This window comes from Herbidospora mongoliensis, assembly GCF_001570545.1.
Lineage (GTDB): Bacteria > Actinomycetota > Actinomycetes > Streptosporangiales > Streptosporangiaceae > Herbidospora > Herbidospora mongoliensis.
Genome location: NZ_BBXD01000016.1, coordinates 1 through 111,731 on the forward strand (window position 1 = coordinate 1; position 111,731 = coordinate 111,731).

Here is a 111,731-nt window from a genome sequence, read left to right on the forward strand (position 1 = left end):
CCACCGGAAGACAGCTTCACGTTGTTGCTCGATTGAAGCTATCTCGTGGGGCTGAGCCGGTGCGAACAAGTCGACTTCCTCGGGTGGGTTCCCTGGAGGTTTGGAAGCCAAGACGTATCCGAAGCGGCCGTTGGTGAACTGTCGAAGCAGGCCTGATGGCCAGACATCTGCTCGTGCTCCTTGGCAGCAAAGGTTGAGGCCTTCGGCTTCCAATCGGCGACGGAGATCAATGAGGCAATCCAGCAAGTCCTCGCCTTCTACATCCATTAGGAGGCTGCGGCACTTGAATGTGAGCCGGGCCGGCACAGAGTCATAGAGCGTAAGGGTCGCCCCTGTGGTCTTTCCTTCGTGGTCGACAACGTCTAGTTGGATGGCTTCCTCGGGGGATGTCTGCATAGACGATCAGCTTAAGGTTCTTGAGGTACGAGCAGGCTCGGCAAGCGTCTCCGCAGACTGACCTGGTCGGCCACAGTGGTCGGGTGGCCGACCAGGCGAAGCCGTAACAGAAAAGCTTTGACGAGCGAAGCGAGAGCAGTCCGAGCGGAGCGAGGCCCTGCCGGGGAGCGCGAAGGGCGGAGCACCTTCACAAGGAGCGAAGCGACCCGGAGCGATAGCGACATCAGGACGCGACAGCGGCCAAGGGGAGCGCGAGGGGATGAAGTCCCTTCGCAGCGGGGGTCTGGGGGTCGCCCCCCGAGACTAAAAGAGCCCCGCGAAGGTGGTCCGAAGGCCATCGAGCAGGGCTCGCCGAGAGCGGGTGACGGGAATCGAACCCGCGCTGTCAGCTTGGGAATCATCTGCTGATCTTGCTGCTCTGAGCTGGGGAAACAGCGTGCAGGTCACGGTGGGCCGGTTGACCGTACGTCGCCGCGAGTGACCGGGGTTGCCCGGCTGTTCTGGCACGCATCTGGCACGAGGTAGTCGCTGGTCGTCCCCGCGTCCGGCAGGAGAGTGAACGACCTATGAGCAGGCTGTCAGTGGTGCCGAACCGTTTGGGTAGTGGACGGGGTTCTCGCTTAGCGAAGAGGTAGTGCTCGGACGCGAATTCCGGAGGTGGTGAACGCAGCGACGGCACCTGCCTGAAGATGCGGTTCGAGAACGTCGAGATTGCCAATGATGATGTTGACCAGGTCTGGTGCTCGAAGCTCCAGTAGTTCCCGCACCAGGATGACTGATGGCTTTGCCGTGCGAGCCTGGGCCAACAGTGCTCCGAAGTCGGTGTCGGCTGAGATGATGACGCGGTCCTGGGCCACCGCGAGGGCCATGACCGTCACATCTGGCGCACTCGTTGCTCCGAGATCACGGACGTGAACCGAATCGTGCTCGGCCTTGGTCAGCAGTTCGGCCACGCGAGGTGAGAGGTTCTCGTCGATCAGGAACTTCACGCTGGCTCGCGGAGGCGGTAGAAGTGAACGTTGGTGGACGCTGCCGCATACTCAAGGGCCTGTTTGATGTCTTCGCGTTCCAGGTCAGGGTACTCGGCAAGGATCTCATCGAACGCCCATCCCGCGGCGACCAGTCGCACCACGGTCTCAACACTGATGCGCAGACCCCGGACTGTGGGCTTGCCCTCGAGCTTGTCGGGCTCGACGCTGATCCGATCGAAGTTCATGATGTCTCCCTTCTGCTTTGATACTGCCAGGCTGATCGTGGGGGAGCGACTGAGATGCGTCGGGAGGGCCAGCAAAGTCCGGGTCCCGATCTTCCGATCGACCTGGTCGCGCTGTGATGACGGCTGGACGAACGGGAGCTGAGCCAGGACGCACGTCAATGCTGGCCGACCGGCTTACGCCTTCAGCCCTGCCAGCGATTGGGTAACCGCTGCTCGCCGGGTTGTCGTGAGGTATGACCAGATCCGGCAGGAGTCTGGGCAGACATCACCTTGTCGGCGTAGTGGTCTGGTGGCTGGAGCTGGTCGCGTGGCCGGCCACGCGAAGCCGTAACAGAAAATGATTTTGACGAGCGAAGCGAGCAGCAGCCCGAGCGAAGCGAGGCCTTGCCAGGGAGCGCGAGGGGCGGAGCGCCCTCGCAAGGAGCGAAGCGGCCCGGAGCGAAGCGGCCCGGAGCGAAGCGGCCCGGAGCGAAGCGGCCCGGAGCGAAGCGGCCCGGAGCGAAGCGGCCCGGAGCGAAGCGACGACGGGGACGCGACAGCGGACCAGGGGGAGCGCGAGGGGACGAAGTCCCTTCGCAGCGGGGGTCTGGGGGTCGTCCCCCAGAAATACGAAAGCCCCGCGAAGGCGCCAAAAGCGCCAAGCAAGGCTCGCCAAGAGCGGGTGACGGGAATCGAACCCGCGCTGTCAGCTTGGGAATAGGCTACTGATCTTGCCGTGCTGAGCTGGGGAAACGGGGGTGCAGGTCAAGGCTGGTTAAGGGACCGTGAGTCCCCGCGAATTACCGCTGATCACCGTCCGTTCTGGCACGCATCTGGCACGGCGATCAACGGGGGAGGCATGACCCGTCCATCTGTCACCTCATCACTACGGCGGCGAAAGCCCTACTCGGGCCGGTAGATCCGGAACTCGGTCTCGCCCTGCTTTCGCCACATGAGCCGCCCGCAGTGCGGACATTCGTAGAGGAGACCGGTTTTCGTTACGATCGCCTTCGCTCGCTCGTCGGTGTCGACCTGCTCTTTGGTTGGCCACAGGATTATCTCCGGCGCGGCGTCCGGGAAGATCACATAGCCCTCATCAGGGATGGGCGAGAGGTCGTGAATGTAGCCGCAGAGGCATCCAAGCTTGGGCACGGGGCTCATGGTACGTGCGGAGCTCCTGCTCCAGTGAGCTGACCAAGGGCTGATGGCACGCGAAGACCAAAAGGCATTGGAACAATCAAGCCCCGGGTTGGGATGTGTTCCCCGACCTGGGCCTTCGTGAGTGGAGCGGGTGACGGGAATCGAACCCGCGCTGTCAGCTTGGGAAGCTGATGTTCTGCCATTGAACTACACCCGCGAGGTGCATCGCCCACTCTACATGATCCCGACCAAGCCCACGTCTCGATTCCCACTACCCTGTGGTCCGTGCTGCTTTCAGATCGCGACATCAAAGCCGAGGTAGACAAGGGAAGAGTCCGTCTCACCCCTTACGACCCCGACATGATCCAACCGTCCAGCATCGACGTGAGGCTGGACCGGATGTTCCGGGTCTTCGAGAACCACCGTTACCCCCACATCGATCCCGCGGTCGAGCAGCCCGACCTGACCAGACTCGTAGAACCAGCCGACAACGAACCTTTCATCCTCCACCCCGGAGAGTTCGTCCTGGCCAGCACCTACGAAGTCATCTCGCTCCCGGACGACATAGCCTCGCGTCTGGAGGGCAAGTCGAGCCTGGGAAGGCTGGGCCTCCTCACCCATTCGACAGCAGGCTTCATCGACCCAGGTTTCGACGGTCACGTCACACTCGAGCTCAGCAACGTCGCCACGCTCCCCATCAAGCTCTGGCCCGGTATGAAGATCGGTCAGCTCTGCCTCTTCCGGCTGAGCAGCCCGGCCGAGCATCCCTACGGCTCCGCCAAGTACGGCTCCAGGTACCAAGGCCAGCGGGGGCCCACCCCGTCTAGATCGTTTTTGAACTTCCACCGCATCAAGATCTAAAACGGGCAAAGAACCTTATGTGTCAGGGGAAGCCCATTGGGCAACCATTAGGTGACATCTGCCTTAAGTTCACGTTCTGCCTGGTTGCCTCTACTCTTCTCTGCGGACAGTCCCCGCACATCTGGAGATCCACGTGCGTCTGCGTCTCACGCCCCGTGAGGACAGTTACTACGACTTGTTCGCCGACTCGGCGAACAACCTCGTCACAGCGTCACGGCTGCTGGTCGAGATCATCAGTGACGGTTCCGACCGTGAGGCTCTCGCTGAGAAGATGCGCGCGTGTGAGCACGCGGGCGACGAGCGTACTCACGCCATCCTCAACCGGTTGAACGAGAGCTTCATCACACCGTTCGACCGGGAAGACATCTACAAGCTGGCATCCAACCTCGACGACGTCATGGACTTCATGGAGGCGGCGGCCGATCTGATCGTGCTCTATCAGATCGATCATCTGCCCAAGGAAGTCGTGCGGCAGGTCGAGGTGCTGGAACGTGCTGCTGAGCTGACGGCTGAGGCGATGCCTCGCCTCCGCTCGCTGAGCAACCTCAACGAATACTGGATCGAGATCAACCGGCTTGAGAACCAGGCCGATCAGGTCTACCGGCGGCTGCTGGCCAAGCTCTTCTCGGGCGAGTACGACGCGCTGACCGTACTCAAGATGAAAGAGGTCATCGATCAGCTCGAGTCGGCTGCCGACGCGTTCGAGCATGTCGCGAACACGGTCGAGTCGATTGCGGTCAAGGAAAGTTAAGTGGAGCTTGCGCTCGTCATCAGTGTGGTCGTCATCGCACTGGTGTTTGACTACACGAATGGGTTCCACGACGCGGCCAACGCGATCGCGACTTCGGTCTCGACGCGGGCGCTGACTCCTCGGGCCGCCTTGTTGATGGCGGCTGTCATGAACTTCATCGGCGCGCACCTGGGGGAGCAGGTCGCCAAGACCGTCGGCAGCGGCATCATCGAGCCGCCTGAAGGCACTCACGGGCTGGTCATCGTGGGGGCGGGGCTCGTCGGAGCGATCGTCTGGAACCTGATCACCTGGTACTACGGGCTGCCCTCCTCCTCGTCCCACGCCCTCATCGGCGGGCTCGTGGGGGCGGCGCTCGCGGCCGGCGTGACCATCCACTGGGACGGGGTGCTCGACAAGGTCGTCATCCCGATGATCCTGTCGCCGCTCGTCGGGTTCACCCTCGCGGGTGGCATCATGATCGCCATTTTGTGGATCTTCCGCAAATCGAACCCGCACACGACGGGCCGGGGTTTCCGGTACGCCCAGACCGTGTCCGCCGCCGCCATGGCGCTCGGTCACGGGCTCCAAGACGCGCAGAAGACCATGGGTGTGATCTTCCTCGCCCTGGTCGTGGGGGGATATGCCGCTCCCGGCGACAGCATTCCGCAATGGGTGATCCTGGCCGCGGCCGCCGCGATCTCGCTCGGCACCTACGCGGGTGGCTGGCGCATCATGCGGACCCTCGGCCGGCGCATCATCGCCCTCAACCCGCCCCAGGGCTTCGCGGCCGAAAGCGCGGCCGCGACCGTCCTCTATGTCGCGGCCATCGGCTTCCAGGCCCCGATCTCCACCACCCACACGATCACCAGCGCGATCATGGGCGTCGGCGCCACCAAGCGCCTGTCGGCCGTGCGCTGGGGCGTCGCCGGGAACATCGTCACCGCCTGGGTGCTGACCATCCCGGCCGCCGGCATCGTGGCGGCTGTCACCTACTGGGTCGCCCACGCGATCATCGAATGAGACAACAGGCGCGCGATCAGCCAGATCGCGCGCCTGTTTTCAAAGCGTTCTTTCCGTTACGGCTCCGCCCACATCGGCACCGCCCGCCGCTTCCGGCGCGCTCCTCATCCGGCGCCAGACCCGCGCTCCCGGCAGCCCGCCGTCACGGGCAACCGGCACCGTTTTCCACAGGACGTGCCCGGGTGGGTTCACCGCGCAGGCGCGTACATCACGTCGACGTCCCACTTGGTGAAGCCCAGGCCCTCATACAGCCGGATCGCCGCGCCGTTCTCCTCGTCGACATACAGCATCACCTGGGACAACCCCAGAGACCGCAGGTGTGAGAGCCCGGTCAACGTCAGCGCTTTCCCCAGGCCCGACCCCTGCTCAGACGGGTCGACGCCCACCACGTAGACCTCGCCGACGCGCTCGTGGCCGTGGCCGCCGTCGCCGTGGACCTTCGTCCAGTGGAAACCCGCCATCGTCTGACCTCGGAAGGCCAGGAAGAACCCCGCCGGGTCGAACCACGGCTCGCCTTCCCGCTGCTTCACGTCGTCGAGGGTCCAGGAGCCCTGTTCCGGGTGGTGGGCGAACGCGCGCGCGTTGAGCGCGAGCCACTCCCGTTCGTCCCGGCCGGTTTCGAAGGTCGTGATCTCCACGCCTTCCGGCACGCGCGCCGCCGGGAAGGGCGCGTTCAGGCTGCGGCGCATCTGCCAGAGCGAGCGCACCCGCTGGAACCCGGCCGAGGCGGCCATCCGGCCCGCGCCGGGGTGATCGCCGTGGGCCCACAGCCGTAGCCGCCCGCCGGTCTCCATCAGGACCGCGTCGAGCAGCATCCGCCCCAGGCCGCGCCGCCGGGCGGAGGGGTCGATGACCAGTTCCCCCGAAGGCCCCTCGACCTGGTCCGTCTGATCCAAATGGGCAAAACCTGACAAAACGCCCGACTGGTACAAAAGTGCGCTCTTGGCGCCGGGGTCGCCCCCGTACCGCAGATGGAGCATGACGTGCTCGTTCAGCGGGCGGACGCCATCCACGTCGGTTGCGGCCTGGACGAGGCGCTGGACCTCGGAAACCGTGTCTTCATCCAGTCGTTCCCTGATCTCCACGTGCGCGTTCATGGAACGCACTCTACGGACCCCCGACTGGCAAATCCCGCCAGGTGTCACGCCGGGGAATCGTTACCTTTGAGCCATGGGCTGGCCAGGTGGTCACTCTAGGCTCAAGTACCATGACCCCTGCTTCCCTCAGAAGACTCGCCGTGGCCGCGATCGCCTCGGCGGGTGCTATAGCCCTCGCGATCGGCCCCGCGGGTGCGAGCGCGTCCGGCAAGGACAAGAAGGACGAGCTGATTCCGATCCGGATTCTCTCGATCAACGACCTTCACGGCAACCTCGAGCCCCCCACGGGGTCCAGCGGCCGCATCGCCGACGAGACCGGCACCATCGTCGACGGCGCGGGCGGCGCGGCCTACCTGGCCACCTACGTCAAGCAGCAGCGCAACCGCGACACTGTCCTGGTCGCGGCCGGTGACCTGATCGGCGCCTCGCCGCTGCTGTCGGCCGCCTTCCACGACGAGCCCACGGTCGCGTTCCTCGACTCGCTCGAGCTGGCCACCTCCAGCGCCGGCAACCACGAGTTCGACGAAGGCATCACCGAGCTCAAGCGCGTGATGGAGGGCAAGTGCCACCCGGTCGACGGGTGCTCGGTCCCCGGTAAGAAGTGGAAGGGCACCGACTTCGAGTTCATCGCGGCCAACGTGACGGACACCAAGAAGAACAAGCCGGCCCTCTCGCCCTACTACGTGGAACGCATCAACGGCGAGAAGGTCGCGTTCATCGGCCTGGTCACCAAGACCACGCCCACGATCGTGACCGCGTCCGGCATCGCCGGCCTCGACTTCACCGACGAGGTCGCCGCCGCCAACGAGACCTCCGAGTACCTCCGCGAGGTCAAGGGCATCAAGGCACAGGTCGTGCTGGTCCACGAGGGTGACCAGGTCACCCCGAACCAGAGCCCCGACGCCTGTCCGATCACCAAGGGCCCCGGCTCGCGCATCGCCGAGGGCGTCGACCCCGAGATCGACCTGATCATCAGCGGTCACTCCCACCAGGCCTACATCTGCAAGGCCACCGACCCGGCCGGCCAGCAGCGTGTCTACACGCAGGGCTCGTCGTTCGGCCGCGTGCTGACCCAGATCGACTTCAACATCGACAAGGAGACGGGCGACATCGTCCGCTCGTCCGTCGTCGCCGACAACACCGTCGTGCGCCGCACCGTCACCCCCGACCCGGCCACCGTGTCGTTCATCAACGACTGGAAGGCCCGCGTCGCGACCGTCGCCAACAAGAAGGTCGGCGACATCACCGCCGACATCACCAACGTCGCGGTCCCCTCGGGTGAGTCCCCGCTGGGCAACCTGATCGCCGACTCGCAGCTCGAATCCGCCAAGACCGGCGGCAACGCCGAGATCGCCCTGATGAACCCGGGCGGCATCCGGACGACCCTCACCTACGCCAGCTCGCCCGCCGGCGAGGGCCCCGGTGTGACCACGTACGGCGAGATCTTCGCGGTGCAGCCGTTCAACAACCTCGTGCAGGTCGTCACGCTGACCGGCGCCCAGCTCAAGCTGGTCCTGGAGCAGCAGTGGGTGGGCGGCCCGAACAACCAGGCCTTCACCAAGATCCTGCAGCCGTCGTCGAACTTCACCTACTCCTACAGCAACAGCGCCGCCTGGGGCTCGAAGGTGTCCAACATCAAGATCGACGGCGTCCCGGTCACCCCGACCCAGTCGATCCGCGTCGCGGCCAACAACTTCCTCGTCGGTGGCGGTGACGCGTTCCTCGCGTTCACCCAGGGCACCGGCCTGTGGAGCGGCCCGCTCGACATCGACGCGTTCGAGGCCTACCTGACCGCGAACTCCCCGGTGGCCCCCCCGGTCGCCAACCACATCACGGTCCTGCCGTAACCCCTGCTCCAGAGAACAGGAAAGCCCCCGGTCAACGGCGACCGGGGGCTTTTCCCATGCTTAGCGGCGAGCGGCTTCCAGTTCCTGGGCCATCTCGTTGCCGCGGTCGGGCACGAAGCGGTAGCCGACGTTCCGGACGGTGCCGATCAGCGCCTCGTATTCGGCGCCCAGCTTGGCGCGCAGGCGCCGCACGTGGACGTCGACGGTACGGGTGCCGCCGAAGTAGTCGTAACCCCAGACCTCCTGGAGGAGCTGGGCCCGGGTGAAGACCCGCCCCGGGTGCTGGGCCAGGTATTTGAGCAGCTCGAACTCCTTGAAGGTGAGGTCGAGCGCCCGGCCCCGCAGGCGGGCCGTGTAGGTCGCCTCGTCGATCGCCAGATCGCCGCTGCGGATCTCGTCGGGCACCTCCTCGGCGGCGGCCAGCGACAGCTTCCCTATCGCCATCCGCAGCCGCGCCTCGACCTCGGCCGGGCCGGCGGAGTCGAGGATGACATCGTCTGCTCCCCACTCGGCGGTCATCGCCGCGAGGCCGCCCTCGGTCACGATGACCAGGAGCGGGCAGTCGATTCCGGTGGTGCGCAGCAGCCGGCACAGGCTTTTGGCCTGGACGAGCTCGCGCCGCGCGTCGACCATGATGGCGTCGGCTGGCGGCGCGTCGAGCAGCGCGGTCCCCTCGGCGGGGGCGACCCGAACCGAGTGGAGCAGCAGCCCGAGCGCCGGCAGGACTTCGGCGGACGGTTCAAGTGCGTTGGTGAGCAGTAGCAGATTGCTCATGAGGCCTCCTCGCCAAACGGGCGGGCGTGCCGGGAGAGCACCGCGCTGTGCACGATCACAGGCTCGCCTCCTTCGATCCGCGTCAACGGCAGGGCCGTAGAAACACGTAAGGACCCGGGGGCTACGTCGCCCAGGTCCCGTTGCTCGTAGATTAGCCCACAGCGAGTTTGCGTCCAATGTGCGTCCACCGTGTGAACAGCACTTCACGTGGAGAATCACCGTATCCAAATGCTCACTGTGAGTGTGCGGAAATGGGGCTGGAGAGGCGTATGGCTAGGGGAACTGTGCGTTTTTGGGCCGCGGCGAAGGAGGCGGCGGGGATCGCGGAGGAAACATTCGACGCGGAAACGCTTGCCGAGCTTGTTACCAAAATCACAAGGAACGAGGCGCTGGCCAGGGTCCTGCCGCGCTGTTCGTTCCTCGTTGACGGGAATCCGGCCGGCACCCGCGACCACCGCACCGTCGAACTGTCCGAAGGTGTCACGGTTGAGGTATTGCCGCCGTTTGCAGGCGGATAGGCTGAGCCGAAACCCCCCGGCCCACGGAGGATGCGGTGCGCAAGCTCGTGGTGGCGCTGCTCGTGCTCATCGTGCTGGCCGTGGTGCTTGACCGCGTGGCCGTCGCCGGTGTGCAGCGCGAGATCGCCAAGCAGATCCAGGCCAGTGCAGATCTCAACGTCCCGCCGACCGTGCAGGTCAGAGGGGTGCCGTTCCTGACCCAGGCGATCGGCGGGCGCTACGAGGAGATCGCCATCGACATCGGCGACATCGAGCGCGAGGGGATCCAGCTCAGCGACGTACAGGCGACCCTCTATGGAGTCGACGCGCCGCTGATGGACCTGATCCAGAACGCCTCGGGAACGAAGATCACCGCCGAGAAGGTCACCGGCACGGTCACGATCTCCGAAGACGCCCTCAACGCGCGGGCGCCGCGCGGCATCAAGATCGAGGGTGGCGGCGGCAACGGCACGGTCCGGGTCTCCGGCGAGGTGACCGCTCTGGGCAACAAGGTGCCGGTGACCGCCGACATGAAGGTCGAGGTCAAAGACGGTGTGCTGCGCCTCACCCCGGCCAAGGTGACGATCGCGGGCGGGTTCACCGTGCCCAACGCCGAACGCCTGATCACCTTCACCGTGCCCGTGAAGGGCCTCCCGCTCGACCTGAAGATCACCGAGGTCCGGTCCGCCCCGGGCGGCGGTCTGGCCATCGACGCGACGGCGACCGATGTCCCTCTTTCGCGGTGAACCGAAGCGCCGCCGGGTGCGTTCTGAGGATGTGAGCACAGCCGGTACGGCCGACGAGGAGCTCGTGAGGGCCCTCTTCGACGATCACGCCGGGCCGCTCTACGGTTACGTACTGCGATTGACCGGTGACCCGGGGAGGGCGGAGGACATCGTGCAGGAGACCATCCTCCGGGCCTGGAAGAACCCCATCGCCGACCGCCCGGTCCGGGCGTGGCTGTTCACCGTGGCCCGCAACCTGGTCGTCGACCAGGCCAGGGCGCGCAAGTCCCGCCCGCAGGAGACCGGCGACGAGGCGCTGGCGATCCTCCCGGCCGCCGACGAACTCGACAAGGCCGTCGAGTCGTGGGCCATCGCTGACGCGCTGGCCTCGCTCCGGCCCGACCACCGTGAGGTCCTGCTGGCCGTCTACTACGGCGGCCAGTCGGTCAAGGAGGCCTCCGAGTCGCTCGGCATCCCGCCGGGCACCGTCAAGTCGCGCACCTACTACGCGCTGCGCGCGCTCAAGCTGGCGCTGGAGGAGCGGGGGCTCGCGCCGTGAACCACGACGACGTCAAGATCTCTCTGGGTGTCTACGTATTGGGCGCCCTCGACGCCCGCGAGACCGCCATGGTCGAGGCCCACCTCGACACCTGCGACGAATGCCAGGCCGAACTGGCCGAGCTGTCCGGCCTGCCGCCGATGCTCGACCGCGTGTCGGCCGCCGACGTGGAGTTCGCCGCGACGCCGCCCCGGGCGGTGCTCGACCGGCTGCTGGCCGACTCGGCCAAGCGCCACCGGCGCGGCCGGATCACCCGCACGATGCTGGGCCTGGCCGCGACCGTCGCGATCGTGACCTGGGGCGGCGCGACCCTGCTCAACAGCGCAGGCCCGGAGATGACGGCCTCCACGGCCGCCGGCGCCGCACCGGAGGCTGCCACGGCCGGGAGTTCCGCCGCGCAGGCCCCGACACACGGATTCGGCGAGGCCGACGCCCCGGCGCCGGAGTCCGCCCAGAGCGACGTGGCGGGCACCGGCCCGATGGAGATCAAGGTCGACCCGTCCGAGGAGCCGGCGGCTGCCCGCACGAGGGTGCCGCAGGCCAGCAAGGCTCCGGAGGCCGCGACCAGCCCTCCCGCCGACGCCACCCAGCCCAGCGAGCCCGCGATCGCCAAGATGGTCACCGAGGAGCCCGTCACGGTCAAGGGTTCACGGGGCAAGGTCACACTGCAGCTCGATCTGACCCCGGGCGAGGGCGGCACCGAGGTGCTCGCCACCATGACCGGCGTTCCCGTCGACACCAAGTCCGAGCTGTTCGCGATCTCGCGTCAGGGCCCGCAAACGTCGGTGGCGAGCTGGGACGTCAAGGCCGGCGGCGCCTACGAGGACGGCACCGCCAGCTTCCGCGGCTCGACGATGCTGCCGATCAGCGAGATCGCCAGGTTCGAGTTGCGGGCCGCCAACGGCACTGGGCTCATCACTATTCCCGTCGGCTGACTCGGGAATTACCGGGTGGCCCCGGTGGTTGCCCGTGGAATGACCGGTTTCGTCGTGCTCGCGGTGACGCTCGCGGCCGGGACCTTGGCCGGGTTCCTGCTGAAGGCGCGCGCGGGCACGTTCCGCGGGAAAGACGGGGCGATGGATCTTGGTGAGCCGCTGGGGGAGCGGGCCACGCTCGTCCAGTTCTCGTCCGCTTTCTGCCAGCCGTGCCGGGCGACCCGGCGGGTGCTCGCGGACGTGGCGGCGATGGTGCCGGGCGTCCGTCACGTGGAGATCGACGCCGAGTCGAGACTCGATCTTGTGCGGGCCCACGACGTGATGAAAACGCCGACTGTTTTCGTCCTCGATAGATCCGGAAATATCGTCAAAAGGGCATCTGGCCAGCCCAGGAAGGCCGACGTCATCGCGGCCCTCGCTTTGGCCGTGGACAATCCGTCTCAGTAAGCGGACGGCATGTGACAGATGGCGAGACGAAAGGTACTGTCGCTCTCATGACTCCCACGACAGAGAAGCTCACGAAGCGACGGGCGGTTGATTTCTGCCGCGTCGCGACGGCTCTCTGTCGCATGGCCTGAGGGTGATTCCAGCGGCATTCACCGCCGCAGTCACGAAACCCATCAGGAGCATCCGACGATGCAAGTCGATCCCCGAGGCCCTCGCTTCGGCGCGGCCGTCACCACTCTGGTTCTAGCGACAGTCCTCGTCACGGGCAGCGCTTGGTTATTGGCGCTCCAGGCGATCGTCTTCGCGTTCGGCGCTTTCGGCCACCCGCCCTACGGGCTCTTCTTCAGGAAGTTCGTAAGGCCACGGCTCGGACCGCCGCAGGAACTCGAGGACGCACGACCGCCCCAGTTCGCACAGGGCGTGGGCATCCTCTTCGCCATCGTCGGCCTGATCGGTTTCTCCTTCGGAATCATTCCTCTGGCCCTGGGTGCGACAGCAGCGGCACTGCTGGCCGCCTTCCTCAACGCCGCCTTCGACTTCTGCTTGGGCTGCGAAATGTATCTGCTCATCCGCCGTCTACAACCTGGGAGAAATTACTCATGAGCCGCTCCGCTGCTCTGGTCGACGCTGACTGGGTCGAGGCCAACCTCGACACGCCCGGAGTCGTCCTGGTCGAGGTCGACGAGGACACCAGCGCCTACGACAAGGGTCACATCCGCGGCGCCGTCAAGATCGACTGGCGCGACGACCTGCAGGACCCGGTCCGTCGCGACTTCGTCGACAAGGCCGGCTTCGAGGCGCTGCTCTCGTCGCGCGGCATCGGCAACGACGACACCGTGGTCCTCTACGGTGGCAACAACAACTGGTTCGCCGCCTACGCCTACTGGTACTTCAAGCTCTACGGCCACGAGAACGTCAAGCTGCTCGACGGTGGCCGCAAGAAGTGGGAGCTCGACTCCCGCGAACTGGTGAAAGACGTTGTGAGCCGCGAGGCCACCACCTACACCGCCCAGGACCAGAACTCCTCGATCCGCGCCTTCCGCGACGACGTCGTGGCCGCGATCGGCAAGCTCAACCTGGTCGACGTCCGTTCGCCCGACGAGTTCACCGGCAAGCTGCTGGCCCCCGCGCACCTGCCCCAGGAGGCGGCGCAGCGTGGTGGCCACGTCCCGACCGCGCGCAACATCCCGTGGTCGAAGGCCGCGAACGACGACGGCACCTTCCGTTCCGACGACGAGCTCAAGACCCTCTACGGCGAGGCGGGGGTCGATTTCGGCAAGGACACCATCGCCTACTGCCGCATCGGGGAGCGCTCCGCCCACACCTGGTTCGTGCTGCACGAGCTGCTCGGCCAGGCCAACGTCAAGAACTACGACGGTTCGTGGACCGAATACGGCTCGCTCGTGGGCGTGCCCGTGGAACTGGGAGAGGCCCGATGACCACCACTCAGGGGTGCGCAGCGCCCGAGCAGACCGTGGCGCTGCCGACCGGAATCGATCTGTCCAAGCAGGCCGTGATCCAGGGCGTCGTCACCGGCGCGGGCACCGCCTACGCCCGCCTTCTCGACCACTCCGGTGAGTTCACCGGCGAGGTCGTCGTCTCCGACGAGGGCATCTTCCGCTTCTTCGCCGCCCCCGGCTCGTGGACCGTCCGCATCATCGCGGGCGGCGGCCGGACCAAGGACGTCGCGGTCGAGGCCAAGCTGGGCGAGGTCGCCCAGCTCGCCGTCGCCGTCTGAGCGCACTTTCCGAAGACCCGGCCTGTTCCGCAGGCCGGGTCTTCAGCGTTGTCCGGCCAGCTGTTCCAGCACGTCGATGAGCGCGTTGTGCGGCCCGGCGACCTTGAAGAACTCGTGGTCGACGGTCTCCACGACCCCCGCTGCGCGTTCGGCCAGCCGGCGGCCCTCGTCGGTGATCGCGAGCACCTTCTTGCGCATGTCGGCGGGGTCGTCCTCCCGGCCGAGCAGGCCCTTGACCTCCAGCACCCTGACCACCTGGCTCGTCATCATCACATCGATGGTGGCGTGTTCGGCCAGTTCGCGCTGGCTGGGACGGACGCCCTGATTGTCGAACCACCACAGGTCGACGAGGAGGGCGAACTGCACGTGGGTCAGGCCCATCGTCTTCAGCGCCGTGGTGATCTCCCGCTGCCATCGAAGGGTCGCCCGCCACAGCAGGAAACCCGGGCTCCGGCCGGGGCCGGCGTCCCGTTCCGCACTCACTGTCTGAATCCCCGATCTACGACTTCAGGGAGTGTCCCACCTCGCCCCCCGCATACCCGTCGTTGACCAGCCCGGACGGCCGATCTTTGACCTTTGGGACGGGTGGGCGCGCGGCGGCTCAGCCGAAGAAGCGGCCCCAGCCCTTCTTCTTTTTCTCGAGCTCGGCCGGCTTGGCGCGACGCGGCGAGGGCGGCTCGTCCCGGACCGGGGGCGGCGGCGGGTCGGGGAACGGCGGAAAGGGCTCCTGGAACGCCGGCTGGGACTGGGGTTGCGGCGTGGGCTGGGGGTGCGGCTGGACGCGCGGCAGCGGACGTCCCGCCGCGATGGCCGGGAAGGGCTGCGTCGAGTAGCCCTCGTCGTCCTCCTCCGGCGCGGGGGGAGGCGGCGGTGGCGGCCAGACCAGCACGTCGCTGGGCGGGGCCAGCGGCGGGATGTAGGACGGAATCATCTGCGGGAGCGGTCCCGAATAGGTGATGTCGTCGATCTCGGTCGGCTGCGACGGCGGTGGGGAAAACCAGTCGCGGGGTGGCTCTTGCTGGTTCACGTGCCCTCCGGGGCCAGCGCGTGGTGCTCCACCGGCGGGACGCCGCCGGTCAGCCCGAGATCTATCCGTACATCCGGGGCGCGGTTGTGCGGCCGTAACCGGACCGGCCCGACCTGCCAGTATTCACGCCGGCCGCGGCGGCTGATCGATTCTTCGACGAATCCGCCGGCACCGCTGTTTTCGGTCTGGTCGCCATCGCTGGTGACCTTGGGTATTAATTCCACCGGGCGACGGCCGCTCTCCGCAAGGCCGACGACCTTGACGAACCGGGTCGCGCGGGGCGCCTGATCGTGTGTGAACGGGGAATCCGGCTGCTCATCGAGCCTGCCGGTCGTGGCGGCCAACCCGAGTCCGGAGACGGGCGGCAGCGCCACCACGGGCACGCGCACCGGTCCATAACTCATGGCAATGGATGGTAGTACGCCCACACACGACCCATCCGCCGCAATCGTCCCTATCTTTGGTGGGAAACACGTCCGAATGGCGAGAACCCTGCCCTGACAGGGTAGGTAGCTCCTACGCTTTGACCCTACGACGAATACGGAGGGGCCGGGCGCGACCATGGGCAGGCTGACCGACGCGCACCCCGAGCACGCGGAGTTGCGCGCCGACCGTATCTACCTCGGGTGGCAGTACCTTCTGCTGCACCCCGACCCCGGCCCGCCGCCGAAACGCCCCCCGCGCGACGACGCCGAGCTACCCCCCGATCGGGGTCCCGAACTCCTGCGCGCCGAACGACTACAGGAAGACCTGTTGAACCGGCCCGTCAAGTTGCTGCGCAACGTCGTGGCCGGGCTCGCCGTGGCCGTCGCGCTGCTCGGGTTGGCCGGGATCATCGGCTGGCCGTTCGTCGGCATGGGCGTGATCGTCGCCGCCGTGGTCTTCGGGGTGTGCTCCTTCGCCCTCAACCAGGGCAACCGGGCGGTCCGGTTCCGGGTCCAGGAACGCCTCGCCCAGGCCGAGCGCGGCCGGGCCAAGCGCGAGCGCGAGAACATCCGGCTCCAGGAGGAGCACGCCGAGCGCTACCGCGAGTGGGCCGACCGCAAGGCGGTCTACGACAAGCAGATCAGCTGGTACGCCGTCGCCGTCCCCGACGCGATCGACCGCATCGACGTCGCCGGGGGCACGCTCCCCGGCTGGTCGGCCCTGATCACCCTGATAGGCGCCACCCGCCTCTACAGCGGTGGCCATCTGACCGTCCTCGACCTGTCCGAGGGCGTGATCGCCAAAGACCTGATCGAGCTGGCCCGGCGCGGCGGCGACGACCCGCTCGTCTGGGTGCTCCCCTCCGATCTGCCCAAGCTCGACCTCGGGGCGACGCTGAAGCCCGAGGCGTTCGCCGACGTGCTGGCCCACGTGGTCAGCGTCAGCGAGGAGACCAGCCGCGACATCGGTTTCGACAACGCGATCCTCGAACGCGTCCTCGAAGTGCTCGGCGAGAACGCCACGATCAGCCAGGTCACCGCCGCGCTGAGAGCCCTCGCCCAGGTGGGCGACCCGCGCGACGACCTGAAGTCGGGGCAGCTCACCGCGATCCAGCTGGAACGCATCGGGACCCTCTTCGGCCGGGGCGTGGCCGACCGGGTCGTCATCGAACGTGCCTGGGCGCTGGAGTCGCAGCTACGCAAGCTGGAGACCCTGGGGGCCGACGCCGTCCGGCTGCCCCCAGCGCGCCTACGCGTGGTCAGCATGGACCGCCAGGCGGGCGTGTTCGGCAACCGGGTGCTCGGCACCTACGTGGCCACCGCGCTGACCCACATCCTGCGGCAGTCGCCGGCCGGCGAGCGGCCCTGGCACCACACCATCATCGTGGCCGGGGCCGACAAGTTACGCGGCGACGTCCTCGACCGTCTGATGGACGCCTGCGAGACGTCGAAGACCGGCCTGGTCCTCACCTACCGAGCCCTGACCCCGACCGTCAGGGAGCGCCTCGGACGGGGCCACGCCGCCGTCGCCTTCATGCGCCTCGGCAACGCCGAAGACGCCCGGGTCGCCAGCGAGCACGTCGGCACCGAGCACCGGCTCGAACTGGCCCAGCTCACCGAGTCGGTGAGCTCCGCCGTCAACGGGGCCAGGGGGAGTTACACCTCGACGGTGGGCGAGGGGCGTACCGCCAAGGGAGCCCTCTCAGAAGGCGATCTGAAAGAAGGCATCACCGAGTCGACCGAATGGGGCCGCAACGCCGGTACGGTCGGCGAAGGGGTCATGCAGAGATCACGCGAGTTCCTGGTCGAGCCCCACCAGTTGCAGCAGCTGCCGACCACCTCGGTGATCGTCACCCACGCCACCGCCGAGGGCCGCGAGGTGCGGCTCGCCGACGCCAACCCGGCCATCCTGACCTTCCCGAAGACCACGCTGGAAGAGGTCAGGTCGCTCGCGGCCACCCCGCCAGTGCTGCCCCCCGAACCCGACGAAGAAGCACCGCCACCGAACCTCGGTCCGCCCCCGCCCCGCCTTGACTGGCGCAAACCCTGAAGCGAGACGCGGACGGCCGAAGGCCGGCCGTGGCTCGCGTTGTGAACTTGCCTCAAGAGGCAAGGCCTCGGTAAGAGGTTCGTCAACAGGGTTATGTGACCATGATCGGCAAAGGACCGTGAAAGCCTGGCAGAGAGGGGTCTCATGCAACCGTTCCCCCTGAGCGGGCCGTGGTATCGGATCCAGGCGATCACCGCTCCCTCGCGTACGTCGTCGGCCGAGTGGGATTTCGTGAACGTGCTGCCCGCCGTGCTGTCCGCCGCGCAGCGTGATCGGCCCTTCGTCATCGGCTGGCTGTCCCGGGGTTCCGGGGCGCCGCTCGAACTGATCACCAACGCCGGGCCGCTGACGCCGCCGAGGTCCCCGCGCCGGGCGGCCGTCACGGCGATCGAGGTGGTGCCGACGGGGCCGCAGCCGCTGCTGTTCCCTGGCGGCGCCCGGGGCATCGAGATCGGCGACGACTGGCTCGCCGACATCGCCGATCTGGTCTGGACGCCCTGTCCGGGCCGCCAGGCCCCGCCGCTCAACGGGCGGCGCGAGCCGGAGCCCGACGAGCCGAAGCAGCCGACCCTGTTCGAGTCGACCCTGACGACGCTGATGTCGCGCCCGTTCGGCTGGGTCGTCGTCGCCGAGCCGACTGACCTGCTCGACGCCGAGGTCGCCCACCTGCGCACCCAGCTCAACGTGCTGCGCCAGTACGGCGACGCCTCGGAGCGGTCCCGCTACGACGCCGAGCGGGCCGAGCGCCGCATGCAGGAGCTCGACGCCTTCCGCGAAGCCGGCCTGTGGAACGTGCGCGTCCTGGCGGGCGCGGCGGGCCCGGAGGAGCTCCGCCAGATAGCGCCGGTACTGGTCGGCTCGGTGGAGATGAGCCACCACCCCTATCGCCTGCGCAGTGCGATGGCGGGCCCCGCCCGGCCGACCGCCCAGGAGCCCGTCTACAGCTTCACCGAGGCCCTCAACGTCAACTTCCAGGACCCGACCGACAGCGCCGCCGCGCCCTTCGCCGCCACGGCGGGCGCGCTCGCGGCCCTGGCCGGGCTCCCCAGGCGTGAGGTTCCGGGTGTACGCGTCCTGGACGCCGGCTTCTTCGACGTCACCAGCGAGGCCGACTCGACCGGCGGCGACATGCTCGACCTGGGGGCCATCGTCGACGGCCAGGACCGCACCGTCGGCACCTTCCGGGTCCCGCTGGCCACCCTGAACCGGCACGCCTTCGTCACCGGCGCGACCGGCTCCGGCAAGTCGCAGACCGTCCGCCACCTGCTCGAACAGCTCACCAGGGCGGGCATCCCGTGGCTGGCCATCGAACCGGCCAAGTCCGAGTACGCCGCCATGGCCGGTCGCATCGAAGAGCTGGCCCCGGTGACCGTGATCAACCCGTCGGCGCCCGGCGACGTGCCGTTCAGCGTCAACCCGCTGGCCCCCGAACCGGGCTACCCGGTGCAGGCCCACATCGACATGGTCAGGGCCCTGTTCATGGCCGCCTTCGACGCCGAGGAGCCGTTCCCGCAGATCATGTCCCTGGCCCTGCAGCGGGTCTACGAGGCCAACGGCTGGGACGTCGTCACCGGCGGCGGCATCCCCGGAGCCGCGGTGCAGCCCCAGGTGCCGACCCTGGAGCAGCTCCAGCAGCACGCCCTGGAGGTCATCCAGGAGATCGGCTACGGCAACGAGGTCCAGGCCGACGTCGAGGGCTTCATCTCCCTGCGTCTGCGATCACTGCGCGTCGGCTCGGCCGGGCGGTTCTTCGAGGGCGGCCACCCCGCCGACATCGGCGGCCTGCTCCAGCGCAACGTGGTGCTCGCGATCGAGGACGTCGCCAACGACGAGGACAAGGCGTTCCTCATGGGCACGCTGATCATCCGCATCGTCGAGCACCTGCGGATGCGCGCCCGCCAGGAGAAGACCAAGGGCCTGCGGCACGTCATCGTGATCGAGGAGGCCCACCGGCTGCTGCGCGACCGGGGTTCCCAGCGGGCCTCCACCCACGCGGTCGAGCTGCTCGCGGGCATGCTGGCCGAGATCCGCGCCTACGGCGAGGGGATCGTCGTGGCCGAGCAGATCCCCACCAAGCTCGTCTCGGACGTCGTCAAGAACACCGCGCTGAAGGTCGTCCACCGGCTGCCCGCCGAAGACGACCGGCTGCTGGTCGGGGCGGCGATGAACCTGTCGGAGGAGCAGTCGCGCCAGGTCGTGTCGCTCCAGCCGGGCTTCGCGGCGGTCTTCGCCGACGGCATGGACCGGCCGCTGCGGATCCAGGTGCCGCTGGGGGAGGACCGGGAGCAGGTGCGGCAGAGCCCGGCGCCGCCCATCAAGGGCCGCCGGTCGGTCGCCTGCGGGCGAGAGTGCCGTACCGCGAAGGCCTGCACGCTCTTCGAGGTCCGCGAAGCGGACCTGCTCGCCGTCGCGCCCGAGTGGGCGTGGCTGCGGATCTGGACCGACACCGTCACCCTGTCGTTCGTCGCGAACCGGTCGCTGCCCGGGGTGCCGCGCATCCTGGCCGACATCTGGTCGGAACTCCCGACCAGACGCCGCGACTGCCTGCTGGCCACGCTCGTGGAGCGCAGCGTCGCCCGCCGCGCCTGGTCGCTGCGCACCTGGTTCGACCCGACCCTGCTGACCGAGAAGGCCGCCGAGGTGGCCGCCGCGCTCCTGGCCGGTTCGGGCGCCGGCGACAAGCCGGGCCCGGCGTGGGTGATCCCGCAGATCCGCTGGCTGCACGAGGTCGACCGCCTGTTCCCCTACGGCCACCCGGCGCCCAACCTGCGCAGCCCGGCGCCGTCGATGGAATACGCCCTTTTCGGTACGGACCCATCAGGCCGCCCCTACCTCCACGCGGGCGTGAACGGGGGCGGCGTCGCGGTGGAGACCAGGACGGAACTTCTCGGACATCGGGCCAAGGCCCTGCGCCATCACCCGCTGTCGATGGAGGTCGACCGCAACCGCGCCCTGGCCTGGCGGGTGATCCTCGGCGACGACGAGCACGAGGGCATCCAGCGCGACATCTCCACCGTCGCGGTCGGTGTCGAGCCCCGAGAACGAATCCGGCATGTCGCCCACACGATGGGGGCGGCGTGGCTGGAAACGGTACTTTCCTGGCCGCGCCGGTTCGTTCTCCCGTTCGACGGAGACACCCCGGCGGAGCTGTCCTTCACCGACCCCGTCCCCGCCGAGCGCGGATAGGATCACCGCATGAGTCAGTTGCCCTTGCGCGCCCAGCTCGCCAGCGCGCTCGGACGCACCGCCGCGACGCTGTCCCGGGCGACCGGGCGCGGCGACGGATCCGTGATCGGCGGCCGGGTGGGCCTGCTGCTGGAGCCCGACCTCCTGCGCAAGCTCGCCACCGAGAAGAAGCTCGCGCTCGTCAGCGCCACCAACGGGAAGACCACCACGACCCGCCTGATCGCCTCGGCGCTTCAGGAGCTCGGCGAGGTGGCCACCAACGCGTTCGGCGCCAACATGCCGGCCGGCCACGTTTCGGCGCTCTCGTCGCAGAAGAGCGCCCCCTACGGGGTGCTGGAGGTCGACGAGAAATACCTGCCCGAGGTGCTGAGCACCACCGAGGCCGGCGTCGTCACGCTGATGAACCTCAGCCGCGACCAGATGGACCGGGCCGCCGAGATCTGGCTGCTGGCCCAGAAGTGGCGCCGCGCCCTGGCCGGCAAGCCCGCCCACGTGATCGCCAACTGCGACGACCCGCTGGTGACCTGGGGCGCCTCCACGGCCGCTCGGGTGACCTGGGTCGCCGGTGGCCAGCGCTGGCACGAGGACTCGTGGTGCTGCCCCGAGTGCGGCGGCCCGCTCGACCGTGCCGAGGGCATGATCAACGCCGACTGGGCCTGCCGCGAGTGCACGTTCAGCCGCCCCGAGCCCGACTGGATCCTCGACGGCGAAGACGCGGTCGACCCACGTGGCAACCGCTGGCGGCTCGACCTCCAGCTCCCGGGCGTGGCGAACCGTTCCAACGCGGTGATGGCGCTGGCCACCGCCGCCGCGTTCGGCCTCGATCCGCAGCGCGCGCTGCCCCGCCTGCGCGAGGTCACCTCGGTGGCCGGGCGCTACACGACGGTCGAGCGCAACGGCCGCGTGATGAAGCTGCTGCTGGCCAAGAACCCGGCCGGCTGGCTCGAGGCCTTCGACGTCACCCGCGCGGAGCGGCCGATCATCCTGTCGGTCAACGCGCAGGGCCCCGACGGCCGCGACACCTCGTGGCTGTGGGACGTCGACTACCGCATCCTGTCGGGCCGCCACGTCTACGTGACCGGCGAACGCCGCCTCGACCTGGCGCTGCGGCTCGACGTCGCCGGAGTGCGCTTCACCCTGGTCGACAACTTCGGCCAGGCGGTCGCCGCGCTCCCCCCAGGGGAGATCGACGTCATCGCCAACTACACCGCGTTCCAGTCGATCCGGACGGAGTTCGGCCGTGCAGTCTAGTCTCCGCATCGTCTGGATCTACCCCGACCTGCTGTCCACCTACGGCGACCAGGGCAACGTGCTCGTGCTCGAGCAGCGCGCCCGCAGCCGGGGGATCCCCGTCGAGATCGTGCACGTGCGGTCCTCCGACCCGGTCCCCGACCAGGGCGACATCTACCTGATCGGCGGCGGTGAAGACCGGCCCCAGATCCTCGGCGCCGAACGCCTGCGGCGCGACGGCGGCCTCCACCGGGCGATCCAGCGGGGCGCGTCCCTGCTGGCCGTCTGCGCCGGCTACCAGATCATGGGCTCGGTGTTCGGGGGAGAAGAGGGTCAGCCGGTGCCCGGCATCGGCCTGCTCGACATCAGCTCGAGCCGGGGCGAGCGCCGCTCGGTCGGCGAACTGGCCGCCGAGGTCGACCCGTCGCTGGGCCTGCCGACCCTGACCGGCTTCGAGAACCACATGGGCGTGACCGCACTGGGCCCGGGGGTCACCCCGCTGTCCCGGACCCTCATCGGCACCGGCAACGGCGACGGCACCGAGGGCTGCTTCGCCGGCAAGATCATCGGTACGTATCTGCACGGCCCCGCCCTCGCCCGCAACCCGGCGCTGGCCGACCTGCTGCTGCGCTGGGCCGTGGGCCCGCTGCCGCAGATCGACGACACCTGGTACGACCGCCTGCGCAACGAACGCCTCGACGCCGTCCTCAAGCCGTAGGGCCGAGGTCGAACCGCCAGACGTATCCGTCCCACGTCCCCGCGAACAGGTAGGTCCTGCCGTTCAGGGTCGCCGTCTCCATGGCCTCGGGCCCGGTGTTCGGCCCCTCCAGCGGCGCGCCGATCTGCGTGGACGTGGTCAGGTCCCACTCGCGCAGGGTGCCGTCGTCGGCGCCGGAGAACCCGATCGTGGTGCCCCCGACGACGGCCAGGGCCACACACTTCACCGGGTTCGGCAGCCGGTCGCCCAGCGGATGGCCGATGGGCTGCGGTTCGGACAGGTCCCAGAGCCGGTTCGTGCCGTCCTCACTGGCCGACAGGGCGATGGCCCGGTTGTCTCGCCGGCCCATGGTGAGGTTCCAGATGGTGCCGTCGTGGCCGCCGATCGGCACGCCCGCCGGGGTGGGGGCGGTGAGGTCCCATCTCCGGACCAGCCGGTCGTCGCCGCCCGACAGGGCGGTGAGCTTTCCGTCCACGTCGCCCACGGCGATGGCCTTCGGGGACATGGCCAGCGGCTGGCCGACCACCTCGCCCGCAGGGCTCGACGCCGCGAGGTCCCAGCGGCGAATCGTCAGGTCGTCGCCCGCCGTGAACGCGTGGGGGCGGTCGCGGATCGTGGCTGTGGCCAGGGCGTTGATGCCGCCGGTCTCCTTGCCGGCGTTCAGCGCCCGGCCCTGACCCGAGGCCAGATCCCACATCCGGACGGTCCCGTCGGCCGCCCCGGTGACCCCGGTCGCCTGGCCGCCGACGTTGGCGATCCTCGCGGCGAACACGGCCCGGCTGTGGCCGGTGAGCACCGCGCCGATCCGTTCACCGGTGACGAAGTCGCGCAGGTGCACCGTTCCGTTCTGACAGCCGTACAGGATGACCGGTCTTCCCTTGAGCACGCCGTGGGCGACCGACCAGACCGCGCCGTTTCCGCCGGAGAGCGGCCCGCCGAACAGCACGCCCTGCCGGGTCGCGGGACCGCCGCCGAGGAGCCGGGATGCCAGGACGACTCCGGCGGCGGCCACGGCCGCGACGGACGACAGCGAGATGAGCACGGCCCGCCGCGACAACGGAAACCCGGGAAGGCGCGGTTGCGGAGAAGCGGCCTCCTGCTCTCCGTCGAGCGGAGCCTGCTGGGCGGGTGCGGCCGCCGACGGAGATTCCGCGCCGGAGATGTCCTGTCCGGTGGCGGCTGGGGTCCGCGCTGCCGTGGGCGGAGATTCTGCGCGGAAGATCTCCGGTTCGCCGACTGCCGGGGAACCCGCGCCGGAAATTTCATGATGTGGCGTTGGGAATTCGGTAGCACCGGCCGTGACCGATTCTCCGGAAACGCGGACCGCCGGAGCCGCCACGGCGTCGGCCGCCAGCCATAAGCGGTGGAACTCCTCGGTCGCGCCGCCCAGGGACTCGACGATCAGCTCCAGGGCGCCCCAGCGGGGTAATCGCTCGCAGAGGATGACCGTTCTGGCCGATGTGTGGCTCATCCCGGTCTGTTTGGCGAGTTCGCGGTAGCTCGGTTTCCCGGCCACGCGATATTGCTCCTGAAGGCGTGAACGCAATTCGGCCAGTGGTTCACCGGGTGTCATCGATAGAGCCCCGTACCTGATTCGAAGGGGACTTGCCTCGCTCAGGCCGAAGCCTAATGACACCCGCTTCCCGTTAGTAGACCAGCGCCTGGACACCTTCCTGAGTGATCTCCTCGACGAACGTCGGCGCCCCCGCGATGCGGATCCCCTCGATCATGTCGTCGAGCGTGATGCCGCGCCGGGCCGCGCACTGGGTGCACAAAGTCACCCGGCCGGCGGCCAGCACGGCGGCCAGCAGGTCTTCGAGAGGTGCCGCCTCGGCCAGCTTGAACTCCCCGGCCTTGCCGGGTAGGGCGAACCACGACGACTCACCGGTCAGCCAGAGCGACACCCCGACCCCGCTGACGATCGCCGCCGCGGCGACGTTGAAGGCCTGGTTGCACCGCTCCGGGGCGTCGGCGCCCGCGGTCACTTTGATCACCAGTTGGCGTGCCATGCCCGCAGCCTAATCCCGCACTAGCCTTGTCGCATGGACGTACATCCCGATCTTGAGCCGATCGCGTTCCTGCTGGGCCACTGGGAGGGCGCCGGGGTCATCGGCTACCCGACCATGGAGAGCGCCAACTTCGGCCAGGAGATCATCTTCGAGCACAACGGCAAGCCGTTCCTCAGCTACCGCAGCCGCACCTGGCTGCTCGACCAGGAGGGTGAGAAGGTCCGCCCGCTCGCCACCGAGACGGGCTTCTGGCGCGTGCAGCCGGAGCGCCAGATCGAGGTCATGCTGGCCCACCCGACCGGCATCATCGAGATCTACGTGGGCGAGGTCGTCTTCCACAAGATCGAACTCATCACCGACGTCGTGGCGCGCACCGTCACCTCGAAGGACTATTCGGCGGGCAAGCGCCTCTACGGCCTGGTCAACGGCAATCTCATGTACGCCTACGAGATGGCAGCCGTCGGCCTCCCCCTGCAGGACCACGCCTCCGCGGAGCTCAAGAGGGTCGCCGACTAGGATCGGGCGCCATGAGCACCCCGCTGACCTCCGACGCGGTCGAAGCGATCAAGAAGCACATGAACGACGACCACGCGGCCGACGCGCTGCTGATCGTGCGGGCCCTGGGCGGAAAACCCGACGCCACGGCGGCCCGCACGACCGACGTCGACACCGAGGCGATCTACTTCGAGGCCGACGGCGAGGCGATCGCGGTGAAATGGCCGACGCCCATCGTCGAACGCGCCCAGGTGCGCAACGAGGTCGTCGTGCTCTACCAGCAGGCCTGCGAGATCCTCGGGGTCGAGCCGCGGGGGCACTGAGAAACCAGGCTGCCATCCGCTCGGCATGAGCGAGCCGGTCCTTTCCGGGACATGAAGAAACCCCGGGCGCACTCCGCTCGGGTGAGCGGGCCGGCTGGACCAATGAGAGAGGGTCAGTGCCCTCCCCCGCCGACTGCCCGGGGTTCCGGTGTCTGTCTGGATCTGCGCTCAGACGCGCCGACCCGGAGCTGGCCCGGATCGGATGTCCTAGCGGACAGCCACCTCGCTAGCCCAATCATGACTAATCATTATTCGGACCACCTCCTCTCTGCGTGCTTCGTACGCTAAGCGCTGCTCTCCGGGGCGGGCAAGTCAATTACGAGCCGTAGGATTTCGGCATGACCGACACCTGGCACGACGAGCTCCGGGCCCGCGGATATCGGGTCACTCCGCAGCGCCAGCTCGTCCTCGAGGCGGTCAGCGCGCTCACCCACGCCACTCCTGAGGAGATCTGCGCGAAGGTCCAGGAGACCGCGCGGGGCGTGAACATCTCGACCGTCTACCGCACGCTCGAACTGCTCGAAGAGCTCGGCCTGGTCACCCACACCCATCTCGGCCACGGGGCGCCGACCTACCATCTGGCCGCCGACGCCGACCATGTCCACCTGGTCTGCCGGGGCTGCGGGCAGATCATCGAGGCGCCTCCCGAGCTGGTCGGCGACATGGTGACCAAGCTCGACGAGGAGATGGGCTTCCAGACCGACGTCCACCATCTGACGATCTTCGGCCGGTGCCGCGACTGTCGCTGAGCGGGCTTAGCCTGAAGGTATGCGCAGTCCTCTGCTGGACCTCCCCGGAGCCGTCCCCGCCGCGTCCCCCGACGACGCCGTGGCCGCCCACTACGGCGACCTCTACGCCGAACAGCGTGCCCTCGCGGCCGGGCGGGCGGTGGTCGACCGGAGCAACCGTCCCGTCATCACGGTGTCCGGCCCCGACCGGTTGAGCTGGCTCAACAGCCTGAGCTCCCAGAAACTCGACGACCTGGCCCCCGGCGTGTGGACGCAGACGCTGTTCCTCGACCCGCAGGGGCGACTCGAACACCACCTCCACCTGCGCGACGACGGCGACACGACGTGGATCCACGTCGAGCCCGGCCGGTCCGAGGAACTGGTGGCGTGGCTCGAGAAGATGAAGTTCATGCTCCGGGTCGAGATCACCGACGTCTCGGCCGAGTGGGCCGTGGTCTCCGGCGTGCCCGGCGACGACCGGCTGATCCCGCGGGCCGAGCTGGCCGCCCAGGGTCCGGTGGCCGGGCTGTGGGCCTATGAGGCGCTGCGCATCGAGGCGCACCTGCCCCGGCTGGGCTTCGAGACCGACCACAAGACGATCCCCCACGAGCTGGGGCTGATCGAGACGGCGGTCCATCTGAAGAAGGGCTGCTACCGGGGCCAGGAGACCGTCGCCCGCGTCCACAACCTGGGCCACCCGCCCCGCAGGCTCGTCTTCCTCCACCTCGACGGCAGCGTCGACGAACTGCCGCCCCACGGCACCCCGGTGACGCTCGGCGTGAGCACCCCGCTCGAAGCCGACCCCGAGGCGGCCGTCGACGGTTCGGCGACACCGGGCCAGATCGGCTTCATCGGCTCGTCGGCCCGCCACCACGAACTCGGCCCGATCGCCCTCGCGGTCGTGAAGCGCACGGTCCCGATCGACATCGACCTCGTGGCGGGCCACGTCGCGGCCAAGCAGGAGGTCGTCGTGCCGCAGGACGCCGGCCGCAACGTCCAGGTCGACCCCGAGCTGCGGCGCCAGGCCGCCAAGATGGCCCGAGAGCGGTCGGCGAAGCGACCCGACCTGATGTGAGAACAGGCCGCTGCCTCGGATACCGCGCGATCGGTCTGTGAGGTGAGTGCCCGCGAGTGACTCGCGGGCACGCTCTTGCGTAGGGACGGCTACCGCCGCGATCGGCAGTGGGGCGACCTGCCGTAAGCGATACGCGAAGGCCCGCTGTGGCGGCGGGCTTCAGATGTCGATGACCAGGGTGATCGGGCCGTCGTTGAGCAGGCTGACCTTCATGTCCGCTCCGAAACGGCCCGTCTCCACCCTGGCGCCGAGTTTGCGGAGTTCGTCCACGACCGCGATCACCAACGGCTCGGCCACGGGGCCCGGGGCCGCTGCCTGCCACGTCGGGCGGCGGCCCTTCTTGGTGTCCGCGTAGAGCGTGAACTGGCTGATCACCAGCAGAGGTGCGGAGATATCCGAGCAGGACTTCTCGCCCTCCAGGATCCGCAGGCCCCACAGTTTCGCCGCCAGTTTCGCGGCCTCCGCGGGTCCGTCGGTGTGGGTGACACCGACCAGAACCATCAGGCCGGGCTCGTCGATCGCCCCAACGACGGTCCCGTCGACCGTCACCGAGGCATGGCTCACTCGTTGGACCACCGCGCGCATGGCCGGATTCTGCCATGCCCTACAGTCGACGGCATGTCCGAATTGCTGGTCGAGGTGGTCCGGTCCGGGTTCGTGGAGTCGGTCCACCGCGCCCGGGTCGTCGCCGTCGACGCCGAGGGTTCCCCCGTTCTGGTCCATGGCGACGTCCAGGTTCCCGCATCCCCCCGTTCCTCGATGAAGCCGCTGCAGGCCGTCGGGATGCTGCACGCGGGGCTCGACCTCGACGGTGAGCTGCTGGCGCTGGGCTGCGGCAGCCACGCGGGTGAGCCCATCCACGTCGAGGGGGCCCGTCGCATCCTCCGCGACGCCGGACTGGACGAATCGGCGCTCCGGTGCCCGGAGGACTATCCCGACGACCGGACCTCCCTCGACCACGGCCGCGTCTACATGAACTGCTCCGGCAAGCACTCGGCGATGCTCGCGACCTGCGCGGTTAACGACTGGCCTACCGAGGGCTACCTCGAACCGTCCCACCCGCTGCAGAAGTCGATCCGCGGCACCGTCGAGGAGCTCACCTCGGAGCGGATCGCGGCCACCGGCGTCGACGGCTGTGGCGCGCCGCTGTTCTACGTGTCGATGGTCGGGGTCGTCCGCGCCTTCCGGCGGATCGTCACGGCCGCCGAGGGCACCAAGGAGCGCCGGGTCGCCGACGCGATGCGGGCCCACCCCGAATACACGAGCGGCGCCGAGCGGCCCGAGGCGGCGCTGATGCGCGGCGTCCCCGGGCTGATGCTGAAGGCGGGCGCCGAGGCGTTCGACGCGTTCGCGCTGGCCGACGGCCGGGCCGCCGCCGTGAAGATCGTCGACGGGGGCCAGCGGGCCCGGGTCGCGGTCACCGCCTACGCGCTGAAGGCGCTCGGCGAGGACGTCCCGGAAGGCCTGATCCCCCCGATCACAGGTGGTGGAAGGCCGGTGGGGGAGATACGGGTCAGAACGATCTGAACTGGCGGGCGGCGGAGATCGCGCCCGATGTGGTCATCACGAACGTCCGCATCGAGTCGGCGAACTTCGACAGGTCCCATTCGGCGGGGCCGTGGTACCAGTACAGGTTGTCGCCGTCGGTCGTGATCGTCGACACCACCCGGGCCCACCGGTCGACGCTGTCGAAGATCACGGCGTAGGGCAGGTAACGGGAGAACAGCTCGATCCGCTGCTCCTCCGGCACCCCGTTGACGTCGCCGGAGATGAGGTACTGGCGGAAGCCCAGCGTGTGGGCGAGCGCCCCGGCGCCCTTGGCGGTCTTGGCCGGCATGAACTGGCCGCCGACCGTGAGGGCCGCCCCGGCGATGATCACCGCCAGGCCGACCAGGCCGTAGGTGGTCGTCCAGGCGAGCATGAGGGTGCCGGCCACGCCGGCGATGGTCAGCAGGATGCCCAGGACCGTCCAGCGGGACCGGGTCGAGTCGGGGCGGCGGGCGAACCAGCCCTGCTTCACGACGTCGCGGTAGAGGGCGTCGCGGACTCGCGCGAGGCCGGCCGAGAAGCCGCCGTGGAGCTGGGAGAGCAGGATGTCGTCGCGGATGTCGAACATCGCGTCGTGCAGGGCGCGTTCGTAGGGGAGCAGGTCCTGGAGCGGGGTGTCGGGCAGCTTCACGAGCAGCCAGTCGGGGGCGTCGTAGGTGCCGCGCGGTTGTTCGTCGATGCGGAGGTAGCCGCGTACCGCCAGATCCACGATGGTCGCCGTCACGTCGATCACGTCGGCCTGTTCGTCGATCAGGGTGCCGATCTGGCCGGGCCGCACGCCGTCGGGCGGGGCGAAGCGGCCGTTTTCGAGAGGGGCGTACAGGCCCGATTCCGACTCGACCACCCGGGCGTCCCTGCCCCGGCTGCGGTAGAGGCCGTAGAGGCCGCCGAGCAGCAGGATCAGCAGGACGATCAGCGAACCGCCGGTCCACATGTCGACGGTGAAGGCGGTGGCCAGGTCGAAGCGGTTCTCCAGGATCGGCTGCGCGCCGGTCGAACCGGCGGGATAGGCCACGACGATGGTGAGCTGCTCGCCTTCCGCCAGGCCGGTCTGTTCGAAGGTGGCGTTCTCGGCCGACTCGTCCATGCCGGCGGCGGTGCAGCCGATCGCCGAGGTGGCCGGGCCGGCGAAGCAGGTGAGGCCCTGGATCTGGCCGGGGCCGCGTACCGTCACCTTGACTGTGTCGAGCGGCCCGCCGGCCGCCGACCAGCGCAGTTCCTCGGTGCCGTCGGGCAGTTGCGTGACCGCGCCCGTGACGTCGTATTCGACGGTCCCGGCGGCCGGCACGGTCAGTGTCTCGCCGTCGAAGGCGGCGCCCTTTACGCCGGTCAGCAGGAAGACCCGGTCGGACGCGTCGTCGAACCGCGTTCTGGTGATCACGGCCCGGCTCTGGGCCCCCTTCTCGACCACGTGCAGCACCCCGTCGGGCCGCAACTGCAGCGTCACCTCGGTCGCGCCGGCGGCACGGGCCGGGGTGGCGAGCAGGACGATCAATAAGAGGGCCAGCCCCACAGGGCGTGCCAGACATGTCATGACCCGTCACGATAGTGCCACCGGAGTACGCTGAGTCGGTGGCACGCACCCGGCTCTACCGCAACGGGAAACTCGAATCCGAGGGCTTTCCGATCGCCGACGTCTCCGACCATCTGGACGAGCCCGACGCAGTGGTCTGGTTCGACCTGTGCACGCCGACGCGCGCCGACCTCGACGCGATCAGCGAGGAACTGGGCCTCCACCCGCTGGCCATCGAAGACGCCCTGCACCCGAGCCAGCGCCCCAAGCTCGACATCTACGAGACCCACATCTTCCTGAACGTCTACGCCACCCACTTCGACGAGCGCACCGGGCGTCTGGAGACGATCGAGGCGTCGGCGTTCATGACGGAGCGGGCCCTGGTCACCGTCCGCACCAGCGAGTCGTTCGCGATCGACCAGGTCCAGCGCCGCTGGGACTCCGGCGGCAACCTGGCCGAACACGGGGTGGCGTTCCTGCTGCACGGCCTGCTCGACTACGTCGTCGACACCCACTTCGAGGTCGTCGAGGCCATGGACGACCAGATCGAGAAGCTGGAAGAGGGCCTGTTCCACGAGACCCTGCCGGGCCCCGCCGAGCAGCGGCAGACCTTCGAGCTGCGCAAGAGCCTGGTCGGCCTGCGGCGGGTGGTCGCCCCGATGCGGGAACTCGTCAACACCCTGTTCCGCCGCAACGACGTCATCCGCGACAGCAGCCTGGCGCCCTACTTCCAGGACGTCTACGACCACGCCGTGCGGGCCGCGGAATGGACCGATTCACTGCGCGACCTGCTCGGCAACATCCGCGAAGCGCACATGACCATGGCCAACAACAAGATGAACCTGATCATGAAGCGGGTGACGAGCTGGGCCGCGATCATCGCCGTGCCCACCATGATCACCGGCTTCTACGGCCAGAACGTGCCCTATCCGGGTTCGCAGCAGGTCTGGGGATTCTGGACGTCAACGGGCCTGTGGGCGGTCGCCGCCGTCATCCTCTACACCCAGTTCAAGAAGCGCGACTGGCTCTAGTCACCAGGGGCCGTAAGGGCCCTGGGTGCCGCCGCTGCCGCCCTTGTATTCGCTGACGGCCGGCTTCACGTCGGCCAGGTAGATGCCGGACGCGATGATCGAGGCGATGGCGAAGATGTTGAGCCTGTTCAGCCCGCCGCCCATGTAGCCGGCGGCGGAGGCGAGCGTGAAGACGGTGGCCAGGCCGGTGAAGACCATCCAGAGGTTCTTGTTGAGCTTGCCGGCGGACTTGAACGCCTGGGCGGGGGTGCGGATCGCGTGGATCAGCGCCCACACCGCCATCCCGAACGCGGCGAGGGCGAGGCCCAGGAAGACAAGGTCCAGGGCACCATAGAGCATCATCTCGTCACTCCCGCGGGGTCAAGGTCGGAATGTCCACCAGCCTAGTGTCTGGTTTCGCCAGTGCGCAGGGCGAGAAAACCGTGGCCCCGGCGGGAGATCTCCCACCGGGGCCATGAGCTGCGGTTCTACGACGCCTTCGGGGCCGTCGGGGTCTTGCGGGGAGCCGGGCGCTTGGTCGAGGTGGTGGCCTTGACGGCGGTGGCCGGGTCGGCGGCCTCGGAGACCTCGGTCAGCTCCAGGGCGGCCTCGCCGCTGGCCTGGCTGACGACCTGACGGCCGCGCTTGGCCAGGTCTTCGTAGAGGGCGTTGAGCCGCTCGGCGACGGTGTTGGCGACGTCTTCGGCCCTGCCCTGCACACGGCCGGCGTAGGCGTAGGCCTCTTCCCGGCGGATCTGCTGGAGCTGGAGGACGCGGTCGGGGATCTCGCGGATCTTCTCGACCGCGAAGTCGCCGACGCCGGTCAGCGCGTAGAACGGCTTGGACTCGGTGAGCTTCTTGACCTCGGTGGCGATGGTCATGGCAGGTTGTACCCTTCTGACGTGGCGTGACCGTTTAGTGAAGCCGCATCCAGGGGCTCAGCCGGTTGCGTCGGCTGAGCCCCTTCGGTTTCCGCGGCCTGGTTCTCCTTGCGGAACGACTCATAGATGTCGAGCAGAACCTGGCGCTGCCGTCCGGTGATCGTGACGTCGGCGCGGATCGCCGCCAGGACGTCACTGTCGGGCTGGCGCTCGTCGATCAGTCCGGCCTGCACATAGAGCGCCTGGGACGAGATTCGCAACCCTTTGGCGATCTGGTTGAGGATCTCGGCACTCGGCTTGCGCACGCCCCGCTCGACCTGGCTCAGGTATGGAAACGACACTCCCGCCTGGGCCGCGAGCTGACGCAGCGAGATCTTCGCCTGCGTCCGCTGCTCGCGGATGTATTCACCGATCGAGCCGACCTTGGGGAGTTCCATGTCGTCCAGCTTGCCAGAGCTTGTATGCATTTGCAAACGGATTGGTTAACGGGAGCTAACTCACTGGGGCAAGAACCACAAAAGGGGCGCGGATGTGGTGAGCAACACGGCTCCCGCGACGATGCCGTAGCGATAGCGCGCGGGCATCTTCGGACCGGGCTGGACCAGCCGGTTCACCCGGGCCATCACGTTCTCGGCGCCCATGCCCAGCGCGCCGTGGGGGGTGATGTAGACGCCGGCCGTGCCGAACCGCAGCAGCGCGGTGGCCAGCCGTTTCGGCGGCACCCGCAGCCGGGCGTGGTCGTCGGCGGCCATCTCGACCAGCAGCGCGACCGACGCGTTGGCGTCGCGGACCACCTTCGACCAGGGCAGCACCCAGCGCAGCGCGGCGAACGGCAGCAGCACCAGGTCGTGGCGCTCGCGCGCGTGAGCGTCTTCATGGGCCAGCACCGCCGCGAGCTCGTCGCGGGACAGCAGGCTCAGGGTGCCCTCGCTGATCACGACCTGCGACTTCAGCCCCGGTACGCAGTAAGCGGCCGCCCCGGGGTGGTCGACGACCCGTACGCCCGGAACCGCGGGCTCGTCGCGGGCCACCAGCGACAGCAGCAGCCGGTGGCGGCGGCGGGCCTGGAGGGTCTGCGCCATGGCCACCACGACCACGGCCATCAGCACGGTCAGCAGCGCGAGCCCGGCGGCCAGCGCGCCCACCCGCTGCAGCCCCGACGGCTCACGCCAGTGGGTGACCAGGTAGACCAGCCCGTGGATCACCCCGCGCCCCCACGGTTCGAGGGCGTAGGCCAGCAGGGCGCCCACCGAGGCGAGCCCCCACGTCAGGCCGAGCGCCTGCCACAGGGCGATCGCGGCCCTCGGCGCCCGCCAGGTCCAGCGGACCGACGTCATCCGCCACGCGGCCAGCGCGCAGACGGTGGCGAGCGCGGCGAGCGCGGCGGCCGCGATCACTCCTCCTCCAGCTCCGTGAGAGCTTTGCGGAGCACCTCGGCCTCAGTGCCGGAGACGGCCTGGGCGAACCTGGTGAGCGCGGCGGAACGGTCTCCGGTCATGTCGAGGGCCTCCAGCATCAGCTCGGCGATGTAGGCGTCACGGCTCGCGGCCGGTTCGTATCGCCAGGCGCGGCCGTCGCGGACGCGGGTCAGGAAGCCCTTGCGGGTCAGCCGGTCGAGCACCGTCATGACAGTGGTCGGCGCCAGATCGCGGTCGGCGATCAGCCGCCCCACCTCGCGGGCGGTCAACGGACTGCGCTCCGCCCAGAGAACGTCCATGATGCTGCGCTCAAGCTCGCCAAGACCCTTCACGACATTCAGCCTACCCGGCGTAGTACTACGTCCCGTAGAGGGAGGGTGGGTTGCACCTCAGCTTACAAGCGCCGACCAGGGCAGGGACAGCTCACCGAGCCGCCACCGAGCCGTTCCGCCGAAGGGGGCGCCGGTGTGGAGAGGCCATGAATCCTTCAACAGGAGAGCGGCCTGGATCCATCGCTGCCTCGCCCCGTAGGCCCCGAAGGGAGCGGAGACGGCCCAGGCCCGGTCCCAGTCGGTGAGGAACGCGTGCACCCTCTCACCGGGCACGTTGCGGTGAATCAGCGTCTTGGGCAGCCGTTCGGCCAGGTCTGAGGGCCTGTCGATGCCGTTGAACCGGGCCGCGAAGGTCAACGTCTGCGGCCCTCGCCGGTCGAGGCCGACCCAGACGGCCCGATGGCCGATCTCCGAGCAGGTGCCCTCGACGATCACGCCGTCCGGCTGGAGTCTGGACGTCATCAGCTCCCAGTAGCGCCACGCTTCGGCCTCGGGATACTGCCGCAGCACGTTGAAGGCCCGGATCACCAGGGGAGATCGTCCGGGGATCTCGAAGCCGCCCCTGCGGAAGTCCAGGCCAGGCCGCCGGAACGCCGAGGCGGCCGCCACCCGCTCCGGGTCGATCTCCACCCCCACGACCTGGAGGTCCCGCCGGACCGCGCGCAGCCGGGCGAACAGCTCCAGGGTGGTGACGGGGGAGGCGCCGTACCCGAGGTCCATGACCAGCGGATCGGCGGCGGCGCGCAGCAGCCCCCCGTGGACGGCGGCCAGCCAGCGGTCGGCGCGGCGGAGCCGGTTGTGGCCGGTGGTGCCCCGCGTGATCGCCCCGACCGGTCTCACACGCGGTGGACCTTGTGCTGGGCGGCCTGGGCGCGGGGCCTGATCACCAGGCGGTCGATGTTGACGTGGGCCGGGCGGGTGATCGCGAAGGAGATCACGTCGGCGATGTCGTCGGCGGTCAGGGGGTTGGGCACGCCCTCGTAGATCTTCGCGGCCTTGGCCGCGTCGCCGCGGAAGCGGTTGAGGGCGAACTCCTCGGTCTCCACCATGCCCGGGGCGATCTCGATGATCCGCACCGGTTCGCCGACGAGTTCCAGGCGCAGCGTCTCGGTCATCGAGGTCTGGCCATGCTTGGCCGCGCAGTAGCCGCCGCCGCCCTCGTAGGAGACCAGCCCGGCGACCGAGGTCAGCATGACCAGCACGCCGTCGCCGCTGGAGACCAGCTTCGGCAGCAGCGCCTGGGTCATCCGGAGGGTGCCCAGGACGTTGACCTCGTACATGTCGCGCCAGTCGTCGAGCAGGCCGTAGGCGACCGGTTCGAGGCCGACCGCGCCGCCGGCGTTGTTGATCAGCACGTCGACCGTGGGGACGGCCGCGTTGAAGGCGTCGACGGAGTCCTGCGAGGTGACGTCGAGGGTCATCGGGATGATCCCCGGATGGTCGGCGGCGAGCTCGTCGAGCCGATCCCGGCGACGGGCCGCTGCCACGACCTGGAACCCCTCTTTCGCCAGCCGTCGGGCCGTGGCGGCGCCGATTCCGCTGCTGGCTCCCGTGACCACCGCTGTTCTCGTCATGGTCGCAATCCTAGTGAGAGCGGGAATCTTGGGCTGAGTGTCATGGTTAGTCGTTGTTTGGAGGTGGTGTCGGGTGCGTCGGGTGAACCGAGTCGCGACGATCAGCATGCACACGTCACCGCTCGATCAGCCGGGAACCGGCGACGCGGGCGGGATGAACGTGTACATCGTGGAGACGGCCAAGAGACTGGCCGAGCTCGGCATCGAGGTCGAGATCTTCACCCGGCAGACGGCGCGTGACCTGCCCCCGATCGTCGAGCTCACGCCGGGGGTGACCGTTCGCCACGTCACCGCGGGCCCCTACGAGGAGCTCGACCGCTCGGACCTCCCCGGCCAGATGTGCGCGTTCCTGTCGGGCGTGCTGCGTACCGAGGCGATCTACGAGCCCGGCCGCTACGACGTGATCCACTCGCACTACTGGCTGTCGGGCCAGGTCGGCTGGCTGGCCAAGGAGCGCTGGGGCGTACCGCTGGTGCACACCATGCACACCATGGCCAAGGTCAAGAACCTCCTGCTGGCCGAGGGCGACCGCCCCGAACCGCCGGCCCGGGTCTTCGGCGAGGAACAGGTCGTCGACATAGCCGACAAGCTGGTCGCCAACACCGCCGCCGAGGCCGAAGAGCTCATTTCCCTGTACGCCGCCTCGCCCGCCCAGGTGAGTGTGGTGAACCCGGGGGTCAGCCTCCGCGTGTTCCAGCCCGCCTCCAAGGGCGCCGCCCGCCACCGTCTGGGCCTTCCTCAGGACGCCGCCGTGCTTCTCTTCGTCGGCCGCATACAGCCGCTGAAGGCCCCCGACGTGCTGCTCCGGGCGGCGGCTCGCATGATCGCCGACGACCCCGGATTAAGGGATCGCCTCGTGGTGGCCTGTGTCGGCGGCCCGAGCGGCACCGGCCTGGCCCGGCCCTCGCTGCTCACCGACCTGGCCGCCGAGCTGGGCATCACCGATCTCGTCCGGATCGCGCCGCCCGCCCCGCAGCCCGAGCTCGCCGACTGGTATCGGGCCGCCGACGTCACGGTGGTGCCGTCGCACAACGAGTCGTTCGGCCTGGTCGCGTTGGAGTCCCAGGCATGTGGCACCCCGGTCGTGGCCGCGTCGGTCGGCGGCCTGCGCACCGCCGTCAAGGACGGCGTCTCGGGCCTGCTCGTGGACGGTCACGACCCCGCCCAGTGGGCCACCGCGCTGGCCGGGCTGCTCGACCGGCCCGCCTGGCGTGACTTCCTCGCCGAGGGCGCGATCCGCCACGCCGCCGCGTTCGGCTGGTCGGCCACCGCCGCGCGGCTGGTGGAGGTGTATACCGGAGCCATGAGCCAGCTCCTGCCCGTGGCGGCCGTCCGATGAGCGTCGCATCCGTGATCGAGTCGGCGCTGGCGTCGATGGAGCTCACGTACGAGAGCCCTCGGTCGGGCTCCTACCTGGTGAAGCTCCCCGGCACCCACAAGCTCCAGACGATGGTGTGGCTGGTCGTCGACGAGCAGGCCCTCAACATCGAGGCGTTCTTCTGCCGCGGCCCCGACGAGAACCACCAGGAGTTCTACCGCTGGCTGCTGTCCAAGAACGGGTCGATGTACGGCGTCCACTTCGCCCTCGACCACCGGGGAGACGTCCACCTCGTCGGCCGGATCCCCCACGAGGGCGTCACCGAGGCCGAGGTCGACCGGCTGCTCGGCTGCGTGCTGACCTACGCCGACGAACTGTTCGACCCCGCGCTGGAGATCGGCTTCGCCGGGTCGATCCGCCGCGAGTGGGAGTGGCGCCTCGAACGAGGCGAGTCGACTGCCAATTTGCAGGCTTTCGCCCGTTTCGCCGACCCGGAGCGTTAACCGTCCACCACTAAGATGCCGTGTCATGGCGACTTTGGTACTGCTTCGGCACGGTGAGAGCGAATGGAACGTCAAGGGCCTTTTCACGGGCTGGGTCGACGTCACCCTCTCCGCCGCCGGAGAGGAAGAGGCCGCGCGCGGCGGCCGGCTGCTGCTTGAGGCGGGCGTACGCCCCGACGTGGTCCACACGTCCCTGCTCACCCGCGCGATCCGCACGGCCAACCTCGCGCTGGAGGCGGCCGACCTGCTCTGGCTGCCGGTCCAGCGGTCGTGGCGGCTGAACGAGCGCCACTACGGCGCCCTCCAGGGGAAGGACAAGGCGCAGACCCGCGCCGAGTTCGGCGACGAGCAGTTCATGCTCTGGCGCCGCTCCTATGACACCCCGCCGCCGCCGATCGCCGACGACGACGAGTTCTCCCAGTTCTCCGACGCCCGCTACGCGAGCCTGCCGAAGGAACTGCGCCCCAAGACCGAGTGCCTGCTCGACGTCGTCGACCGCATGCTGCCCTACTGGTACGACTCGATCGTCCCGCAGCTCACCGCCGGCCAGACCGTCCTCGTGGTCGCCCACGGCAACTCCCTGCGTGCCCTGGTCAAGCACCTCGACGGCATCAGCGACGCCGACATCGCCGGCCTGAACATCCCCACGGGCATCCCGCTCCGCTACGAACTCGACGCCGACCTCCGCCCGGTCAGCTCCGGCTACCTCGACCCCGAGGCCGCCGCCTCCGCGATCCAGGCCGTGGCCAACCAGGGCAAGTAACTCCCGCCCGGGCCCGCGTGTGCGGAGCACGCGCCATCAAACACAGAAATCCCCGGCCCCCCGAGGGCCGGGGATTTCGTTTTTGGGGTTTACTCGTCGCCGTCGCGGGAGCCGGTGACCAGGTAGACCACGTCGCGGGCCACGCGGACGGCGTGGTCGGCGTAGCGCTCGTAGTAGCGGCCCGCGAGGGTGATGTCGATCGCGGCCTCGATGCCGTGGTTCCAGTTCGGCGACAGCAGGACGCGGAACAGGCGGCGGTGCAGCCGGTCCATCTCGTCGTCGTCGGCCTCGAGCTCCTTGGAGAGCTCGACGTCGCGGGTCGCGATGCAGGTGCCGGTCTTGGTGACCAGGCGCTCGGCGATCTGGTCCATCTCGACGATGGTGTCGCGGAGCTCGGCGGGGATGGCGGACTCGGGGTGACGCATCCGGGCGATCTTGGCGATGTGCTCGGCCAGGTCGCCCATCCGCTCCAGGTCCGCGGCCATCCGCAGCGCGGTGATGACCGTACGGAGGTCGACCGCGACGGGCTGCTGGGTGGCCATCAGCTCATAGATGGAGGTCTCAACTTCGGCGTAGAGCCGGTTGACCTCTTCGTCCTGAGAGATCACACTCTCGGACAGATGAAGATCGGCGTCAAGAAGGGCCGTGGTGGCCCGGGACATGGCCGAGCGAACCAGGCGGGTCATCTCGACCAGCTTGATCGTGAGGGTGTCCAACTCGAGATGATAGGCGTCACGCATGCCCGTCACGGTAATCGTCTCTTCGTGAACGATCTCCGACCGGGAAGTGAACTCTTTCGGAAAGGCCATGGTCAGTAGGCATCTGGCCGTCAGGAACGTGGCTATTCCCACCTAGCATCAAAGCGTGAATGAGTTGCTGGCGAGTCTTGCCGCGATGGGTGGGTTCCTGGTGGGCACCCTCGTCATGCTGGCGATCCGACGGCAGTCCGAACCGTCTCCGCTGCCGGCCTCTCCTCCAGAAGACACCCTTTCCCCAGGTGTGGCCTCACTTCTGGCGGTGCTTCCGTCCTCGGCGGTCGTCCTCGACAGGGAAGACCGCGTCCTGCGGGCCAGTTCGGCGGCCCGCGCCTACGGCCTGGTCCGCGGCGACAACCTGATCTCTACCGAACTGCTCGCGCTGGCCCGCAAGGTCCGCCGCGACGGTGAGATCCGCGAGGGTGAGATCGAGGTCCCGGGCCGCAAGTTCGGCCAGGAGTCGACCAACTTCGCCGTCCGCGTCGCCCCGCTGGGCTCCACCGGCCAGGTGCTGGTGCTGGCCGAAGACCAGACCGACCGGCTCAGGGTCGAGGCGGTCCGCCGCGACTTCGTCGCCAACGTCAGCCACGAGCTCAAGACCCCGGTCGGCGCGCTCAGCCTGCTCGCCGAGACGATCCAGGACGCCGCCGACGACCCGGAGGCGGTCACCCGGTTCGCCGGTCGCATGCAGCACGAGGCGGCCCGGCTCACCTACCTCATCCAGGATCTGATCACGCTGTCCCGCATCCAGGGCGCGGAGAAGATCCCCACCCCGGAGCCCGTCCCGGTCGACGAGGCGGTCCACGAGGCCATCGACCGGTGCAGCACCAAGGCCGCGTCCAAAGACATCCTGCTGGTCGCCGGCGGCGCGGGCGGGCTGAACATCTGGGGCGACGACGAACTGCTCGTCACCGCCCTGCGGAATCTGATCGACAACGCGGTTGCTTACAGTCCCGAACACACCCGCATCGTCGTCAGCGCCCGCCCGGCCGGCGACTCGGTGGAGATCAGCGTCAGCGACCAGGGCATCGGCATCCCCGAGAGCGCCCAGGAACGCATCTTCGAGCGCTTCTTCCGGGTCGACGCGGCCCGGTCGCGATCGACCGGTGGCACCGGCCTCGGCCTGGCCATCGTCAAACACGTCGCCGTCGCCCACGGCGGCGAGGTCTCGGTCTGGAGCAAAGAAGGCTCCGGATCGACCTTCACACTCCGCCTCCCCGCCTTCGGCGGGATGGCGGTGGCCACACCCCGCACAACGTCAACTCCCCTGGAGGCGGCCACATGACCCGGGTACTCGTCGTGGAGGACGAGGAGTCGTTCTCCGACGCCCTTTCCTACATGCTGCGCAAAGAGGGCTTCGAGGTCGCGGTTGCGGCCACCGGGCCCGAGGCGCTGGAGGCCTTCGACCGCAACGGCGCCGACCTCGTTCTGCTCGACCTGATGCTCCCTGGCCTGCCGGGCACGGAGGTCTGCCGTTCCCTCCGGCAGCGGTCCAAGGTTCCAGTGATCATGCTCACCGCCAAGGACAGCGAGATCGACAAGGTCGTCGGCCTCGAACTCGGCGCCGACGACTACGTCACCAAGCCCTTCAGCTCCCGTGAGCTGGTCGCCCGCATCCGCGCCGTGCTGCGCAGGCAGGGCGACGTCGAGGAGGTCGAGTCGGCCGTCCTGGCAGCCGGCCCGGTCCGAATGGACGTCGACCGCCACATCGTGGCCGTCCGCGGCCGTCAGGTGCAGCTGCCGCTCAAGGAGTTCGAACTCCTCGAGGTGCTGCTGCGCAACGCCGGCCGGGTCCTGACCCGAGGCCAGCTCATCGACCGGGTCTGGGGCGCCGACTACGTCGGCGACACCAAGACCCTCGACGTCCACGTGAAGCGGCTGCGGGCCAAGGTCGAGTCCGACCCGGCCAACCCGCGCTGCATCCTCACGGTGCGCGGGCTCGGCTACAAGTTCGACCCCGTGGTCGAGGACTAGCGCACGTAAGGGGTCGCGGCCCAGACCGCGACCGGCCGGCCCGTGGGAGATCACGCGGGTCGGCTACACGCGTCTCTTCGGTGATGCCGCAGCCCGTGCGGTCCTTTCCCGGGCGCTCGTCTCACGAACGCGAAAAGTGACCGGCCGCTGGAAGCAGCCGGTCACCGGAGGAAGTGTCAGTGGCCGGTCGACTCGCCGGCGGGGGACGCGGCGGCCGTCGGGCTCGGGGCGGGGATCGCGCCCGGGACCGGGGGCAGGGTCGCGTATTCGCGGTTGCGGGTGATGACCGGGACGACCATCGTGACCTGGCCGGCGTTCTGGAAGTTCAGCGTCAGCGGGATGCTCTCGCCGCCGCGCAGCGCGCTCTTCACGCCCTGGATCTGGATCTGCGGGTTGGAACCGGTCCCGGTGTGGACGAGCGTGCCCACGGGCAGCGGGACGCTGCCGCCCTGCGCGGTCGTGGCCGCGTTGGGGTCGGGCGTGATGCCCAGCAGGGCGTCGGGGGCGGTGGCGTCGTTGGTGATCGACAGGTAGAGGGGGACGTTGCCGCCGGCCGGGATCTGGCCGCCGGGGTCGGGCCCGAGCATGTAAGCCTGGCTCACCTTGATGCCGTTGACGCCGTAGGCCCCGTCGCGGATCAGCACTCCGGCCTCGGTCGGGGCGTAGGGCTTGTTGGTGTTCGCGTCGGTCCCGGCGCCGCACGCGGACAGCGCGGGGGCGGCGGCCAGAAACGCGGCGATGGCGATCACCCTGCGGCTGCTCGTGGTCACGGTCGAGAGTCTCCTTGTAACGCGCGCGATCGTATGCGGGGATCACCATATCGGCGAGGTATGGCCGTCCGATAACCGCCCTGTTATTGGACGGAGGAACGCTTGAGACGCAGGTCATCCCGCCTGTTGGACAGTCCGATTCACACAGTCGAGCTCTTGTCAAGTCCCAAAATGAGGCTTTGACCTGCAGTTATGGTGATTTCACTGTTCCGGGAGACTGTTGACGCGTGGTACCCTGGAGTACAGCGGAAGGGGTACTTGTCACATGACTTTCCAGGTCGGCGACACGGTCGTCTACCCCCATCACGGGGCTGCTCGGATCGAAGCCATCACCACTCGGACGATAAAGGGTGTGGATAAGACCTACCTGGTGCTGAAGGTCGACAAGGGCGACCTCACCGTCCAGGTGCCTGCGGAGAACGCGGAGCTCGTCGGCGTGCGCGATGTGGTCGGTCAGGAGGGCCTTGAGAAGGTCTTCGACGTCCTGCGCATGCCTCACACGGAAGAGCCCACCAACTGGTCCCGTCGTTACAAGGCGAACCTCGAGAAGCTCGCGTCGGGTGACGTCAACAAGGTGGCCGAAGTGGTTCGGGACCTCTGGCGTCGCGACCGTGAGCGTGGACTCTCCGCTGGTGAGAAGCGAATGCTCGCTAAGGCTCGGCAGATTCTGGTCAGCGAACTCGCCCTGGCTGAGAAGACCAACGAGGACAAAGCGGAAGCCCTGCTCGACGAGGTGCTGAACTCCTGAGCGCGAAACTTCCTAGGGTGGGCGTCGGTGTCGATGTCCACCCTTTCGCTTCTGGGCGTGACCTTCACCTGGCGGGCCTGCACTGGCCGGGTGAGACCGGCTTGGCGGGTCACTCCGACGGCGATGCGGCGGCTCACGCGTGCTGCGACGCCCTGCTGTCTGCGGCGGGGTTAGGGGATCTGGGGAAGGTCTTCGGGACCTCCGATCCGCGGTGGTCGGGGGCGTCCGGGGTGACGTTGCTGACCGAGACGGCGCGGTTGGTGCGCGAGGCCGGGTTCGAGATCGGCAACATAGCCGTCCAGATCATCGGAAACCGGCCCAAGCTGTCGCCACGGCGCGCCGAAGCGGAGAAAACGCTGGGTGCGGCGGTGGGAGCTGATGTGAGCGTCAGCGCGACGACCACCGACGGGCTGGGGCTGACGGGTCGCGGCGAGGGAATCGCGGCGATCGCGAACGCATTGATCGTGGCGCGGTAGCGCTGACGGCTCGGTTCGGCGAAGGCGCTCGGGGGTCTGAGAAGCGCGGCGATCGCAAACGCACTGATCGCTGATCGTGGCGCCCGCTTGAGAAGGCGTGTCACCCCGTCCGGCGCAGGGCGCCGGAAATTTCGTGATTTGGCTCTGCTGGCCTGTGGGGCGTTACGGCTCTTGGGTGAGCGGCCGAGGAGCGCCGGGCGATCGGCCGGCTCCTGGTGCGGTGGGCGGTGTGAGGGTAGGCGGAGCCGTAACGGAGCCTGCATTTCCACAACCGCCACGGATGTCAGATGAGTATCGCCGCGGGGTTGCCTTTCAACTTCGGCATTTGTCGCGGGAGCCCGCTGGTGAGGCGTGTTGCCGGTGTGGTGGTTGAGGGTTGGCGGAGATAACGCTTTGGCCCGTTCCAAATTGGATGGCAACCGGTGCCCGGGATGTGGCGTCTCATATGCGGTTGGGGCGGCGATTCCGTAACCAGGCGCGGTGCGTGGATCGCCGTCCCTTTTTGGGTACTTCATCCCCTAGAGGTGCAGATGTCACCTCGTCGGGGGGAATGTCATGATCGCTTCGATCCTTGGCGCCATCATCATCGGTGTGGTGATTGGGGCGCTGGCGCGTCTCATTCTGCCGGGGCGGCAGAACATCAGCATCGGGATGACGATCCTGGTCGGGATCGTCGCCGCGCTGATCGGTTCACTCATCGCGGCGCTGTTCGGATTCGCCAACACCCGGGGCTTCGACTGGTGGGAGCACATCCTCCAGCTGGTGCTGGCCGTGATCGGCGTCGGCTTCGTGGCCGGCCGGGGGATCGCCGCAGGCCGGGGTCGTGGGCACGGAGGGGCCACGGGGAGGCCTGGGCACAGCGGGATCTGAAAAATTCCGGCCTAAGGCATATTTTGCCGGTGGAGGGTATTCGACCGCTTGAGCGTGAAGATGTCACCCTCAAGGGGAGGTCGAATAATGACCATCGCGAGCATTCTCGGCGCCATCGTCATTGGCGCTGTCATCGGTGTGCTGGGCCGACTGCTTCTGCCCGGCCGTCAGCCGATCGGTTGGATCCTGACCATCGTCGTCGGCATCGTCGCCGCCCTCATCGGTACGGCCATCGCGCAGTCGGTGGGCGTCGCGACAACGGACGGCATCGACTGGATCGAACTGCTGCTGCAGGTCGTCCTGGCGGTCATCGGAGTCGGCGCCGTCGCCGCGCTGCGAGGCCGAACCCGGGTCTGACCGGTTGACAGAGGTTGATGCCCGACGGCCACCAGGCCGCCGGGCACCGGCCTTTTCCGGCACCGCCACGACATCTGCGAACCCGCACTACTGAGACGTAGGCCCGCTCGGCTCCCATTCCGGAGCCGCGGCGGGCCTTTCCGCTTCGTGGACGGAGTCCTGGGCGATCGAGGGCTTCCTGTCGCCAAGGCGGAGATTTGTGCGCCCTGACGGCCTTGCAGGTGTTCCTGGACGGGGCCGAGGATGATCGAGGGCTGAGATCCGGGCGCCAAGGCGGAGGCCTGTGCGGCCCTGACGGCCTTGCAGGCGGCCGGACTCATGGTCGCGGTTGGGTGAGGGTGGTCCTCCGCCATCTATGGCGTATCGGGCATTTCACCGCGTTCCCGGAGGGCTCCCTCTCAGGAGTCGCTGGGCGGGGTCGGGGTGCTGCGCAGGTGGCCTGAGGGGGGTGCGGAGACCTCTTCCTCGTAGGGCTCGCGCCAGGCGGCCTCGAACTCCTCCGGGTCGGCCGCTTCCGGGCCGTGTTCCGGGTCGGGGTCGGCTGGGAGGCTGCGCATCGGCTGGGTGTCCACCTCCGACTCGTCGCGGCGGCTCAGCTTCTCGGCGGCCTGGGCGGCGACTTCCCCGTACTTCTTGTCGGTCTCGTCGTCGGGCTCGGGGAGCGGGTGGACGAGGACGTCGCCGACATTGGGCCTGATCAGGTCGCCCCAGCGGGCGGGGCGCGGCGGCGGGGCGGGGTCGAGCGGGGGCGCCAGCTCGGGCGGGGCGACGGTCTCGGTCACAGGGCTCACGGGCGTCGGCGGAGTGTAGTCGGGCGGCGCGGTCACGTGGGCGCTGCGGGTGAAGGGGACCACGTCGTCGTCGGGGTCGTCGTCGAAGTCGGAGTTCTTGGTCTGGGCGTACCGAATGATCAGTAGTAACAGCCACAGGCCGACGACCAGCATGACCCAGGGCACCAGGGCCACCACGACGGCGGCGGGGCGGACCGGGATGATCGCGCCCGAGGCCCGCGCGACGTCGGCCGTCGCGGCTCCGATCAGCAGCAGGATCAGGATCAGGGCGGCCTGTAAGCGGATCAGCAGAGGTCCCGAGCGCACCAGCGGCACGGCGAGCAGGGCCACCACCAGCAGGGCGTCGAAACCGGCCGGATAGAGGTAGGCGAACTCGGGATCAGCCGCCCCGACGAGCGCGAGCGCCCGCAGGTCGTCGAAGGAGAGTACGCAGGCGGCCCCGGCGAGCACCGCCAGCGCGAGCCCCGCGAGGCCCACGGCCAGGCGGCTCAGCAGGCGGGAACCGGAGGAAGACGGACGGGAGGCGGGGCCTGCCGTCGCGGGGGGAATCGCGTCCATGGCGTGTCGAGCCTAGCGACTCGGGTGGCCCCGGCCGTTTTATGACACGTACGAAATGGCATGATCGCTCCTATGGGAGAGCAGACCTTGCCTGACGGTGCACGTTCCTTGTTCGACGGAGCGAATTTCGCCACTGTCTCCAGCGTCAACCTCGACGGCAGCCCGCAGGCCTCGGTGGTGTGGGTGCGGACGGATGGGGACGACATTCTCTTCTCCACCGTCAAGGGCCGTCGCAAACACCGCAACATGGAGCGCGATCCGCGCGTCTCGATCCTGGTCGTGGACCCCGCCGATCCCTACGTGTATGCCGAGGTCCGGGGCCCGGTGAGCCTTTTCGACGACCCGCACGGCGACCTGATCCAGGAGCTTTCGCACAAATACACCGGCAAACCGTTCGTCGAGGGCAGCCCCGACAACGAGCGTGTCATCGTGCGGATCGCGCCCGAGAAGGTGTATCTCCGAGGCTGATGCTCACGGTTTCTTAACTCGGCCTGTGCTGGCCGGGAAGGCGTTAGCCTTGCCTTTGTGAGCCTGAGACTCTATGACACCAGCACCCGAACGGTCCGTGAATTCGCCCCGGTTGAGCCCGGCCGGGTCACGATGTACCTGTGTGGTGCGACCGTCCAGGCTCCGCCCCACATCGGCCACATCCGGTCGGGTGTCAACTTCGACGTGCTGCGCCGCTGGCTGCTCCATTCCGGCTACGACGTCACGTTCTGCCGCAATGTGACCGACCTCGACGACAAGATCATCCGGGTCGCGGCCAACGAGGGCGTGCCGTGGTTCGTCGTCGCCGAGCGCAACCAGCGGGCCTTCACCTGGGCGTATGACCAGCTCGGCTGCCTTCCGCCCACGGTCGAGCCCCGGGCGATGGGCCACGTGCCCGAGATGATCGAGCTGATGCAGCGCCTGATCGACAAGGGCCACGCCTACGCCTCGGCCGGCGACGTCTACTTCGACGTGGTCTCCTACGCCGACCGCTACGGCAAGCTGTCGAACCAGAAGCTCGAGAACATGCGGGCCGCCGGTGACACCGACACCGACTCCCTCAAGCGTGACCCGCGCGACTTCGCGCTGTGGAAGGGCGCCAAGGAGGGCGAGCCGACCTGGCCGACGCCGTGGGGCCGCGGGCGTCCCGGCTGGCACCTCGAGTGCTCGGCGATGGCGACCAAATATCTCGGCGGCACCTTCGACATCCACGGTGGCGGCGTCGACCTGATCTTCCCCCACCACGAGAACGAGATCGCCCAGTCGCAGGCCGCAGGCGACGGGTTCGCCCGGTTCTGGCTGCACAACGGCATGCTCCAGCTCGGCGGCACCAAGATGAGCAAGTCCCTGGGCAACTCGCTGTTGATCCCCGAGATGCTGACCAAGGTGCGCCCCGTCGAGTTGCGCTACTACCTGGTCGCGGCCCACTACGGCTCGGCGATCGACTACTCCGAAGAGGCGCTGCAGGAGTCGGCCGCCGGCTATCGGCGGCTGGAGGGCTTCGTCTCTCGGGCCGCCGAGGTCATCCACGACGTCGACGCCACGGCCCCGCTGCCGCAGGCCTTCGTCGACGCGCTCAACGACGACCTGAACGTGTCGCAGGCGCTGGCCGTCATCCACGAAGTGGTCCGCGAGGGCAACGTCGCCCTGTCCCAGGGCAACAAGGAAGCGGTGGCGCGCCTGCTCGCCGAGACCCAGACCATGCTCGGGGTCCTCGGGCTCGACCCCCGGTCCCCGCAGTGGCGGTCTTCGGGTGAGTCGGGGCTGCACGAAGTGGTCGACGCCCTGGTCGCCGTTGCTCTAGAGCAGCGTCAGGCCGCCCGTGCTCGGAAGGACTATGCCGCTGCCGACGCGATCCGCGAGCAGCTGGCCGCCGCTGGGGTTGTCGTGGAAGACACACCCCAGGGGCCTCGGTGGGAACTGGCTCGCTGATCCGGCCTGCCGGATTTGACGGATAGGCTTGAGAGTTATGGCAGAGGGACGTAAAAGGCAAGGCGCTACTCGGGGAACCGGTGGCAAGGTTCGGAGTTCTCTCCAGGGCAGGGGGCCGACGCCCAAGGCCGAGGACCGACACTGGTACAAGGACAAGGCCCGAGCCGAGCGGATCTCCCGCGAGGAGCGCGGCGGTTCTTCCTCCGGCCCTCGGCGTGCTCCGGCGCGGGGGGGTCGCAAGAGCGAGGACGCTCCCGAGTACATCGGCGGGCGCAACCCCGTCGTGGAGGCGCTGCGCGCCGGAGTGCCGGCTTCGGCGCTTTACGTGGCCTCGCGGATCGAGAACGACGACCGGGTCCGGGAGTCGATCAAGATCGCCGCGGGCAAGGGGATCGCGCTGCTGGAGGTCGACCGGGGGAAGCTCGACCGGCTGACGGACGGCGGCGTGCACCAGGGTGTGGCGCTGCAGATCCCGGCTTACGAGTATGCGCATCCGCTCGATCTTGTGCATGACGCTCGGGATGCCGCTGAGGTGCCGCTGATCGTGGCGCTCGACAGCGTGACCGACCCTCGGAACCTGGGTGCCATCGCGCGGTCGGCGGCTGCCTTCGGGGCTCATGGGCTGCTGCTGCCTGGGCGACGGTCCGCGGGGGTGACCGCCGGGGCCTGGAAGACGTCCGCTGGGGCGCTCGCTACGCTTCCGGTTGCTCGCGGGACGAACCTCACGCAGGCTCTGCAGCTCTATCGGGACGAGGGGATCTTCATCGTGGGGCTCGATGGGGAGTCTCAGGTGGACATCGGGGATATGACATTGGCTACCGAGCCGATCGTCGTTGTCGTGGGGTCTGAGGGGAAGGGGCTTTCTCGGCTGGTTCGGGAGGCCTGTGACCAGGTGGTTCGGATTCCTATGGGGGCTGCGGCGGAGTCGCTCAACGCTGGGGTGGCGGCTGGGATCGCTCTGTACGAGGTGAGTCGCCTGCGGCGGGGGTAGGTGTGTACTAGACTAGGCACCGCCTAGGCCGCCTTAGCTCAATTGGCAGAGCATCTGTCTTGTAAACAGAAGGTTTGGGGTTCGATTCCCCAAGGCGGCTCTCGAGTAATCGTGATGCCCGGCTGAGAGCCGGGCATCACGATTTTGCGGGCATATTCGGTCCTGCAGTATGCGGTCAGCCTAATGAAGCGGCTGATTTATCGTGGCGAGGCATGGCCATTCGAACCCGGATTGTTTGATGAAACCGTGTTCAATAAGCGGATCACTCGCTAAGGTTTGTACTCTCCCGCTTGTCGGCCTCTATTCGGGTTAGCCGTGTGCTGCGGGTGGCGCGCAGGCCCCATGACTAAGGTCATCATTGTGGTGATGTCGTTCGTAACAGGGTCTCATCTGTGCCACCCGGAGACCAGGGCTGATCGGGAACTTCAACACTCCTCCCGGCCCATTGAAAGACACGCCAATGAACCTCCCTATTGCCGGGCCACCTGGTGGGCGGGTTTCTATGCTCACAGTTCCGGGTGAGCCTACTGGTGGCGCCGACCCGGCGACCCTAGAGGTGGTTCGCGGGATGAACGCAACGGCGACCATCGCCACCGACGTCCAGGCAAAGAGCCTTTGGCGGTTCTGGGTGTCATCGGTGTCGTCGAATATTGCGTTTCGTACTCTTGGTGTGGTTTATCCGCTTCTGGCGGTTCACTCTCTTGATGGTTCCGCAGCCACGGCCTTCTGGGTCGGCCTCGCGTGGACGGCGCCTGGCGTCGTCTTCTATCTCCTCGCCGGCGCCGTGATCGATCGCTTCGGGCCGAAGGAGGTGATGATTCGGACCGAGTTGATCCGGCTGATCACTGTCCTCGGCGTGTTCTTCGCCTGTCTGCTCGGCCAGTTGACTTTGCCTCATCTGCTGATCGCCGCCTGTGTCGAGGGTCTGATGTGGGCCGCCTATTCGTTGTCAGAGACGGCTCTCCTTGCACTTCTGGCGAGGGGCAAAGGAAAGGCTGACGGCAGGTCGGAGACTCCTTACGCCATCAGCGAGTTGAGTGTTCACGGAGCCTCGCTGGTCGGTCGTCCTGTCGGCAGTTCCTTGCTGACATGCGCCGCCTTCCTGCCGTTTCTGCTCAACGCGGGGCTCTTTCTCCTGTCGCTGATGATGATTCGGTCGCTGAAGGCCGACCGGCCGGTCGCGGTCTCCAATCGCCAGCTGTTTCGGGAGGCGATCAGCGGGTTCGCCGTCGTGCGGAGCTCGCCGCTCTATTCGGCCATCACGGTCTCGAACGCCTTCGTCAACCTGAGCGTGCAGGCGATGATCATGATCATCGTGGTGAGTTCGGCCGGTCTGTCGGGATCGATCGTGGGATTGATCCTGGCGGGGAGCGGTATCGGTGGCGTTGCCGGTGCGATGGTCGCCACCTGGATCTCGCCACACCGCCACAGTTGGCTGATACAGCTGTGGATGTGGTCGCTGGCGGTCCTTTTGGCGGCTTGGTTCGACAGTCTGGCGACTCTGTGGTTCGCCCTGTTCATCAGCGGCTTGTCTGGCAGCCTCAGCAATGTCGCGTTGAAGACCTTCGAGGGCACCTTCGTCCCCGACGATGCCCGCGGCCGCGCGGCCAGCGCGTCGCGGCTGGCCGGTCGAGTCACCGCATGTCTGGCCGCTGTGCTCGGCACAGGTTTGGTGGCCGGGTTCAGCCGTTCGGTCGCGGTGTGGACGTTGGCCGTCGGCATGCTCGTGCTGACCGGGGCGATGACCATTCTCATGGTGGCCTTCAAGCTGCGGAAACGGAAGCGGCGGGACATCCGCCTACCGATCTGGGCCGAGGATCTCCCACGCCAGGCGCAGCAGATGGGCCGGCAGCGGGGGTGGTGGCGCCGCCATGGCCTGACGGACCAGGTCGGCCGCGGGTGCCCGCCTTCCGCGCCCCCAGAGGATGAGAGCCTTGTACATAAGGACCGTTGCCTCATCGGGTCCGGCGGTGACCGCTTCCGCGATCGCGAGGTCCGCTTCTTCGGAACGGCCAAGGCGCTCCAGAGCGAGCGCGCGGGCGGCATAGGCGCTGGGGTGCTGCGACACTCCCAGCATGTCGAGATCCCGGAGACCATCCTCGGGCCGGTTCAGATCGACGAATACCTGACCACGGGCCCGCAGCGCCTCGGGGAGGTTGCCCTGCCGGAGCAGGAGGCCGTCGAGGAGATCCTTGGCGGCGGCGGGGTCGCCTGCGTACCAGAACGCCCAGCAGAGTTGCGTCATGACGCTCGGGTCGTCGCCACCCACCCGCGTGAGCGCTGAGGTGAGCTCTGATATCGCGAGATCGGGTCTTCCCTCGTAGAGGCGCATCTTGCCCAGCGCGGCCAGCAGTCGCCCGACCGCCTCGTTCGTCTCGCCGGTCTGGGTGAACAGTTCGGCGGCCCGCTCGTAGTGAGCGTAGGCGTCTCCGAAGTCGTTCTCCGTATAGGCCACGTTCCCAAGGAACGACTCGATCTCGCCGAGGAGTTGAAGATCGCTGGTGAATCCGGCAGCCCTTCGAGCCTCCTCGTGGGCCATGGTGAAATTTCCCTCGATCAGCGCGCGGTGTGCCCGCAACAGGTGAGTCTCAGGTGACTCCTCCGTCGACTCGGTTGGCGCCGTGTCCTCAGTGACCAGCCAGTCGACGAGCCGATCGTGCGAGAGCACGCACCAATGCTCACCCATGGCCCATTCCGTGCGCAGGATGTTGTGGTTGATCAGGCTGCGCACCAGCGTGTTCGGCACCCCGGCGGTTTGCGTCTGGCCCTGGTATACGTGACGCCGATTTCCGGAGCCGTCGATGAAATTGGCCGCCAGCCAACGTTTCAGTGCGGACGCGCCACCCGCGTAGGAGTGATCGACGGCGACCTGGGCGATCGCGCTGTCCCCAAAGTCGGTAAGGGAGCCGTCGATGTGCGCGAACCGGCGTACGTGGTCGGAGGTGATCGCCACGCTGTCTTTCGGCAGAGAACGCCAGAGGGTTTCGCAGGCCACCTGGAGCCGGAATGGTTCGACGAAATCACGGTCGATGGTTCTGCCGTCGACCTCGGCTCGGCACAGGTCGTCCACCAGCGCGTCGGAGACCCCCGCGACGAAGGACCGGGTCGACAGGACGAGCGGCCCTTCGACGGCCTGAATGGCTTCGGGGCGGTAGAGCGGGGTCAGGTCGAAGTGCACCTTGTCGATTCCGGCCAGCTTGAACTCGTGGAACAGCAGGTCGTTCAGCCGGTCTTCTCGAATCGACATCAGCAGGTGGAGATTGGGGTCGACCTTGAGGGCGTCGACAAGTTGGGAGATGAACCACTCCCGGTAGGGGCGGCGATGCCCTGACTCGATGAACAACTCTTCCATCTGGTCGATGGCCACCAGCACGGACACCGGGTCACCGTAGGGATCGAACCGGGGTTGTCTTCGTTCGAAGAAACTTCGTAAGGTCAGCCCGGCCAGCCGGATCGGTGATTCCTGCGGTGCCCACGACGACAAAAGCGCGAAGACGTGGGGATTGTGCTCCGGCAGCGCGGGAGTCGGAAAGGTGGAGCTGAAGGAGACCCGTCCGATGGGCAGTACGTCGGTGTTGTACGTCCGAATGAGGGGGAGCACCCCCGCCTGGATGAGGGATGTCTTCCCGAGGCCCGAGGCGGAATAGAGAATCGTCAGTCGATTGGCCTGCCACAGGTTACCCAGATCATGTGCCTCCCGCTCACGTCCGAAGAACTTGTCGCTCTCGTCGCGGCGAAATGCGCGGAGTCCCACATAGGGTTCCTTGGCCGAGGCGGACACCACGGCGCCGACGCTCATGAGGCCACCCCCATGCGGACGCCGAGCTCGGTGAAGAATTCTTCGGCGGTGCCCCAGAAAATCGTGATGTTCTGCCGCTCGTAGTACATTTTCAGACCATTCTTAACCTCGTTGACATCGGTGTCGGTGTCGGCGACCTTGGGAGCCAGTTGGACGCTGATGTGACGCCTGCGGTTGATCATCGGAATGGCTCTGGAAAGCGCGCTGTAGAAGAACCGGAAATTCCAGTCCTGCATGCTATAGCCGATGAACAGAAGTGACCTTCTGGTCAGCGCGAACTGCACCACCGGGGGCAGCATACGGGTGATCGAATTGATCCGTTCCTCCATCAGGTTGACCATGAAGTCGACATAGTCGTCTTCGGTCACGAGAATGGATGAAGGTTCTCTGAGGGTGCCGTGCAGGTGATAGACCAGTGGTTTGTCCGGCCCTGGGTTGAACCCGCCTCGCCGCTCGAAGAGGCGGCTCTCGTAGGTGATGTCAGGGTTCCACGGGCAGGTTATCTGATTGGGTTCCTTCTTGTTCTCACGTAACGATCGGCAAATGAGGTCGTCATAGTTGGTGGTCAGGTAGACAGAGATGGGGAGTTTCGCGAGAAAGGCGTGAGGTTCCGGACTGGAGGTCGCCGATGGCCCCTTGTTGAGGTGCTCGCATATCTCCTGTTTGATGAAGACCGGGTCGCTGAGCTTTATGGCGCCGTACTGCGCCACTCTGGTCAGGTTCTTCCGGTCTTCGAACGGATATCCCCACTTGCCAGCCATCTCATTGCTCAACTCTCCACCGTTGGGCAGGCTCGACCCGTTGGCGCCGGCGCCGATGAATGGTGTGCAGTCGCCATTCTTCAATTGAGTGATCAGCCTGCCCCAGGCCGTTTCGTCCATACCGTTCAATGGCAACACCGCCCAAGGTTCAGGGGCGTTGCCCCGTGACGTCATCGTCGACGTCCTTCTATGACAACTTTGCGAAGCCCGGGTGTCTGGCGTCTGTGCACCATGGCACGGCGTCACCAGTGTGACAAGTCGCCCGTTTCCGGCTGTGCGGTCTATTGGGTTTCGGTCAGATGGAGGCGTCGAAAGCCGAGGTGGCTTCCGTGGGATTCCGGCTGAGGATCGCCTCCATGGCCCTCTGCAGCTGCGGCTTGCCGATGGCGCCGATCTCGTCCATTCGAAGGCCTGTCGTGTCGATGAGGCCGACCTGGCGATCATCTGTCTGATTGATCATCTTGGCTCCCGATCTCTGGCCCTGTGTTTCGCCTGGTGCCCGGATTGGTGGCGGTCCTTAACCAGATTTACTTCAAAACCGAATTAGAGAGGCTCTTAACCGCCCTTCAGTTCCTCTCTAGAATTCTCCGGTGAAGGGCTCTTTCAATCAACCGGCCCGCTCTTAAGATGACTACTGGAGCAAAAACCTGACCGACCGAAAATGGGAGGCCGCGAATGCCGGAGCAGTCCGATGCGGCGCATGCGATGTCCAGGCGTAAGCCGGATGTCTGGTTCAATGTTCCTCAGCGCAATCCTAATTTCACCGGTCGCGACGATTTGCTGCAGGAATTACGGAAGAGCATGAACGCGGTCACCGCCGTCCTGCCACAGGCGCAGACCGTCCACGGATATGGCGGTGTCGGCAAGACCCATTTGGCGATCGAGTACGCCTGGCGCTTCGCCTCCCATTACGACCTGGTGGCCTGGATATCGGCTGACCAGGGACGGTTGGTCCCGGCGGCCATGGCCGGGCTCGCCAAGGATCTCGGGTTGCTGCCGTCGGTGGCGACTGGCATCCCCGCGACCGCCCGCGCGGTCAAGGAGGCGCTGGAGAGCGGGGAGCCCTACAAGCGCTGGTTGATCATCTATGACAACGCCGAGGAGCCGGAAGAGGTCCGGAACCACCTCCCCCGGGGGCCTGGCCACGTGCTGATCACATCCAGGAATCCTCAATGGGGCGATTTCGAGAAGACGATTCGAGTGGACGTGTTCCAGCGCTCCGAGAGCGTGCGGTTCCTGGAGCGAAGGCTCGTGCGGCCCGCGAAGAAGGAGGTGGCGGATCAGTTGGCCACCAAGCTTGGCGACCTTCCGCTCGCCCTTGAGCAGGCAGGTGCCTACCAGGCACAGACCGGGACGACGGTCGAAGAGTACATAGAGCTTTTCGACGAGCAGACGACGAGCCTGCTCAGTGCAAACAGGGCACCTGGTTATCCGCAGTCGATGACGGCGGTGTGGAAGCTCTCGGTGCGCGGTCTCAGGGCCAAACTGCCCGAGGCGATGGAGGTGCTGCACTGTTGCGCCTTCTTCGGCCCGGAGCCGATCCCTCGATCGGTGTTCCGGCGTGGGGCCGGCGAGTACGCCCCCAAATTGCGCGCCATCCTCTCGAACCCGATCATCCGCGACAAGATCTTCCGCGAACTGGGCCGGTTCGCGCTGACCCGTCTCGACACCACAGCGGGAACCCTGCAGGTGCACCGGCTCGTCCAAGCCCTGCTCAAGGACGAATTGTCGGAGCAGGACAGGGAACGTTATCGCTCGGAAGTGCACCTTCTGCTGGCCGGAGCGGCACCGCCCGATCCGGACGACGCAACGAAATGGGATGACTACGCGGCCTTGTTCGCGCACGTGCACCCTTCGGGTCTCGAGAAGTCCCTGCATCCACGCGTGCGGGAGTTCGCGATCCTCATGGTTCGCTACCTGCATCGCTCCGGTAACTACGACGACGCGCGGGTTCTGCTGGAGGAACTGATCGCCGAGTGGACGAACGGCCTGGGAGAAGACCACCCGGACGTGCTCGCCGCTCACCGGCACCGCGGCAACATCCTGCGGGCTCTCGGGCGCTACCAGGATGCCTTCACGAGCAACGAGCGGGCGATCGAACTCATGCGGGCGAATCTGCCCGAAGACGACCCCGAACTGCTTCTGACCAGTCTTCTCCGCGGCGCAGACCTTCGATCACTTGGCGATTTTCAAGGCGCGCTCTCCCTCGACCTGGGTTTGGAGGAGGCATTCACCCGGACATTCGGGGAAGGGCACATCCACACCCTGCGCCTGGCCAACAGCACGGCCTTGGACCACGCCCTCACGAGTGACTATGACAAGGCTCGTGCGATGCATTTGGACACGCACGTGCGACTGGAGAGCATGACTCCGGTGCACCGGGCGTTCCTCCTGATCACGTGGAACAACCTGGCCAGAGTGGTCCGCCTCCACGGAGACTACGCGGAAGCCTGTGATCTCGGTGAGGAGGCGCTCGCCTACGGGATGAGGGAGTTCACGACCGATCACCCCCTGACGCTGGCGGCAGCCCGGGATCTCTCCGTCGCACGGCGACGCCTGGGCCTGCTCCCGGAGGCGATGGAACTCGCCCAGGCCAATCTCCAGCAGTTCCAGCAACTCCTGGGCGACAACCACCCCGAGACCCTCGCCGCGAGGATCAACGTGGCCAACACCCTCCGCACGGTCGGAGATCTCGACGGCGCGTTCGAGATGATCTCCGACGTCCTGGCCCGATACCCGCTCGCCTACGGAGCAGATCATCCGTTCACACTGGCCTGTGGGATCAACCTGTCGATCGTGCAGCGACTACGTGGTGAGCCTTCCACGGCGCGCGACTACAACAAGAACCTGCTGGCCGCCCTCACCCGCAAACTCGGCACCGACCACGACTACACGCTCACCTGCGCGCACAACCTGGCCGGCGACTACGCCGCGCTCGGAGACGCGGATCAGGCCGTCGCGCTGGGTCAGGAGTCCTACGAGCGCCTCAAGCGGCTTTTCGGTGAACGTCACTACATGACGCTCTGCTGCGGCGCCAATCTGGCTCTCGACCTCAGGGCGGCGGGTCAGGAAAAGGAGGCCAGCCGGCTCTCCGAGCAGGTGCTGAGTCTGTACGGCGATGCGGCAGGCCTGGGACATCCGGACGCCGCGGCCGCAGCCGCGGGGAGACGCATCGACTTCGACTTCGACCCGCCTCAGATCTGATTCCTCCAGTCGGCCAGGGTCGCCCGGATCGTCTCCACGAACCGGCGGCCCTGATCCGTCAAGCCCTCACCGGCGAGCAGATCGGCGGCCGCCCGGTCCACGTCATGGGAGTGCCGTTCGTATTCGGTCCGAGCACGGGCCCGGCCGTCGGCAGGCCCATGCTGCGACTGCTCGCGCCAGAAGGCGCTGACGCCGAAGAACGCGTACACCCCCTGGAGAAGGGCGTGGGCCGGCCGTTCGTCCGTTCGCCAGGGAGCGCGATAGAACACGCCTGGCTCCGGCCGGGCCAGGTCGACGACCTCCTGCAGAGCGTTCAGTTTGGCGTGCTGAAGTTCATGGGTAAGACTGCACGCCGCGTCGAGGGGGTCAGCGTGACTGGACATCGCGATGGCGCCGAACAACTGGACGTTGGTGGCGCTGGCAAGCCCTCCGCTACCGGGCGGAATCGGCACGATCGCCGAGATCGCCTCACCGAACTCCGCCGCGACGGTCGGATGGGTCGTCCGCAGGATTCGCCAGCCTTCGGTCAGTTCGGCCTTCCACCGGCGTCGTTGCGCATCGGTGAGCCGGTCGAGGACTGGCCGTCCGGAGGGCCAGCGACAGGGGTCGAGATCGTCGAGGATCAGGTCGGGGCCGCCCGGAAGCGAGAGCCGGGACAGCGCGCGCCACCGGCCGGAATCGATTGCCGAGACCTGGACCGGCCGCTCTTCTGGAGGAAGCCAGAGCAGGCAGCCCTCCGCGGTGGGCTCCACTCTGATCGTCGTGTTTCCTTCGGGCAGGCCGTCGAGCAGCACGCAGCCGACGGAAGGCAGCATCAGCAAGTCAGGCGGCAGGTGGAGCTCTGCCTGGCAGGGCAGACCGGCATCGACGGCCGCGGCCAGGGCCAGCGCCGCAAGCAGCCCAGGATCGAGATCGGCCCGCTTTCCGCCGCGACGCAGTGTCTCGTACGTGCGCATCAGCCGGTGACCTGTGGCGGGATGACCGATGACGCGTTCGACACTCGCGGGGGCCGACCTGTCCAGGGAGGCGAGCCGGGCGTACGCGGCGGCCGCCAGCCCGGCGTTCGGGTGACCGGAGTCCTCGGATTCTCGTACGACCGCGAGCAGGAGCAGATGGTGCTTGCTGAGTTCGGCCGCCCGTAACGAGCCGACGACGGCGGCGCCCGCCTCACCACGCGCCAGGGCGGTGATCGCGGTGTCGGGAATGTGGTGGAGGGCGAGGTTCACCGGGAACTCCTGATCTTCGCGACGTCCTTGGCGAGCCGCCCGTGGATATGCGAGATCAGGCGGTAGAGGTCGGGACAGTAGACGGAGGGGTTGCCGAACCCCGTCTCCTCCCGGAAGCGGTGCGCGTGGAGCCCACCGCCGCAGATCCGGTGGATGTCACAGCTCTTGCACACGTCGGGGAGACCGAAAAGGGTGCGCTGCCGGGCAAGGACCGCCGGGTGGGTCATCACGGCGTCGAAGGAGTCCCGCATGACATGCATTCCGGTCGCTCCTGCCCCCTCGTACGCGGATTTCAGGATGTCCGAATGCTCGATGACACCATTGGTTTCGACGACGACCATTCGGGTGGGAGACAGACCGATCGCTTCGACGCGGGAGGCGCTGCCCATCAGCAGGCGGATGATCTCGACGAAGAACCGGACGTCGGTTTCCGCCCGGGGCGAGTCGTACCAGTGGTCGAATATGCGGATGAGCCATTCGGCATAGGGGGTTTCCGCCGATTGTGGGTCCCGAAATGGCGGCGGAGCCGTCCAGTTGCCATGCGGCAGCAAGAAGTCGATGACGGGCGGGTCGAATTCGCTCAGGGCCTGGTAAACGCCGATCGGGTCGTTCCGGATGTCGACCGTACACAATATGCCGTTGAACAAATGGTGGTATCGACCCGTTGTCAGCCGGTGGAGCGCTTCGCTCACCTGGGCATAGCTGCCCTTCCCGTTGGCGAACAGGCGGTGCCGGTCGTTCGCCGCCTCGTATCCGTCGAGGCTCACACCGATCCGCACGCCCAGGCTGTCGAAGAGGTGGAGAAACGCCTCATCGAGCATGACGGCGTTGGTCTGCACCACCACATGCACCTGGGTGCCCACGTCGACCGCGCGTCTGATGCTTGTGACGGCATAAGAGATGATCTCCGCGCCGGCCAGGAGAGGTTCTCCTCCGTGGAGGATGACTTCGATCTCGCCGAGATCATGTGTACGGATGTGCTCGCCGATGCGGCGTGCGATGTCGTCGATGACCCGAGGCGACATCGACCTCGGCTGGGACCGCCAGGACTGGTCGGCCATCTCGTACATGTAGCAATATCTGCAGCTGAGCTGGCATCTGCTGTGGATCTTGAGGATGAATTGCTGGAAGGGTGTGGGCTGTGGCGCATCACCTCGCTTCGCTTCGGCAGGTCCGTTCAGCGCGCGATCTTCTGACACGTGCGCCCACCCAATCACGATCGTGATATGTCGTGCGATGCACCTCCTATCAGGCCTGAATTGAGAGCTGGAGTCAAGGAGAATTGCGGGGGTGCGGCCTCTGTCGCGCACAGTGGAAGCGTTAGTGGGACCCGTCTGTCTCGCAAGCGGATTCCATGGATAATCCGAAACTATTGGAATGGCTTCGAGGTATTCCCGGCTATTGAACGGGTCTGGTCACGGTTTGTGCGCGGAAGGCGGCGGAGTGATGCCCACATTATGGGCTGCCTGATGCTGCGTGTGTCATCGCACTACAGGGCCATCTTGCACAAGAAAGTTTCCTAATAAATACTCCCGATGACGACACCACCCCCGGGAGGTCCCATGCTCCGCCGCGCGTTCACCCTCCTCGCCACCGCAGCCCTCGCCGCCACCACCCTCGTGGCCACCTCAACCCCCGCCCACGCCGTCATCGTCAACCTCAACTTCGGCCCGCTGAGCATCGGCGAATACTGCGCCGCGAAGATCCACCCCGCCGCCTGGCTCGGCCTCTACGAGGCCAGTGGCCTGCGCTGCTACACCCCCCAGGGCTCCGGCCTGATCTTCCGGGGGACCGGCGACCCCTACCTGGCCTGCAAACACCTCACGACGGACGTCATCGCCGGCGCCACCCGCATCGCCGGCGACGGCATCAGCTGCCAGGCCGTCCGTTAGGACGCGGGCGTGATCTGGAAGACGGCGGCCCGCCACGTCCCGGAGGCGTCCAGGACCAGCGTCGTCGTCGCGTAGACGACCATCGTCCCGCGCGGGGAGTCGATCTCCACGCGGGACGTGTGCACCACGCTGGTGTCGGACAGTGTCACGACCCGGTGCTCCGACTGGTCGGTTCGCGTGTACGGGTTCTCGTTCTCCGCGAAGGTCCGCAGGATCGCCGCCCGGTCGGTCTCCACGCCCCACGGGGAGATCGCCACCGGATCGTCGGTCAGGTAGGAGTCGTAGTAGGAGGCGTCCCCGTCCCGGTTCGCCTTCCAGGCGCGCTCACTGAGTTCGATGAAGAAGTCCATGTCACATCCTTCTGCCCTGATTCGTTCTTCTAAGCGTGGAACCGTATGTGGCAATCAGGCCAAGACTTGTCCGCTTGGCCTACGGCCTGCTGGGTGATCTGGCCGAGTCCGAGGACGTCGTCCAGGACGCCTGGCTGCGCCTGAACCGCGCCGATGAGATGCCCGAGGACATCGAGGGCTGGCTGGTGGTCACCGTCTCGCGGCTGGCCCTGGACGTGCTGAAGTCGGCCAGGAAACGGCGCGAGGAGTACGTCGGTCCCTGGCTGCCCGAGCCGATCGTCGACGCCGACCCGGCCGATCGCGTCACCCTCGACGAATCTCTCAGCCTCGCCATGTTCGTGGTGCTGGAGACCCTGAGTCCCGCCGAACGCACCGCCTTCGTGCTCCATGACGTCTTCGGCGTCCCCTTCGACGAGGTGGCCCGAGCGGTCGGGCGCACCCCGGCCGCCTGCCGGCAGCTCGCCAATCGGGCTCGCAAACACGTACAGGAGAAGGCTCCGAGGTTCGACGTCGACGTGGCCGATCACAAACGGGTGGTCGACGCGTTCGCGGCGGCCTGCGCGGGGAGGGACCTGGAGGGGTTGCTGGCCGTGCTCGATCCCGATGTGGTCCTGCGCAGTGACGGGGGCGGGCTCGTCAGGTCGGCCCGGCGGCCGGTTATTGGGGCCGACAAGGTCGGGCGGTTCCTGATCGGGATTCAGGGGGGTCCGTTCCGGTCGGTCACGGTCAACGGGCTGCCGGGGCTGGTCCGTGACGATCAGCCGGCTGTGTACGGGCTGGTGGTCAGAGAGGGACGAGTGGTCGAGGTCGACATCGTCCGCAATCCAGAGAAACTGAGGAGTCTGCGATGAGAATCAATGTGGCGGAGCTGGCGCCGGAGGCGTACAAGGCGATGCTGGGGCTGGAGCGCTACCTGGGCGGCAGTGGGTTGCCCTCGCAGGTGATCGAGCTGGTCAAGCTGCGGGCCAGCCAGATCAATGGGTGCGCCTACTGCGTGCACATGCACAGCTCGGACATGAAGAAGTCCGGCGAACCCGACGAACGCATCTGGGGTGTGGGGGCCTGGCGTGAGACGCCCTCGTTCACCCCGGCCGAGCGGGCGGCGCTGGCGCTGACCGAGGAGGCGACGCGGCTCGCCGACTCGACCGGCGTGAGCGACGAGGCCTGGGGCGAGGCGGCCAAGTACTTCGACGACGGCCAGCTGGCGGCGCTCGTGGTGGCCATCTCCACGATCAACGCCTGGAACCGGATCGCGGTGACGACCCACCTGGAACCAGGGGCCTGATCACCCACGTGGTGTGGCCCGGGACTAGACCTCGGGCCATATCGCCACGTCCGGGCCCCCGAGCCTGTCTCGTGCTCACATAATGTCCTGCGATGAACGCGCAACGTCACCATCCCTTTGACGTCAGCGTCGTCGTTGCGGCCGCCGACTCCGTTCAGCTGGACAGGTGGCTGACGCACGCGCTGGCTCTGCGGGCCTCCAAAGAGATCCTCGTGGCCGACTCGCGGCTGGCCAGGCTCTATGCGAGCCTCCACCGCCACGTACACATCACAAAGAATCCCCTCAACGCTCCCACGCGAGGCCGATACACCTACTTCGCCGGCGATCATCTCTCGCCCGTCGATCTCATGATCGAGACGGCCGACCGATCCGAGGCCGACCTCGTCGCCACGGCGCCGCAGGCCTGTGACGACGCGTCGCTGACCGACATCTACGACGACCTGTCCCTCGGCAAGCTGTTCCGGACCGCCTTCCGTGACCGGTTCGCCTTCACCGACGCCGCCGACTTCGTCGTGCACGCCTACTGCCACGCCGAGCGGATCGCCACGGTCCGGGGGCGTCAGGAGATGGGGCGCCATCACCCCGACCGCCTGGTCAGAAGGGTGCAGTCGCACCTGCCCAGCGGTGATCTCCGCGATCAGCTGATCGCCCGGCACATCACCCGCGACGTCCTGCCCGATCTCGCCGAGCCCTTCCTGGAGGCCGACGACACGGCCAGGCACGCGATCGTGCGGAGTGTCGCCCACCGCTGCGCCGCCTGGGTGACGCCGGGGGTCCGCGCGCAACTCGACGCCACCGACCAGGTCAGGCTGGCGTCGCTACAGGACCATCGGCGGCTGGAGCGGCTGGCGCGCATCTCCGAGGCGCCGCTGCACCGGGCTCTCCGCAATCTCGAATGGGAGGGCGACCGGCTCCGCATCGAGTTCACCGCCGCGCTCGAAGGGTTCCCCGAGGCGGAGATCGGGCTGGTCCTGAGAGACGGCGATCCGCAGGACGTCTGGGACGTCTACGTCACCGCCGAATGCGACGGGATCGTCCGGCAGGCGCGGCTCGAAGGGGGCAGGGACATCGCGCTGCCGGTCCGGTTCACCGACGACCTCGTGGCGCTGCCCTACCTCACCCGGACGGGCACGCTCAGCCTGCGGAAAGAACGTCGTCTCATCCACACCTCCCCTTAATGCGAATGACTCGCAACTGCTCTACTGTTGTGGAAAATTCGTACAAAAGTGGAGGAACGGCGTGCACGTCCCGGATGGCTTCTTCACCGCGCCGGTCGCCATCGGCGCCGGCGTCGTCGCGGCGGCGGCTGTCGCCGTCTCCCTCAAGCGGGCCAAGTCCGAACTCGACGACCGCACCGCGCCCATGGCGGGGCTGGTCGCGGCCTTCATCTTCGCCGTGCAGATGCTCAACTTCCCCATCGCGGCGGGCACCTCCGGGCACCTGCTCGGCGGGGCGCTGGCGGCGATACTCGTCGGTCCTTACACGGCGGTGCTGTGCGTCTCCGTCGTGCTCGCCGTGCAGGGGTTCTTCTTCGCCGACGGCGGGCTGACCGCGCTCGGGATCAACATCGTGCTGATGGCGATCATCCCCTCGGCGATCGGCTGGGGGATCTTCCAGCTGGTCACGCGGGTCGCGCGGAACCGGGCCTCGGTGATCGCCGGGTCGTTCGTGGCGGCGCTGATCTCGGTGCCGATCGCCGCGCTCACCTTCGCGGTGCTCTTCGTGCTCGGCGGCACCGCGCCGATCGAGACGGGGGCCGTCTTCGCCGCCATGGGCGGCGTCCACGTGCTGGTGGGCATCGGTGAGGGGCTGATCACCGCGGTGACCGTCAGCAGCGTGCTCGCGGTCCGTCCCGACCTCGTGTACGGCGCCCGCTTCCTCACCAAGCCGCTGGTCCTGAAGACCGCCACGGGGGAGCAGGTCGTCGAGCCCGCCCGTCAGGAGGCTCCCAAGCCGCTGCGGCCGTTCCTCGTCGGCTCGGTGGCCGTGGCCCTGGTCCTCGCGGGCATCGTCAGCTTCTTCGCCTCCTCCTCGCCCGACGGCCTCGAGCGCGTCGCCGAGGACGAAGGGTTCCTCGGCGCGGCCACCGACCACGCCTTCGGCGGGTTCGCCCTGGCCGACTACGGCGACGTCGGCGGCATCCCCGTCGGGATCGCCGGGGTCATCGGCGTGGTGATCACGCTGCTGGTCGGCGGGGCCATCCTCTGGTCGGTGCGGCAGAAGACGGCGGCGTGAAGGGCCTCTACCGGCCGGGTGACTCGCCGATCCACCGGCTCGCGCCGCAGTGCAAACTGGTCGCCGTCGTGCTGTTCGCCGTCGTGGTGGTGGCGACGCCGCGAGAGCGTTTCTGGGCCTTCTTCCTGTACGCCCTGACCCTCGCGGCCGTCACCCTGCTCGCGCGCGTCCCGGTGGGATACGTGCTCAAGCGCCTGGCGGTGGAACTCCCGTTCGTGGTCTTCGCGCTGGCCATCCCGTTCATCGGAGTGGGGGAGCGGATCGACGTGATGGGCGTGTCCCTGAGCGTCGCCGGGCTGTGGGCGGCCTGGAACATCCTCGCCAAGGCCACGCTGGGCGTGGCGGCCTCGATCCTGCTGGCCGCCACCACCGAACCGCGCGCCCTGCTCCTGGGGGCGCAGCGGCTGAGGGTCCCGCAACTGCTCATTCAGATCGCCACGTTCATGTTGCGCTACCTGGAGGTCATCCTCGACGAGATGCGCCGCATGAAGGTCGCCAGGGAGTCGCGCGGTTTCACCCCGCGCGACCTCCGGCAGGCCCCCGTGCTGGCCAAGTCGGCGGGGGCGCTGTTCATCCGGTCGTACGAACGCGGCGAGCGGGTGCACCTGGCCATGCTGAGCAGGGGCTACACCGGCACGATGCCCACGCTGAGGGACGACAGGGCGCCGAAGGCCCAGTGGGCCATGGCCGCCGTGCTGCCCGTCGTGGCCTCGGCCGTACTCTTCGTCTCATGACGCTGGACGTCCGCGACCTGGCCTACGCCTACCCCGACGGCACCCAGGCCCTCTTCGGGGTCACCCTCTCGATCGCCAGGGGCGAGCGGGTGGCCCTGCTCGGGCCCAACGGCGCCGGCAAGACGACGCTGGTCATGCATCTGAACGGCATCCTCACCCCCGGCCACGGCGAGGTCCGCGTGGCCGGGCTGCCGGTGACCAAAGAGAACCTCAAAGAAGTGCGCAGAAGGGTCGGCCTGATCTTCCAGGACCCCGACGACCAGCTCTTCATGCCGACCGTGCGCGAGGACGTCGCCTTCGGCCCGGCCAACATGGGCCTGCGCGGCGACGACCTCGACCGGGCGGTCGTCACGGCCCTGGAGAAGGTCGGCATGGCCGACGCGATCGACCGGCCGCCGCACCACCTGTCCTTCGGCCAGCGCCGCCGGGTCGCCGTGGCGACCGTGCTGGCCATGGACCCGGAGATCCTCGTGCTGGACGAACCCTCGTCCAACCTCGACCCGGCCAGCCGCCGCGAACTCGCCGAGATCCTGAAGAGCCTGGATGTGACCGTGCTGATGGTCACCCACGATCTGCCGTACGCGATGGAGCTCTGCGAGCGCTCGGTGATCCTCTCGGGTGGGGTGATCGCGGCAGACGGGCCGACCCGCGAGATCCTGGCCGACGGCGACCTGCTCGCCGAGCACCGCCTCGAACTGCCCTACGGCTTCGCCGTGCCTAGTCCTCCGGGACGTGGATGACGACCACCCGGTCGGTCGCCCGCAGCTTCGGCACCTTGGCGTAGGGGATGACCTTGCCGTCGCGGACCACCGCGACGACCATGCCCTCGGCCTGCTCACAGGTGCCGCCGACCTCGGCCGGCTTGACCGCGCGTTCGTAGAGGTCCAGGCCGGTGCCGTACATGAGGAAGTCGTCGATGATCGTGCTGACGGCCGGGCTCTGGGTGGCCACGCCGAGCATGCGCCCGGCGGCCTCCGACGAGGTGATCACGACGTTGGCGCCGCTGCTGCGCACCAGCGGGTCGTTCTCGGACTCGCGGACCGCCGCCACGATCGTGGCCTTCGGGTTGAGGCTGCGCGCGGTCAGCACGACCAGGGCGGTCGTGTCGTCGCGCTGGGTGGAGATGATGATCTCCTTGGCCGTCTCGACCCTGGCCCGGCGCAGCACGCTGCTGCGGGTGCCGTCGCCGACGATGCCGACGAAGCCGTCTTCGTTGGCCTCGTTGACCACGCCGCCGTTGGGGTCGATCACCACGATGGAGTCGCGGCTGCGGTCGTTGTCGAGGAGGGTGCGGATGGCGGCCCGGCCCTTGGTGCCGTAGCCGACGACCACGGTGTGACCGCTCATCTTGGATCTCCAGCGATGGGTGAGGAAGTCTTCCCTGGTCCGCCGGGTGAGCACTTCGAGCGTGGTGCCGACCAGGATGACGAGGAAGACGATGCGCAACGGCGTGATCAAGACGATGTTGATCAGCCGCGCCGTGTCGGTGACGGGGGTGATGTCGCCGTAGCCAGTGGTGGAGACGGTGACTGTGGAGTAGTAGAGGGCGTCGAGCAAGGACATCTTGCCGTCGTAGTTGTCCTTGTAGCCGTCGAGGTCGAACGCGACCAGCAGAAACACCGCGCCGAGGGCCGCGAAGGCATACCAGATGCGGCGCAGAACGGCCCGTAGCGGGCTCACGTTCTCTTGGGGAAGCCGAATCCCGGCATCTGTCACAAGGCGATCTTACGGTTCAAGCACCTCACTGACGGTGATGCACCAGTAAAGTGGGCCTCGCGGAGGAGGTTCGACAATGAAACTGCGGCTCGCCCGGAGATCGCTCTCCGGTGCCGTGGTGGTGGCCGTCGAGGGTGAACTCGACCTGTTCACCGCCCCCTTCCTGCGTGATGAGGTGCGCGACGCGATCAAACAGGACGGCGCCGTGCTGGTCCTCGACCTGACGGCCCTGTCGTTCATGGACTCCAGCGGCCTGAGCGTGCTCATCGAGGCGTGGCGGCTGGCCACGAGCGAGGGCGGCGGGGTGACGCTCGCCGCGCCGCAGGCTCCGGTGGCGCGAATTCTCCGGACGACCGGGCTCGACCGGCGGATCAAGGTCTATCCCGACGTCGACACCGCGATTTTGGGTCACCCCGAGTAGAACTTCATTCGGTTCTTTGGTTAGGGTCCGCGTATGGACCTGAGGAACTGTGTAGCGATCATCTCCGGCGGTGCGAGCGGGCTGGGCGAGGGCACCGCCCGTGAACTGGCCAAGATCGGTGCGACCGTCGTCATCGCCGACCTCAACGAGGAGCGCGGCAAGGCCCTGGCCGACGAACTGGGCGGAATCTTCGTCCGCACGGACGTCTCCGACGAGGCCTCGGTGCAGGCCGCCGTCGACGCCGCGGTCGCCCTGGGCAAGCCCCTGCGGGCCGTGGTCAACAGCGCCGGCATCGGCTGGGCCTCCCGGACGGTGGCCCGCGACGGCTCGCCGCACGATCTGGCGTCGTACCGGAAGGTGATCGACGTCAACCTGATCGGGACCTTCAACCTCATGCGCATCGGCGCGGCGGCGATGGCGAAGACCGAGCCCGCCGACGCCGACAACGCGCGCGGCGTGGTGATCAACACCGCCTCGGTGGCGGGCATCGAGGGGCAGACCGGGCAGGTCGCCTACTCGGCCTCCAAGGGCGGCATCATCGGCATGACCCTCCCGGCGGCCCGCGACCTGGCCGCGATCGGGGTGCGGGTGCTGACGATCGCCCCCGGCATCATCGACACCCCGATCTACGGCAGCGGGCCCGAGTCCGAGGCCTTCAAGGCCCACCTGGCCTCGCCGGTGCCGTTCCCGAAGCGCATGGGCACCGCCGCCGAGTTCGCCCACCTGGTCCGCTCGCTGATCGAGAACGACTACATGAACGGCGAAGTCATCCGCTTCGACGGCGGCATCCGCTTCCAGCCCAAGTAGGGGAGACAGCAATGTCCGAAGAGGTTCTGGTCGAGATCGACGGCAACGTCGCCGTCATGACGATCAACCGCCCGAAGGCGAAGAACGCGGTCAACGGCGCGGTCGCCCAGGGCATCGCGGCGGCCGTCGACGAACTCGACGCCCGCTCCGACGTGTCGGTCCTGGTCCTGGCCGGCGCGGGCGGCACCTTCTGCGCCGGCATGGATCTGAAGGGGTTCCTGACCGGCGACATGCCGTTCGTCCCGGGCCGGGGGTTCGCCGGCCTGGCCGAGTCGCCGCCGAAGAAGCCGCTGATCGCCGCCGTCGAGGGCTACGCCCTGGCGGGCGGGTTCGAGCTGGCCCTGTCGTGCGACCTGATCGTGGCCGCCGAGTCGGCCAAGTTCGGGCTGCCCGAGCCCAAGCGCGGCCTGATCGCCGGCGCGGGCGGCGTGATGCGGCTGCCGCGCCGCATTCCCTACCACGTCGCCATGGAGATCGCCCTGACCGGCGACTTCTACTCCGCCCAGCGCCTCTACGAGCTGGGCCTGGTCAACCGGGTCGTCGCCGAGGGCGAGTCGCTGGCGGCCGCCAAGGAGCTGGCCGGGAAGATCGCGCAGAACGCGCCGCTGTCGCTGGCCGGCACCAAGAAGATCGTCGTCGAGTCGGTCGACTGGCCGCTGGAGGAGATGTTCGCCCGCCAGTCGGAGGTGATGGATCCGATCTTCGGCTCCAAGGACGCCATGGAGGGCGCCGCCGCCTTCGCCGAGAAGCGGGCGCCCGTCTGGAGAGGCGAATGATCCGGGAATGATCGACCACGTGGGGGGAACTGCCCGTTCATGGCGAGAACTGCGTACCGTGGGCGTATGAGCGACGGCATTCCCCCCACCACCCGGCAGAAGGTCCACGGCCTGCTCGCCGGGGCCTTCGGAGCCGGACTGCTGGTTCTTCTCCTCGTCTGCCTGATGTGGGCCGTGGAGGTCGTCGACTACGTCGGTGACGGCTACCTCGACGACTACGGCATCCACGCCCACCAACTCGACAGCCTGCCCGGCATTTTCGCCGCACCCTTCCTGCACTCCGGCTTCCCCCACCTGATGGCCAACTCGTTGCCCCTGCTCATCCTCGGCTTCCTGGCCGCGGTCAGAGGCATCGGGAAGTTCCTGGGCGCCAGCCTGATCATCATCGTGGTCAGCGGCCTGGGCGTGTGGGTGGTCAGTGCGCCCGGCACGCTCACAGTGGGGGCCAGCGGCCTGGTCTTCGGCTACTTCGGCTACGTCGTCGCGCGTGGCCTGTTCGACTTCCGGCTGCTCGACATCGTGCTCGGGGTGATCGTCGCCGGGCTCTACTGGTCGATCCTCCTGGGCGCGGTGCCCGGCGAGGAGGGCATCTCGTGGCAGGGTCACCTGTTCGGGTTGATCGGCGGTGTGTTGGCCGCGTGGGTGCTGCGGCGCAGGAAGTCGGCCGTGACACGAGTCTCGCCCGCCACCATCGAATAGACACGATCGGATCACTGTGCGCATGGCGCGAGCTGCGGAAATCCTGACAGAATCGATTTCGTGAACCTGGGGCCCCTAGAGCGCGCGATCATGGACGTTCTCTGGGACGCCAAGGAGTCGCTGCTCATCCGCGAAGTGCAGGCCCTGCTGAACGCGCGGGCCGAGAAGCCGTGGGCGTACACGACCATTCAGACGGTCGCCGAACGGCTGGTCCGCAAACGACTGCTGTTCCGGACGGCGGAACGCAAGGCCTTCCGCTACGGCGCCACCAAATCGCGCGAGGAACACCTGACCGAGCTGATGCTGACCGCACTCGCGGAGAGTCCTGACCGCTCTCCGGTGCTCAGCAGGTTCGCGCAGAGCGTCGACCTCGACGACGCCCTGCGACTGCTCGACGAACTGGCGCGGCGGGCCGGGCGGGCTCCGGTGGAGCAGCCGCCCGGCTGGGTTCCGCCGCCTACGGTCGACTGACTAGAGACGCTCGACCACGTAGTCGATGCAGACCGTCAGCGCCTCGACGTCGGACGGGTCGATCGCCGGGAACATCGCGACGCGCAGCTGGTTGCGGCCGAGCTTGCGGTAGGGCTCGGTGTCGACGATGCCGTTGGCCCGCAGCGTCGCCGCGACCTTGGCGGCGTCGACGCTGTCGTCGAAGTCGATCGTGCCGACGACGTTGGAGCGCTGCGCCGGGTCGGCCACGAACGGGCTCGTGTACGACGTCTTCTCGGCCCACTGGTAGAGCCGGGCGGCCGAGTCGGCCGTGCGCGCGGTCGTCCAGGCGAGGCCGCCGTTGCCGTTCATCCAGTCGAGCTGGTCGGCCAGCAGGAACAGCGTGGCCACCGCCGGGGTGTTGTACGTCTGGTCCTTGGACGAGTTGTCGACCGCCACCGGAAGGCTGAAGAACTCCGGAATGAACCGCCCGGACGCCGCGATCTCGTCGACCCGCGCGAGCGCGGCCGGGGAGAACAGGCCGATCCACAGCCCGCCGTCGGAGGCGAAGCTCTTCTGCGGCGCGAAGTAGTAGACGTCGGTCTGGGACACGTCGACCGGCAGGCCGCCCGCGCCCGAGGTCGCGTCGACCAGCACGAGCTGACCCTCGGAGCCGACCCGGTTGATCGGCATCGCGACGCCGGTCGAGGTCTCGTTGTGGGTGAGCGCGTAGGCGTCGACGCCCTCTTCGGCGACCGGCAGCGGGTGGGTGCCCGGATCGGACTTGATCACCGACGGGTCGCCCAGCCACGGCGCCTTCTTGACGACCGTGCCGAACTTCGAGGAGAACTCACCGAAGTGCAGGTGCTGCGACTTCTCGCGGATCAGGCCGAAGGAAGCGATGTCCCAGAAAGCCGTGGTGCCGCCGTTGCCCAGGACGACCTGGTAGCCCTCCGGCAGCGAGAACAGGTCGGACAGGCCCGAACGGACCCGGCCCACCAGGTTCTTGACCGGCTTCTGCCGGTGGGAGGTGCCCATGAGGGCCGCTCCGGAGTCCGCCAGGGCGGCGAGCTGCTCGCCGCGGACCTTGGAGGGCCCACAGCCGAAGCGGCCGTCGGCGGGCTTGATGTCATTGGGGATCACGATGTCAGCCACGAGACCAACATTAGTGAGGTCACGAATCAGTCTCTGACGCGGTCCAGTGGTTGAGATGCGGAAGCGCCGCTCCCACCGTGGAATGGGCTCGTACAAAGAATGCGAAAGGCCCGCGCCCCCGGGGGGACGCGAGCCTCACATGGGAACCTCAGACGGGGACGATCTCGGAGTTGCCCGGCACTTCGCTGAGCGAACGCGACGCCGGCCCGGTGTAGGTGGCGCTGGGGCGGACGAGCCTGCCCGTGCGCTTCTGCTCCAGGATGTGCGCCGCCCACCCGGCGGTGCGGGCGCAGGTGAACATCGAGGTGAACATCGAAGAGGGCACCTCGGCGAAGTCGAGGATCACCGCCGCCCAGTATTCGACGTTGGTCGCGAGCACCCGGTCGGGCTTGCGGGCGTGCAGCTCTTCGAGCGCGGCCGTCTCAAGTGCGGCCGCGACCTCGTAGCGGGGCGCGCCCAGCTCCTTGGCGGTTCGGCGAAGGACTCGCGCCCGCGGGTCCTCGGCCCGGTAGACGCGGTGTCCGAAGCCCATCAGGCGCTGACCCGAGTCGAGCTCGTTCTGCACCCACTTGCGTGCGTCACCGAGCTTCTCCACGCCTTCGATCATGTGCAGCACGCGGGCCGGAGCCCCGCCGTGCAGCGGACCCGACATGGCGCCGACGGCACCCGAGAGCGACGCGGCCACGTCGGCGCCCGTGGAGGCGATGACGCGGGCGGTGAACGTGGAGGCGTTCATGCCGTGCTCGGCGGCCGAGGTCCAGTAGGCGTCGATGGCCTTGACGTGCTTGGGATCGGGCTCACCGCGCCAGCGGATCATGAACCGCTCGACGATGCTCTCGGCCTGGTCGACCTGAGCCTGCGGAACCATCGGCTGGCCGAGGCCGCGGGCCGACTGGGCCACGAACGAAAGTGCGGTCACCGACGCGCGCGCGAGGTCGTCGCGGGCCTGCGTGTCGGAGATGTCGAGCAGCGGGCGGAAGCCGAGAGCCGGCGCCAGCATGGCGAGAGCGCTCTGGACGTCGACCCGGATGTCACCGCTGTGGACTGGAACGGGGTACGGCTCAGCCGGGGGCAGCCCCGGCAAAAACTCGTTGTCGACCAGCAGGCCCCACACGTTCCCAAAGGGGACGCGGCCCACGAGTTCTTCGATGTCGATGCCCCGATACCGCAGGGCGCCCCCTTCTTTGTCCGGTTCCGCGATCTCCGTCTCGAAAGCTACGACGCCTTCGAGCCCGGGTTTGAAGTCGGACATTCCCGGCCGCCTCCCTCTTCTTGTGAAGTCCAAAGCCTTGATGTCGAGATACCGGCGGGTCAATTTAACCCCCAGGGTTGTGGCGGGTCGCCTCCGGTACCTCCCAAACGCCGTCGTCCCTGGTTAGGGCTGGTGTGTCTGACGTCTGTCAAGCGCGCAAGAATACCGTTTCGTGGACAGCGCATCGCACCTCGCCGGGCTCCGGCGCAACTATCAGGGTGAGCCCCTGCTCGACGTGGCCGACGATCCGATGACGCAGTTCGCCGTCTGGTTCGACGACGCGGCGCGGGCGAACGTTCCCGAACCCAACGCCATGGTGCTCGCGACGGGGTCGGCCGGGGGAAGACCCTCAGCCCGGACAGTTCTGCTGAAAGGCGCCGACGAGCAAGGTTTCACGTTCTTCACCAACTACGAGTCCCGCAAGGGCCGCGACATAGCCGAGAATCCCCGTGCTGCCCTCGTCTTCCCGTGGCATGCCATGAGCCGTCAGGTTCGCGTGGAGGGCCGCGTCTACCGGATCTCCCGCGACGACACGGCGGCCTATTACCGCAGCCGTCCGTACGGCTCCCGCATCGGCGCCTGGGCGTCGCGACAGTCGGCGGTCGTCCGCAGTAGAGAAGAGCTGGAGAACCGCTACCGGGAACTCGCGGAGCGATGGCCGGAAGATCCGCCGGTGCCCGATTTCTGGGGCGGTTACGTGGTGGTTCCCGGCGAGGTCGAGTTCTGGCAGGGGCGGGGAGACCGGATGCACGACCGGCTGCGCTACCGCCGGACGGGGGAGGGCTGGCTCGTCGAGCGCCTGGCGCCCTGACGTTGTCCACAGGCTGTGGACGGCGCCGGCGGAATCGTCGGTCGGGGGCGGGAGGATCCGTCCCACCCACGAGGGCGGGCCTGTCACCAGGGCATACCCCGAAATTGGTGATATTTCCCCCATGAGTAGGGTGTCCCCCCGTGAGCAAGGTGAGGGCGGCACTCGAACGGCACTTCGCCGACATCCGGCCGGTGGCGATCCCGGCCTACCGCAGGCTCCTGACCGGGCAGGCCATCGGGTTCATCGGGTTCCAGCTCACCGGTGTCGCCGTCGCGGCCGAGATCTACTCGATCACCAAGTCGTCGTTCTGGGTCGGGATGATGGGCCCGGTCGCCCTCGTCCCGCTGGTGGTCTTCGGCCTGTGGGGCGGCGCGGTGGCCGACGCCATGGACCGGCGCAGACTGCTGCTGATCAGCTCCGTGATCACCTGGATCGCCACGGCCGCCCTGCTGATCAACGCGCTCACCGCCCGGAACATCTGGGTGATCATGGTCGCGGTGTTCGTGCAGTCGAGCGGCTTCGCGGTCAGTTCGCCGACCCGGCAGGCCATCGTGCCGAGGCTGGTCCCGCGCGACCTGGTGCCGGCCGCCAACACGCTGAGCTTCCTGTTCTCCAGCCTCGGCTCGGTGCTCGGCCCGCTGCTCGGCGGCGTGATCCTGGCCACCACCGACTTCTCCGTCGCCTACGCCATCGACGCCGTCCTGTTCACCACCACTCTGTACGCCACCTATCGCCTCCCCACCCTGGAACCCCTCGGCGAGGTGACCGCCCCCGGCCCGAAGGCCGTGGCCGACGGCCTGCGCTACATCATGACCAGCCCGATCGTGCTGATGAGCTTCGCGGTCGACATCGTGGCGATGGCCTTCGCGCTGCCCAGGGCGCTGTACCCCCAGATGGCCGCAGAACGGTTCGACGGCTCGGCGCTCGCCTTCGGCTGGCTGTCGGCCTCGATCGCCCTCGGCTCGGTGGTCGGCGGCGTCTTCTCCGGCTGGGTGGGCCGCGTACGCCGCCAGGGGGTGGCCCTCACCGTAGTGATCGCCCTGTGGGGCCTCAGCGTCGCTCTGGCGGGCCTGGCCGAGCCCTTGTGGCTGTGCGTCGCCCTGCTCGCGGTGGGCGGTTTCGCCGATCTGGTCTCGGCGGTCTGGCGGCAGACCATCCTGCAGACGTACGCTCCGGACGAGATGCGCGGACGTCTCCAGGGCGTCTTCTTCGTCGTGGTGGCCGGCGGCCCTCGCCTGGGCGACCTGCGGGCGGGCGCCACCGCTTCGACGTTCGGGCTGGTCCCGGCGTGGGTCGGGGGCGGATTGCTCTGCGCGGTGACGGTGTTCGCCGTGGGTCTTTCCGTCAAGTCCTTCCGGAACTACCGGGTGGGTTCCTGAAGCGGTTCAGGCGAGGGCCGGCGGGCCGGAAGCTTTTCGGTCCTCCCGCTGTTGCCCAAGGTGCTTTCCAGGACCAGTAAGGTCGGCGGGAACGCGCTTGTGGGTCGTAGCATTCGAACAGGACCGGGGAGGATGACCGTTGACCGCACACGGCCTGATCGACACGACGGAGATGTATCTCCGCACGATCTTCGAGCTCGAAGAGGAAGGGATCGTCCCGCTGCGCGCCCGGATCGCCGAAAGGCTGCAGCAGAGCGGTCCCACCGTCAGCCAGACCGTCGCCCGCATGGAGCGCGACGGGCTCGTCAAGGTGGAGGGTGACCGCCACCTCACGCTGAGCGAGGCCGGCCGCAAGCAGGCCATCCGCGTCATGCGCAAGCACCGTCTGGCCGAGTGCCTGCTGACCCAGGTGATCGGCATGCCGTGGGAAGACGTCCACATCGAGGCGTGCCGCTGGGAACACGTGATGTCGGAGCAGGTCGAGGTCCGCCTCGTGGCCCTCCTCGGCAACCCGACCGTCTGCCCGCACGGGAACCCCATCCCCGGGCTGGAAGAGCTCGGCGCGTCCGGATTGACGGAAATTGAGCCGGTCTCGCCTATGGTCGACATCGCGGGGCCCAGAGATATACCCGTTGTCGTGCGGCGAATTAGCGAACAAGTGCAAAGCGATCCCGCTGTGATGCTTAAACTCAAGCAAGTTGGGATACAACCCGGACGCGAGGTGACGCTCGCGGCGAGCGACGACGGTGTGCGGGTGACTGGTGACGAACAGGCTGACAACAACCTCGCGGAGCTCTCGCGTGATGTCGCCGCGCACGTTTTCGTCTCCAAGCGCTGATCCCCTCGGGTCCAGCTCTGTTCTCCTAGGAGTGGTCGTCGGATGAAGCGTTGGGGGGACCTGTCGCAGGACACGACTGACCACCTCTCCGCAGGCGCGGTGCTCGACCAGGCCGAATTGGCCGTCGTCGTCACCGACAGGTTCAGCAACGTCCTTTACTGGAACCCCTTCGCCGAGCAGTTGTTCGGCCGTCCGGGCTACGCCCACGGGCGTGATGACACGATCTCCATCAGCATCATGGAGCGCGATCATCCCCTGGGCGTCGAGCTCGCCAAACACGTGCTCAAGGGCAACGTGTGGGAGGGCACCTTCGACGTCGTCCGCCACGACGGCACGCTGATCTACGTGCGGGCGCAGGCCGTGCCGATGCGGCATACCTCCGGGTCGGTGACGGGCATCGTGATCACCGCGCGCGAGGCGATGAAGAGCAACGAGCGGGAGAAAGACCGCTTCGGCCTGCTGGAGCGCATCGGCGAGCGGCTGGCCGGATCCCTCTACGTCGAGGAGACCCTCAACCGGGTCGCCGAGATGCTCGTGCCCCAGTTCGCCGACCACTGCTTCATCGAGCTGATGGAGGGCGAGCGGCTGGTCCGCAAGGTCTCCACCCACGTCGGCGGCTGGCAGCCCCCGGCCGACTCCTGGAAGACGGTCGGCTCCGAGATCCGCTATCCCATCGGCCACTACGCCGACAGCGCGCTGCGCCGCCAGGAGACGATCCTGGTCGAAGACTTCTCCCAGGTCAGCTACCCCTCCCTCAGCGAGGGCGCGGCCCGTGTCGACGGTGAGATCGGGGTCACCTCCGCGATCGTCGCGCCGCTGCTCGCCCGGGGCGAGGCCCTCGGGCTGATGTACCTGTCGATGTCCAACCTGACCGACCGGCGCTCGCCCCACTACGACGCCTTCGACCGCGACTTCGTCGGGGCCATCGCCACCCGGGTCGCCATCGCCGTCGACAACGCCCTCCTGTTCGAAGAGGAGCGCCACACCGCCGAGTCGTTCCAGAAGCACCTGCTGCCGCGTGACCTGCCCAAGCTCGACGGGCTCGAGATCGCCGTGCGCTACCTCCCGGCCGCCCCGCTGTCCAGCCACGGCCAGGGCATCCAGACCCAGGTCGGCGGCGACTGGTACGACGTGATCCCGCTCTCGGCCGGTCGCGTCGGCATCGTGATCGGCGACGTCGAGGGCCGCGGCGCCAAGGCCGCCGCCGTGATGGGCCAGCTCCGCGCCGCGCTGCGCGCCTTCGCCCAAGACGACAAGCCCCCGGCCGACATCCTGGCCCGTCTCGACGAGTGGACCCGCATCCTGGCCTCGCCGGAAGAAGACGACTACGGCGTCGACGTCACCAGCCCGCCGATCGTCACCTGCCAATACATGGTCTACGACGCCTGGTCGCGCGAGCTGTCCTTCGCCAACGCCGGGCACTCGCCGCCCCTGCTGATCGTCGACGGCTCGGTCACCGAGCTCGACATCGGCGACGTCGGCAAGCCGCTGGGCGTGCGGGCCACCGGCGTCCACGCCGACCTGGTCTACAAGGAGGAGACGCGGGTGCTGCCCCCGGGCGCGACCCTGCTCCTCTACACCGACGGTCTGGTCGACCGGCGTCCGACGCGTGAGTCGGGGGTGCCGTCGCGCGGCATCAGCGAGGCCGTCGGGATGCTGTGCGACGAGATCGCCAAGATCGCCGACGAGCCGGTCGAGCGCATCGCCGACGTCGCGACCACCGCCGTCCCGGGTGAGATCGACGACGACATGGCGATCCTGGTCGTGCGGTCCAGTGGTGGCGAGCTGGAGTTCGAGGAGTCCGACTACCCGGCTCAGCCGATCATGGTCGGCGAGGCGCGCCGCATGGCCCGCAGCGCCTTCGAGCGCTGGAACATCCCCGAGGAGAAGGGTGAGCTGGCCTGCCTGCTCGTCTCCGAGGTGGTCACCAACGTCGTGCTGCACGCCGCGTCCACCAGCGCGCCGCGCCGCGAGCTAGTGCTCGACGGGCCGCCGCTGCCGTTCGACGAGTCATGGGACTTCCCCGATCTCGAGGTCGACCTCGATCTCGACCTCGGGCGTGAGGGCATCGCCGCGCTCAATGCCGCCGCCGACCCCGAGAAGAAGTTCACGCTCCGGCTGCGCCGGGGTGGCGAGTCGATCTGGGTCGAGGTGTTCGACCAGGACCTGCGGCTGCCCCGCATCCGCAGCGCCGGGGAGAACGACGAAGGCGGGCGAGGGCTTTACCTGGTCGACCAGCTCGCCCGGCGCTGGGGTTCCCGGCCCACCCCCGACGGGAAGGCCGTCTGGTTCGAGATCCCCGTGGGCGGTCGCTGACTGGCGATCACACGGCTTCGGTGTTTGACTCGGAGCCATGGAGCTGGTGCACCACCGCTCGGGATCCGGCCCGCCGCTCGTGCTGATGCACGGGATCGGGCACCACTGGCAAGCCTGGCAGCCGGTCATCGGCCTGCTGGCCAGGCATCATGACGTGATCGCCGTCGACCTGCCCGGGTTCGGGGCCTCACCGCCGCTGCCGCCGGGCACGATCTCCACCGCCGAATCGCTGGCCTACGCCGTCGAGGCCTTCTGGCGCGATCTCGGCATCGACGAACCCCACGTCGCCGGCAACTCCCTGGGTGGCTACCTCGCCCTCGACATGGCCTCGCGCGGGGTCTGCCGTACGGCCACCGCGATCTCCCCGGCCGGGTTCTGGTCGCGGACCGAGCTGCTCTGGCTCCGCAGCGTGCTCAAGGCGATGCGGGCGGGGCCGATCAACCGGGCGGGCCTCGGGCTGGTCGTCGCCCATCCGGAACGCCTGTCCGACGAGGCGCTCCACTCCGGCTGGCAGGCGCTGAAAGACGCGCCCGGCTTCTACGAGACGCTCGACGCGTTCTACTGGATGCCGCCGCCCGCGCCGCCGAAGGTGCCGGTGACGATCGCCTGGGGCGAGAAAGACCGGCTGCTGCCCAGGCGGCAGGCCGTCAGGGCCGGGCGGTGGGCGCAGAAGCGGGTGCACCTGATGCCGGGCTGCGGGCACATCCCGATGACCGACGACCCCGAGCTGGTGGCCCAGGTGATCCTCAGGGGAGCACGCGCAGCGAACTGACGACCGTCTCGATATCGGGCCACAGGCGCTTGTGCGTCTCCGGGATGGTGATCCAGACGACCGACGGGCGGCCCGCGCCGGTGTCCATCGCGACGGCGACGGCCAGTTCCAGGTTGGCCTTGCGCCCGGCGTCGCTGGGCGGCATGCGCATCTGGCGGGCCACCACCCAGCCGTTCCTGATCGGCTGTGAGGCGATGTCGATGCCGGTGGTGCCGCCGGGGAAGTTGCGGATCTGCTTGCTGTCGAGCAGCGCGACGGCGGCGTCGTAGAGGCTGTCGCCCGCGTCGAGTTCGCTGGGCAGGCGCAGGCTGTCGACGTCGGCGAACCACTCGCGGTCGAGGTCGGGGCCGTACTCCTCGGTGACGAAGGTCTGGCGCATCGAGTAGGCGCCGTCGGAGACGGGGCCGTCGGGCTGGCCCTTCGCGGGCCCCCACGGGCTGCCCAGTTCGGCGAACCGCAGGCGGGCCTTGCGGTCGCGGACGGTGCCGACCACCTTCGAGCCCCTGCCGTCGAAGGCCGGGAGCTTGACGACCTCCCCTTCGGGGATGCGGTCGACCTCCGGGCCGGTGCTGGGAGTCTCCTCGGGCTCTGGCGTGGCGGTGGTCTCCACCGGCTCCGGCGTCGCGGGGACCGGGGTTTCCCGCTCCTGTACGAGGACCGAGACCACCTCCTCGTCGGAAGCGGTGGCCAGGGAGATGCCCGTGATCACCTGGGTGACCAGGAGGGCGCCGCCGAGCAGGTTGGCCCACAACGGGACGCGCACGTAGAGGCGGCGGGCCTTGGGGGAGACCTTGGGCATGTCAGCCCGCCTTCGGGAGCAGGACCAGGCCCGCCTTGCGGGCGTCGCGGACACTTTCGCGCAGGGCGGCCTCGACCCTGGCGGCCTTCTCGGTCAGCTCGTCGATCTCCTTGGTGGCCAGGCGGTCGCGGACCGTCCGGGCCAGGAGTTCGGTGTAGGCGTCGCCATCGTCGGCCAGGTCCTGGAGGGTCTTCCACTCCTGGTAGGCGTCGTCGGCGGCCATCACCCGCAGCCCGTAGTCCTCCAGGGCCTCGACCCGGGCGGTCAGCGACTCGGTGGCCATTTTCAGGGCCCCGTCGTGGGCGTCGAGCATCTCCGCGATGCGGTCGGTGACCTTGCCTTTCCTGGCCGCGCGCTGTTCGCGGCGGAGCCGGGTGATCTCGGCCAGGGTCTCGGCGATCTCCCACTCCTGGCGGGGGAGGGTGACGGTGTTGGCGATGTCGTCGAGCAGGCCGGCCCGGTTGACGCTGGAGTCGAGCACGGCGGAGACCGCCTTCTGGGTGCGCTCCAGCAACTCGGCGTCGCGCAGGTGCAGGTCGATCACGTAGCGGCCCTGGTGCTTGCGGGCGAGTTTCGCGACGGGGGATTCGCCCGACAGGGTGAGCAGCACGAGGAATGCCACCACTTCGACCGCGAGGCTGATGGTGAAGCTGGGGGCGAAGCCGTAAAAGAACCAGATCATGAGCTGGACGACCTGCAGGGTCGCACCGAGCGGGAACCACCACCGGCCGTGGAGGCGGCCGATCACGACGGGCAGGAACCCCCACAGCGACGCGGACAGCAACGCGGTCCAGGCGTCGGCGGGCACCCTGCCGCCCCAGCGGGGGCGGGCAGGGACCGGGTGGAGGAACTCGGGGGCGGCGGCCATGAGCGCCCGATCGGCGGCGGGCAGGGCCGGGTCGAACGCTGGGTTCATTTGATCGTTTGGCCCCAGATCAAGAGCATGGCGATGATGAAGACGATCATCACGCCGGCGTAGGCGAGGTTCCCCAGCCGGAAGAACCGGCGCACCTTGTTCAGGAGCCAGGCGACCAGGAACGCCAGGAAGACCAGCAGGATCAGCCCGGAGTATTCCATGGGCCCAGTATGAAGCTTTAGGCCCTCTTTTGGATCGGTTCAGAACCCGAAGGATCTACCGATGATCTCTTTCATGATCTCGGTGGTACCGCCGTAGATCGTCTGGACGCGGGCGTCGAGCCAGGCCTTGGCCACCGGATATTCGGTCATGTAGCCATAACCGCCGTGCAGTTGCAGGCAGCGGTCGATGACCTTGTTCTGCAGTTCGGTGGTCCACCACTTGGCCTTGGCGGCGTCGACCGGAGTGAGGGTTCCGGCGTTGAGCGCGTTGATGCACGTGTCGACGAACAGGCGGGCGATCTCCACCTCGGTGGCCAGTTCGGCCAGCACGAACCGGGTGTTCTGGAAACTGCCGAGATTCCGGCCGAACGCCTGGCGGCTGCGGCAGTAGTTGATCGTCTCCGTGAGGACCGCTTCCGCTGCCGCGACCGCGACTACGGCGATCGACAGGCGCTCCTGCGGCAGGTTGCCCATGAGCTGGAAGAAGCCCTGGCCGTCTTCGTTCCCCAGCCGGTTCGCGGCCGGGACGCGGACGTTCTCGAAGAACAGCTCGGCGGTGTCCTGCGCCTTGAGGCCGATCTTGTCGAGGTTGCGGCCCCGGACGAAGCCCGGCATGCCGCGCTCGACCACGAACAGCGTCGTGCCGCGCGCCCCGGCCGCCGGGTCGGTCTTGGCCACCACGACCACCAGGTCGGAGTTGATGCCGTTGGTGATGAAGGTCTTCTGGCCGTTCAGGACGTAGTCGTCGCCGTCCTTCTCCGCGGTGGTCCTGATGCCCTGGAGGTCGCTGCCGGCGCCGGGTTCGGTCATCGCGATGGCGGTGATCAGCTCGCCGCTCACGAAGCCGGGGAGCCAGCGCGCCTTCTGCTCGTCGTTGGTGAGGTCGATGAAGTAGGGGGCCATGACGTCGTTGTGCAGGCCGAAGCCCAGGCCACTGGCGCCCGCGTGGATGATCTCCTCGATGACGACCACGTTGAACCGGAAGTCGGTGATTCCGATCCCGCCGTATTCCTCGGGGACCGACATGGCGAACATGCCCAGGTCACCGGCCTTTTTCCAGATCTCGCGGGGGATGATGCCGTCTTTCTCCCACTGTGCGTGGTTCGGGACGACCTCTCGGGTCATGAATTTGCGCACGGTCTCACGGAAGAGCGCGTGCTCCTCCTCGAAGAGGGTTCGGTCCATGACAACCAGAATACGATTCTGTTACTCCCGGGAACATGCTGAGGACCGCATCACAAGTGCGCCACGTTCCCACCAGTGGCCTTGCTTAACCCCATAAGATCTACCTTCGGTTTGGTATGCCGTTATAACGGAGTGTGGGCAATGCGGAGGGAACGGATGCGTCGGCGGTTGACCGCCCTGGGAGCGGTGGGAATTGCCACTGCTGGCGCACTGATCGTCTTCCCCGGCACGAGCCAGGGTTCGGCAGAAGGTCCCTACTACTTCAAGTGTGTCGGGCCACTGGCCGACAACCAGACGATCGCGGCCTCGATCTCGCTCTCGTCGAAAGAGCTGACGGTCGGGCAGCAGCTGGTCATCAACTGGCAGCTCGGTGACGCGCAGCGCAGCGTGAAGGTCCCCGACCCGCTGAACCCGAACCACGACAAGGGCGGCCACATCGCGGTCACCGCCCGGGTGAAGGCGCACGGCGTGTGGACCGGCCAGGGCGCGATCGACTCGACGGGCACCCGCCTGATCGAGGAGAGCCGCCTGCGTGACGGCAAGCCGCTGGAGCTCGGCGTGGTCAGCCCGGGTCTGGCGACCGCCGAGCGGGCGGGCTCCGGCTCCATCGAGGTCGGTCCGATCATCCTGGACCTCGCTCCGGTCGAGTCGACCTGGAACAACGACTTCAACGCGGTCGGCGACTTCTCGCACTGGTACGGCCCGGGTTGGAACAAGGTCATCGACCCGAATCCCTACTTCGGCAAGACCCACTACGACCAGGACCTCCGCGAGGCCAAGAACGAGGACGAAGAGGCGACGTTCACCTTCGTCGGCACCGGCGTCGACCTCTTCGGTGACAAGAAGAACGACATGAGCGAGTTCACGCTCGTCACCGACCAGGGCAACCCGCCCGACGAGGCCTCCCAGCGCTACAACGCCTACTGGCAGGTCGCCGGCGAGCGCCGCGTGCTGGAGAAGTTCACCGCCGCCACCGCGCTGCCCTACGGCAAGTACACCGTCAAGATCAAGAACCGGACTCAGGACAAGTACGCCCGGGTCGACGCGTGGAAGGTGTACGCCGACACGGCGGACAACCTGAACGCCTCGCCCTACCGCACGGTCTGCACCCCTGAGCCGAAGTTCCCGCTGATCCCGCTGACGGTGACCGACGGCGGCAGCACGACCCAGTCCCCGTCGCCCGACCCGTCCGGCAACCCGTCGACCACGCCTTCGACCACGCCGTCGACGAACCCTTCGAACACCCCGTCGCAGACGCCCTCGACCACTCCGACCGGCTCGGCGACGCCCACGGGCACTCAGTCGCAGACGCCGCAGGAGCGCTTCACGCCGCTGGTCTCGGTGGTCGTGCTCGGCACCCCCACTCCCACGGCGACCACGACCGTGACCCTCACCTCGACCCCGACCGTGGCCCAGGTGGCGATCACGCCGCTGGGCGGCGCGGCGACGGGCGAGGCACCCGAACGGTCGAACTCCGGCGTCGCGGTCGTGGCGCTCGGAGCGTTGATGCTGATGGGCGGAATGTTCAGCGGACTCAAGCTGCTGCGCAGGCGCGCGGCCCACTCCGGGGAGCGGGGATGACGGACAAGCGCAACCCCTATCCGACGCCGGACAACGAGCCGGAGCCGGAGCAGCCGAAGGCGGAGTCCTCCTCGGGGCCCGCGATCGTCCAGCACCCCTACGACAGGCTGCTGAAGGCGACCGGCCACAAGCTCGTGAAGGGCGACAGCGGCGAGACGCCGGCCAAGCCCCTGGAGCCCGCGGCCCCGGCGGCCGACGCCACGGCGGACATCCCCGCGGTGCCTGACGCGACCGCGCCGGGCGGCGTGGTGATGGTCCCGACCGGGTCGGTGCCTCCGGGCATGGTGCCGGTCATGATGGTGCCGATGAGCCAGGTTCCCGGCGCCGGTGCGCCCGGTGGCCAGGTTCCCGGTCCCGGCGTTCCTGGTGCGGGCATTCCGGGGGCAGGCGTCCCCGGTGCTCAGGTTCCGGGTGCGGCTGTTCCGGGTGCTCAGGTGCCCGGCGCCGGTGTTCCGGTGGGCGCGGTTCCTGGAGCCGCTGTCTCCGGTACGCCTTCCGGTCAGCTCGTCCCCGTCATCCAGGTCCCGGCGCAGGCGCCGCCTCCCGGTGGCATGTCCAAGCGCGCCCTCACGGCGCTGCTGGTCGGCGGGTCGTTCAGCGGCATCGTGGCGATCATGGCGGGGCTGCTGATGGTGCTCTCGCCGACCTCGCCCGCCGAGGACCAGGCCGCCGACGAGGTCAGCATCCAGGCCGCCGGCAACTCCTATGTCATTCCGCCGACCGTGGGTCCGGGCGGGCCCGGGGTTCCGCTGACCGCGGCCGACCCGACGGCGCCGCCGCCGCAGCCGGCCACCCAGCCGGTCGCCCCGCTGACGCTGTCGCCGCAGGTGGTGGCCCAGTCGAACGGCGTGGGCGTCAACATCGAGGTCCCGAAGCCGGACGCGAAGGCGAGCTCGACGCCGAAGGTGACCGAGCCCAAGACGTCGCGCCCGGTGAAGATCAGCATTCCGGCCGTCGGCGTGAACCGGGCCAAGATCGGTACCGTCGGTGTCACGAAGAAGGGCGAGATCGGCACTCCTTCGCTGAGCAAGCCGAAGGAGACCGCCTGGTACAAGAACGGCCCCGCGCCGGGTGACCAGGGCCCGGCCGTCATCCTCGGGCACGTCAACACCCGTTCGGGCGCGGCCGTCTTCAGCCGGCTGCGGGACATCAAGCGCGGCAACAAGATCAGCATCCTGCGGGCGGACGGTAAACTGGCGGTCTTCACCGTCGACGGCGTCGAGCAGGTCAGCAAGAAGTCCTTCCCGACCAAGCGCGTCTACGGGAACACCATCACCTCAAGCCTTCGGTTGATCACGTGCGGTGGTGCGTACAATTCGAAGACCCATCACTACACCGACAACATCGTCGTCTACGCGACCCTGACCGAGGTCCGCGGATAGACGGGCGTTCCGGGGGCAAGCGATGAGGATGTTGAAGACGCGTGCCCGTTTCGCCGTGCGCGGAGCGGGCGCGGGGGCTGCGGCGGCCCTGCTGTTACTCGGCCTCCCCGCGCTGGCCGGGAACACCGACGGCACGGCGACCTACGAGTGCCGTAAGGGCGCGGAGACGTCGGCGACGCCCTACCAGGTGCGGGTGCTCCTCGGGGCACCCGACCAGCCGACTCCGAGCCAGGCCGTGTCGATCGTCTGGAGCGTGGCCCCCGGAACACCCACGGCGAGCGGCGGACCGGTCCTGGTGCTGCCGACGCCGTTGGCGGTGGGCGACCAGGTCGCCGCCCAGGGCATGCTGCGGGCCACCGGCCCCGCGCTGACTCCTCCGACCGGCACCCCCACCCCCACTCCGAGCACGACGCCCAGCGCGACACCGAGCGGGTCGACGAGCCAGACCCCCAGCACGACCCCCAGCACGACACCGAGCACGACCCCGAGCGGGACTCCCACCCCGACTCCGAGCTGGACCCCCACTCCGCGATGGACTCCCACGCCGAAGTGGACCCCGACCCCCAAGTGGACGCCCACTCCCAGGTGGACCCCGACGCCGAGGTGGACACCGACTCCCCGGTGGACGCCCACCCCGGGTTGGACTCCTACGCCAGGGTGGACGCCTACTCCGGGCTGGACTCCCACGCCGGGCTGGACTCCTACGCCAGGGTGGACCCCCACCCCGGGCTGGACTTCCACCGCTACTCAGACGGTCCCGCCGCCCGGCGAGCCGGACGGTGAGTACCCGGTGTACCCCGGCGCGACGGCCAACGCTACGGTGACGGTCAGCGTGGCGGTCACCCAAGGCGCCAGCGTCTACCCGATCCCGCCGCTCGTGGGGGTCATCACTCCTACGGCGACCGGTGTGTTCGAGGTGTCCGCGCGTGACTTCGTGCTGCGGGTGAGGCCTACGGGCGGCACCGCGGACGTGGCGCTCTACAGCTGCATCCTGCCCGAGACCGCCACCCCGGTGGCCCTCAAGATCACCGTCGTCGCGTCCCCGACGCCCACGGCGTCCACGACCCCCAGTTCCTCCGACACCCCGACCCCCACCCCGACCGACAGCGGCACACCGACGCCCAGGGGCACGGTGACCGCGACCGCCACGGTGACCGCTGACACGCCGGTCGACCGCTCCACCCGCACCGCGACAGCGACCGTCACCGCTCAGGTCGAGACCCCCGACGGGGGTGTCGCCACCGGCGGAGGAGGGGTTCTGGGGCCGGACGGGCGGGTGTTCGTGCTGGCCGGAGGCACTGTCACGCTCGCCGCGATGGTCGGCGGGCTGTTACTGCGGAGACGCGTGGTTTCTTGACGTAATCTTGACTGATTGTGGTCAGAGTTGGGGTTGTCTCTGCCTTCTCCCAGGCTTTGTCCCTAGGATCTCCCCATCCGCCATGAAACGGTCATCGAATCTGAAACGGAGAGAGTCAGTGCTGAAAGACAAGGCACGGCGACGCATCGCAACTAAGGCCGCCGCAGCCGGTGTGGTCAGCGCTGGGTTTCTTCTTGGCATCGGACCCATGCTCACCAGCGCCACGGCCGACACCAAGACCGTGAGCTACTCCTGCATCCCGACACTCGCCGGCGATGTGGGCACCGCGGCCAACTATGACGTGACCGTCGCCCTGAACTCATCGGTGACGGCCGGGATCATCGGCACCCCGTTCACCGCGAACGTCTCGCTGGGCGGCACCGCGCTTCCGCCGGCCCCGGCGGCGCTCGAAACGACGGACTCGATCCAGGTGGCCGCCGAGATCGAGATCAAGGGCAACGGCAGCGCGGCGGCGATCGCCACGGTGACTCCCTCGGCCTCCGTCGCCCCGGCGGCTCCGGTCTCCATGGGCGGCGCGCTCCCGGCCCTGCCGACCCCCACGGCCTCGATCACGCCGTTGACCGGCACGACGCAGCTCATCCTGACGGCCAAGACGTTCACGCTCCGGCTCATGAAGGGCACCACGGAAGCCGCCAAGTTCGTCTGCACCCTGCCGACGGTGGCTCCCCTCCCGACGCCGGCCTCCGCGACCCTGGCCGTCAGCACCGCCGGGACCAGCACCACCCCGACGCCCACGCCGACGCCGACCCCCACGCCGACTCCGACGCCGTCCGCGCCGAAGCCGACCAAGACGGTGACCGAGACCGCCACGGCCGAGGTGCCCGTCGACGACGACCAGGTCGAGACGCCCGACGGCGGCGTGGCGACCGGCGGCGGCGGTGTGCTCGGTCCGGACGGACGGGTGTTCGTGCTGACCGGCTCGGCGATCGTGCTCGCGGCCGGCATCGGCGGACTGTTCATGCGTTCCCGGCGACGCCCATACCAGGGATGAGGCGCCGGTGACCGGCTACTACCCGCAGCAGGATCCGAACCAGCAGCCGCAGGGCTATGTCTACTACCAGCAGGTTCCGGCGGCGCCTCAGCCGGAACCCGAGGGCAGGAACGGCACCCAGCTCGTCCGGTTGGTGCTGGTCATCGCGGCGGTGGCCGGTCTCCTGACCGTTGGCCTGGGTCTGGTCTTCATCCTGGGCAACCCGGAGGAGTACCGCGAGCCCACTGATCGGGTGACGCTGAAGAACGCCATGCTCCCCGAGGTGGGTCGTGGCGGCGGTCCGGAGCTGCCGCAGGCCGTTCCTGAGGCGCCGGCCCCGTTGCCGCCGATCGCGCCGGTCTCGCCCATGACGCAGCCGTCCTCGCCCAAGCGCCTCATCATCAAGCGGCTGAACATCGACGCGCCGATCCGTTCGGTGGGCCTCGACAAGAACGGCGCGATCGAGCCGCCGCCGCTCGCCAACACGAACCTGGCCGGGTGGTACCGGAACGGCCCCACTCCGGGCTCGGCCGGTCCGGCCACCATCGTCGGGCACCGGGACACCACGAACGCCCCGGCGGTTTTCAACCGGCTGGCGGAGATGAAGTATGGCGACACCGTGGAAGTGGTCCGGCAGGACGGCACCGTCGCGATCTACACGGTCGGTGGCATCGAGCAGGCCGACAAGACGACCTTCCCGACCGAGCGGGTCTACGGCGACAGCGACATGGCCGAGCTCAGATTGATCACATGTGGTGGAACTTACAACCGCTCCACCCGTCACTACGTAGACAATGTCATCGTTTACGCGACGATGACAGGGACGCGCCTAGCCTCGTCCTGACTTCTACGTAAGGAGGGGCACATGGGTCTTCTGTCCAATCTGCTGCTACCTGGCCGTCTTCGCACCGGCCCCACGGTTTTGCTACCGGCGAAGACCAAGCCCGAGGCGATCCTGGAGCTGGTCCGGCTGGCCGACCCGCAGGCCGAGCTCGACGGCGCCGACGTGCTGGCCGCCGCGACCCGGATCCACGAGGGCATCGAGCTGACCGGCGACCTGGCGAAGAAACTCGGCCTCGACGGCGAGGAGAAGCTCTGGGCCCACCGCGTGGTGGCCGAGCGCCCGCTCCCGGTCGACTACTACGACAAGCTGCTGGCGGCCGGGCTCGCCTACCGCCTCGGCGGTTACTACCTGTGCCAGGGCTCGGCCGACGACCCGGCGGAGGACACCGAGCTGGAGTACGCGGTCTACCTCCCAGCCGTCGAGGAATCGGAGCTGACCCCGGCGCTGATCAAGATCCTCGGTACGGAAGAGGACACTGTTACCGAAGAGAGCCCTGAGGACGACTCTGAGGCCCTCGCGGACGCGCCTGCGGCAGACGTACCGGAATCGGTCGAAAGCGGGGCAGAAGGCCCCGGGAGCGGCCCGGAAGACGTGCTTGCGGAAAGCGCGCCGGAACCGTCCGAAGACAAGCCGGAAGCCGCCACCGACGAGACCCCTGAAGCTGAGGGGACCACCGAGGCCAAAGCCGACGGAACCGCCGAGACCGCCGAGGACTCGTCGGAAGACGCCACCGACGAAGCCGGGCCCGGGAGCGCGGCCGGCGAAAGCGCTTCGGACGACGCCGAGGCAGCGGCGGTCAAGGCGCGTAAGTCGCGCTGGTCCGCCGACGGTGTCTACGAGGCCGCCGGCTTCCGGGTCTCGGTAACGCCTGTGCATCGTTTTCCAGCCGCCGTGGCCGGGCTGATGCCCTACGCCACCGAGGTTGTCAAGATCACGGTCAGCGTGATCGAGGAGCTCGAAGGCGACGCTCGCATGCTCGATCCCGGCAACGTCGCCCTCGCCCTCGGGACGGCTCTTGACGGTCCCGTGGTCGACCACTGGGGATTCCAGGTCTTCGAACCCGCCGATCTCCTCCCGCCCAGGAGCGTCTGAGAAGGGTCTGGGGTAGCCTCCGAAGTAACGACCGAATGTTGCTCGGTTTCGTGAACAGGTGGAGGCCATCGTGGCAGAGGCGTACATCGTCGGTGCGGTTCGCACTCCCGTCGGCAGGAAGAAGGGCGGGCTGTCGGCCGTCCATCCTGTCGATCTGGCCGCGTATCCGCTGAAGGAGCTCATCGAGCGGACGGGTGTCGACCCGGCCGCCGTCGATGACGTGATCATGGGCTGCGTCATGCAGTTCGGGCCGCAGTCCATGGACATCGCGCGGAACGCCTGGCTGAGCGCCGGTCTGCCCGAGACGGTGGCGGGTGTCACGATCGACCGGCAGTGCGGGTCGTCGCAGCAGTCGATCCACTTCGCCGCGCAGGGCGTGATGTCCGGCACGCAGGACCTGGTGGTGGCGGCCGGGGTCGAGTCGATGTCGATCGTCCCGATGGGCTCCAGCATCACGGCCGCCCTGGAGAAGGGGATGCCGTTCCCGTTCGGCGAGAAGTGGGTCGAGCGCTACGGCATGCAGGAGATCTCCCAGTTCCGGGGCGCCGAGCTGATGGCCGAGAAGTGGGGCTTCAGCCGCGAGGACCTGGACCGTTATGCCTATGAGAGCCACCAGCGCGCCGCCAAGGCCGTCGCCAACGGCTACTTCAAGGAGCAGATCCTCCCGGTCAACGGCGTCGAAGACGACGAGGGCCCCCGCCCTGACACGACGCTGGAGAAGATGGGCAGCCTGAAGCTGCTCCGCGAGGGTGGCCGGATCACCGCCGCCACCTCCTCGCAGATCTCCGACGGGTCGGGCGCGATCCTGGTGGCCTCCGAGCAGGCCGTACGCGATCACAACCTGACGCCCAGGGCCCGCATCGTGACGCTGGCGCTCACCGGCGACGACCCGGTCTACATGCTGACCGCGCCGATCCCGGCGACCAAGAAGGCGCTGAAGAGGGCCGGCCTGACCATGGGCGACATCGACGTCGTCGAGATCAACGAGGCGTTCGCGCCGGTCCCGATGGCATGGCTCAAGGAGCTCGACGCCGACCCCGAGAAGACCAACCCGAACGGCGGCGCGATCGCGCTCGGCCATCCGCTGGGCGGCACCGGCGCGATCCTGATGACCAAGCTCCTCCACGAGCTGGAGCGCACCGGCGGACGTTACGGCCTGCAGACGATGTGCGAGGGCGGCGGTCAGGCCAACGTGACGATCATCGAAAGACTTTAGAGCTCCGGCATCGACGGTGCCGTGGAATCGCGTATGACCAGCCGGGTGGGCATGCTGTGCACGCCCGGCGTGGCCTTTCCGTCGATCGCGGCGAACAGGTGCTGGGCGGCGGTGTGGCCGAGGCGTTCCAGGTCGGGGTCGATCGTGGTGAGGGTGGGCCGGGTCTCCTCCGACAGCACCTCCCAGTTGTCGTAGCCGATGACCGCGATGTCGTCGGGCACCCGGCGGCCCCTCTCCCTGGCCGCCTCGATGAACCCGGCGGCGATCTGGTCGTTGCCGCAGAACACCGCGTCAAGTTTCGGCTCGTTCAGCAGCAGCATGTCGGCGGCGAGCCGCCCCCAGCGCTGTGACCAGGCGCCGTACAGCGTCTCCCCAGCCAGTTCGAGACCGGCCTCGTCGAGGGTCCCGCGGATTCCCCGATCCCGGTCGGTGGCGGCCTTGTAGTCGGTGGGGCCGGTGATGTGGGCGATGCGGGTCCGTCCGGTGGCGATCAGGTGGCGCACGGCGAGCCTGGCGCCGCCTTCGTCGTCGGGGACGAACGACACGTCCGCGGGGTCGTCCGAGGGCGCGTAGGCGTACACCACGGGGACCGGAACGTCCTTGGTGATGGACGGGCGTGGGTTGGTGCTCTCGCCGACCACGATGAGGCCGTCGACCCGGCGGGATAGCAGTGTGCGGATGTAGTGCTGCTCCCGGATCGCGTCGCCGCGGGCGTCGCAGAGCAGCACCGCCATCTCACCCGCGCCGAAAGCGTTTTCCGCGCCCAGGAGCACCGGGATGCCGAACCGGCCCACCATGTCGCTCGTAAGCAGCCCGACGGTGCGGGTCTGCCCGCTGAGCAGGCCCTGGGCCAGCACATTCGGCTGGAAACTGAGCTGTGTGGCCGCGTCGATGACCAGTTGCCTGGTGGTCGCGCGGACGTCGTCCTTGCCGTTGAGAGCCTTGGAGGCTGTGGCGACGGAGACGCCCGCAAGGGCGGCCACGTCGGTTATGGTCGCGCGTCTCGTCGTCACTCCCGAAAACCCTTTCGCCTGACACTTCCTGGTCAAACGGCATCATACCCGGCATACCGTTGACACTAGTGCAGGTTTCTTCTACGTTACGAAAACCTTTTAGGTGATTTCGGTCGTCGGTTCGGGGGGTATCGGAAGGAGCAGGCCATGAAGCCACGTGTACTGGTTAGTGCTGCGTTGGTCGCATTGGTGTCATTAATGTCGGCGTGCGGTGGTTCGGATGGTGGCGAGCAGGCTGCGCAGCAGCCAGGGGCGCCCGCCGCCACGGACGCACCGGCAGTCGAGGTCACGATGTGGACGCGTGCGGCCACCCAGGCTCAGAGTGAGCGACTGGTGCAGGCCTACAACGCGGGTCACAAGAACCAGGTGAAACTGACCGTCATTCCGACGGACAACTACCAGCCGCGCGTCGCGGCGGCGGCGGGAGCCGGGCAGCTGCCCGACATCTTCGCGTCGGATGTGGTCTTCGTTCCGAATTACACGTCGCAGGGTCTGTTCATGGACATCACGGACAGGGTCAACGCCCTGCCGTTCAAGGACAGTCTTGCTCCGTCGCACATGAAGCTGGGCACCATGGAGGGCAAGAACTACACCCTCCCGCACACCCTCGACCTCTCGGTCTGGTTCTGGAACAAGGACCTCTACGAGAAGGCCGGGCTCGACCCGGAGAAGGGTCCCACGACCCTCAAGGAGTACGCCGAGCAGGCGACGACCGTCCAGGAGAAGCTCGGCAAGGACGGCAAGGTCAGCGGCACCTTCTTCGGCGGCAACTGCGGCGGCTGCTTCGTCTTCACCTTCTGGCCCGCCGTCTGGGCCGCCGGTGGCGACACGCTGAACGCCGAGGGCACCGAGTCGCTCAACGACAAGTCGCCGATGACCGACGTGTTCTCGATCTACCGCGGCCTCTACGAGAAGGGCGTCACCGGCGCCACCACCAAGGAGGAGCAGGGCCCGACGTGGACCGGCTTCTTCCCCAAGGGTGAGATCGGCGTCATGCCGATGCCGTCGACCACGCTCGGCTCGATGCCCGCGGACATGAAGATCGGTGTCGCGCCGATCGCCGGCCCCGACGGCGGCGAGTCCACCTTCGTGGGCGGCGACTCGGTCGGCATCTCCTCCACCAGCAAGAACGCCGACGCCGCTTGGGACTTCCTGTCCTGGTCGGTCTCCGACGAGGCGCAGGTCGAGGTCATGGCCAAGAACAAGGACGTGCTCGCCCGGGTCGACCTGGCCAACAACAAGTACTCGGCCGAGGACCCGCGAGTCGTCCTGATCAACTCGCTGGTCGGCAAGGGCCGCACCCCGATGGCGCTGAAGTTCGGTGAGAGCTTCAACGACCCGCAGGGCCCGTTCCTCCGCCTGGCCCGTGAGGCGCTGTTCGGCGACACCGCCAAGCTTCCCGAGCTCAACGCAGCGATTAACGCCTCTCTGCAGTCATGACGACCCTGACACGTCCCCGTGGGCGTGCGGCGCGCGGCGGTTCTTCCGCCGCCGCTGCGCCGCCGCCCTGGTGGCGCCGTCAAGGAGCACAGGGATGGCTGTACGCCTTCCCGACCGCCGTCATCGTGGTCGTGCTCTTCCTGGCGCCACTCGTCCTCGTCGTCTGGATGTCGCTGAACAAGTGGCCGTTGCTCGGTGAGGCGAAGCTCAACTTCCCCGACAACTACACCAAGATCACCGACAACCCCCTCTTTCTCGACTCCGTGTGGTTCACCCTGAAGTACACCGTGATCATCACGGTCGTGCTCTCGTTGTTCGCGCTCGGACTGGCGCTGCTCGTGCAGGAGCGCAGGCCCGGTGTGGGGTTCTTCCGCACCGCGTTCTTCCTGCCCGGCGCGGTCGGCTTCGCGGCCGCCGGCCTGCTGTTCTACGGCATGCTCAACAGCGACTTCGGCCCGATCGACCCGATCCTGCGGAACCTGGGGATCATCGACGAGCCGGTCAGCTGGATCGGCACGCCGAACATGGCGCTGTTCTCCACGATCGCGCTGGTGCTCTGGCGCTTCGCCGGGTTCAACATGCTCATCCTGCTCACCGGCCTGCAGGCCATCCCGGTCGCGGTGTACGAGGCGGCCAGGACCGACGGCGCGAGCCGTTGGGTGATCTTCCGCAGGATCACGCTGCCGCTGCTGCGCCCCACGATCGCGCTGATGCTCATCATGAGCGTCACCGGCTCACTGCTGGCCTTCGACCAGTTCTTCATCTTCACCAACGGCGGCCCGGACAACAGCACCGTCTCGATGGTCATGGTCATCTATCGCGACGCCTTCCTCCGGTTCGACCTCGGCGGCGCCGCCGCCCTGTCGGTCGTGCTGCTGATCGCCCTGGTGGCACTCAACGCCCTGCAGATGCGGGTCCTCAGGAGGCCGGAGTGAGGTCTACACAGTGAGGTACTACACCACGATGGCGGCCCTGGCCGTGCTCTTCCTGTTCCCCCTGGTGTGGAGCGGCTGGGCGTCGCTGGAGGAACCGTACAACTACGTGGAGATGGCCCAGTACGGCGAAGGGCTGGGCACCTACCTGACCAACAGCCTCATCGTCTCCGCGGTGACCGTCGTCGGCACCCTGTTCGTGTCGGGGCTCGGCGGCTACGCCTTCGCCCGGTTCCAGTTCCCGGGCAAGAACCTGCTGTTCCTCGCCACCCTGGCGATCCTGATGGTGCCGTACGCGACGGTTCTGATCCCCCTGTACGTCCTGCTGGGCTACATCGGGCTGCAGAACTCGCTGGTCGGCGTGGCTCTGGTCTTCGTCATGTTCCAGTTGCCCTTCGCGCTGTTCATGATGCGCAACGCCTTCGAGGCGCTGCCGAAGGAGCTGGAGGAGGCCGCGCTGGTCGACGGCTGCGGAACCTTCCGCGCCTTCACCCGCATCCTGCTCCGCGCGGTGCGGCCCGCCCTGATCACCGTCGGCCTGTTCGCCTTCCTGGCGTCCTGGAACGACTTCTTCGCCCCGCTGATCCTGCTCAACGACGGCGCCAGCTTCACGCTCCCGGTCGCGGTGGTGAGCATGACGCAGAACACGTTCGGCGCCATCAACTACGGCATGTTGCAGTCCGGCGTCATGGTCATGGCGATCCCCTGCCTGATCCTCTTCCTCGTCCTTCAGCGCCACTACGTGCGCGGATTCATGTCAGGAGCTCTGCGTGGCTAGTCCCGTGCTGCCGTCCTCCGGCGTGCTGTCCCCTCTCGGCCTGGACGCCGTGCGCCCCGCCCCCGGCTTCTGGGGCGACCGGATCGCCCTGAACCGGGCGGTCACGATGGCGCACGCCCATGAGTGGATGGAGAAGGAGGGCTGGATCGCCAACTTCCGCGGCGACGTCCCCCGCCGGGGCCGGGAGTTCAGCGACTCGGAGATCTACAAGCTGCTCGAGGGCATGGCCTGGGCCGACCATCCGGCGCTGCCGGAGCTGGCCGCGATCGTGGCCCGCGCCCAAGAGCCCGACGGCTACCTCAACACCCGCTGGAAGGACGCGCGCTACACCGACTTCGAGTGGGGCCACGAGCTGTACTGCTATGGCCACCTCATCCAGGCCGGGGTGGCCAGGCTCCGCATGCACGGCGAGGACGAGCTGACCGAGGTCGTCCGCAGGGTCGCCGACCACGTGTGCGCCCGGTTCATGGAGACCACCGAGACCTGCGGTCACCCGGTGATCGAGATGGCCCTGGTCGAGCTCTACCGGGCGACCGGCACCGAGCGCTACCTGGAGATGGCCCGGCGGTTCGTCGAGCGCCGCGGCCTGCCGGCCCTGGCCGACATCGAGTTCGGCCGGGGCTACTTCCAGGACGACATCCCGGTCCGGCAGACGCGGGTCTTCCACGGCCACGCCGTGCGCGCGCTCTACCTGGCCGCCGGGGTGGTGGACGTCGCCGTCGAGACCGGTGACGTCGACCTGCTCAAGACGGTCGAGGCGCAGTGGGAGTCCACGATCGCCCGGCGCACCTACCTGACCGGCGGAATGGGCTCGCGCCACTTCGGCGAGTCGTTCGGCGAGGACTACGAGCTGCCCTCCGACCGGGCCTACTCGGAGACCTGCGCCGGGATCGCCTCGATCATGCTCTCGCACCGGCTGCTGCTGGCCACCGGCGACGCCCGCTACGCGGACCTGGCCGAGCGCACTCTCTACAACGTGGTGGCCACCGCGCTCGCCCTGGACGGCAAGTCGTTCTTCTACGCCAACCCGCTCCAGGTCCGGGTGCCGGCCAAGCCGCTGGAGGGCATCAACCTGGCCGCCGAGGGCGGGCTGCGCTCCCCGTGGTTCACCGTGTCCTGCTGCCCGAGCAACATCGCTCGCACGTTCGCCTCGCTGCCCGCCTACTTCGCGGCCGCGGAGGAGTCCGGGGTGCGGATCCACCACTACACGCCCTCCCGGATCCGGCACGAAGGGCTCGTGCTGGACGTCGAGACCGACTACCCGTGGTCGGGTGCGGTCACCGTCCGGGTGGCCGAGGGCGGAACCGGGCGGATCTCCCTGCGGGTCCCTTCGTGGGCCGAGGGCGCGACCATCTCCCACGGCGGGACCAAGCGGGCGGTCTCGCCCGGATACGCGGTCGCCGAGGCCGAAGGCGGCTGGCGTCCGGGCGACGTCATCACCCTCGACCTGCCGATGACGGCCCGGTGGACCGTGCCGGACTCCCGGATCGACGCGATCCGCGGCAGCGTCGCGATCGAACGCGGCCCGCTCGTCTACTGCGCCGAGTCGGTGGGGGACCAGCCTCCGCTGGCCGAGGTCGTGGTCAGGCCGGAGGAGCCGGTGGAACAGGCGGTCGACGGAGCCATCGAACTGGACGTCAAGGCGGCGCTGATCTCAGGGGCGCCGACCGGATGGCCGTACACGGCCGAGAAGGACAGTCCGGAGGAAGAGCCGATCACCCTGCGGCTCGTGGCGTACCACCGCTGGGGCAACCACGGACCCGCCACCATGCGGGTCTGGCTGCCCGTCGACACCGATCCCGCGTTCTCTGGGGGAACGCGGTAACGGGATTCCCCTTCACCGTCGCCGGACGACGCGTCCACGTCGTCCGGCGACCCGACCGAGATTCACCCCTCACGACGGCGTTCGACCCCGTCGAAAAGCAAACCGACCGATCCCGGTACCTGGAGGAAGTCTAATGAGTGCCAGACGCATAGGCAGGGCGCCCACGTGGCTCGCCCTGGCTGCGCTCACTGTGGCGGGCCTGGTCAGCCTGCCGCCCGCCGCCCACGCCGCAACTCCGATCATCCCCGGCAACGAGGGCGACGTCGGTGTCTACACCAACGGCCAGAACCATGTGATGGAGATCGGCGACCCGGTTTACAGCAACGTCGGTGACGTCGCGAATCAGGTCAAGCCCGGCGTTCCGTTCACCGCCTCGAGCATGCACCAGTCGATCTTCGAAAAGGACCTCGCGGCCGGCGGGACGGACTACTACCTCGACCGCATCCTCGGCGTGAAGGGCGCGATCGGGTCGGCCGTACTGATGACCCGCGGCCGCACGCTCTACATGCGCGGCGCCAGCAACGCCAACTTCACCACCATGGGCTTCGCCGGCAGCGCCTTCGTCGGCGGCCCGAACAACCTCGGCAACTTCTACACGGTCACCGTTCCCGGCCAGACCGTGACCGAGGTGAACGCGAACCGGTTCAACGCACCCTCCCACGCCAAGAGCCAGTACACGGTCGGCGCGACCGGCGTCACCGCCGATCTGACCAAGTTCATCACGTACGAGAACGTCGCGGTCACCGCGATCACCTTCAACAACCCCGGCGGCTCGGCGGCGACCTTCACGGTCCGCGCGGCCTCGGCGCTCGCCACCCAGGCCGGCGCCGGCAACGCCGAGCTGACCGGCACCCGGACCATCACGAGCGGTTCGAACAACGGTCTGGTCGACACCCCGTGGAACCAGATCAGGGTCAACCTGACCGGTGACGGCTTCACCCGCGCCGGCGCCAACCTGGACCGTGAGATCACGGTTCCGGCCGGCGGCTCGGTCTCGCTGTCGGTCGTCGGCGCGGTGTCGCAGGACTCGCTGCCGCAGGCGATCACCGAGTACAACGCCTACGCGCAGAAGAGCCCGGCCGACGCCGTCAAGGACGGCATCACCGCGTTCAACCGCCAGTGGGCCAAGGACGTGCCGTACATCGACGTGCCGGACCCGGCGCTGGAGAAGGCGATCGTCTACCGCTGGTGGGGTGAGCGTTACAACACGCTCGACGCCAACGCGACCGGCTACGTCTACCAGTACCCCACGACGATCGAGGGCGTGAATCTCTATCAGAACGCCGTGGCGCTGACCCAGCCGATGCACCTGCAGGACACCAAGTGGCTGCGGACGCCGTACCTCCCGTACGGCCAGATCCTCAACATCGGCGAGCTCTCGGGCTCCTCGGCGTTCCTGGACAGCCCGGGTCACACGAGCTGGAACAACCACTATTCGCAGTACCTCGGCACCGCGGGCCTGGAGGCCTACGAGGTGCACGGTGGCGGCGCGGCCGTGGCCGACAAGTTCGCCAAGTTCTTCGAGGGCGACGGCAAGGGCCAGCTCGAGCACTACGACGGCAACAACGACAAGCTGATCGCGTACGACACCAACTACATGCCCGGCAACGACTCGGACGCCATCTCCTTCGGGTTCCCGAAGACCGGCGGCGGCGCGCCCGGCGCCCGGACCATCGAGCGTCCGGAGTCGGCGTACGTGTGGGGCGCCTTCGACGCCGCCCGGCAGCTCTACTCGATCTCCGGCGCCGACCAGGCCAAGGTCGACGAGATGGCCACCAGCGCGGACGGGATCCGGGACGCGATCCTGACCAAGCTGTGGAGCCCGGACACGAAGATGTTCCTGGCCGCCACCTCGCACGGCGCCACCAGTGCCGCCGCCTCCAACGGCACGCCCAACCCGCTGCCCGTGGCGGCCCGGGGCAACATCCCGGCCAAGGAGTCGAACCTCTACGACGTCTACTCCGAGAACCTGATCCCCTTCGACCAGGCCTCCACGTACGTCGACGGCTACCGCTTCCTGACCTACGGCGACAACTTCCCGATCTTCCCGTTCTACACGGCCAACCAGTACGACAAGACGGCCTACGGGGTCGGCGGTTCGAACAACTTCTCCAACATCAACTTCACCGTGCAGTACCGCGCTGTGCGGTCGGCCCTGCGGCACTACGACCCGACGGGCAAGTACATCACCCCGGCCTACGCCAAGCGCCTGCTCGACTGGATGGCGTGGAGCATCTACCCGGCCGGTGACATGCGGGCGCCGAACCAGTCGGAGTACTACTCCAACTGGAACCCGACCACCAAGACGTACAACCGCAACAACCCGAACCACGTGATGCTCGGCAACATGAACTACATCTATGTCGAGGACATGGGTGGAATTCAGACGCGTACCGACGACAAGATCGAGCTCTGGCCGATCAACTTCGGTTACGAGCACTTCATGGTCAACAACCTGAAGTACCACGGCCAGGACGTCACCCTCGCGTGGGACCCCGACGGCACCGCCTACGGTCTGGGCGCGGGCTACAGCCTGTTCCTCAACGGTGAGAAGAAGTTCACCACCGACAAGCTGGGCCACGTCACCTACGACCCGGCCACCAACACCGTGACCCCCGCCCCGGGCGCCGGCCTCACCGTGACCTTCAAGGCCACCGAGGGCGACGACTTCCCGAGCGCGGTGAACACCCCGATCGAGGACGAGCGCGTCGTCTCCTACCTCAAGACGGCCGGCATCGACTTGACCGAAGACTCGGCGAACCTGGCGAAGGGCGCGACCCTGGCCTCGTCGTACACCCAGCAGGGCGCCCGCCCCGCCGGTTGGCGTCAGTTCCACACCCCGGGTTACAGCACCACCTCGATGAACTACACCCCCGGCGCCATCAAGGAGCTGGAGCGTCCCGTGGCGCTGGCGGCCGTCACCGACGGTGTGACCGCCAACGAGCCCTACTGGGGCAACTACGGCACCACCGACAAGAACGGCTACGTCGAGCTGAACTTCGGCTCGGCCAAGACCTTCGACAACGTCAAGTCGTTCTTCGTCTCCGACCGTCAGGCCGGTGGCTACCACGAGCCCTCGCGCTGGTGGATCCAGGTGCCCGACGGCAGCGGCGGCTGGAAGGAAGTGCCGGGCCAGTTCAAGAACCCGGCCGCCACGACGGCGAAGTTCAACGAGGCGCTGTTCCCGAAGGTGACGGCCGACAAGGTGCGCGTCGTCTTCACCAACAGCCCGACCTACTTCACCGCGATCTCCGAGATCCAGGTGTTCGACTCGGGCCGTGAGGTCCCGGAGGTCACCAACCAGGCCCCGGCCGTCACCGCCGTGCGTGACGCCTCGCAGGACGGCAACCTGTCCTCCCGCGTGGTCGGCACCTTCTCCGACGACGGCGTGCCCTACGACGACGAACTAGCCTACGGCTGGGAGACCGTCTCGGCCCCGGCCGGCGCGGGCGTCATCTTCAGCGACAGCAGGGCGCTGGCCACCCGCGTGACCGGCACCGTCGAGGGCGACTACGTCTTCCGGTTCTTCGCCGACGACGGCGAGAAGCGGTCGACCGCGAACGTCTCGGTGACCCTCGCCAAGAAGGCCGTCGCCGCGGAGTTCGGCGCCTCGGCCACGATCACCTCCAGCGGCTCCGCGTCGTGGGAGAACCAGAACCGCGTCAACGAGGCCACCAACCCGGCCAACTCCAACCCCGGCGCCGGCAACGGCTGGGGCAACTGGGGCCAGCCGAGGAACGGCACCAGCCCGGCCACCGAGGCGTACCTCCAGTACACCTGGGCCTCGCCGGTCCGGCTCTCCTCGACCGACATCTACTGGTACGACGACAACGGCGGCACCCGCCGTCCGTCGGCCACCGGCTACGTCATCGAGACCTCGGACGACGGCACCACCTGGACGCCCGTCACGCTGGGCAACGGCTCCACGTACGCGGCCGGTCTGACGCTCAACGCGTACAACAAGTTCAACTTCGCGCCGGTCACCACGAGCCGGATCCGCATCCGGATCTTCGGCCTCCAGACCGGTGGCGCCGGAACCGGCGTCCTGCGCTGGCGCGCCAACGGCGAGACCGTCGACTCGGTGGCCTCCCCGGTGCTGATCCGGACCGGTGTCGGCATGATCCCGACCCTGCCGGCGACGCTCGACGCGAAGTACACCAGCGGTGCCGCCGGCACCGTGGCGTTCAAGTGGCAGCCCATCACCGCCGACCAGGTCGCCGAGACCAACGTCGACCCGTTCGTGGTGTACGGCACCAACGACGCCTACGGCCTGATCGCCGAAGCGCGCATCTACGTGCGTCCCGAGATGTCGGACGACGGCATCTCGATCCAGGGCGCCGAGACCTTCGAGCAGCACGTCGACGTCGGCGAGCTGCCGGTCCTGCCCACCAAGGTGTCCGTCTCGTACAACGACGGCTCCCGGGACAACCAGGCCATCGGGGTCGACTGGAACTTCGACCCCGCCGTGGTCCAGACCGATGGCACCTACACCGTCATCGGCGACCTGATCCTGCCCGCGTACGTCAGCGAGGCGGGCACGGTCAGGACCACGCTGAAGCTGATCGTCGGTGAGGGCGGTCCGCAGTTCGCGACCACCGCGACGCCGAAGACCCAGTGCACGGGCACGAACGCCTACGTCTCGCTCAACGTCCGCAACGACTCCGATGGGCCGCTCACGATCGAGCTCATCACGCCGTACGGATCGAAGACCGTGGCCAACGTGGCGCCGGGCAAGAACGCCTTCCAGTCGTTCAACACCCGCGCCAAGACGATCCAGGCCGGCACCGCGACCGTGAAGGTCACCGGAACCGTGGGTGGCCAGCCGGTCACCGAGACGGCGACGGTCCCCTACGGCGCGCAGAACTGCGGCTAGCACCCCCCGGTGGCGGCGCTCTCGTGGCGCCGCCACCCTTGCCGACGGTTAGGACGAGCACCTTGAAGATCGCCATACGGGCGGCCGCGGCCGCCTCGCTCGTAGCCGCGAGCCTGATCGGGATATCCGGTCCGGCTCACGCCGAGACCACGTTCACGAGCACGGTCAACCCGATCCTGAAGGACGGCAGCTACTACTCCGCCGACCCGGCGCCGCTGGTCGTCCGCGACGGGGACCAGGACGAGCTCTTCATCTACACCGGCCACGACCAGGCCGGGCCCACCACCAACGACTTCATCATGAACGAGTGGGGCGCGTTCAAGACCGGTGACGTCGAGTCGGGTCAGTGGACCCATTACCCGTCGCTGATGCGCCCGGAGGCGGTCTTCTCCTGGGCGACCCCGGGCCGTGCCTATGCCGGCCAGGTCGTCCAGGGCCTGGACGACCGCTTCTACTGGTACGTCCCGATCAACGAGCGTGACAGCACGGCCGCAGACAAGTTCGCCATCGGGGTGGCCGTCTCCACGTCGCCGACCGGCCCGTGGACCGACTACGTGGGCGGTCCGCTGATCTCCCAGCGGGTGCCCACGGTCAACACGATCCACAACATCGACCCGACGGTCCTGATCGACGGGCAGCGCGTCTTCATCTGGTGGGGTTCGTTCAGCAACCTGAGAATGCTGGAACTCGCCGCCGACATGAAGACCCCCGTCACCACCACGCGCACGGTGACCGGCCTGACCGGCTTCTTCGAGGCGGCCTGGGCGTTCAAGCGCGGCAGCACCTACTACATGGCCTACGCCGGCAACAACGCCGGTCCGACCTCGGCGTGCACCCCGGCGAACTACCACGCCTGCATCGCGTACGCGACGGCCGCGGCCCCCGAAGGGCCCTGGACCTACCGCGGCACGGTGCTCAAGCCGGTCTCCTCGACCACCAGCCACCCGGGCATCCTGGAGTTCAACGGCAAGTGGTACATCGCCTACCACACGGCCGACGCCGTCGGCGGCAACCACTTCCGCCGCTCGGTCGCGATCGACCCGGTGGAGTGGGACGACACCCAGACTCCGCCGCGCATCAAGGCCGTCACGACGACCCCGGTCAAGGGACGTGACCTCACCCCCCGGGCGAACATCGCGCAGGAGGCGATGTCCACTGTCTCCAACACGCCGGTTCCCACCCAGTACTGGGTGAAGTCGCTGAACGACGAGATCGTGCGGCCCAACCCGCTGCCCCCGGACATGTGGGGCACCTGGACCGGTAGCAACCCGCCGCAGCAGTGGGCCCAGTACACCTGGGACCAGCCGATGCGGATCTCCGGTTCGCAGATCGACTTCTGGAACGACGCGCAGCAGGGCACCGGCGTCGGCGTCGCGGCTCCGGCGAACTGGAAGATCCAGTACTGGAACCTCGCCACCGGCCAGTGGGCCGACCTGCCCAACGCGAGCGGCTACCCCACCGCCACGAACGGCTACCAGAACACGAACTTCGACCCCGTCACCACGACGCAGGTCCGCGCGACCTTCAACGCCTCCACCAACGGCAGCACCTACTCGGCCGTCGCGGTCGAGGAGTGGAAGATCCTGGCCGCCCAGCCGGCCACGGTCGACCCGCCCGCCATCAGGGTCGAGGTGGGCGAGCGCGAGCTGCCCGGCACCGTCCCGGTCGCCTTCGGCGGTGACGCACTGCGGATCCCGGTCTACTGGGACGCGCTGACCGCCGAGCAGGTCGCCGCACCCGGCACGTTCTCCATCCAGGGGACCGTCCTCGGTCACGCCGCCTCGCGCGTCACCGCCCAGGTCACCGTCCTCCCGCTGGAGGGCACCGAAGGTGACGTCACCAAGCCCACGCTGACCCTCACCCCGAGCGGCAGCGCCGGCAGCAACGGCTGGTACCGCTCCGCGGTGCGCGTCCGCGCCGCGGGCGTCGACGACAGCGGCGGCCGGATGACCATCGAGACGAAGGTCGACGACGCCGCGCCGGTCGTCACCGGCGACGCCCGTCAGGCCGACGCCAACGTCACCGGGGACGGCGAGCACACCGTCACCGCGAAGGCGACCGACCGCGCGGGCAACGTCTCCGACACCGCCGGCCTGCCGGTCAAGATCGACGCCACCGCGCCGATCAGCGTCGGCACCCTGATCGGCCGCACGGTCAAGGTCCTCGCGTCCGACGTCACCTCCGGTGTCGCCGGCATCGAGTACGCCATCGGCACCGGCCCGTGGACCCCGCTCAACGGCGGCGTCATCGCGGCCCCCGACGCCGCCAAGTACACGGTGTCCTTCCGGTCCACCGACAAGGCGGGCAACCTGGAGACGGCCAAGTCGGTCGTCATCCCGGCCGATCTTTCCGCCCCCCTCAACGGCAACATCGCCCCCATCGCGACCCCGACCGCCTCGTACACGGCGGGCTGGAACGCGGTCACCGCCCTCAACGACAACGCCGACCCGGCCAACCCGAGTCAGGCGCAGCTGTGGGGCACCTGGTCAGGCACCCGCCCGGCCACCTTGTGGACCCAGTACGACTGGGCCCGCCCGGTCCGCGTCATCAGTTCCGAGCTGAAGTTCTGGCGCGACTCCAATCAGGGCACCGGTGACGGAGTCGCCCAGCCCGACGGCTGGGTGCTGCAGTACTGGGACGAGGCCGCCTCGGCGTGGAAGGACGTCCCGAACCCGTCTGGCTACGGCACCAGCACGACGGCGTTCAACAGCGTCACCTTCACCCCGGTCACCACGTCCCGCGTGCGGGCCACGATCCGGGCCAACGGCAACGGCACCACCTACTCCGCGGCTGCGATCACGGAGTGGCGGGTCTTCGCCCAGGAACCGGCTCCCGAGGAGCCGGCCGAGATCCCCGTCACGACCACCGTCACGCCGCGCTGCCTGGCCGGCAAGGCGTACGTGGCGGTGCAGGTCCACAACGACCACGACGCGGCGATCGGCGTGAGCGTCGAGACCGCGTTCGGCGAGAAGGCGTTCCCGAACGTCGCGGCCGGTGGCAACGCCTACCAGTCGTTCGCCACCCGCGCGGCCTCGATCGCGGCCGGTTCGGTCACGGTCACCGCCACCGGAACGGTCGACGGTGAGGAGACGACCTCGGAGTACACCGAGGACTACGCCGCCCTCACCTGTAACTGACGTCCCAAAACCCTCATAATCAGTAAAACCCCCCAAGGTGGAGCATTACATGAAAATCCAGCACAAATGGCTGCTCGCCGCCGCCGTCGCCATGACCACCACCGTCGGCTTCTCCGGTGCGGCCATCGCCGACCCGGGTGACAGCAGCGACATCGCGGTGTCCGTCGAGATCGCCCCCATCGAGGAGCCGGGCGTCCTGGCCCTGTCGGTCTCCGCCAACTCGGTCGCCCTGGCCGAGAACGGCTCGACCCTGGAGGAGCGCCAGTTCACCGGCACCCTCCCGACGGTGACCGTCACCGACACCCGTACCGGCGACGAGATCCCCGACGGCGCCGCGTGGGCCGTGCTCGGCAACGCGACCGACTTCACCGGCACCGCCGGCCAGGCGGCCATCAGCGCCGGTCACCTCGGCTGGAAGCCGAACCTGATCGACGGTGGCGACACCGGCCTGGTCGCCGAGGGCGAGGAGGTCGTGACCGTCCTCGACGAGGAGACCCAGCCGGGCAACAACGTCGGCCTGGTCGACCAGGAACTGCTGGTCTCGACCTTCGACTCCGCTGAGGTCACCGAGGGCTCCTACACCGTCAACGCCGGTCTGACCCTGAAGACCCCGGCCGACGTGGCCGCCGGTTCCTACAGCTCGACGCTGACCCTGTCCCTGTTCGAGTAGTCGTTCCCGGTGGGGGGTCGCGCTCTCCGCGGCCCCCCACCGCCCCTTTCTTTGAGGCAGACACATAGCGCGAGCCACGGCCGGCCTGCGGCCGTCCGCGTCTCGCTTTCGCCGGAGGGCCTCGTGATCAGAAAACTCCTCGCCGTGTGCGCGGCGGCGCTCATGACCGTGCCCCTCTGGCCTGCCGCCGCGATGGCCGAGCCGGAGAAGGACACGCTCACCTGGTCGGTCCAGCCGGCCACTGCGGCGGGCCCCGACGGCCGCCGCTGGATGGAGCTCTCCCTCGCCCCAGGTGCGACCGTGACCGAGCACCTGGCCGTGCGGAACTTCAGTGACGGCGCGGCGACCTTCTCGCTGAAGGCGGCCGACGGCTACCTCACCGACAAGGGCCGCTTCAACATGCTCCAGTCCGACCAGACCTCCAAGGACGGCGGCACCTGGATCGCGGTCCAGGACGAGGTCGAGGTCGGCGCCAACGAGACCAAGGTCGTGCCCTTCACGATCACCGTGCCGGAGAACGCCTCGCCCGGCGACCACCCCGCGGGCATCGCCGCGGCGGTCCACAGCGCCAGCGGCACCGTCGCCGTCGAGAGCCGCGTGGGCTTCCGGGTCATGATGCGCGCCACCGGGGACATCAGGGCGGCGGTCGCGGTCAGCGGCCTGTCGGCCACCTACGAGCAGTCGTGGAACCCCTTCTCCGCGGGGACCGTCACGGTGAAGTACACCGCCAAGAACGAGGGGAACGTCGCCGCCGCCGGCGCCGGCGCGGTGGCGGTCAGCGACCTCACCGGACTGGCCGGACGCGACGGCAGGGCCGACGTGGCGGAGATCTTCCCCGGCGACAGCCGGACGGTGGAGACCAGGATCAGCGGAGTCTGGGCGCTGGGCCCGATGTCCACCGACGTCACCGTCACCCCCTCCGTCGAGGGCGGCGCGCCCGCGAGCGCCGCCGTGACGGTCTGGACCGTCCCGTGGCCGCAGCTCGCGCTGATCGCGCTGCTCGTTGTGCTCCTCTTCGTCTACCGGGCCATCACCCGGCGCCGCAGGCGGCACCTGGAGAACCTGCTCGCCCGCGCCCGCGACGAGGGCCGCGCGCAGGCAGGTCTCGCCTAGACCTCACTCATGACGACCGTGCGCGCGGTGGGCAACGCCACGTGCACGGTCGTTCCGTTTCCCGGGGTCGAGGTGATCCAGCAGCGGCCGCCGTGCGCGTCGGTGATGGCCTTCACGATGGCCAGGCCGAGCCCGGCGCCGCCGGTGGCGCGTTCCGACGAGCCCTGGGTGAACCGGTCGAACGCGTGCGCGACCTGCTCTTGCGGCATCCCCGGGCCCTGGTCGGTGATCTCCAGGAGCACCCGGGTGTCGTCCTGGTCGAGGTGGATCAGCGCCGGGGTGCCGTCGGGGGTGTGGGCGCGTACGTTGGCCAGCAGGTTCACCATGATCTGCCGGATCCTGGCCTCGTCGACCACCGCGACCAGCGAGTCGGGGGCGTTGACGACGATGGGGGAGCCGGGGTTGAGCGCGCCCGCGTCGGCGGCGGCCTCCCTGACCACCTCGGCCAGGTCGGTGGCGGCCAGGCTGAGGGTGGCGCCCTTGTCGAGACGGGCCAGTTCCAGCATCTCGGTGACCAGGTTGCCCATGCGGGTGGCCTCGTCCTCGATGCGGCCCATGATCTTGGGGAGTTCCGACGGCGGGATCGCGCCGGCGCGGTAGAGCTCGGCGTAGCCGCGTACCGTCGACAGCGGGGTTCGCAGCTCGTGGGAGGCGTCCGCGGCGAAGCGGCGCACCCGCTCCTCGGAGGCCCAGCGGTCGCGGAAGGCCCCGGAGATGCGGTCGAGCATCAGGTTCACGGCGCCGCCCAGCCGCCCGACCTCGGTGGCGCCCTCGGGCATCCGGGCCGACAGGTCGCCGCCCTGGGCGATCCGCATGGCCGTGCGCGACATCCGGTCGAGGGGCGACAGGCCCGAGACGATCAGCAGCCGCCCGCCGAGGGCCAGCAGCGCGATCAGCAGCCCGCCGGTGACGAGCTCGGCCAGCAGCAGGTGCCGCACCGGATCGCCGACGGCGTCCAGCGGCACCGCCACGACCACGATGCTGGTTCCGGTACGGTCCTTCGCCGCCGACGCCAGCAGATGCTCACCCAGCTGGAAGGTGCGCCCGGCGGCGGCGTGGCCGCCCAGCGGGCCGACGCCGAGATCGGTGAGCATGCCCGGCACCCGCGCCGACTGCGGGAAGTCGCCGTTGACCAGCTCGGGCTTGCCACTTTCAAGGTTGACCGACGCGACCGCGAACGGCGACCCGGCGAGCGCCTGGGTGACCGACTCCACGGCGTCGACCCGCCGCGTGGCGGTCGCCGTGGCGGCCAGCAGCTGGCTCTCCAGCCGGCTCGTGAGGTGCTGGTTGAGCACCACCGCGCTCGTGACCGACAGCACGACCAGCAGGATCGTGCTCACGACGAGCAGCCCGGCCAGCAGCCGGGAGCGGAGCGACATCGTCAACGCCATTTCGTCTGGCCCCGATCGTCAGGGCCGCAGAGCGTATCCCACACCGCGTTGTGTGTGGATCAGGGGTGGTCCGAGCGGGTCCAGCTTCCGCCGCAGATAGGAGATGTAGGTCTCCAGCACCTGCGACGATCCGCCGTACCCCCAGACCTGGTCGAGCAGCTGCCGTTTGGTCAGCACCAGCCCGGGGTGTTCCATCAGGAAGGCCAGGAGCCGGAACTCGGTCGGCGACAACTCCACCCTGACCCCGCCGCGGCGCACCTCCCACCGGGCCTCGTCGAGTTCGAGATCGGCGACCCGCAGCACGTCACGGCTGGGGCGCTCCGCCTCGTCGGGCACGGTCGTGCGACGCAGCACCGCCCGGACCCGCGCGACCAGCGCCTCCACGGAGAAGGGTTTGGTGACGTAGTCGTCGCCTCCCATGGTGAGCCCGCGAACGGTGTCGGAGACGGTGTCGCGCGCGGTCAGGAAGATCACGGGCGTGGTGGCGCCCTCGGCCCTGACCCGGCGGCAGATCTCGAACCCGTCGATGTCGGGGAGCATCACGTCGAGCACGATGAGGTCGGGCCTGCGCTCGGCGAACTCGCGCAGCGCGTCGCGTCCGTTGGCCACCGCCTTGACGGTGAACCCGTGGAAGCGGAGGGCGACCTCGATGATGTCGCGGATGTTCGGGTCGTCTTCGACGACGAGGATCCTGGTCTCACTCATGGCGAGCTCAAGTATGGTGCTTTTTTCTCACTAAAAGCCCCATACCGGTCACTTCATGGCGTCTCATGCGCCACACCTTCTCCTCCACGCCTGAGGCGCCCGGAGGAGAAGGGTGGGAAAAGCCTGAGTTACTTGACCGTGGCCACGCAGAAGACGGTCTGGCCGAACGGCGGGGTGATGAACCGCTCGATGAAGCGCGTGGCCGGTACGACCGTGCGGTCGTAGATCTTGACCAGGCGGGGGTCGGGGTAGCCGACGCCGCCCCTGCGCACGGCCGCCCACCAGGCGATGCCGCCCAGGAAGTTGATCGGCTTCAGCGTGTCGATGCCCAGCCCGGCGTCGCGGACCGTCGCGCCGAGCGTCTTGGGCGTGTAGCGGGTGACGTGGCCGACCTTCTTGTCGAAGTCGCCGTAGAGCTGCATGTAGCCGGGCACCCAAATGATGATCTTGCCGCCGGGCTGGGTGACGCGGGCCAGCGAGCGCAGCGCCTCGACGTCTTCCTCGATGTGCTCCAGCACGTTCATCAGCACGACGGTGTCGACCTTGTCCTCAAGCGGGATGTCGGTCGGCAGGCCGAACTGCAGCACACCCACGTCGGGGTTGTCGGCGAAGCGCTTCTCGAGCTGCTCGACGCAGTAGGGGTCGAAGTCGCTCGTCACGAGACGGTCGAGCCGGGGCAGGAACTGCTCGGCGAAGTGGCCGAGACCCGAGCCGATCTCCAGCATCGACCGGCCGACGTGCGGTGCCACCATGTCGAACTCGTATTGCCGGTAGTTGCGCGCCTCGTCGCCGCCCAGATGGTTTTCCAGGGCTTCGTCTCCGGCCGCGGGCTGTACTACACGGTCGTACCCAGACATGGCTCCTCATTCGTGACTGTCGACGGTCCGAGCGAGTCTAGTGCCCCGGAGAATGCCGCCGATTCTTATCTGCGGCATCTCCCACGACAGAGTTACGATTCGTGGATGCGTGCCGAGGTGACCAGTTTCATCGGCCGGGAGCCGGAGATCACCGAGATCGCGCGCCTCCTCGACGTCTCCCGTCTGGTGACGCTGACCGGCGTGGGCGGGGTCGGCAAGTCCCGGCTGGCCGGGCGCGTCGCGGCCGTGGCGCAGGCCGGTTTCCCTGATGGGGTGTTCGTCGCCGATCTGGTCAAGGTGGGCGATCCCGAGCTGCTCAGCCATGCCGTCGCCGACGCGATGCGGCTGACCGACCGCTCCACCCGCCCGGCCGACGAGGTGCTGGCCGCCCATCTGGCCGACCGGCGGGCGCTGCTGGTGCTCGACGGCGCCGACCGGCTGGTCGACGCGTGCGCCAAGCTGGCCGAGCGGCTGCTGCGCGGGGCCGCCGGGCTGCGGGTGCTGGTCACCAGCAGGCAGCCCCTCGACGTGGCGGGGGAGCACCTGTTCTCGGTGGAGCCGATGACCCGCGCCGAGGCACTGGAACTGCTGGCCGACCGGGCCGGGCGGCCGGTCGGCGACGACGACGGCGGGCTCTGCGACCGGCTCGACGGCATGCCGCTGGCGATCGAGCTCGCGGCCGTACGGCTGAGCGAGTTCCCGGTCGAGGAGCTGGTGCGGCGGCTCGACGACCGGTTCCGGCTGCTCGACGGGCTGCGCGCGGCGATCGGGCTGAGCCACGAGCTGTGCTCCCCGGCCGAACGCCTCTTGTGGGCGCGGCTGTCGGTGTTCGCCGGGTCGTTCGGGCTGCCCGCCGCCGAAGAGGTGTGCGCCGACAGGACCCTGCCCGCCCACGAGCTGCTCGGGCTGATGAGCAGTCTGGTCGACCGGTCGATCGTGACGCGGGCCGGCGGGCAGTACCGGCTGCTCGACACCGTGCGCGACTACGGCGAGGAGTGGCTCCACCGGCTCGGGCCCGACGAGAACGACCGGCTGCGCCGCAAGCACAAGAACCACTACCTGCGGCTGGCCCGGCGCGGCGAGTCGCAGTGGTTCGGTCCGGGGCAGCAGGCGATCTACGCCCGCACCCACGCCGAACACGGCAACTTCCGGGCCGCCCTGGAGTTCTGCGTCTCCACCCCCGGCGAGGAGCGCGACGGCCTCGAACTGGCGGCCACCCTCTGGTTCTACTGGATCTGCTGCGGCCATCTCGGCGAGGGCCGCCACTGGCTCGGCCAGGTCCTCGCGTCCGACGCCTCGCCCACGCCCGAACGGGCCAAGGCCCTGTGGGTCGCCGGATACATCGCGATCATGCTGGGCGACACCGCCCAGGCCGTGACGCTGCTGGCCGAATGCCGCGAGCGCGGCGACGGCCGGTCGCGGGCCCGCGCGGTGCAGCGGCTGGGCGCCCTGGCGATGCTGGGCGACGAACTCGACCGGGCCATCCCGCTGCTGCTGCACGCCCTGGCCGAATTCGAGGACATGGGCCTGCTCGACACCCACGTGCTGATGGGCAAGATCGAGCTGGCCATGGCCCAGGCCTTCACCGGCCGGCTCGGACCGGCCGGGGTGATCTGCCGCGACGTCCGCCGGCTGTGCGAAGACCACGGAGAGAAGTGGGTGCTCTCCTACGTCTGCTACGTCGAGGCCTACCTGGCCTGGGGGTCCGGCGACCACGCCGGAGCGGGGCGGCTGGTGCGGGAGTCGCTGACGTACAGCAGGATCTTCAACGATCTGATCGGCACGGTGCTCAACGCCGAGCTGCTCGCGCTGGTGCTCGTCGGCACCGGGGACGCCGCCGGTGGCGCGCTCCTGCAAGGCGCGGCGGCGGTCGTCTGGGAGTCGATCGGCACTCCTCTGTACGGCTCCCGCCACTTCATCGCCGCCCACGACGAATGCGCCCGGCGCGCGGCGGCGGAACTCGGTGAGGAGGGCTACCGGACGGAGCTGGCGCGCGGCCGGAGGCTGGGACTCGACCGGGCGTTAGAAATTTCCACCCCAGGTAGAGAATTATCCACCGCTACCCCGCAAACATGAGCGCGTCGTGAAAGCCTGACGGCCGTGAACCTTCCGGCGGAAACCAGTACCTTCGTCGGGCGAGACGCGGAGTTGTCCGAGGTCGGCCGACTGCTCACCGAGTCTTCTCTGGTCACGCTCGCCGGTCTGGGCGGCGTGGGGAAGACGCGTCTGGCGTTCCGCGCGGCGGAACTTTACGCCAAGGTTCACCTGGAGCCGGTCCGGGTCGCCGAATTGGCCGCCGAGCGCAACGGCGATCTGCTCGCCCACGCGGTCTCCGCTGCGCTCGGCCTCCCGGAACAGGCGGCCCGGCCCCAGGGCGAGGTGCTGGCCGCGCATCTCGCCGACCATCGCCTGCTGATCGTCCTGGACACCGTCGAACACCTCATCGGGCCCGCCCGGACCCTCGTCGGCCAGGTGCTGGCGGCGGCGCCCGGCGTCCGGTTCCTGGTCACCAGCCGTCAGCCGCTCGGGCACCCCGCCGAACAGGTCTTCCGGGTCCGGCCGCTGGCCGAGACCGAGGCGCTGATCCTGTTCGCCGAACGCGCCGCCGCCGTGGTCCCCGGCTTCGCCTCCACCGAGGAGGTCGCCCGGCTCTGCCGCCGGATGGAGGGCCTGCCGCTGGCCATCGAACTGGCCGCGCGGCGGCTGCGCACGATGACCCCCGAAGAGCTCGCCGACCGGCTCGACGACCGGTTCGCGCTGCTCTCGGGCCACCCTGGGCGCACCGGCCGGCAGGCCGCCCTGCGCACCTCCGTCGGCTGGAGCCACGAACTGTGCACCCCCGAGGAGCGGCTGCTCTGGGCCCGGCTGTCGGTGTTCGCGGGGTCGTTCGAGACCGAGGGCGCCGCCTACGTCTGCGGCGACGACCGGCTGCCCAACGTGCCCGGCACGCTGGCCAAGCTGGCCGACAAGTCGGTCGTCTGCTCGGTCGGCGACCGGTTCCACATGCTCGACACCGTCCGCGACTACGGCCGCGAGTGGCTGCGCGAACTCGGCGAGGAGGAGCACATGATGCTCCGCCACCGCGACCACTACGTCGCGCTGGCCCGCCGCGCCGAGGCCGACTGGTGCGGCCCCAACCAGGCGACGTGGTCAGACTGGGCCCGGAGCGAGATGTCCAACCTCCGGCTGGCCCTCGACCGGAGCATCGCCAGCCCGATCGGCCTCGACCTGGTCGGCCGCCTGTGGTTCGTCTGGTACTGCCTGGGGCACGCCCGCGAGGGCCGCTACTACCTTGATCGCGCCTTGGAACGTAACACCTCCGACAGTCCCGAACGCACCCGCGCCCTGTGGTCGGCCGCGTTCGTCGCCTTCGCCCAGGGCGACCACGACCAGATGGCCATCCGCCTCACCCAGGCCCGCGAGGCGGCCCTGGCCCAGGAAGACCCCGCCGCGATCGGCCACGCCTGCGCCGGCGCCGCCGGTCTGGCGCTGTTCCAGGGCGATTTCGACGCGGTACGCCTCCTCGCAGAAGAGGCCATCGACCACCTCGACCGGGTGGGCGGCCGCTACGTCGCCCGCCTGTCGGCCATGTCGCTGCTCGCGCTGGCCCTCATCGGCCGGGGCGACCCCGCCGAGGCGATCCCCGTGCTGGAGCGCCAGCGGGCCGCCTGCGAGGCGCTCGGCGAAGAGTGGGCCCGCTCGATGGGCGACCAGATCCGGGCCGCCGCCGAACTGGGCCGGGGCGACACCGTCACCGCCGACCGCTACGCCCGCACCTCCCTGCGCGCGGTCTGGCGGCTGGGCGACGTGATGGGCAGCGCGATGGCCGTCGAACGCCTAGCCGCCTGCGCCGTCGCCATGGGCGACGCGACCCGGGCCGCCCGCCTGCTGGGCGTGGGGGAGCGGCTGTGGGCCGAGTTCGGGCCGACCCACTTCGCCCCGCCCGGCTTCGTCGAGTCGCGCGGCCGCACCGACCGGAGCACCCGCCGGGTGCTGGGGGAGCGCGACTACCTGGAGGCCTACAGCCAGGGACGGCGGCTGCCCCTCGACGGAGGCGTCGGATACGCCCTGGGCGGTCTTCCCAATTCCGCCGCCATGCGGTGGAATCAACCCGCCGATGAATGCCGATGACTCGCTGACCGACGACGACGCGGTCGGCCGCGCGCTCTCCGGTGACCTGGTCGCCTACGAGGCACTGGTCAGCCGGTACACCCCGATCGCCCATCGCACGGCGTTCCTCCTCGGGGCCGGCGACGAGGCCGAGGACGTGGTCCAGGAGGCGTTCGTCAAGGCCTATCGTCATCTGAGGTCGTTCCGGC

The 111,731-nt window shown here is 68.4% G+C and carries 114 protein-coding genes, 2 tRNA genes and 1 pseudogene (1 of these 117 running past the window's edge); 74 read left to right on the top strand and 43 right to left on the bottom strand.

Features of this window, described 5'->3' with window-relative positions; genetic code table 11:
• The 5 genes from AW272_RS44415 to AW272_RS22705 form a co-directional block, all read right to left on the bottom strand.
• The coding region (locus AW272_RS44415; RefSeq protein WP_218011022.1) for a hypothetical protein at positions 1-396 on the bottom strand (396 nt) is incomplete at its 3' end.
• A 620-nt stretch (positions 397-1,016) separates the two neighbouring features.
• The gene (locus tag AW272_RS22690; protein ID WP_066368690.1) at positions 1,017-1,385 is read right to left on the bottom strand and encodes a DUF5615 family PIN-like protein; all 369 of its coding nucleotides are present in this window, start codon (positions 1,383-1,385) and stop codon (positions 1,017-1,019) included.
• On the bottom strand, positions 1,382-1,612 hold the full coding sequence (locus AW272_RS22695) for a DUF433 domain-containing protein (protein WP_062431300.1): 231 nt from the start codon (positions 1,610-1,612) through the stop codon (positions 1,382-1,384). Before AW272_RS22695 ends, AW272_RS22690 begins: the two co-directional genes overlap by 4 nt.
• An 882-nt stretch (positions 1,613-2,494) precedes the next feature.
• Entirely contained in the window at positions 2,495-2,743 is a 249-nt protein-coding gene (locus AW272_RS22700; RefSeq protein WP_157518716.1) for a DUF8617 domain-containing protein, read from the bottom strand.
• Between the two features lie 131 nt (positions 2,744-2,874).
• Positions 2,875-2,948: transfer RNA gene (locus AW272_RS22705), tRNA-Gly, on the bottom strand.
• Positions 2,949-3,016: 68 nt separating this feature from the next.
• Between AW272_RS22705 and dcd the strand changes: the two genes are divergently transcribed.
• The 3 genes from dcd (at position 3,017) to AW272_RS22720 (ending at position 5,342) form a co-directional block, all read left to right on the top strand.
• A complete protein-coding gene (dcd, locus tag AW272_RS22710; RefSeq protein ID WP_066368695.1) occupies positions 3,017-3,592 on the top strand; it encodes a dCTP deaminase in 576 nt (191 codons plus the stop codon).
• A 133-nt stretch (positions 3,593-3,725) separates the two neighbouring features.
• Positions 3,726-4,343, top strand: a complete 618-nt coding sequence (locus tag AW272_RS22715; RefSeq protein ID WP_061295129.1) for a DUF47 domain-containing protein — start codon at positions 3,726-3,728, stop codon at positions 4,341-4,343.
• A complete protein-coding gene (locus tag AW272_RS22720) occupies positions 4,344-5,342 on the top strand; it encodes an inorganic phosphate transporter (protein ID WP_066368697.1) in 999 nt (332 codons plus the stop codon).
• A gap of 188 nt (positions 5,343-5,530) precedes the next feature.
• Here AW272_RS22720 and mshD read toward each other — a convergent pair whose 3' ends face one another.
• Positions 5,531-6,439 carry a mycothiol synthase gene (mshD, locus tag AW272_RS22725; RefSeq protein ID WP_066368699.1) on the bottom strand — a complete coding sequence of 303 codons (909 nt, stop codon included), beginning with the start codon at positions 6,437-6,439 and terminating at the stop codon, positions 5,531-5,533.
• Between the two features lie 110 nt (positions 6,440-6,549).
• Here mshD and AW272_RS22730 point away from each other — a divergent pair, with 110 nt between their 5' ends.
• Positions 6,550-8,286 carry a bifunctional metallophosphatase/5'-nucleotidase gene (locus tag AW272_RS22730; RefSeq protein WP_066368701.1) on the top strand — a complete coding sequence of 579 codons (1,737 nt, stop codon included), beginning with the start codon at positions 6,550-6,552 and terminating at the stop codon, positions 8,284-8,286.
• Between the two features lie 60 nt (positions 8,287-8,346).
• Here AW272_RS22730 and AW272_RS22735 read toward each other — a convergent pair whose 3' ends face one another.
• Positions 8,347-9,060, bottom strand: coding sequence for a winged helix-turn-helix transcriptional regulator (locus AW272_RS22735; RefSeq protein ID WP_066368703.1), 714 nt, complete (start codon positions 9,058-9,060; stop codon positions 8,347-8,349).
• Positions 9,061-9,329: 269 nt separating this feature from the next.
• Here AW272_RS22735 and AW272_RS22740 point away from each other — a divergent pair, with 269 nt between their 5' ends.
• The 9 genes from AW272_RS22740 to AW272_RS22775 all read left to right on the top strand — a co-directional run bounded on the left by AW272_RS22740 (position 9,330) and on the right by AW272_RS22775 (position 13,961).
• Entirely contained in the window at positions 9,330-9,578 is a 249-nt protein-coding gene (locus tag AW272_RS22740) for a MoaD/ThiS family protein (RefSeq protein ID WP_066368704.1), read from the top strand.
• Between the two features lie 35 nt (positions 9,579-9,613).
• Complete coding sequence (locus AW272_RS22745; protein ID WP_066368706.1) at positions 9,614-10,303, top strand: LmeA family phospholipid-binding protein; 690 nt, start codon at positions 9,614-9,616, stop codon at positions 10,301-10,303.
• Between the two features lie 31 nt (positions 10,304-10,334).
• Positions 10,335-10,841 (top strand): sigma-70 family RNA polymerase sigma factor, encoded by a 507-nt coding sequence (locus AW272_RS22750; RefSeq protein ID WP_066368708.1) that lies wholly within the window; start codon positions 10,335-10,337, stop codon positions 10,839-10,841.
• The gene (locus AW272_RS22755) at positions 10,838-11,776 is read left to right on the top strand and encodes an anti-sigma factor family protein (protein ID WP_066368711.1); all 939 of its coding nucleotides are present in this window, start codon (positions 10,838-10,840) and stop codon (positions 11,774-11,776) included. The genes AW272_RS22750 and AW272_RS22755 overlap by 4 nt, the downstream gene beginning before the upstream one ends.
• Positions 11,777-11,917: 141 nt before the next feature.
• Positions 11,918-12,223, top strand: coding sequence for a TlpA family protein disulfide reductase (locus AW272_RS22760; RefSeq protein ID WP_245657703.1), 306 nt, complete (start codon positions 11,918-11,920; stop codon positions 12,221-12,223).
• Positions 12,224-12,270: 47 nt separating this feature from the next.
• A complete protein-coding gene (locus tag AW272_RS46065) occupies positions 12,271-12,354 on the top strand; it encodes a putative leader peptide (protein WP_369408764.1) in 84 nt (27 codons plus the stop codon).
• Between the two features lie 58 nt (positions 12,355-12,412).
• Positions 12,413-12,826: a DUF4395 domain-containing protein gene (locus AW272_RS22765; protein WP_066368716.1), complete on the top strand. Its 414-nt coding sequence runs from the start codon at positions 12,413-12,415 to the stop codon at positions 12,824-12,826.
• The gene (locus tag AW272_RS22770) at positions 12,823-13,662 is read left to right on the top strand and encodes a sulfurtransferase (protein ID WP_066368723.1); all 840 of its coding nucleotides are present in this window, start codon (positions 12,823-12,825) and stop codon (positions 13,660-13,662) included. The genes AW272_RS22765 and AW272_RS22770 overlap by 4 nt, the downstream gene beginning before the upstream one ends.
• Positions 13,659-13,961 (top strand): DUF1416 domain-containing protein, encoded by a 303-nt coding sequence (locus AW272_RS22775; protein WP_062345247.1) that lies wholly within the window; start codon positions 13,659-13,661, stop codon positions 13,959-13,961. The genes AW272_RS22770 and AW272_RS22775 overlap by 4 nt, the downstream gene beginning before the upstream one ends.
• A gap of 42 nt (positions 13,962-14,003) precedes the next feature.
• Here the strand turns inward: AW272_RS22775 and AW272_RS22780 are convergent, their stop codons facing one another.
• The 3 genes from AW272_RS22780 to AW272_RS22790 form a co-directional block, all read right to left on the bottom strand.
• Complete coding sequence (locus AW272_RS22780) at positions 14,004-14,444, bottom strand: MarR family winged helix-turn-helix transcriptional regulator (RefSeq protein WP_066368725.1); 441 nt, start codon at positions 14,442-14,444, stop codon at positions 14,004-14,006.
• Between the two features lie 118 nt (positions 14,445-14,562).
• Positions 14,563-14,988 (bottom strand): hypothetical protein, encoded by a 426-nt coding sequence (locus AW272_RS22785; RefSeq protein WP_066368727.1) that lies wholly within the window; start codon positions 14,986-14,988, stop codon positions 14,563-14,565.
• Positions 14,985-15,392: a hypothetical protein gene (locus AW272_RS22790; RefSeq protein ID WP_157518717.1), complete on the bottom strand. Its 408-nt coding sequence runs from the start codon at positions 15,390-15,392 to the stop codon at positions 14,985-14,987. The genes AW272_RS22785 and AW272_RS22790 overlap by 4 nt, the downstream gene beginning before the upstream one ends.
• Before the next feature lie 157 nt (positions 15,393-15,549).
• On the opposite strand from AW272_RS22790, the gene AW272_RS22795 reads away from it, so the two are divergent.
• The 4 genes from AW272_RS22795 (at position 15,550) to AW272_RS22810 (ending at position 22,597) form a co-directional block, all read left to right on the top strand.
• Positions 15,550-17,463 (top strand): hypothetical protein, encoded by a 1,914-nt coding sequence (locus AW272_RS22795; RefSeq protein ID WP_245657684.1) that lies wholly within the window; start codon positions 15,550-15,552, stop codon positions 17,461-17,463.
• A 144-nt stretch (positions 17,464-17,607) separates the two neighbouring features.
• Complete coding sequence (locus tag AW272_RS22800; protein ID WP_066368731.1) at positions 17,608-20,649, top strand: ATP-binding protein; 3,042 nt, start codon at positions 17,608-17,610, stop codon at positions 20,647-20,649.
• Positions 20,650-20,658: 9 nt separating this feature from the next.
• On the top strand, positions 20,659-21,900 hold the full coding sequence (locus AW272_RS22805; RefSeq protein WP_066368733.1) for a MurT ligase domain-containing protein: 1,242 nt from the start codon (positions 20,659-20,661) through the stop codon (positions 21,898-21,900).
• Positions 21,890-22,597, top strand: coding sequence for a type 1 glutamine amidotransferase (locus AW272_RS22810; RefSeq protein ID WP_066368736.1), 708 nt, complete (start codon positions 21,890-21,892; stop codon positions 22,595-22,597). Before AW272_RS22805 ends, AW272_RS22810 begins: the two co-directional genes overlap by 11 nt.
• On the opposite strand, the gene AW272_RS22815 is transcribed toward AW272_RS22810, so the two are convergent.
• On the bottom strand, positions 22,587-24,113 hold the full coding sequence (locus tag AW272_RS22815; RefSeq protein ID WP_157518718.1) for a WD40 repeat domain-containing protein: 1,527 nt from the start codon (positions 24,111-24,113) through the stop codon (positions 22,587-22,589). The two genes, AW272_RS22810 and AW272_RS22815, sit on opposite strands and share 11 nt — an antisense overlap.
• Positions 24,114-24,243: 130 nt before the next feature.
• Entirely contained in the window at positions 24,244-24,606 is a 363-nt protein-coding gene (locus AW272_RS22820) for a DsrE family protein (RefSeq protein ID WP_066368741.1), read from the bottom strand.
• Positions 24,607-24,639: 33 nt separating this feature from the next.
• On the opposite strand from AW272_RS22820, the gene AW272_RS22825 reads away from it, so the two are divergent.
• The 4 genes from AW272_RS22825 (at position 24,640) to ygfZ (ending at position 27,227) form a co-directional block, all read left to right on the top strand.
• Entirely contained in the window at positions 24,640-25,122 is a 483-nt protein-coding gene (locus AW272_RS22825) for a heme-binding beta-barrel domain-containing protein (RefSeq protein ID WP_066368743.1), read from the top strand.
• Positions 25,123-25,133: 11 nt separating this feature from the next.
• Entirely contained in the window at positions 25,134-25,424 is a 291-nt protein-coding gene (locus tag AW272_RS22830) for a DUF2470 domain-containing protein (protein WP_066368746.1), read from the top strand.
• 338 nt (positions 25,425-25,762) lie between these two features.
• Complete coding sequence (locus tag AW272_RS22835; RefSeq protein ID WP_066368748.1) at positions 25,763-26,173, top strand: Fur family transcriptional regulator; 411 nt, start codon at positions 25,763-25,765, stop codon at positions 26,171-26,173.
• 19 nt (positions 26,174-26,192) lie between these two features.
• Positions 26,193-27,227, top strand: a complete 1,035-nt coding sequence (gene ygfZ, locus AW272_RS22840) for a CAF17-like 4Fe-4S cluster assembly/insertion protein YgfZ (protein ID WP_066368749.1) — start codon at positions 26,193-26,195, stop codon at positions 27,225-27,227.
• 159 nt (positions 27,228-27,386) lie between these two features.
• Here the strand turns inward: ygfZ and dtd are convergent, their stop codons facing one another.
• Positions 27,387-27,812: a D-aminoacyl-tRNA deacylase gene (gene dtd, locus AW272_RS22845; RefSeq protein ID WP_066368756.1), complete on the bottom strand. Its 426-nt coding sequence runs from the start codon at positions 27,810-27,812 to the stop codon at positions 27,387-27,389.
• 33 nt (positions 27,813-27,845) lie between these two features.
• Between dtd and AW272_RS22850 the strand changes: the two genes are divergently transcribed.
• Complete coding sequence (locus AW272_RS22850) at positions 27,846-28,754, top strand: asparaginase (RefSeq protein WP_066368757.1); 909 nt, start codon at positions 27,846-27,848, stop codon at positions 28,752-28,754.
• On the opposite strand, the gene AW272_RS22855 is transcribed toward AW272_RS22850, so the two are convergent.
• The gene (locus tag AW272_RS22855) at positions 28,741-30,309 is read right to left on the bottom strand and encodes a DUF2207 domain-containing protein (protein ID WP_083958582.1); all 1,569 of its coding nucleotides are present in this window, start codon (positions 30,307-30,309) and stop codon (positions 28,741-28,743) included. The genes AW272_RS22850 and AW272_RS22855 overlap by 14 nt on opposite strands.
• A gap of 38 nt (positions 30,310-30,347) precedes the next feature.
• Between AW272_RS22855 and AW272_RS22860 the strand changes: the two genes are divergently transcribed.
• The gene (locus AW272_RS22860; RefSeq protein ID WP_066368759.1) at positions 30,348-31,319 is read left to right on the top strand and encodes a magnesium transporter CorA family protein; all 972 of its coding nucleotides are present in this window, start codon (positions 30,348-30,350) and stop codon (positions 31,317-31,319) included.
• Here the strand turns inward: AW272_RS22860 and AW272_RS22865 are convergent, their stop codons facing one another.
• The 7 genes from AW272_RS22865 to AW272_RS22895 all read right to left on the bottom strand — a co-directional run bounded on the left by AW272_RS22865 (position 31,320) and on the right by AW272_RS22895 (position 35,503).
• Positions 31,320-31,661, bottom strand: a complete 342-nt coding sequence (locus AW272_RS22865) for a DUF2516 family protein (RefSeq protein ID WP_066368761.1) — start codon at positions 31,659-31,661, stop codon at positions 31,320-31,322.
• Positions 31,662-31,786: 125 nt separating this feature from the next.
• Positions 31,787-32,179 (bottom strand): hypothetical protein, encoded by a 393-nt coding sequence (locus AW272_RS22870; protein WP_066368763.1) that lies wholly within the window; start codon positions 32,177-32,179, stop codon positions 31,787-31,789.
• Complete coding sequence (locus AW272_RS22875; protein WP_066368764.1) at positions 32,176-32,616, bottom strand: helix-turn-helix domain-containing protein; 441 nt, start codon at positions 32,614-32,616, stop codon at positions 32,176-32,178. The genes AW272_RS22870 and AW272_RS22875 overlap by 4 nt, the downstream gene beginning before the upstream one ends.
• Before the next feature lie 60 nt (positions 32,617-32,676).
• Entirely contained in the window at positions 32,677-33,576 is a 900-nt protein-coding gene (locus AW272_RS22880) for a M56 family metallopeptidase (RefSeq protein WP_066368766.1), read from the bottom strand.
• Positions 33,573-33,929, bottom strand: coding sequence for a BlaI/MecI/CopY family transcriptional regulator (locus AW272_RS22885; RefSeq protein ID WP_083958583.1), 357 nt, complete (start codon positions 33,927-33,929; stop codon positions 33,573-33,575). The genes AW272_RS22880 and AW272_RS22885 overlap by 4 nt, the downstream gene beginning before the upstream one ends.
• A 57-nt stretch (positions 33,930-33,986) precedes the next feature.
• Positions 33,987-34,769: an O-methyltransferase gene (locus tag AW272_RS22890; RefSeq protein ID WP_066368770.1), complete on the bottom strand. Its 783-nt coding sequence runs from the start codon at positions 34,767-34,769 to the stop codon at positions 33,987-33,989.
• Complete coding sequence (locus AW272_RS22895; RefSeq protein ID WP_066368772.1) at positions 34,766-35,503, bottom strand: SDR family NAD(P)-dependent oxidoreductase; 738 nt, start codon at positions 35,501-35,503, stop codon at positions 34,766-34,768. Before AW272_RS22895 ends, AW272_RS22890 begins: the two co-directional genes overlap by 4 nt.
• Positions 35,504-35,609: 106 nt before the next feature.
• On the opposite strand from AW272_RS22895, the gene mshA reads away from it, so the two are divergent.
• From mshA to AW272_RS22910, 3 genes are read left to right on the top strand one after another with little or no spacing between them, the layout of a single operon-like run.
• Entirely contained in the window at positions 35,610-36,842 is a 1,233-nt protein-coding gene (gene mshA / locus AW272_RS22900; protein ID WP_066369497.1) for a D-inositol-3-phosphate glycosyltransferase, read from the top strand.
• Entirely contained in the window at positions 36,839-37,324 is a 486-nt protein-coding gene (locus AW272_RS22905; protein WP_066368773.1) for a YbjN domain-containing protein, read from the top strand. The genes mshA and AW272_RS22905 overlap by 4 nt, the downstream gene beginning before the upstream one ends.
• Before the next feature lie 25 nt (positions 37,325-37,349).
• Complete coding sequence (locus AW272_RS22910) at positions 37,350-38,087, top strand: phosphoglyceromutase (RefSeq protein ID WP_066368779.1); 738 nt, start codon at positions 37,350-37,352, stop codon at positions 38,085-38,087.
• An 89-nt stretch (positions 38,088-38,176) separates the two neighbouring features.
• Here the strand turns inward: AW272_RS22910 and phoU are convergent, their stop codons facing one another.
• Positions 38,177-38,827: a phosphate signaling complex protein PhoU gene (phoU, locus tag AW272_RS22915; protein ID WP_066369500.1), complete on the bottom strand. Its 651-nt coding sequence runs from the start codon at positions 38,825-38,827 to the stop codon at positions 38,177-38,179.
• A 154-nt stretch (positions 38,828-38,981) separates the two neighbouring features.
• On the opposite strand from phoU, the gene AW272_RS22920 reads away from it, so the two are divergent.
• Positions 38,982-40,127: a sensor histidine kinase gene (locus tag AW272_RS22920; protein ID WP_066368781.1), complete on the top strand. Its 1,146-nt coding sequence runs from the start codon at positions 38,982-38,984 to the stop codon at positions 40,125-40,127.
• A complete protein-coding gene (locus tag AW272_RS22925) occupies positions 40,124-40,816 on the top strand; it encodes a response regulator (RefSeq protein WP_066368784.1) in 693 nt (230 codons plus the stop codon). Before AW272_RS22920 ends, AW272_RS22925 begins: the two co-directional genes overlap by 4 nt.
• Positions 40,817-40,992: 176 nt before the next feature.
• On the opposite strand, the gene AW272_RS22930 is transcribed toward AW272_RS22925, so the two are convergent.
• Entirely contained in the window at positions 40,993-41,586 is a 594-nt protein-coding gene (locus tag AW272_RS22930; RefSeq protein ID WP_066368786.1) for a copper chaperone PCu(A)C domain-containing protein, read from the bottom strand.
• A gap of 265 nt (positions 41,587-41,851) precedes the next feature.
• Here AW272_RS22930 and AW272_RS22935 point away from each other — a divergent pair, with 265 nt between their 5' ends.
• The 4 genes from AW272_RS22935 (at position 41,852) to AW272_RS22950 (ending at position 44,037) form a co-directional block, all read left to right on the top strand.
• Complete coding sequence (locus AW272_RS22935; protein WP_066368788.1) at positions 41,852-42,334, top strand: CarD family transcriptional regulator; 483 nt, start codon at positions 41,852-41,854, stop codon at positions 42,332-42,334.
• 17 nt (positions 42,335-42,351) lie between these two features.
• Positions 42,352-42,810, top strand: a complete 459-nt coding sequence (gene ispF, locus AW272_RS22940) for a 2-C-methyl-D-erythritol 2,4-cyclodiphosphate synthase (RefSeq protein ID WP_066368793.1) — start codon at positions 42,352-42,354, stop codon at positions 42,808-42,810.
• A gap of 555 nt (positions 42,811-43,365) precedes the next feature.
• Positions 43,366-43,680 (top strand): GlsB/YeaQ/YmgE family stress response membrane protein, encoded by a 315-nt coding sequence (locus tag AW272_RS22945; protein ID WP_066368795.1) that lies wholly within the window; start codon positions 43,366-43,368, stop codon positions 43,678-43,680.
• 87 nt (positions 43,681-43,767) lie between these two features.
• A complete protein-coding gene (locus AW272_RS22950) occupies positions 43,768-44,037 on the top strand; it encodes a GlsB/YeaQ/YmgE family stress response membrane protein (protein WP_066368797.1) in 270 nt (89 codons plus the stop codon).
• Between the two features lie 398 nt (positions 44,038-44,435).
• Here AW272_RS22950 and AW272_RS22955 read toward each other — a convergent pair whose 3' ends face one another.
• Positions 44,436-45,386: a DUF2637 domain-containing protein gene (locus AW272_RS22955; protein ID WP_066368798.1), complete on the bottom strand. Its 951-nt coding sequence runs from the start codon at positions 45,384-45,386 to the stop codon at positions 44,436-44,438.
• Positions 45,387-45,458: 72 nt separating this feature from the next.
• Between AW272_RS22955 and AW272_RS22960 the strand changes: the two genes are divergently transcribed.
• The 5 genes and pseudogenes from AW272_RS22960 to AW272_RS46070 all read left to right on the top strand — a co-directional run.
• Positions 45,459-45,854 carry a PPOX class F420-dependent oxidoreductase gene (locus tag AW272_RS22960; protein WP_066368801.1) on the top strand — a complete coding sequence of 132 codons (396 nt, stop codon included), beginning with the start codon at positions 45,459-45,461 and terminating at the stop codon, positions 45,852-45,854.
• Between the two features lie 57 nt (positions 45,855-45,911).
• Positions 45,912-47,306: a cysteine--tRNA ligase gene (cysS, locus tag AW272_RS22965; RefSeq protein WP_066368803.1), complete on the top strand. Its 1,395-nt coding sequence runs from the start codon at positions 45,912-45,914 to the stop codon at positions 47,304-47,306.
• Between the two features lie 37 nt (positions 47,307-47,343).
• Positions 47,344-48,297: a 23S rRNA (guanosine(2251)-2'-O)-methyltransferase RlmB gene (gene rlmB / locus AW272_RS22970; RefSeq protein ID WP_066368805.1), complete on the top strand. Its 954-nt coding sequence runs from the start codon at positions 47,344-47,346 to the stop codon at positions 48,295-48,297.
• Positions 48,298-48,324: 27 nt separating this feature from the next.
• Positions 48,325-48,397, top strand: a tRNA-Thr gene (locus AW272_RS22975).
• Between the two features lie 468 nt (positions 48,398-48,865).
• A pseudogene (locus AW272_RS46070) lies at positions 48,866-49,660 on the top strand (MFS transporter); the annotation flags it as partial.
• Here the strand turns inward: AW272_RS46070 and AW272_RS43465 are convergent.
• From AW272_RS43465 to AW272_RS43470, 4 genes are all read right to left on the bottom strand, one after another.
• Positions 49,546-50,091, bottom strand: a complete 546-nt coding sequence (locus AW272_RS43465; protein WP_066368806.1) for a hypothetical protein — start codon at positions 50,089-50,091, stop codon at positions 49,546-49,548. The pseudogene AW272_RS46070 and the gene AW272_RS43465 overlap by 115 nt on opposite strands.
• Positions 50,092-50,095: 4 nt before the next feature.
• A complete protein-coding gene (locus AW272_RS22985; protein ID WP_066368807.1) occupies positions 50,096-52,096 on the bottom strand; it encodes a tetratricopeptide repeat protein in 2,001 nt (666 codons plus the stop codon).
• Entirely contained in the window at positions 52,093-53,031 is a 939-nt protein-coding gene (locus AW272_RS40925; RefSeq protein WP_169807604.1) for an SIR2 family NAD-dependent protein deacylase, read from the bottom strand. The genes AW272_RS22985 and AW272_RS40925 overlap by 4 nt, the downstream gene beginning before the upstream one ends.
• A 121-nt stretch (positions 53,032-53,152) precedes the next feature.
• A complete protein-coding gene (locus AW272_RS43470) occupies positions 53,153-53,317 on the bottom strand; it encodes an FxSxx-COOH-like cyclophane-containing RiPP peptide (RefSeq protein ID WP_169807605.1) in 165 nt (54 codons plus the stop codon).
• 215 nt (positions 53,318-53,532) lie between these two features.
• On the opposite strand from AW272_RS43470, the gene fxsT reads away from it, so the two are divergent.
• On the top strand, positions 53,533-56,061 hold the full coding sequence (fxsT, locus tag AW272_RS22995) for an FxSxx-COOH system tetratricopeptide repeat protein (RefSeq protein WP_066368812.1): 2,529 nt from the start codon (positions 53,533-53,535) through the stop codon (positions 56,059-56,061).
• Here fxsT and AW272_RS23000 read toward each other — a convergent pair.
• Complete coding sequence (locus AW272_RS23000) at positions 56,052-57,287, bottom strand: HEXXH motif domain-containing protein (RefSeq protein ID WP_066368814.1); 1,236 nt, start codon at positions 57,285-57,287, stop codon at positions 56,052-56,054. The genes fxsT and AW272_RS23000 overlap by 10 nt on opposite strands.
• A complete protein-coding gene (locus tag AW272_RS23005) occupies positions 57,284-58,486 on the bottom strand; it encodes an FxsB family cyclophane-forming radical SAM/SPASM peptide maturase (RefSeq protein WP_245657685.1) in 1,203 nt (400 codons plus the stop codon). The genes AW272_RS23000 and AW272_RS23005 overlap by 4 nt, the downstream gene beginning before the upstream one ends.
• 363 nt (positions 58,487-58,849) lie before the next feature.
• Here AW272_RS23005 and AW272_RS23010 point away from each other — a divergent pair, with 363 nt between their 5' ends.
• Positions 58,850-59,179: a hypothetical protein gene (locus tag AW272_RS23010; RefSeq protein WP_066368816.1), complete on the top strand. Its 330-nt coding sequence runs from the start codon at positions 58,850-58,852 to the stop codon at positions 59,177-59,179.
• On the opposite strand, the gene AW272_RS23015 is transcribed toward AW272_RS23010, so the two are convergent.
• Positions 59,176-59,529, bottom strand: a complete 354-nt coding sequence (locus AW272_RS23015) for a nuclear transport factor 2 family protein (RefSeq protein ID WP_066368818.1) — start codon at positions 59,527-59,529, stop codon at positions 59,176-59,178. The two genes, AW272_RS23010 and AW272_RS23015, sit on opposite strands and share 4 nt — an antisense overlap.
• A 74-nt stretch (positions 59,530-59,603) precedes the next feature.
• Between AW272_RS23015 and sigJ the strand changes: the two genes are divergently transcribed.
• The 6 genes from sigJ (at position 59,604) to AW272_RS23045 (ending at position 64,523) form a co-directional block, all read left to right on the top strand.
• Positions 59,604-60,380 carry an RNA polymerase sigma factor SigJ gene (sigJ, locus tag AW272_RS23020; RefSeq protein ID WP_245657686.1) on the top strand — a complete coding sequence of 259 codons (777 nt, stop codon included), beginning with the start codon at positions 59,604-59,606 and terminating at the stop codon, positions 60,378-60,380.
• Positions 60,377-60,814 (top strand): carboxymuconolactone decarboxylase family protein, encoded by a 438-nt coding sequence (locus AW272_RS23025; RefSeq protein WP_066368827.1) that lies wholly within the window; start codon positions 60,377-60,379, stop codon positions 60,812-60,814. Before sigJ ends, AW272_RS23025 begins: the two co-directional genes overlap by 4 nt.
• Before the next feature lie 92 nt (positions 60,815-60,906).
• A complete protein-coding gene (locus AW272_RS23030) occupies positions 60,907-61,992 on the top strand; it encodes a hypothetical protein (protein WP_066368829.1) in 1,086 nt (361 codons plus the stop codon).
• A gap of 61 nt (positions 61,993-62,053) precedes the next feature.
• Entirely contained in the window at positions 62,054-63,049 is a 996-nt protein-coding gene (locus AW272_RS23035) for an energy-coupling factor ABC transporter permease (RefSeq protein ID WP_066368831.1), read from the top strand.
• A complete protein-coding gene (cbiQ, locus tag AW272_RS23040) occupies positions 63,046-63,783 on the top strand; it encodes a cobalt ECF transporter T component CbiQ (RefSeq protein ID WP_066368832.1) in 738 nt (245 codons plus the stop codon). Before AW272_RS23035 ends, cbiQ begins: the two co-directional genes overlap by 4 nt.
• The gene (locus AW272_RS23045; RefSeq protein ID WP_066368833.1) at positions 63,780-64,523 is read left to right on the top strand and encodes an energy-coupling factor ABC transporter ATP-binding protein; all 744 of its coding nucleotides are present in this window, start codon (positions 63,780-63,782) and stop codon (positions 64,521-64,523) included. Before cbiQ ends, AW272_RS23045 begins: the two co-directional genes overlap by 4 nt.
• Here AW272_RS23045 and AW272_RS23050 read toward each other — a convergent pair.
• A complete protein-coding gene (locus tag AW272_RS23050) occupies positions 64,501-65,463 on the bottom strand; it encodes a potassium channel family protein (RefSeq protein WP_066368835.1) in 963 nt (320 codons plus the stop codon). The two genes, AW272_RS23045 and AW272_RS23050, sit on opposite strands and share 23 nt — an antisense overlap.
• A 112-nt stretch (positions 65,464-65,575) precedes the next feature.
• Between AW272_RS23050 and AW272_RS23055 the strand changes: the two genes are divergently transcribed.
• The 5 genes from AW272_RS23055 to AW272_RS23075 all read left to right on the top strand — a co-directional run bounded on the left by AW272_RS23055 (position 65,576) and on the right by AW272_RS23075 (position 68,673).
• Positions 65,576-65,920 (top strand): STAS domain-containing protein, encoded by a 345-nt coding sequence (locus AW272_RS23055; RefSeq protein WP_066368837.1) that lies wholly within the window; start codon positions 65,576-65,578, stop codon positions 65,918-65,920.
• A 33-nt stretch (positions 65,921-65,953) separates the two neighbouring features.
• Complete coding sequence (locus tag AW272_RS23060; RefSeq protein ID WP_066368838.1) at positions 65,954-66,727, top strand: SDR family NAD(P)-dependent oxidoreductase; 774 nt, start codon at positions 65,954-65,956, stop codon at positions 66,725-66,727.
• Between the two features lie 11 nt (positions 66,728-66,738).
• Complete coding sequence (locus tag AW272_RS23065) at positions 66,739-67,503, top strand: crotonase/enoyl-CoA hydratase family protein (RefSeq protein ID WP_066368840.1); 765 nt, start codon at positions 66,739-66,741, stop codon at positions 67,501-67,503.
• A gap of 66 nt (positions 67,504-67,569) precedes the next feature.
• A complete protein-coding gene (locus AW272_RS23070; protein WP_083958587.1) occupies positions 67,570-68,202 on the top strand; it encodes a rhomboid family intramembrane serine protease in 633 nt (210 codons plus the stop codon).
• Positions 68,203-68,262: 60 nt separating this feature from the next.
• Positions 68,263-68,673 carry a BlaI/MecI/CopY family transcriptional regulator gene (locus AW272_RS23075; RefSeq protein ID WP_275527311.1) on the top strand — a complete coding sequence of 137 codons (411 nt, stop codon included), beginning with the start codon at positions 68,263-68,265 and terminating at the stop codon, positions 68,671-68,673.
• On the opposite strand, the gene serC is transcribed toward AW272_RS23075, so the two are convergent.
• Together serC and AW272_RS23085 are read right to left on the bottom strand one after the other, a co-directional pair.
• The gene (gene serC / locus AW272_RS23080) at positions 68,674-69,786 is read right to left on the bottom strand and encodes a phosphoserine transaminase (protein WP_066368850.1); all 1,113 of its coding nucleotides are present in this window, start codon (positions 69,784-69,786) and stop codon (positions 68,674-68,676) included.
• A 148-nt stretch (positions 69,787-69,934) separates the two neighbouring features.
• Entirely contained in the window at positions 69,935-71,038 is a 1,104-nt protein-coding gene (locus AW272_RS23085) for a citrate synthase 2 (RefSeq protein ID WP_066368851.1), read from the bottom strand.
• A 172-nt stretch (positions 71,039-71,210) separates the two neighbouring features.
• Here AW272_RS23085 and pdxH point away from each other — a divergent pair, with 172 nt between their 5' ends.
• The 5 genes from pdxH to AW272_RS23110 all read left to right on the top strand — a co-directional run bounded on the left by pdxH (position 71,211) and on the right by AW272_RS23110 (position 77,154).
• Positions 71,211-71,849, top strand: coding sequence for a pyridoxamine 5'-phosphate oxidase (gene pdxH, locus AW272_RS23090; protein WP_066368854.1), 639 nt, complete (start codon positions 71,211-71,213; stop codon positions 71,847-71,849).
• 140 nt (positions 71,850-71,989) lie between these two features.
• On the top strand, positions 71,990-73,228 hold the full coding sequence (locus AW272_RS23095; RefSeq protein WP_066368857.1) for an MFS transporter: 1,239 nt from the start codon (positions 71,990-71,992) through the stop codon (positions 73,226-73,228).
• Positions 73,229-73,367: 139 nt separating this feature from the next.
• A complete protein-coding gene (locus tag AW272_RS23100; RefSeq protein ID WP_066368860.1) occupies positions 73,368-74,066 on the top strand; it encodes an iron-dependent transcriptional repressor DtxR in 699 nt (232 codons plus the stop codon).
• Between the two features lie 42 nt (positions 74,067-74,108).
• Positions 74,109-76,382 (top strand): ATP-binding SpoIIE family protein phosphatase, encoded by a 2,274-nt coding sequence (locus AW272_RS23105; RefSeq protein WP_066368861.1) that lies wholly within the window; start codon positions 74,109-74,111, stop codon positions 76,380-76,382.
• Positions 76,383-76,419: 37 nt separating this feature from the next.
• Positions 76,420-77,154: an alpha/beta fold hydrolase gene (locus AW272_RS23110; RefSeq protein ID WP_066368863.1), complete on the top strand. Its 735-nt coding sequence runs from the start codon at positions 76,420-76,422 to the stop codon at positions 77,152-77,154.
• Here AW272_RS23110 and AW272_RS23115 read toward each other — a convergent pair.
• Genes AW272_RS23115 through AW272_RS23125 form a run of 4 tightly spaced genes read right to left on the bottom strand, consistent with a single transcriptional unit; the run spans position 77,129 to position 80,215 of the window.
• The gene (locus AW272_RS23115) at positions 77,129-77,953 is read right to left on the bottom strand and encodes a hypothetical protein (RefSeq protein ID WP_066368865.1); all 825 of its coding nucleotides are present in this window, start codon (positions 77,951-77,953) and stop codon (positions 77,129-77,131) included. The two genes, AW272_RS23110 and AW272_RS23115, sit on opposite strands and share 26 nt — an antisense overlap.
• Before the next feature lies 1 nt (position 77,954).
• Complete coding sequence (locus AW272_RS23120) at positions 77,955-78,869, bottom strand: hypothetical protein (RefSeq protein ID WP_066368868.1); 915 nt, start codon at positions 78,867-78,869, stop codon at positions 77,955-77,957.
• The gene (locus tag AW272_RS43475; RefSeq protein WP_169807606.1) at positions 78,866-79,030 is read right to left on the bottom strand and encodes a hypothetical protein; all 165 of its coding nucleotides are present in this window, start codon (positions 79,028-79,030) and stop codon (positions 78,866-78,868) included. The genes AW272_RS23120 and AW272_RS43475 overlap by 4 nt, the downstream gene beginning before the upstream one ends.
• A gap of 39 nt (positions 79,031-79,069) precedes the next feature.
• Positions 79,070-80,215 (bottom strand): acyl-CoA dehydrogenase family protein, encoded by a 1,146-nt coding sequence (locus tag AW272_RS23125; RefSeq protein WP_066368870.1) that lies wholly within the window; start codon positions 80,213-80,215, stop codon positions 79,070-79,072.
• A gap of 156 nt (positions 80,216-80,371) precedes the next feature.
• Between AW272_RS23125 and AW272_RS23130 the strand changes: the two genes are divergently transcribed.
• Positions 80,372-81,796, top strand: a complete 1,425-nt coding sequence (locus AW272_RS23130; RefSeq protein ID WP_157518720.1) for a hypothetical protein — start codon at positions 80,372-80,374, stop codon at positions 81,794-81,796.
• Positions 81,793-83,178: a class F sortase gene (locus AW272_RS23135; protein ID WP_066368874.1), complete on the top strand. Its 1,386-nt coding sequence runs from the start codon at positions 81,793-81,795 to the stop codon at positions 83,176-83,178. Before AW272_RS23130 ends, AW272_RS23135 begins: the two co-directional genes overlap by 4 nt.
• Before the next feature lie 180 nt (positions 83,179-83,358).
• On the opposite strand, the gene AW272_RS43480 is transcribed toward AW272_RS23135, so the two are convergent.
• Positions 83,359-83,703: a hypothetical protein gene (locus AW272_RS43480; protein WP_066368881.1), complete on the bottom strand. Its 345-nt coding sequence runs from the start codon at positions 83,701-83,703 to the stop codon at positions 83,359-83,361.
• 6 nt (positions 83,704-83,709) lie between these two features.
• Here AW272_RS43480 and AW272_RS43485 point away from each other — a divergent pair, with 6 nt between their 5' ends.
• The 6 genes from AW272_RS43485 (at position 83,710) to AW272_RS23170 (ending at position 88,678) form a co-directional block, all read left to right on the top strand.
• Complete coding sequence (locus tag AW272_RS43485) at positions 83,710-83,961, top strand: hypothetical protein (protein WP_169807607.1); 252 nt, start codon at positions 83,710-83,712, stop codon at positions 83,959-83,961.
• 7 nt (positions 83,962-83,968) lie between these two features.
• The gene (locus AW272_RS23150; RefSeq protein ID WP_066368884.1) at positions 83,969-84,535 is read left to right on the top strand and encodes a hypothetical protein; all 567 of its coding nucleotides are present in this window, start codon (positions 83,969-83,971) and stop codon (positions 84,533-84,535) included.
• 208 nt (positions 84,536-84,743) lie between these two features.
• The gene (locus AW272_RS23155) at positions 84,744-85,547 is read left to right on the top strand and encodes a hypothetical protein (RefSeq protein ID WP_066368885.1); all 804 of its coding nucleotides are present in this window, start codon (positions 84,744-84,746) and stop codon (positions 85,545-85,547) included.
• 7 nt (positions 85,548-85,554) lie between these two features.
• Positions 85,555-86,370, top strand: coding sequence for a class F sortase (locus AW272_RS23160; protein ID WP_083958588.1), 816 nt, complete (start codon positions 85,555-85,557; stop codon positions 86,368-86,370).
• Positions 86,371-86,391: 21 nt separating this feature from the next.
• On the top strand, positions 86,392-87,462 hold the full coding sequence (locus AW272_RS23165) for an ICP22 family protein (protein WP_066368887.1): 1,071 nt from the start codon (positions 86,392-86,394) through the stop codon (positions 87,460-87,462).
• Positions 87,463-87,532: 70 nt separating this feature from the next.
• A complete protein-coding gene (locus tag AW272_RS23170) occupies positions 87,533-88,678 on the top strand; it encodes an acetyl-CoA C-acetyltransferase (protein ID WP_066369506.1) in 1,146 nt (381 codons plus the stop codon).
• Here the strand turns inward: AW272_RS23170 and AW272_RS23175 are convergent.
• Positions 88,675-89,661, bottom strand: coding sequence for a LacI family DNA-binding transcriptional regulator (locus AW272_RS23175; RefSeq protein ID WP_083958589.1), 987 nt, complete (start codon positions 89,659-89,661; stop codon positions 88,675-88,677). The genes AW272_RS23170 and AW272_RS23175 overlap by 4 nt on opposite strands.
• Before the next feature lie 321 nt (positions 89,662-89,982).
• Here AW272_RS23175 and AW272_RS23180 point away from each other — a divergent pair, with 321 nt between their 5' ends.
• From AW272_RS23180 to AW272_RS23215, 8 genes are all read left to right on the top strand, one after another.
• The gene (locus tag AW272_RS23180; protein WP_245657687.1) at positions 89,983-91,131 is read left to right on the top strand and encodes an ABC transporter substrate-binding protein; all 1,149 of its coding nucleotides are present in this window, start codon (positions 89,983-89,985) and stop codon (positions 91,129-91,131) included.
• The gene (locus AW272_RS23185; RefSeq protein ID WP_066368893.1) at positions 91,128-92,066 is read left to right on the top strand and encodes a carbohydrate ABC transporter permease; all 939 of its coding nucleotides are present in this window, start codon (positions 91,128-91,130) and stop codon (positions 92,064-92,066) included. Before AW272_RS23180 ends, AW272_RS23185 begins: the two co-directional genes overlap by 4 nt.
• Positions 92,067-92,076: 10 nt before the next feature.
• Complete coding sequence (locus AW272_RS23190; protein WP_218011023.1) at positions 92,077-92,841, top strand: carbohydrate ABC transporter permease; 765 nt, start codon at positions 92,077-92,079, stop codon at positions 92,839-92,841.
• Positions 92,834-94,666: a glycoside hydrolase family 127 protein gene (locus tag AW272_RS23195; protein WP_066368895.1), complete on the top strand. Its 1,833-nt coding sequence runs from the start codon at positions 92,834-92,836 to the stop codon at positions 94,664-94,666. Before AW272_RS23190 ends, AW272_RS23195 begins: the two co-directional genes overlap by 8 nt.
• 133 nt (positions 94,667-94,799) lie before the next feature.
• Entirely contained in the window at positions 94,800-99,539 is a 4,740-nt protein-coding gene (locus tag AW272_RS23200; protein ID WP_218011024.1) for a discoidin domain-containing protein, read from the top strand.
• 62 nt (positions 99,540-99,601) lie between these two features.
• On the top strand, positions 99,602-102,676 hold the full coding sequence (locus AW272_RS23205) for a family 43 glycosylhydrolase (protein ID WP_066368897.1): 3,075 nt from the start codon (positions 99,602-99,604) through the stop codon (positions 102,674-102,676).
• 49 nt (positions 102,677-102,725) lie between these two features.
• Entirely contained in the window at positions 102,726-103,346 is a 621-nt protein-coding gene (locus AW272_RS23210; protein WP_157518722.1) for a hypothetical protein, read from the top strand.
• A gap of 123 nt (positions 103,347-103,469) precedes the next feature.
• Positions 103,470-104,459, top strand: coding sequence for a WxL protein peptidoglycan domain-containing protein (locus AW272_RS23215; protein ID WP_218011025.1), 990 nt, complete (start codon positions 103,470-103,472; stop codon positions 104,457-104,459).
• Here AW272_RS23215 and AW272_RS23220 read toward each other — a convergent pair.
• The 3 genes from AW272_RS23220 to AW272_RS23230 all read right to left on the bottom strand — a co-directional run bounded on the left by AW272_RS23220 (position 104,456) and on the right by AW272_RS23230 (position 107,412).
• Positions 104,456-105,838 (bottom strand): sensor histidine kinase, encoded by a 1,383-nt coding sequence (locus AW272_RS23220; RefSeq protein ID WP_066369517.1) that lies wholly within the window; start codon positions 105,836-105,838, stop codon positions 104,456-104,458. The genes AW272_RS23215 and AW272_RS23220 overlap by 4 nt on opposite strands.
• A gap of 30 nt (positions 105,839-105,868) precedes the next feature.
• The gene (locus AW272_RS23225; RefSeq protein WP_066368899.1) at positions 105,869-106,555 is read right to left on the bottom strand and encodes a response regulator transcription factor; all 687 of its coding nucleotides are present in this window, start codon (positions 106,553-106,555) and stop codon (positions 105,869-105,871) included.
• Positions 106,556-106,683: 128 nt separating this feature from the next.
• A complete protein-coding gene (locus AW272_RS23230; RefSeq protein WP_066368901.1) occupies positions 106,684-107,412 on the bottom strand; it encodes a class I SAM-dependent methyltransferase in 729 nt (242 codons plus the stop codon).
• Between the two features lie 105 nt (positions 107,413-107,517).
• Between AW272_RS23230 and AW272_RS23235 the strand changes: the two genes are divergently transcribed.
• The 3 genes in view from AW272_RS23235 to AW272_RS23245 are tightly spaced (at most 24 nt apart) and all read left to right on the top strand, a layout consistent with a single transcriptional unit that may run on beyond the window.
• Positions 107,518-109,488, top strand: a complete 1,971-nt coding sequence (locus AW272_RS23235; protein ID WP_066368903.1) for an ATP-binding protein — start codon at positions 107,518-107,520, stop codon at positions 109,486-109,488.
• Positions 109,489-109,512: 24 nt separating this feature from the next.
• Complete coding sequence (locus AW272_RS23240; protein ID WP_066368905.1) at positions 109,513-111,543, top strand: ATP-binding protein; 2,031 nt, start codon at positions 109,513-109,515, stop codon at positions 111,541-111,543.
• Positions 111,530-111,731, top strand: the 5' portion of a protein-coding gene (locus tag AW272_RS23245) for an RNA polymerase sigma factor (RefSeq protein WP_066368908.1). The gene runs 356 nt beyond the window's last position; only the first 202 of its 558 coding nucleotides appear in the window; the start codon lies at positions 111,530-111,532; its stop codon lies off the right edge, out of view. Before AW272_RS23240 ends, AW272_RS23245 begins: the two co-directional genes overlap by 14 nt.

Bases quoted from the DNA above. Each gene is read 5' to 3' on its own strand.
- AW272_RS22695 (WP_062431300.1), bottom strand. From the start codon at position 1,612: ATGAACTTCGATCGGATCAGCGTCGAGCCCGACAAGCTCGAGGGCAAG.
- mshD (WP_066368699.1), bottom strand. From the start codon at position 6,439: ATGAACGCGCACGTGGAGATCAGGGAACGACTGGATGAAGACACGGTT.
- AW272_RS22730 (WP_066368701.1), top strand. From the start codon at position 6,550: ATGACCCCTGCTTCCCTCAGAAGACTCGCCGTGGCCGCGATCGCCTCG.
- AW272_RS22735 (WP_066368703.1), bottom strand. From the start codon at position 9,060: ATGAGCAATCTGCTACTGCTCACCAACGCACTTGAACCGTCCGCCGAA.
- AW272_RS22740 (WP_066368704.1), top strand. From the start codon at position 9,330: ATGGCTAGGGGAACTGTGCGTTTTTGGGCCGCGGCGAAGGAGGCGGCG.
- AW272_RS22760 (WP_245657703.1), top strand. From the start codon at position 11,918: ATGGATCTTGGTGAGCCGCTGGGGGAGCGGGCCACGCTCGTCCAGTTC.
- AW272_RS46065 (WP_369408764.1), top strand. From the start codon at position 12,271: ATGACTCCCACGACAGAGAAGCTCACGAAGCGACGGGCGGTTGATTTC.
- AW272_RS22765 (WP_066368716.1), top strand. From the start codon at position 12,413: ATGCAAGTCGATCCCCGAGGCCCTCGCTTCGGCGCGGCCGTCACCACT.
- AW272_RS22770 (WP_066368723.1), top strand. From the start codon at position 12,823: ATGAGCCGCTCCGCTGCTCTGGTCGACGCTGACTGGGTCGAGGCCAAC.
- AW272_RS22775 (WP_062345247.1), top strand. From the start codon at position 13,659: ATGACCACCACTCAGGGGTGCGCAGCGCCCGAGCAGACCGTGGCGCTG.
- AW272_RS22790 (WP_157518717.1), bottom strand. From the start codon at position 15,392: ATGAGTTATGGACCGGTGCGCGTGCCCGTGGTGGCGCTGCCGCCCGTC.
- AW272_RS22795 (WP_245657684.1), top strand. From the start codon at position 15,550: ATGGGCAGGCTGACCGACGCGCACCCCGAGCACGCGGAGTTGCGCGCC.
- AW272_RS22800 (WP_066368731.1), top strand. From the start codon at position 17,608: ATGCAACCGTTCCCCCTGAGCGGGCCGTGGTATCGGATCCAGGCGATC.
- AW272_RS22805 (WP_066368733.1), top strand. From the start codon at position 20,659: ATGAGTCAGTTGCCCTTGCGCGCCCAGCTCGCCAGCGCGCTCGGACGC.
- AW272_RS22820 (WP_066368741.1), bottom strand. From the start codon at position 24,606: ATGGCACGCCAACTGGTGATCAAAGTGACCGCGGGCGCCGACGCCCCG.
- AW272_RS22825 (WP_066368743.1), top strand. From the start codon at position 24,640: ATGGACGTACATCCCGATCTTGAGCCGATCGCGTTCCTGCTGGGCCAC.
- AW272_RS22830 (WP_066368746.1), top strand. From the start codon at position 25,134: ATGAGCACCCCGCTGACCTCCGACGCGGTCGAAGCGATCAAGAAGCAC.
- AW272_RS22835 (WP_066368748.1), top strand. From the start codon at position 25,763: ATGACCGACACCTGGCACGACGAGCTCCGGGCCCGCGGATATCGGGTC.
- ygfZ (WP_066368749.1), top strand. From the start codon at position 26,193: ATGCGCAGTCCTCTGCTGGACCTCCCCGGAGCCGTCCCCGCCGCGTCC.
- dtd (WP_066368756.1), bottom strand. From the start codon at position 27,812: ATGCGCGCGGTGGTCCAACGAGTGAGCCATGCCTCGGTGACGGTCGAC.
- AW272_RS22850 (WP_066368757.1), top strand. From the start codon at position 27,846: ATGTCCGAATTGCTGGTCGAGGTGGTCCGGTCCGGGTTCGTGGAGTCG.
- AW272_RS22855 (WP_083958582.1), bottom strand. From the start codon at position 30,309: ATGACATGTCTGGCACGCCCTGTGGGGCTGGCCCTCTTATTGATCGTC.
- AW272_RS22865 (WP_066368761.1), bottom strand. From the start codon at position 31,661: ATGATGCTCTATGGTGCCCTGGACCTTGTCTTCCTGGGCCTCGCCCTC.
- AW272_RS22870 (WP_066368763.1), bottom strand. From the start codon at position 32,179: ATGACCATCGCCACCGAGGTCAAGAAGCTCACCGAGTCCAAGCCGTTC.
- AW272_RS22875 (WP_066368764.1), bottom strand. From the start codon at position 32,616: ATGGAACTCCCCAAGGTCGGCTCGATCGGTGAATACATCCGCGAGCAG.
- AW272_RS22895 (WP_066368772.1), bottom strand. From the start codon at position 35,503: ATGACGAGAACAGCGGTGGTCACGGGAGCCAGCAGCGGAATCGGCGCC.
- mshA (WP_066369497.1), top strand. From the start codon at position 35,610: ATGCACACGTCACCGCTCGATCAGCCGGGAACCGGCGACGCGGGCGGG.
- AW272_RS22905 (WP_066368773.1), top strand. From the start codon at position 36,839: ATGAGCGTCGCATCCGTGATCGAGTCGGCGCTGGCGTCGATGGAGCTC.
- AW272_RS22910 (WP_066368779.1), top strand. From the start codon at position 37,350: ATGGCGACTTTGGTACTGCTTCGGCACGGTGAGAGCGAATGGAACGTC.
- phoU (WP_066369500.1), bottom strand. From the start codon at position 38,827: ATGCGTGACGCCTATCATCTCGAGTTGGACACCCTCACGATCAAGCTG.
- AW272_RS22920 (WP_066368781.1), top strand. From the start codon at position 38,982: ATGGGTGGGTTCCTGGTGGGCACCCTCGTCATGCTGGCGATCCGACGG.
- AW272_RS22925 (WP_066368784.1), top strand. From the start codon at position 40,124: ATGACCCGGGTACTCGTCGTGGAGGACGAGGAGTCGTTCTCCGACGCC.
- AW272_RS22935 (WP_066368788.1), top strand. From the start codon at position 41,852: ATGACTTTCCAGGTCGGCGACACGGTCGTCTACCCCCATCACGGGGCT.
- AW272_RS22945 (WP_066368795.1), top strand. From the start codon at position 43,366: ATGATCGCTTCGATCCTTGGCGCCATCATCATCGGTGTGGTGATTGGG.
- AW272_RS22950 (WP_066368797.1), top strand. From the start codon at position 43,768: ATGACCATCGCGAGCATTCTCGGCGCCATCGTCATTGGCGCTGTCATC.
- AW272_RS22955 (WP_066368798.1), bottom strand. From the start codon at position 45,386: ATGGACGCGATTCCCCCCGCGACGGCAGGCCCCGCCTCCCGTCCGTCT.
- AW272_RS22960 (WP_066368801.1), top strand. From the start codon at position 45,459: ATGGGAGAGCAGACCTTGCCTGACGGTGCACGTTCCTTGTTCGACGGA.
- rlmB (WP_066368805.1), top strand. From the start codon at position 47,344: ATGGCAGAGGGACGTAAAAGGCAAGGCGCTACTCGGGGAACCGGTGGC.
- AW272_RS43465 (WP_066368806.1), bottom strand. From the start codon at position 50,091: ATGTCCCGCCGCTTCCGTTTCCGCAGCTTGAAGGCCACCATGAGAATG.
- AW272_RS22985 (WP_066368807.1), bottom strand. From the start codon at position 52,096: ATGAGCGTCGGCGCCGTGGTGTCCGCCTCGGCCAAGGAACCCTATGTG.
- AW272_RS40925 (WP_169807604.1), bottom strand. From the start codon at position 53,031: ATGACGTCACGGGGCAACGCCCCTGAACCTTGGGCGGTGTTGCCATTG.
- AW272_RS43470 (WP_169807605.1), bottom strand. From the start codon at position 53,317: ATGATCAATCAGACAGATGATCGCCAGGTCGGCCTCATCGACACGACA.
- fxsT (WP_066368812.1), top strand. From the start codon at position 53,533: ATGCCGGAGCAGTCCGATGCGGCGCATGCGATGTCCAGGCGTAAGCCG.
- AW272_RS23010 (WP_066368816.1), top strand. From the start codon at position 58,850: ATGCTCCGCCGCGCGTTCACCCTCCTCGCCACCGCAGCCCTCGCCGCC.
- AW272_RS23015 (WP_066368818.1), bottom strand. From the start codon at position 59,529: ATGGACTTCTTCATCGAACTCAGTGAGCGCGCCTGGAAGGCGAACCGG.
- AW272_RS23025 (WP_066368827.1), top strand. From the start codon at position 60,377: ATGAGAATCAATGTGGCGGAGCTGGCGCCGGAGGCGTACAAGGCGATG.
- AW272_RS23030 (WP_066368829.1), top strand. From the start codon at position 60,907: ATGAACGCGCAACGTCACCATCCCTTTGACGTCAGCGTCGTCGTTGCG.
- AW272_RS23045 (WP_066368833.1), top strand. From the start codon at position 63,780: ATGACGCTGGACGTCCGCGACCTGGCCTACGCCTACCCCGACGGCACC.
- AW272_RS23055 (WP_066368837.1), top strand. From the start codon at position 65,576: ATGAAACTGCGGCTCGCCCGGAGATCGCTCTCCGGTGCCGTGGTGGTG.
- AW272_RS23060 (WP_066368838.1), top strand. From the start codon at position 65,954: ATGGACCTGAGGAACTGTGTAGCGATCATCTCCGGCGGTGCGAGCGGG.
- AW272_RS23065 (WP_066368840.1), top strand. From the start codon at position 66,739: ATGTCCGAAGAGGTTCTGGTCGAGATCGACGGCAACGTCGCCGTCATG.
- AW272_RS23070 (WP_083958587.1), top strand. From the start codon at position 67,570: ATGAGCGACGGCATTCCCCCCACCACCCGGCAGAAGGTCCACGGCCTG.
- AW272_RS23085 (WP_066368851.1), bottom strand. From the start codon at position 71,038: ATGTCCGACTTCAAACCCGGGCTCGAAGGCGTCGTAGCTTTCGAGACG.
- AW272_RS23105 (WP_066368861.1), top strand. From the start codon at position 74,109: ATGAAGCGTTGGGGGGACCTGTCGCAGGACACGACTGACCACCTCTCC.
- AW272_RS23110 (WP_066368863.1), top strand. From the start codon at position 76,420: ATGGAGCTGGTGCACCACCGCTCGGGATCCGGCCCGCCGCTCGTGCTG.
- AW272_RS23115 (WP_066368865.1), bottom strand. From the start codon at position 77,953: ATGCCCAAGGTCTCCCCCAAGGCCCGCCGCCTCTACGTGCGCGTCCCG.
- AW272_RS23120 (WP_066368868.1), bottom strand. From the start codon at position 78,869: ATGAACCCAGCGTTCGACCCGGCCCTGCCCGCCGCCGATCGGGCGCTC.
- AW272_RS43475 (WP_169807606.1), bottom strand. From the start codon at position 79,030: ATGGAATACTCCGGGCTGATCCTGCTGGTCTTCCTGGCGTTCCTGGTC.
- AW272_RS23125 (WP_066368870.1), bottom strand. From the start codon at position 80,215: ATGGACCGAACCCTCTTCGAGGAGGAGCACGCGCTCTTCCGTGAGACC.
- AW272_RS23130 (WP_157518720.1), top strand. From the start codon at position 80,372: ATGCGTCGGCGGTTGACCGCCCTGGGAGCGGTGGGAATTGCCACTGCT.
- AW272_RS23135 (WP_066368874.1), top strand. From the start codon at position 81,793: ATGACGGACAAGCGCAACCCCTATCCGACGCCGGACAACGAGCCGGAG.
- AW272_RS43485 (WP_169807607.1), top strand. From the start codon at position 83,710: ATGGACTCCCACGCCGAAGTGGACCCCGACCCCCAAGTGGACGCCCAC.
- AW272_RS23155 (WP_066368885.1), top strand. From the start codon at position 84,744: ATGCTCACCAGCGCCACGGCCGACACCAAGACCGTGAGCTACTCCTGC.
- AW272_RS23165 (WP_066368887.1), top strand. From the start codon at position 86,392: ATGGGTCTTCTGTCCAATCTGCTGCTACCTGGCCGTCTTCGCACCGGC.
- AW272_RS23180 (WP_245657687.1), top strand. From the start codon at position 89,983: ATGTGGACGCGTGCGGCCACCCAGGCTCAGAGTGAGCGACTGGTGCAG.
- AW272_RS23185 (WP_066368893.1), top strand. From the start codon at position 91,128: ATGACGACCCTGACACGTCCCCGTGGGCGTGCGGCGCGCGGCGGTTCT.
- AW272_RS23200 (WP_218011024.1), top strand. From the start codon at position 94,800: ATGAGTGCCAGACGCATAGGCAGGGCGCCCACGTGGCTCGCCCTGGCT.
- AW272_RS23210 (WP_157518722.1), top strand. From the start codon at position 102,726: ATGAAAATCCAGCACAAATGGCTGCTCGCCGCCGCCGTCGCCATGACC.
- AW272_RS23220 (WP_066369517.1), bottom strand. From the start codon at position 105,838: ATGTCGCTCCGCTCCCGGCTGCTGGCCGGGCTGCTCGTCGTGAGCACG.
- AW272_RS23225 (WP_066368899.1), bottom strand. From the start codon at position 106,555: ATGAGTGAGACCAGGATCCTCGTCGTCGAAGACGACCCGAACATCCGC.
- AW272_RS23230 (WP_066368901.1), bottom strand. From the start codon at position 107,412: ATGTCTGGGTACGACCGTGTAGTACAGCCCGCGGCCGGAGACGAAGCC.
- AW272_RS23235 (WP_066368903.1), top strand. From the start codon at position 107,518: ATGCGTGCCGAGGTGACCAGTTTCATCGGCCGGGAGCCGGAGATCACC.